General features: G+C 69.8%; 100 protein-coding genes, 3 tRNA genes and 1 pseudogene. 63 read left to right on the forward strand and 41 right to left on the reverse strand.

Going from position 1 to position 115,343, the window contains the following annotated elements; all coding sequences use genetic code 11:
- Positions 1–72 precede the first annotated feature (72 nt).
- Both ABD810_RS05130 and ABD810_RS05135 read left to right on the forward strand, forming a co-directional pair.
- Positions 73–1,254, forward strand: a complete 1,182-nt coding sequence (locus ABD810_RS05130; RefSeq protein WP_344934814.1) for a hypothetical protein — start codon at positions 73–75, stop codon at positions 1,252–1,254.
- 35 nt (positions 1,255–1,289) lie between these two features.
- Positions 1,290–2,015, forward strand: coding sequence for a WecB/TagA/CpsF family glycosyltransferase (locus ABD810_RS05135; RefSeq protein WP_344934817.1), 726 nt, complete (start codon positions 1,290–1,292; stop codon positions 2,013–2,015).
- Positions 2,016–2,019: 4 nt separating this feature from the next.
- On the opposite strand, the gene ABD810_RS05140 is transcribed toward ABD810_RS05135, so the two are convergent.
- Positions 2,020–2,862 carry a glycosyltransferase gene (locus tag ABD810_RS05140; protein ID WP_344934820.1) on the reverse strand — a complete coding sequence of 281 codons (843 nt, stop codon included), beginning with the start codon at positions 2,860–2,862 and terminating at the stop codon, positions 2,020–2,022.
- Positions 2,863–2,897: 35 nt separating this feature from the next.
- Here ABD810_RS05140 and ABD810_RS05145 point away from each other — a divergent pair, with 35 nt between their 5' ends.
- Both ABD810_RS05145 and ABD810_RS05150 read left to right on the forward strand, forming a co-directional pair.
- Positions 2,898–3,563: an acyltransferase gene (locus ABD810_RS05145; protein WP_344934822.1), complete on the forward strand. Its 666-nt coding sequence runs from the start codon at positions 2,898–2,900 to the stop codon at positions 3,561–3,563.
- A complete protein-coding gene (locus ABD810_RS05150) occupies positions 3,560–4,579 on the forward strand; it encodes a TolB family protein (RefSeq protein ID WP_344934824.1) in 1,020 nt (339 codons plus the stop codon). Before ABD810_RS05145 ends, ABD810_RS05150 begins: the two co-directional genes overlap by 4 nt.
- A 140-nt stretch (positions 4,580–4,719) precedes the next feature.
- Here the strand turns inward: ABD810_RS05150 and ABD810_RS05155 are convergent, their stop codons facing one another.
- Both ABD810_RS05155 and ABD810_RS05160 read right to left on the reverse strand, forming a co-directional pair.
- Complete coding sequence (locus ABD810_RS05155; RefSeq protein WP_344934826.1) at positions 4,720–5,643, reverse strand: right-handed parallel beta-helix repeat-containing protein; 924 nt, start codon at positions 5,641–5,643, stop codon at positions 4,720–4,722.
- 77 nt (positions 5,644–5,720) lie between these two features.
- The gene (locus ABD810_RS05160; RefSeq protein ID WP_344934829.1) at positions 5,721–6,287 is read right to left on the reverse strand and encodes a hypothetical protein; all 567 of its coding nucleotides are present in this window, start codon (positions 6,285–6,287) and stop codon (positions 5,721–5,723) included.
- Positions 6,288–6,585: 298 nt separating this feature from the next.
- Between ABD810_RS05160 and ABD810_RS05165 the strand changes: the two genes are divergently transcribed.
- The 4 genes from ABD810_RS05165 (at position 6,586) to ABD810_RS05180 (ending at position 10,250) form a co-directional block, all read left to right on the forward strand.
- Complete coding sequence (locus tag ABD810_RS05165) at positions 6,586–7,746, forward strand: hypothetical protein (protein ID WP_344934831.1); 1,161 nt, start codon at positions 6,586–6,588, stop codon at positions 7,744–7,746.
- Positions 7,743–9,089, forward strand: a complete 1,347-nt coding sequence (locus ABD810_RS05170) for an O-antigen ligase family protein (RefSeq protein WP_344934833.1) — start codon at positions 7,743–7,745, stop codon at positions 9,087–9,089. Before ABD810_RS05165 ends, ABD810_RS05170 begins: the two co-directional genes overlap by 4 nt.
- A 130-nt stretch (positions 9,090–9,219) precedes the next feature.
- On the forward strand, positions 9,220–9,963 hold the full coding sequence (locus ABD810_RS05175) for a dienelactone hydrolase family protein (protein WP_344934835.1): 744 nt from the start codon (positions 9,220–9,222) through the stop codon (positions 9,961–9,963).
- A gap of 14 nt (positions 9,964–9,977) precedes the next feature.
- Positions 9,978–10,250, forward strand: coding sequence for a DUF6295 family protein (locus ABD810_RS05180; RefSeq protein ID WP_344934838.1), 273 nt, complete (start codon positions 9,978–9,980; stop codon positions 10,248–10,250).
- A gap of 44 nt (positions 10,251–10,294) precedes the next feature.
- Here ABD810_RS05180 and ABD810_RS05185 read toward each other — a convergent pair whose 3' ends face one another.
- From ABD810_RS05185 to ABD810_RS05230, 10 genes are all read right to left on the reverse strand, one after another.
- Positions 10,295–11,392, reverse strand: coding sequence for a DegT/DnrJ/EryC1/StrS family aminotransferase (locus ABD810_RS05185; protein ID WP_344934840.1), 1,098 nt, complete (start codon positions 11,390–11,392; stop codon positions 10,295–10,297).
- Positions 11,389–12,060: a NeuD/PglB/VioB family sugar acetyltransferase gene (locus tag ABD810_RS05190; protein WP_344934843.1), complete on the reverse strand. Its 672-nt coding sequence runs from the start codon at positions 12,058–12,060 to the stop codon at positions 11,389–11,391. The genes ABD810_RS05185 and ABD810_RS05190 overlap by 4 nt, the downstream gene beginning before the upstream one ends.
- Complete coding sequence (locus ABD810_RS05195) at positions 12,057–13,493, reverse strand: oligosaccharide flippase family protein (protein WP_344934846.1); 1,437 nt, start codon at positions 13,491–13,493, stop codon at positions 12,057–12,059. Before ABD810_RS05195 ends, ABD810_RS05190 begins: the two co-directional genes overlap by 4 nt.
- A gap of 37 nt (positions 13,494–13,530) precedes the next feature.
- Positions 13,531–14,748: a glycosyltransferase family 4 protein gene (locus ABD810_RS05200; protein WP_344934848.1), complete on the reverse strand. Its 1,218-nt coding sequence runs from the start codon at positions 14,746–14,748 to the stop codon at positions 13,531–13,533.
- A gap of 37 nt (positions 14,749–14,785) precedes the next feature.
- Entirely contained in the window at positions 14,786–15,907 is a 1,122-nt protein-coding gene (locus ABD810_RS05205) for a DegT/DnrJ/EryC1/StrS family aminotransferase (protein ID WP_344934850.1), read from the reverse strand.
- On the reverse strand, positions 15,904–17,064 hold the full coding sequence (locus ABD810_RS05210; protein WP_344934852.1) for a glycosyltransferase: 1,161 nt from the start codon (positions 17,062–17,064) through the stop codon (positions 15,904–15,906). The genes ABD810_RS05205 and ABD810_RS05210 overlap by 4 nt, the downstream gene beginning before the upstream one ends.
- Entirely contained in the window at positions 17,061–18,035 is a 975-nt protein-coding gene (locus ABD810_RS05215) for an NAD-dependent epimerase/dehydratase family protein (RefSeq protein ID WP_344934853.1), read from the reverse strand. Before ABD810_RS05215 ends, ABD810_RS05210 begins: the two co-directional genes overlap by 4 nt.
- Positions 18,032–19,066, reverse strand: coding sequence for a Gfo/Idh/MocA family protein (locus ABD810_RS05220; RefSeq protein WP_344934855.1), 1,035 nt, complete (start codon positions 19,064–19,066; stop codon positions 18,032–18,034). The genes ABD810_RS05215 and ABD810_RS05220 overlap by 4 nt, the downstream gene beginning before the upstream one ends.
- Before the next feature lie 76 nt (positions 19,067–19,142).
- Positions 19,143–23,183, reverse strand: a complete 4,041-nt coding sequence (locus ABD810_RS05225) for a DUF4082 domain-containing protein (RefSeq protein ID WP_344934857.1) — start codon at positions 23,181–23,183, stop codon at positions 19,143–19,145.
- A 291-nt stretch (positions 23,184–23,474) separates the two neighbouring features.
- On the reverse strand, positions 23,475–24,134 hold the full coding sequence (locus ABD810_RS05230) for a class I SAM-dependent methyltransferase (RefSeq protein WP_344934859.1): 660 nt from the start codon (positions 24,132–24,134) through the stop codon (positions 23,475–23,477).
- A gap of 172 nt (positions 24,135–24,306) precedes the next feature.
- On the opposite strand from ABD810_RS05230, the gene rfbC reads away from it, so the two are divergent.
- Entirely contained in the window at positions 24,307–24,909 is a 603-nt protein-coding gene (rfbC, locus tag ABD810_RS05235) for a dTDP-4-dehydrorhamnose 3,5-epimerase (RefSeq protein WP_344934861.1), read from the forward strand.
- Between the two features lie 334 nt (positions 24,910–25,243).
- Positions 25,244–26,932, forward strand: coding sequence for a DUF4082 domain-containing protein (locus ABD810_RS05240; RefSeq protein WP_344934864.1), 1,689 nt, complete (start codon positions 25,244–25,246; stop codon positions 26,930–26,932).
- Between the two features lie 154 nt (positions 26,933–27,086).
- On the opposite strand, the gene ABD810_RS05245 is transcribed toward ABD810_RS05240, so the two are convergent.
- The 3 genes from ABD810_RS05245 to ABD810_RS05255 all read right to left on the reverse strand — a co-directional run bounded on the left by ABD810_RS05245 (position 27,087) and on the right by ABD810_RS05255 (position 30,712).
- Complete coding sequence (locus tag ABD810_RS05245) at positions 27,087–28,163, reverse strand: 2-oxoacid:ferredoxin oxidoreductase subunit beta (RefSeq protein WP_425566851.1); 1,077 nt, start codon at positions 28,161–28,163, stop codon at positions 27,087–27,089.
- A complete protein-coding gene (locus tag ABD810_RS05250) occupies positions 28,156–30,009 on the reverse strand; it encodes a 2-oxoacid:acceptor oxidoreductase subunit alpha (RefSeq protein WP_344934866.1) in 1,854 nt (617 codons plus the stop codon). Before ABD810_RS05250 ends, ABD810_RS05245 begins: the two co-directional genes overlap by 8 nt.
- Before the next feature lie 373 nt (positions 30,010–30,382).
- Positions 30,383–30,712: a polysaccharide deacetylase family protein gene (locus ABD810_RS05255; protein WP_344934868.1), complete on the reverse strand. Its 330-nt coding sequence runs from the start codon at positions 30,710–30,712 to the stop codon at positions 30,383–30,385.
- Positions 30,713–30,880: 168 nt separating this feature from the next.
- Between ABD810_RS05255 and ABD810_RS05260 the strand changes: the two genes are divergently transcribed.
- From ABD810_RS05260 to nuoH, 4 genes are read left to right on the forward strand one after another with little or no spacing between them, the layout of a single operon-like run.
- A complete protein-coding gene (locus ABD810_RS05260; RefSeq protein WP_344934870.1) occupies positions 30,881–31,252 on the forward strand; it encodes an NADH-quinone oxidoreductase subunit A in 372 nt (123 codons plus the stop codon).
- 22 nt (positions 31,253–31,274) lie between these two features.
- Positions 31,275–31,808, forward strand: a complete 534-nt coding sequence (locus ABD810_RS05265) for an NADH-quinone oxidoreductase subunit B (protein ID WP_425566852.1) — start codon at positions 31,275–31,277, stop codon at positions 31,806–31,808.
- A complete protein-coding gene (locus tag ABD810_RS05270; protein WP_344934872.1) occupies positions 31,805–32,422 on the forward strand; it encodes an NADH-quinone oxidoreductase subunit C in 618 nt (205 codons plus the stop codon). Before ABD810_RS05265 ends, ABD810_RS05270 begins: the two co-directional genes overlap by 4 nt.
- Positions 32,415–33,371, forward strand: coding sequence for an NADH-quinone oxidoreductase subunit NuoH (gene nuoH / locus ABD810_RS05275; RefSeq protein ID WP_344934874.1), 957 nt, complete (start codon positions 32,415–32,417; stop codon positions 33,369–33,371). The genes ABD810_RS05270 and nuoH overlap by 8 nt, the downstream gene beginning before the upstream one ends.
- A gap of 22 nt (positions 33,372–33,393) precedes the next feature.
- Here the strand turns inward: nuoH and ABD810_RS05280 are convergent, their stop codons facing one another.
- Both ABD810_RS05280 and ABD810_RS05285 read right to left on the reverse strand, forming a co-directional pair.
- Complete coding sequence (locus ABD810_RS05280) at positions 33,394–34,140, reverse strand: SDR family NAD(P)-dependent oxidoreductase (RefSeq protein WP_344934876.1); 747 nt, start codon at positions 34,138–34,140, stop codon at positions 33,394–33,396.
- A 36-nt stretch (positions 34,141–34,176) separates the two neighbouring features.
- Positions 34,177–35,376, reverse strand: coding sequence for an FAD-dependent monooxygenase (locus tag ABD810_RS05285; RefSeq protein WP_344934878.1), 1,200 nt, complete (start codon positions 35,374–35,376; stop codon positions 34,177–34,179).
- Positions 35,377–35,484: 108 nt separating this feature from the next.
- On the opposite strand from ABD810_RS05285, the gene ABD810_RS05290 reads away from it, so the two are divergent.
- Complete coding sequence (locus tag ABD810_RS05290; RefSeq protein WP_344934881.1) at positions 35,485–36,111, forward strand: TetR/AcrR family transcriptional regulator; 627 nt, start codon at positions 35,485–35,487, stop codon at positions 36,109–36,111.
- Here ABD810_RS05290 and ABD810_RS05295 read toward each other — a convergent pair.
- The 5 genes from ABD810_RS05295 to ABD810_RS05315 form a co-directional block, all read right to left on the reverse strand.
- A complete protein-coding gene (locus ABD810_RS05295; protein WP_344934884.1) occupies positions 36,078–37,037 on the reverse strand; it encodes an MBL fold metallo-hydrolase in 960 nt (319 codons plus the stop codon). The genes ABD810_RS05290 and ABD810_RS05295 overlap by 34 nt on opposite strands.
- A 78-nt stretch (positions 37,038–37,115) precedes the next feature.
- On the reverse strand, positions 37,116–38,528 hold the full coding sequence (locus tag ABD810_RS05300) for a hypothetical protein (protein ID WP_344934886.1): 1,413 nt from the start codon (positions 38,526–38,528) through the stop codon (positions 37,116–37,118).
- Positions 38,529–38,550: 22 nt separating this feature from the next.
- A complete protein-coding gene (locus tag ABD810_RS05305) occupies positions 38,551–38,811 on the reverse strand; it encodes a hypothetical protein (protein ID WP_344934888.1) in 261 nt (86 codons plus the stop codon).
- 122 nt (positions 38,812–38,933) lie between these two features.
- Complete coding sequence (locus tag ABD810_RS05310) at positions 38,934–40,445, reverse strand: serine/threonine-protein kinase (protein WP_344934890.1); 1,512 nt, start codon at positions 40,443–40,445, stop codon at positions 38,934–38,936.
- Positions 40,446–41,783: 1,338 nt separating this feature from the next.
- Positions 41,784–42,401: a ComEA family DNA-binding protein gene (locus ABD810_RS05315; RefSeq protein ID WP_344934892.1), complete on the reverse strand. Its 618-nt coding sequence runs from the start codon at positions 42,399–42,401 to the stop codon at positions 41,784–41,786.
- 685 nt (positions 42,402–43,086) lie between these two features.
- On the opposite strand from ABD810_RS05315, the gene ABD810_RS05320 reads away from it, so the two are divergent.
- The 7 genes and pseudogenes from ABD810_RS05320 to htpX all read left to right on the forward strand — a co-directional run bounded on the left by ABD810_RS05320 (position 43,087) and on the right by htpX (position 51,677).
- The gene (locus tag ABD810_RS05320) at positions 43,087–44,187 is read left to right on the forward strand and encodes a 4Fe-4S binding protein (RefSeq protein WP_344934894.1); all 1,101 of its coding nucleotides are present in this window, start codon (positions 43,087–43,089) and stop codon (positions 44,185–44,187) included.
- Positions 44,184–44,723 carry an NADH-quinone oxidoreductase subunit J family protein gene (locus ABD810_RS05325; protein ID WP_344934896.1) on the forward strand — a complete coding sequence of 180 codons (540 nt, stop codon included), beginning with the start codon at positions 44,184–44,186 and terminating at the stop codon, positions 44,721–44,723. The genes ABD810_RS05320 and ABD810_RS05325 overlap by 4 nt, the downstream gene beginning before the upstream one ends.
- A 1-nt stretch (position 44,724) precedes the next feature.
- Positions 44,725–45,057: pseudogene (gene nuoK / locus ABD810_RS05330) on the forward strand (NADH-quinone oxidoreductase subunit NuoK); the annotation flags it as partial.
- 259 nt (positions 45,058–45,316) lie between these two features.
- Positions 45,317–47,284, forward strand: a complete 1,968-nt coding sequence (locus ABD810_RS05335) for an NADH-quinone oxidoreductase subunit 5 family protein (protein ID WP_344934898.1) — start codon at positions 45,317–45,319, stop codon at positions 47,282–47,284.
- Entirely contained in the window at positions 47,281–49,215 is a 1,935-nt protein-coding gene (locus ABD810_RS05340; RefSeq protein WP_344934900.1) for an NADH-quinone oxidoreductase subunit M, read from the forward strand. The genes ABD810_RS05335 and ABD810_RS05340 overlap by 4 nt, the downstream gene beginning before the upstream one ends.
- Positions 49,212–50,726, forward strand: coding sequence for an NADH-quinone oxidoreductase subunit N (locus tag ABD810_RS05345; RefSeq protein ID WP_344934902.1), 1,515 nt, complete (start codon positions 49,212–49,214; stop codon positions 50,724–50,726). The genes ABD810_RS05340 and ABD810_RS05345 overlap by 4 nt, the downstream gene beginning before the upstream one ends.
- 96 nt (positions 50,727–50,822) lie before the next feature.
- A complete protein-coding gene (gene htpX / locus ABD810_RS05350; RefSeq protein WP_344934904.1) occupies positions 50,823–51,677 on the forward strand; it encodes a zinc metalloprotease HtpX in 855 nt (284 codons plus the stop codon).
- A 62-nt stretch (positions 51,678–51,739) separates the two neighbouring features.
- Here htpX and ABD810_RS05355 read toward each other — a convergent pair whose 3' ends face one another.
- Both ABD810_RS05355 and ABD810_RS05360 read right to left on the reverse strand, forming a co-directional pair.
- Entirely contained in the window at positions 51,740–52,315 is a 576-nt protein-coding gene (locus ABD810_RS05355) for a pyridoxamine 5'-phosphate oxidase family protein (RefSeq protein WP_344934906.1), read from the reverse strand.
- A 97-nt stretch (positions 52,316–52,412) separates the two neighbouring features.
- Complete coding sequence (locus tag ABD810_RS05360) at positions 52,413–53,270, reverse strand: TolB-like translocation protein (protein ID WP_344934908.1); 858 nt, start codon at positions 53,268–53,270, stop codon at positions 52,413–52,415.
- Between the two features lie 386 nt (positions 53,271–53,656).
- On the opposite strand from ABD810_RS05360, the gene ABD810_RS05365 reads away from it, so the two are divergent.
- Together ABD810_RS05365 and ABD810_RS05370 are read left to right on the forward strand one after the other, a co-directional pair.
- Entirely contained in the window at positions 53,657–53,935 is a 279-nt protein-coding gene (locus ABD810_RS05365) for a hypothetical protein (RefSeq protein WP_344934911.1), read from the forward strand.
- The gene (locus ABD810_RS05370) at positions 53,932–54,318 is read left to right on the forward strand and encodes a hypothetical protein (RefSeq protein ID WP_344934913.1); all 387 of its coding nucleotides are present in this window, start codon (positions 53,932–53,934) and stop codon (positions 54,316–54,318) included. The genes ABD810_RS05365 and ABD810_RS05370 overlap by 4 nt, the downstream gene beginning before the upstream one ends.
- A 185-nt stretch (positions 54,319–54,503) precedes the next feature.
- Here ABD810_RS05370 and ABD810_RS05375 read toward each other — a convergent pair whose 3' ends face one another.
- The gene (locus ABD810_RS05375; RefSeq protein WP_344934915.1) at positions 54,504–54,995 is read right to left on the reverse strand and encodes a YajQ family cyclic di-GMP-binding protein; all 492 of its coding nucleotides are present in this window, start codon (positions 54,993–54,995) and stop codon (positions 54,504–54,506) included.
- A 142-nt stretch (positions 54,996–55,137) separates the two neighbouring features.
- Here ABD810_RS05375 and ABD810_RS05380 point away from each other — a divergent pair.
- Positions 55,138–55,219: transfer RNA gene (locus ABD810_RS05380), tRNA-Tyr, on the forward strand.
- A gap of 431 nt (positions 55,220–55,650) precedes the next feature.
- Positions 55,651–56,028 carry a signal peptidase I gene (locus ABD810_RS05385; RefSeq protein ID WP_344934917.1) on the forward strand — a complete coding sequence of 126 codons (378 nt, stop codon included), beginning with the start codon at positions 55,651–55,653 and terminating at the stop codon, positions 56,026–56,028.
- Between the two features lie 1,729 nt (positions 56,029–57,757).
- Here ABD810_RS05385 and ABD810_RS40950 read toward each other — a convergent pair.
- Together ABD810_RS40950 and ABD810_RS05395 are read right to left on the reverse strand one after the other, a co-directional pair.
- On the reverse strand, positions 57,758–57,886 hold the full coding sequence (locus tag ABD810_RS40950; protein WP_425566853.1) for a hypothetical protein: 129 nt from the start codon (positions 57,884–57,886) through the stop codon (positions 57,758–57,760).
- A 447-nt stretch (positions 57,887–58,333) separates the two neighbouring features.
- Positions 58,334–58,957, reverse strand: coding sequence for a maleylpyruvate isomerase family mycothiol-dependent enzyme (locus ABD810_RS05395; protein WP_344934919.1), 624 nt, complete (start codon positions 58,955–58,957; stop codon positions 58,334–58,336).
- A gap of 124 nt (positions 58,958–59,081) precedes the next feature.
- Here ABD810_RS05395 and ABD810_RS05400 point away from each other — a divergent pair, with 124 nt between their 5' ends.
- The 5 genes from ABD810_RS05400 (at position 59,082) to ABD810_RS05420 (ending at position 62,736) form a co-directional block, all read left to right on the forward strand.
- Complete coding sequence (locus tag ABD810_RS05400) at positions 59,082–60,068, forward strand: sigma-70 family RNA polymerase sigma factor (protein ID WP_344934921.1); 987 nt, start codon at positions 59,082–59,084, stop codon at positions 60,066–60,068.
- Between the two features lie 73 nt (positions 60,069–60,141).
- Entirely contained in the window at positions 60,142–60,504 is a 363-nt protein-coding gene (locus ABD810_RS05405) for a VOC family protein (protein ID WP_344934923.1), read from the forward strand.
- Positions 60,505–60,535: 31 nt separating this feature from the next.
- A complete protein-coding gene (locus tag ABD810_RS05410; RefSeq protein ID WP_344934925.1) occupies positions 60,536–60,946 on the forward strand; it encodes a DUF6461 domain-containing protein in 411 nt (136 codons plus the stop codon).
- Between the two features lie 186 nt (positions 60,947–61,132).
- Positions 61,133–62,038 (forward strand): hypothetical protein, encoded by a 906-nt coding sequence (locus tag ABD810_RS05415; RefSeq protein ID WP_344934927.1) that lies wholly within the window; start codon positions 61,133–61,135, stop codon positions 62,036–62,038.
- 344 nt (positions 62,039–62,382) lie between these two features.
- Positions 62,383–62,736 carry a VOC family protein gene (locus ABD810_RS05420; RefSeq protein WP_344934929.1) on the forward strand — a complete coding sequence of 118 codons (354 nt, stop codon included), beginning with the start codon at positions 62,383–62,385 and terminating at the stop codon, positions 62,734–62,736.
- 151 nt (positions 62,737–62,887) lie between these two features.
- Here the strand turns inward: ABD810_RS05420 and ABD810_RS05425 are convergent, their stop codons facing one another.
- Positions 62,888–64,591, reverse strand: a complete 1,704-nt coding sequence (locus tag ABD810_RS05425; RefSeq protein ID WP_344934931.1) for an LLM class flavin-dependent oxidoreductase — start codon at positions 64,589–64,591, stop codon at positions 62,888–62,890.
- A 114-nt stretch (positions 64,592–64,705) separates the two neighbouring features.
- On the opposite strand from ABD810_RS05425, the gene ABD810_RS05430 reads away from it, so the two are divergent.
- Positions 64,706–65,275 carry a MarR family winged helix-turn-helix transcriptional regulator gene (locus tag ABD810_RS05430; protein ID WP_344934934.1) on the forward strand — a complete coding sequence of 190 codons (570 nt, stop codon included), beginning with the start codon at positions 64,706–64,708 and terminating at the stop codon, positions 65,273–65,275.
- Positions 65,276–65,310: 35 nt separating this feature from the next.
- Here ABD810_RS05430 and ABD810_RS05435 read toward each other — a convergent pair whose 3' ends face one another.
- Both ABD810_RS05435 and ABD810_RS05440 read right to left on the reverse strand, forming a co-directional pair.
- Positions 65,311–65,988, reverse strand: coding sequence for a hypothetical protein (locus tag ABD810_RS05435; RefSeq protein ID WP_344934937.1), 678 nt, complete (start codon positions 65,986–65,988; stop codon positions 65,311–65,313).
- On the reverse strand, positions 65,985–67,559 hold the full coding sequence (locus ABD810_RS05440; protein WP_344934939.1) for a hypothetical protein: 1,575 nt from the start codon (positions 67,557–67,559) through the stop codon (positions 65,985–65,987). The genes ABD810_RS05435 and ABD810_RS05440 overlap by 4 nt, the downstream gene beginning before the upstream one ends.
- 225 nt (positions 67,560–67,784) lie before the next feature.
- Here ABD810_RS05440 and ABD810_RS05445 point away from each other — a divergent pair, with 225 nt between their 5' ends.
- The 14 genes from ABD810_RS05445 to ABD810_RS05510 all read left to right on the forward strand — a co-directional run bounded on the left by ABD810_RS05445 (position 67,785) and on the right by ABD810_RS05510 (position 79,387).
- Positions 67,785–67,985 (forward strand): hypothetical protein, encoded by a 201-nt coding sequence (locus ABD810_RS05445; RefSeq protein ID WP_344934941.1) that lies wholly within the window; start codon positions 67,785–67,787, stop codon positions 67,983–67,985.
- 125 nt (positions 67,986–68,110) lie between these two features.
- Entirely contained in the window at positions 68,111–68,323 is a 213-nt protein-coding gene (locus ABD810_RS05450; protein WP_344934943.1) for a hypothetical protein, read from the forward strand.
- A gap of 206 nt (positions 68,324–68,529) precedes the next feature.
- Positions 68,530–69,921, forward strand: coding sequence for an alkaline phosphatase PhoX (locus tag ABD810_RS05455; protein WP_344934945.1), 1,392 nt, complete (start codon positions 68,530–68,532; stop codon positions 69,919–69,921).
- A 324-nt stretch (positions 69,922–70,245) separates the two neighbouring features.
- A complete protein-coding gene (locus ABD810_RS05460) occupies positions 70,246–72,762 on the forward strand; it encodes an MFS transporter (RefSeq protein WP_344934948.1) in 2,517 nt (838 codons plus the stop codon).
- 94 nt (positions 72,763–72,856) lie between these two features.
- Positions 72,857–73,654 (forward strand): YceI family protein, encoded by a 798-nt coding sequence (locus ABD810_RS05465; RefSeq protein ID WP_344934950.1) that lies wholly within the window; start codon positions 72,857–72,859, stop codon positions 73,652–73,654.
- An 80-nt stretch (positions 73,655–73,734) separates the two neighbouring features.
- Entirely contained in the window at positions 73,735–74,244 is a 510-nt protein-coding gene (locus ABD810_RS05470; RefSeq protein WP_344934952.1) for a MarR family winged helix-turn-helix transcriptional regulator, read from the forward strand.
- A 187-nt stretch (positions 74,245–74,431) separates the two neighbouring features.
- Entirely contained in the window at positions 74,432–74,650 is a 219-nt protein-coding gene (locus tag ABD810_RS05475) for a transposase (protein WP_344934954.1), read from the forward strand.
- A 225-nt stretch (positions 74,651–74,875) separates the two neighbouring features.
- Positions 74,876–74,948 (forward strand) — tRNA-Thr (locus ABD810_RS05480).
- 216 nt (positions 74,949–75,164) lie between these two features.
- Positions 75,165–75,238, forward strand: a tRNA-Met gene (locus ABD810_RS05485).
- A gap of 80 nt (positions 75,239–75,318) precedes the next feature.
- The gene (gene rpmG / locus ABD810_RS05490) at positions 75,319–75,483 is read left to right on the forward strand and encodes a 50S ribosomal protein L33 (protein ID WP_114028158.1); all 165 of its coding nucleotides are present in this window, start codon (positions 75,319–75,321) and stop codon (positions 75,481–75,483) included.
- A 434-nt stretch (positions 75,484–75,917) separates the two neighbouring features.
- Positions 75,918–76,367 (forward strand): MaoC family dehydratase N-terminal domain-containing protein, encoded by a 450-nt coding sequence (locus ABD810_RS05495; RefSeq protein WP_344934956.1) that lies wholly within the window; start codon positions 75,918–75,920, stop codon positions 76,365–76,367.
- A 3-nt stretch (positions 76,368–76,370) separates the two neighbouring features.
- Positions 76,371–76,799, forward strand: coding sequence for a MaoC family dehydratase (locus tag ABD810_RS05500; RefSeq protein WP_344934957.1), 429 nt, complete (start codon positions 76,371–76,373; stop codon positions 76,797–76,799).
- Between the two features lie 58 nt (positions 76,800–76,857).
- Positions 76,858–78,111, forward strand: coding sequence for a glycosyltransferase family A protein (locus tag ABD810_RS05505; protein ID WP_425566854.1), 1,254 nt, complete (start codon positions 76,858–76,860; stop codon positions 78,109–78,111).
- A 151-nt stretch (positions 78,112–78,262) separates the two neighbouring features.
- Positions 78,263–79,387: a UDP-N-acetylmuramate dehydrogenase gene (locus ABD810_RS05510; RefSeq protein WP_344934962.1), complete on the forward strand. Its 1,125-nt coding sequence runs from the start codon at positions 78,263–78,265 to the stop codon at positions 79,385–79,387.
- Positions 79,388–79,552: 165 nt separating this feature from the next.
- Here the strand turns inward: ABD810_RS05510 and ABD810_RS05515 are convergent, their stop codons facing one another.
- The 3 genes from ABD810_RS05515 to ABD810_RS05525 all read right to left on the reverse strand — a co-directional run bounded on the left by ABD810_RS05515 (position 79,553) and on the right by ABD810_RS05525 (position 84,050).
- Entirely contained in the window at positions 79,553–80,119 is a 567-nt protein-coding gene (locus ABD810_RS05515) for a TMEM165/GDT1 family protein (RefSeq protein WP_344934965.1), read from the reverse strand.
- 452 nt (positions 80,120–80,571) lie between these two features.
- The gene (locus ABD810_RS05520; protein ID WP_344934967.1) at positions 80,572–83,460 is read right to left on the reverse strand and encodes a helix-turn-helix transcriptional regulator; all 2,889 of its coding nucleotides are present in this window, start codon (positions 83,458–83,460) and stop codon (positions 80,572–80,574) included.
- A gap of 422 nt (positions 83,461–83,882) precedes the next feature.
- Complete coding sequence (locus tag ABD810_RS05525) at positions 83,883–84,050, reverse strand: hypothetical protein (RefSeq protein WP_344934969.1); 168 nt, start codon at positions 84,048–84,050, stop codon at positions 83,883–83,885.
- A gap of 296 nt (positions 84,051–84,346) precedes the next feature.
- Between ABD810_RS05525 and deoC the strand changes: the two genes are divergently transcribed.
- The 3 genes from deoC to ABD810_RS05540 all read left to right on the forward strand — a co-directional run bounded on the left by deoC (position 84,347) and on the right by ABD810_RS05540 (position 87,817).
- Positions 84,347–85,312 carry a deoxyribose-phosphate aldolase gene (deoC, locus tag ABD810_RS05530; RefSeq protein WP_344935428.1) on the forward strand — a complete coding sequence of 322 codons (966 nt, stop codon included), beginning with the start codon at positions 84,347–84,349 and terminating at the stop codon, positions 85,310–85,312.
- 10 nt (positions 85,313–85,322) lie between these two features.
- Entirely contained in the window at positions 85,323–86,753 is a 1,431-nt protein-coding gene (locus ABD810_RS05535) for an aldehyde dehydrogenase family protein (protein WP_344934971.1), read from the forward strand.
- Between the two features lie 194 nt (positions 86,754–86,947).
- On the forward strand, positions 86,948–87,817 hold the full coding sequence (locus ABD810_RS05540; RefSeq protein ID WP_344934973.1) for an aldehyde dehydrogenase family protein: 870 nt from the start codon (positions 86,948–86,950) through the stop codon (positions 87,815–87,817).
- A 65-nt stretch (positions 87,818–87,882) separates the two neighbouring features.
- Here ABD810_RS05540 and hrpB read toward each other — a convergent pair whose 3' ends face one another.
- Positions 87,883–90,285, reverse strand: coding sequence for an ATP-dependent helicase HrpB (hrpB, locus tag ABD810_RS05545; RefSeq protein WP_344934976.1), 2,403 nt, complete (start codon positions 90,283–90,285; stop codon positions 87,883–87,885).
- Between the two features lie 35 nt (positions 90,286–90,320).
- Entirely contained in the window at positions 90,321–91,022 is a 702-nt protein-coding gene (locus ABD810_RS05550) for a TetR/AcrR family transcriptional regulator (RefSeq protein ID WP_344934978.1), read from the reverse strand.
- A gap of 66 nt (positions 91,023–91,088) precedes the next feature.
- Between ABD810_RS05550 and ABD810_RS05555 the strand changes: the two genes are divergently transcribed.
- Positions 91,089–91,721: a hypothetical protein gene (locus tag ABD810_RS05555; protein WP_344934980.1), complete on the forward strand. Its 633-nt coding sequence runs from the start codon at positions 91,089–91,091 to the stop codon at positions 91,719–91,721.
- Positions 91,722–91,818: 97 nt separating this feature from the next.
- Here ABD810_RS05555 and ABD810_RS05560 read toward each other — a convergent pair whose 3' ends face one another.
- Positions 91,819–92,397, reverse strand: a complete 579-nt coding sequence (locus ABD810_RS05560; protein ID WP_344934982.1) for an LURP-one-related family protein — start codon at positions 92,395–92,397, stop codon at positions 91,819–91,821.
- A 157-nt stretch (positions 92,398–92,554) separates the two neighbouring features.
- Here ABD810_RS05560 and ABD810_RS05565 point away from each other — a divergent pair, with 157 nt between their 5' ends.
- Positions 92,555–92,746, forward strand: coding sequence for a PspC domain-containing protein (locus tag ABD810_RS05565; protein WP_344934984.1), 192 nt, complete (start codon positions 92,555–92,557; stop codon positions 92,744–92,746).
- 101 nt (positions 92,747–92,847) lie between these two features.
- Positions 92,848–93,510 (forward strand): lipoyl(octanoyl) transferase LipB, encoded by a 663-nt coding sequence (lipB, locus tag ABD810_RS05570; RefSeq protein ID WP_344934987.1) that lies wholly within the window; start codon positions 92,848–92,850, stop codon positions 93,508–93,510.
- Positions 93,511–93,605: 95 nt separating this feature from the next.
- On the opposite strand, the gene ABD810_RS05575 is transcribed toward lipB, so the two are convergent.
- Together ABD810_RS05575 and ABD810_RS05580 are read right to left on the reverse strand one after the other, a co-directional pair.
- Complete coding sequence (locus ABD810_RS05575; protein WP_344934990.1) at positions 93,606–95,159, reverse strand: amino acid permease; 1,554 nt, start codon at positions 95,157–95,159, stop codon at positions 93,606–93,608.
- Positions 95,160–95,226: 67 nt separating this feature from the next.
- Positions 95,227–96,258, reverse strand: coding sequence for a phosphotransferase (locus tag ABD810_RS05580; RefSeq protein ID WP_344934992.1), 1,032 nt, complete (start codon positions 96,256–96,258; stop codon positions 95,227–95,229).
- Positions 96,259–96,329: 71 nt separating this feature from the next.
- On the opposite strand from ABD810_RS05580, the gene ABD810_RS05585 reads away from it, so the two are divergent.
- From ABD810_RS05585 to ABD810_RS05600, 4 genes are all read left to right on the forward strand, one after another.
- Complete coding sequence (locus ABD810_RS05585; protein ID WP_344934994.1) at positions 96,330–98,756, forward strand: GcvT family protein; 2,427 nt, start codon at positions 96,330–96,332, stop codon at positions 98,754–98,756.
- A gap of 242 nt (positions 98,757–98,998) precedes the next feature.
- Positions 98,999–100,288, forward strand: a complete 1,290-nt coding sequence (locus ABD810_RS05590) for a cytochrome P450 family protein (RefSeq protein WP_344934996.1) — start codon at positions 98,999–99,001, stop codon at positions 100,286–100,288.
- 96 nt (positions 100,289–100,384) lie between these two features.
- The gene (locus ABD810_RS05595; protein WP_344934999.1) at positions 100,385–100,930 is read left to right on the forward strand and encodes a type 1 glutamine amidotransferase domain-containing protein; all 546 of its coding nucleotides are present in this window, start codon (positions 100,385–100,387) and stop codon (positions 100,928–100,930) included.
- Positions 100,931–101,063: 133 nt separating this feature from the next.
- Positions 101,064–101,951, forward strand: coding sequence for a sugar kinase (locus ABD810_RS05600; protein WP_344935001.1), 888 nt, complete (start codon positions 101,064–101,066; stop codon positions 101,949–101,951).
- Positions 101,952–101,964: 13 nt separating this feature from the next.
- Here the strand turns inward: ABD810_RS05600 and ABD810_RS05605 are convergent, their stop codons facing one another.
- Positions 101,965–102,870, reverse strand: coding sequence for a helix-turn-helix domain-containing protein (locus ABD810_RS05605; protein ID WP_344935003.1), 906 nt, complete (start codon positions 102,868–102,870; stop codon positions 101,965–101,967).
- A 272-nt stretch (positions 102,871–103,142) separates the two neighbouring features.
- On the opposite strand from ABD810_RS05605, the gene ABD810_RS05610 reads away from it, so the two are divergent.
- Complete coding sequence (locus ABD810_RS05610; protein WP_344935005.1) at positions 103,143–103,637, forward strand: ATP-binding protein; 495 nt, start codon at positions 103,143–103,145, stop codon at positions 103,635–103,637.
- Positions 103,638–103,740: 103 nt separating this feature from the next.
- Here the strand turns inward: ABD810_RS05610 and ABD810_RS05615 are convergent, their stop codons facing one another.
- Positions 103,741–106,533: a helix-turn-helix transcriptional regulator gene (locus tag ABD810_RS05615; protein ID WP_344935007.1), complete on the reverse strand. Its 2,793-nt coding sequence runs from the start codon at positions 106,531–106,533 to the stop codon at positions 103,741–103,743.
- Positions 106,534–106,941: 408 nt separating this feature from the next.
- Here ABD810_RS05615 and dnaK point away from each other — a divergent pair, with 408 nt between their 5' ends.
- The 6 genes from dnaK to ABD810_RS05645 all read left to right on the forward strand — a co-directional run bounded on the left by dnaK (position 106,942) and on the right by ABD810_RS05645 (position 115,218).
- Complete coding sequence (gene dnaK, locus ABD810_RS05620; RefSeq protein ID WP_344935009.1) at positions 106,942–108,846, forward strand: molecular chaperone DnaK; 1,905 nt, start codon at positions 106,942–106,944, stop codon at positions 108,844–108,846.
- Position 108,847: 1 nt separating this feature from the next.
- Complete coding sequence (locus tag ABD810_RS05625) at positions 108,848–109,423, forward strand: nucleotide exchange factor GrpE (RefSeq protein WP_344935012.1); 576 nt, start codon at positions 108,848–108,850, stop codon at positions 109,421–109,423.
- A gap of 9 nt (positions 109,424–109,432) precedes the next feature.
- Positions 109,433–110,443: a DnaJ C-terminal domain-containing protein gene (locus ABD810_RS05630; RefSeq protein ID WP_344935015.1), complete on the forward strand. Its 1,011-nt coding sequence runs from the start codon at positions 109,433–109,435 to the stop codon at positions 110,441–110,443.
- 16 nt (positions 110,444–110,459) lie between these two features.
- Positions 110,460–110,759, forward strand: a complete 300-nt coding sequence (locus ABD810_RS05635; protein ID WP_344935018.1) for a chaperone modulator CbpM — start codon at positions 110,460–110,462, stop codon at positions 110,757–110,759.
- A 2-nt stretch (positions 110,760–110,761) separates the two neighbouring features.
- Positions 110,762–113,428, forward strand: coding sequence for an ATP-dependent chaperone ClpB (gene clpB / locus ABD810_RS05640; RefSeq protein WP_344935021.1), 2,667 nt, complete (start codon positions 110,762–110,764; stop codon positions 113,426–113,428).
- Positions 113,429–113,538: 110 nt separating this feature from the next.
- Positions 113,539–115,218 carry an FAD-dependent oxidoreductase gene (locus ABD810_RS05645; RefSeq protein WP_344935023.1) on the forward strand — a complete coding sequence of 560 codons (1,680 nt, stop codon included), beginning with the start codon at positions 113,539–113,541 and terminating at the stop codon, positions 115,216–115,218.
- Positions 115,219–115,343: the final 125 nt, after the last annotated feature.

Genomic DNA, 115,343 nt, shown 5'->3' on the forward strand with positions numbered 1-115,343 from the left:
ACGCCCAAAGATCATGACATGTCATCTTCAGTCATATTCGGTGTGTTGCTTACACAGTTTGGGGGGTGAGTGATGACTCGCCACGAGGGTCGTCTCGGTGCGCTCGCCGAGATCGATTCATCCGCAGCCGAGCTTGCCGACCGCATGGTCGGCCTGTCGGTCCGCGGGCTTCCTCCGGGGTACGTCAACGGTGAGTTCGTCTTCACCAGGCGGGGCAGGCTCGGCGGCGACGGGCGCTGGACGGCCGTCCCCGAAGGGCGGAGCGTGCGCTACAGCGCCATCGTGGCCCTCGGCGTCGCCGCGCTCCCGGAGGACGCGCAGCGAGCCGCCCTGGCGGGCGACACCGTCCTCGATCTGGTGGGAAACCTGGTCAAGGGCCTGCCGGACGTCGGCAACCTGGGCGACGTGGCCCTCGTCGCATGGGCGGCGGCCGAGGCCGGCCACCCCGGGCTCGACAGGGCTCTCCAGCGGCTGGCGGAGCTCGAAGGCGCACTGCGCCCAGGCGACCCGGTCCACACCGTCGAGGCGTCGTGGGCGCTGGCGGCCCTGGTCGCGGCGCACCGGGTGAGCCACGGCGCCGCGGACCTGGACCGGCGGCTGGACCACGCGAGGGAGAGGCTGCTCACGGGCCTGGGCGACGACCGGCTCTACCGGCACGTCCTCGGCCCCGCCTCCTGGTACCGCGCCCACGTCGGCTGCTTCGCCGACCAGGTCTACCCGCTGCAGGCCCTCGCCCGCCTGCACGCCCACACCGGCGACGCGGCGGCGCTCAAGGCGGCCGAGCGGATCGCCGCGGGCATCTGCGCGGCACAAGGGCCGCAGGGCCAGTGGTGGTGGCACTACGACGCGCGCACGGGTGGCGTGGTCGAGGGCTATCCGGTCTACAGCGTCCACCAGCTCTCGATGGCGCCGATGGCGCTGCTCGACCTCGCCGACGCCGGCGGCACCTCCTACATGAAGGAGATAGCGCTCGGCCTGCACTGGATGACCTCCCGGCCCGAGATCGACGACGAGCTGATCGTCGAAGAGCTCGACCTGACCTGGCGCAAGGCCGCCAGGGACGATCCGAAGAAGATCGTGAGAGGCGTGCGCGCCGTGGCCACCGCGATCAACCAGGGCTCGCGCCTCGGCGTGCTCGACCGCATCTACCCGCCGCTCGCCGTCGACCGCGAGTGCCGTCCTTACGAGCTCGGATGGCTGCTGTACGCGTGGGTGTTCTCGCTGCCCCGCGACACGCCGGGGACGCAGGGGTGACCGGCGTCCCGGCGCCGCGCAGGGCGCTTTTGGGGATGTCCCTCGACGCTCTCACCATGGAGCAGACCGTGGCGCGGTGCGTGGCGGCGGTCGAGGGCCGGGAGAACCTCACCATCGGCGTGGTGAACGCCGCCAAGGCCGTCCGCATGGGCCAGGACCAGGTGCTGCGCGACTCGGTGACCTCGTGCGATCTGGTGGTCGCCGACGGCCAGTCGATCGTGTGGGCCTCCCGATTCCTCGGCAGGCCGCTGCCCGAGCGGGTGGCCGGCATCGACCTGTTCACCTCGCTGATGGAGGAGGGCGCCCGGCGGTCGTACCGCGCGTACTTCCTGGGGGCCCGGCCAGAGGTGCTCGAACGGGTGGTCGCGGAGGTGCGCCACCGCTATCCGGGCCTGGAGATCGCGGGGGCGCGCGACGGCTACTTCACCGACGAGGAGGCCGCCGAGGTGGCGGCACGGATCGGGGAGGCCAAGCCCGACCTGCTGTTCCTCGGGATGACCTCGCCGAAGAAGGAGATCTTCCAGGCGCGGTTCGCCGAGGACATCAGGGCCGGAGTGATCCACGGCGTCGGCGGGTCGTTCGACGTGCTGGCCGGGAAGGTGCGCCGGGCTCCCGCGCTGTGGCAGAGGCTCGGCCTCGAATGGGCCTACAGGTTCCTCCAGGAGCCCTTACGGCTGGGACCTCGCTACGTCTCCACCAACACCCGGTTCGCCTGGATGGTGGTGAAGGAGTACGTCCAGGGCCATCGGAGGGGTGCCTGACTGCTCAGGTCCTGCTGCTCTCGTCCCGCAGCCACGTCGTGTAGTCCTTGGCCCGTACGGCACGGCGCGCCCTGGCCCGCGCGACGAGCGTGACGGCGAGGAACACGCCGAGGTGCGGCGCGAGCCACGGCGCGCGCGCGGCGATGGCGAGCAGGTCGCGAAGGCCCGTGCGGGCGTCCTGCCCGGCCATCGGGCCCTGCTCGATCTCCGCGACGACCGTCACGGCGCGGACCCGGCGCCGCATCAGGTCGGCGAGGGTACGCGGCGGGTGGATGACCGCGTGGGCCGTGCGCACCACCTGACGCTCGCCGGGCGCGAAGGCGAGCGAGGCCGCGAGGTCGTCCCCCATGACCGGCGGCAGGTCCATGATGCGCCGGTTGCCCTCCTCGGACACCGCGATCACACCCCGGCCGAAGAGCCCTTCTCGCACGGCCGGGAGGCGGTTCCAGACGGCGTAGTAGGCGCGCACCGGCCATGGCCGGTCGCGCAGCTCCAGCGCCCTCTCAGGGGCGGCGGCGAGGGCCCCCGAGCCGCCGTGCAGGAGCGTGTCGCGGAGTGCCCGCACGTCGGCGGTGCCCACCTCGACGTCGGCGTCCACGTAGATGCGGGGATGGCCGACGGCCGCCTCGTCGCCGAGGCGCAGTGCCTCCCGCTTGGAGGGCACCGGCGTCTCGATCACGCGGACGCCGAAGTCACGTGCGACCGAGGCGGTGTCGTCCTCACAGCCGTTGGCCACGACGACCACGTCGAACTCTCCGGGGGCCGCCCCGCCGAGCAGGCGCGAAAGGAGCCGGCCGATTACCCGGGCCTCGTTGTGGGCCGGGATGATGACGCTCGCGCTTGGCATAGTTCCGAAGTATTCACCCTCAACGGGAGTGTTCGATGACCGAACCGCGAATAGCGCCCACCGCCGACGTCGACCCCAGCGCGAAGATCGGTTCGGGCAGCCGGATCTGGCATCTCGCCCAGGTCCGCGAGCAGGCCGTGCTGGGTGAGGGATGCATCCTCGGGCGCGGCGCGTACGTCGGTCCGGGCGTCCGGGTCGGCGACCGGGTCAAGCTGCAGAACTACTCCTTGGTGTACGAGCCCGCGGTCCTGGAGGACGGTGTGTTCGTCGGGCCCGCGGCCGTGCTGACCAACGACATGTACCCCCGATCGACCGATGTGGACGGCGAGGTGAAGCGCGACGGTCACTGGACCGCCGAGGGCGTGGTCGTACGCGTGGGCGCCTCCATCGGGGCGCGGGCCGTGGTCGTCGCCGGGCGCACCATCGGGCGGCACGCCCTGGTCGCCGCCGGGGCGGTCGTCACCAGGGACGTTCCCGACTTCGCCCTGGTGGCGGGCGTTCCGGCCCGCCGGATCGGCTGGGTCGGACGTGCGGGGGTGACGCTGCGCGAGAGCGCGCCCGGACGCTGGAGCTGCCCGGAGACCGGAGAGGTCTACACCGAGCACGACGGCCGGTTGAGCGGGCCCGCTGAGGCGGAGCACGAGGGCCGGCCGGGCGAGACGGGCGGGCGCGGCGACGGCCCGTCCATCGGGCCGGCGTGAACGTCGCGTCTCTGTCCGGGCGCGCCAGGATCGCGATCCTCGCGGTCGCGGTCCTACTGTTCGGCGCGGCGGGAACGGTGTACGTCCTCAAGGCCAGGTCGGCCGCGAAGGGCTCGGCGCGGGCGGCGGCCGTGCGGAGCGCGGCGCCGCTGCCGCGCCAGACGGCCCTGGAGGCGGGCGACCTGTTCACGGTGCGTGCGGGCGCCTCGCCGGACAGCGGCAGGGTACTGGCGCTGCCCGCACGCGGAAAGGGCCAGGCGCGCACCACAGGACTCCACTGCAAGCGCTTCTACGCCGCGGCCGGTACGGGCCTGTGCCTGCGGGTCACCAGCGGCCTGGCGGCCCGGTCGGAGGCCATCGTGGTCGACGATCACCTTCGCGAGGGGCGGAAGGTCGCCCTGTCCGGGATCCCCAGCCGGGCGCGGGTCTCCGCGAGCGGGCGCATGGCGGCCTGGACCTTCTTCGTGGCGGGTGACTCCTACCTGAGCGTCGGGTTCTCCACCCGCGCGGGCATCCTGGACACCCGCACGGGCACGCTGGTCAAGAACCTGGAGGAGTTCACGCTGGAGAAGGACGGGCACGACTTCACTGCGCCTGACCTCAATTACTGGGGTGTCACCTTCGCGGCCGACGACAACCGCTTCTACGCCACGGTGTCCAGCGAGGGCAGGACCTACCTGGTGCAGGGCGACTTCGCCGAGCGCCGGATGCGCACGCTGCGTGAGAACGCCGAGTGCCCCTCGCTCTCCCCGGACGGCACCCGTGTGGCGTACAAGAAGCGGATGGGCGGCGCCGGCGATCCCTGGCGGCTGTACGTGCTGGACCTGAGGTCGGGCCGGGAGACCGCGCTCGCCGAGCCCGCGAACGTGGACGACCAGGCCGCGTGGCTCGACGCTCGTACGCTGATGTACAGCAGGCTGCGGGGCGACAGCTCGGACGTGTGGACGGTGCCCGCCGACGGCTGGGGGCGGCCGGAGCTCCTCCTGCGCGACGCCTACTCTCCCGCCGCGACGTGATGGGCGCCCCGGCGGGCGATCGGGCGTCGGCGCGGGAACGTGGACGGCGCGGGTGCGTGGACGGCGCGGGAACGTGGCCGGCGTGGGTGCGCCCGGCCCCGCGCTCGACGCCGAGGCGGCGACCCGTACGGCCGGTCCGGTCAGGAGGCGACCGGTTCGCCGGTGTTCTCCCACACGTTGTTCTCGAAGCGGTTCCCCTTGGCCTTGCTGTTGAAGTAGGTCACCGGCCCCCAGAAGCCGCCCTTGGGGAACAGGCGCCGGGTGAAGACGTTGCCGATGATCCGGATGTCGGTGGGGACACCGAACTTCCCCTCACCGCCGTAGATCGTGTAGCCGCCGCCACCGAGCAGGTTGCGCTCGATGAGTACGTCGTGCGCACGGCTGAAGTCCTGATAGATCGAGATCGCGGAGGTCTGCGAGATCTGGTTCAGGATGGTGTTGTGGCGGATCGTGAGGCTCAATCCCTTCTGGGGGGATCCGTTGGCCTGGGGACCGGTCACGTGGTCGCCGGGGTACTCCTTGAAGTCGTGCATGTAGGAGTCCTCGATGAGGCCGTGGTCGGTGCCGACGGAGTTCGACACGGTGTGGATGTTCGCGCGCCGCACCGTGATGTCGCCCCCCTGGTTCAGGACGCCCCACTGGGCCTTGACGACGCCGTCGCCGGAGATCTCGCAGTCTTCGATCACGGCGCCCGACGCGCCCTGCGCCTGGATGATCGACCAGTCGCCCTCGCCGATCACCCGCACGTTGCGGACCGTCACCTTGTCGGCCTTGATGTTCAGCTTCCCGTGCACCTCGAGGTTCTCCACCACGGCGCCCGGCTTGAGCACGGTGACCTCGCCGACCTTCTTGAGCGCGACCCCCTTGCGCAGGCCCGTGTTCTCCGCGGAGGGGAAGCCGTCGCGGGCCGGGGACGCACTGACGTCTGGCTGTGAGCTGTGCCCGGGGATGGGGTCGCGCCCGTCGTCCGCCGCACCGCCGGCGCTACATCCTGCGACGGCCAGGCCACTGAAAGCGACGAAGGCGACGAACAGTGCGTACCGGCCGGGTAGCGAAGAGGACACCGAGAACTCCAGCTCATAAGTCTGCGGAACGCTCCAGCGGGCCCGCCGGGAGCGCTGTCACCTGTCGTGGATCACATCTACGGGGTCGTGCGGGCTCCGAGGCGCGGCGGTCGTGCGCGCCGGATCGGGCCCGTGTCCGCCGTCGTCTGGTGTGGTGCGGGGGAACGTCCGCCACCCTCGCCGCTCCGGTCGCGGGTGGAGTACAGGACCGCGGCGGAGGACAGAGCGGCGATGAGGGCGACGCCGACGGTGGCGCGGCCCTTTTGGAGCCCTTGCCGATCGGGTCCCATGACCGAGCCGATGGGCTCCATCTTGATCATCACGCGCCCGCTGGCGCCCGCCGAGGTCTGCAGCCGGTGGAGCTTCTGGGTGAGAACCTGGAGTGCCAGATTGACCGTGTCGATCGACTCTTTGGGGTTGTCGGAGAGCGCCTGCATGGTGGCGTACGGCTGGCCGTAGACCGGAAGCTCCTCGTTGCCCCAGTGGGCCACCTCGTAATGGAAGGCGGCGGTGCCTCCCATGGCGCGCAGACGCTCCTTGGTGCTCGGATTGTCGAAGAACCGGGCGGTGGCCAGCGCCATGTAGATGTGGTTGTCGGTGAAGTGGTCGTAGACCTCACCCTTGAAGTGGTTGGTCTTGGTCATGAAAGCGACCGTGACCGAACTCTGGTAAAGAGGGGACCTATATCGGACCCAGACCACCGCGCAGGCGGCGACCAGGAAGATCAGCACCAGGCAGCAGCACCGCACAACCACTCGCCTTCGCACCGACACATGGTGGCACAGGCGTGCGGGATTTTGGGACGGGCCTGGTAAAGAAAGCACTCAGAGGAAACACTTGAGTGCGATGACAACGCGCCGAGATGCTCGGGCGTCCTATCTCGGCGGCTCGGCGAGGTGGGAATGGCAGATGTGGCCGACCGGGCGGGGGTGAAGGGAAACAATGGACCTGCTTGATTCGCTGCGTGCGCTGCTCCGGCGGTGGCCAGTGACGCTGGCATTGCTGGCGGTCACCATCGCGGCGACGGTCGGGGCGCTCATAGCGATTCCCTGGCAGTACGAGTCGAAGGCCACAATCGTCTTCCTGTCGTCAAGGAAGGGATCCCAGCCGGTGGGGGGAAACCCCTGGCTCGCGTTCGACGCCTCGCTGACCATCACGGCAGAGGTCATCTCGCGTGGCATGAGCGACGAGCGCACGCTGCAGAAGCTCAAGGACGAGGGCAAGACCGCCGAGTACACCGTCGGCCTCGCCCAGGACTCCCGGGGGCCGCTGCTCGACATCACGGCCACGGGAGCCGACCCGAAGGTCGCCCAGGCCACGATGGAGACGCTCGCGACGCTCAGCCAGGAGCGGCTGACCGATATGCAGCAGAAGTCCTCCATCCTCCCCGACGCGACGATCCGGGCCGAGCTGGTCACCTCCAGCGACCAGGCCGAGCTGACCCCGGAGAAGAAGATCCGGCTCCTTGTGATCGTCTTCGCCGGAGGCGCGCTGCTGACCATCGGCGTGCCGCTGTTCCTGGAGTCGCTGGCGCAGAAGCGCCGTAGGCTCGCCCAGCCCGACCCTGTGACGGCGAGCGCGGGTCAGCCTCCTGCCGGCCCGGCCCGTCCGCAGCGTGCGCAGCGTTCCGCCGCCGCGCCGCGTCCCGGAGGCGGCAACGTCCAGCGCAGCAGGCCCTCGGCGCGCGTCCCGCGGCCGATCGAGCCGCCCGAGCCCCGCATCTACGACCGCCGGGTGACCTCCACGCCCTCCCCGGCCAAGCACGCCTCGGCTCCCGAGCCCCGTGACCCGTGGGCCGGCCAGCAGCGCATCGAGGAGGGCTACACGGCCCCCATGCCGGTGATCAAGGTCGAGGACGACCTGTACGTCTGGTCCGACGACAAGGACCGGCCGCGAGGCGCCCCGCCGTCGGGCTCCACGTCCTCATCGAGAGACACGGGCAACGGGGGACGACAGGCCAACGGGTCACGCTCGTCGTCCGATCGGGGCTCCACCGCGGGCGGCGGAGCCCGGCAGGGGTCCGGCTCCGGGTCGCACCCCGCCGGAGGCGACTCAGACGACGAGCCGTACGTCGTGTTCGACCCCACCCGACCTGGTCGGTGACCAGCACGTCCGAGGCCGCGAGGGCGCGCTCGTCCACGCGGCCGCCTCAACGCCGGTCCAAGCCGGCCAAGGTCCGCGTCGACCCGGTGACGATCATGACGTTCTTCCTGATCGTCCTTTTCGTGATGCCGGCCAGGTACGTCGTGGGTCCTCTCGGCGGAGCGGGGTCGCCCTCGTCGATGGTGGCCGTGCTGCTGCTGGTGTGGTACCTGCTGTCCACGCTCTCCCCGCGGTGGACCCCGCTCCGCGGCCGGCAGCCGGTCCGTCCCGTCATCGTCTTCTTCGCGCTGGCCGTTCTGGCCAGCTACGTCGCCGCCGCCACCCGGCCGCTCTCGGCGGACGAGGTGAACGCCGCCGACCTCGGGCTCGTGCTGGTCGGCGGCTGGGCGGGCATCGCCCTGGTCACCGCCGACGGCATCAACGGCATGGACCGGCTGGAGACGCTGCGGCACCGCATCGTGCTGGGGGCGTCGTTCCCCGCGCTCGTCGCGATGATCCAGTTCTTCACCGGCATCGAGGTCACCCGCTATCTGGCCCTGCCCGGTCTGGTGGAGAAGGGCTCGGCCGTGCTGTTCGAGCGGGAAGGCTTCTTCCGCCCGGCCGGCACCGCCACCCACCCCATCGAGCTCGGCGTGGTCCTGGCCGCCGTGCTGCCGCTGGCCCTGCATGGAGCGATCTTCTGCCGCATTCCCGAGCAGCGCCGCAAGCGGTGGCTGATGGTCGCGCTCATCGCCGGCGCGCTGCCGATGAGCGTCTCACGCTCGGCCATCCTCGGCCTGTTCGTCGTGATGATCGTGCTGCTGCCCACCTGGCCGCCGGAGTGGCGGCTGCGTGCCCTGCTGATCTTCGGGGCCGCCTCGATCGTGATGCGCCTGGTGATCCCCGGGCTCATCGGCACCGTGCTCAATCTGGTGTCCGTGATCGGGTCCGACGAGAACTCGACCACGCGCACCGGCGACTACGACGCGGTCGTCGAGGCCGTGACGCAACGTCCGCTGTTCGGGCAGGGCTTCGCCACCTACCTTCCGCGCATCTACCGTGTGATCGACAACCAGTACCTCATGTCGGCGCTGGAGACCGGCCTCGTCGGCCTGCTGGCGCTGATCGTGTTCCTGCTGGCCGGATGGATGCTGGCCAGAGGGGCCAGACGGGCCGCGGCCGACGAGGAGACCCGCCACCTCGCCCAGTGCTTCGCCGCGTCCATGGCCGTCGCCCTCTTCGGCTTCGGCACCTTCGATGCCTTCAGCTTCCCCATGATCACGAACGTGATGTTCCTGATCTTCGGCTGCTGCGGCGCCCTGTGGCGCATCCAGACACAGCCCGCACGTGAGGTCTGGGATTAGAGCGGGCACACGGCCAAGACGGGCAGGAGCATGGGCCGATCTCCGCCCTGCTCGTGCGACCGGTACATCGACCGATACACCTATAGACACGTAGATACCGACTTTCGCGGAGCACGAGGAGTCAGCGCATATGAACGACGCGATGTGGGCCGGTACGGTCACGGTCACCGGGCATGAGCGGGCCGAGCTAGAGGCCTACCTTGCCCGGCCACTGGGTGACGCTCCGCGCGGCGGCGTGGTGGTGATCCACCACCTGCCCGGATATGACGACGCCACCAAGGAGATCGCCCGCAGGTTCGCGGCGCACGGGTACGCCGCGATCTGCCCGAACCTCTTCTCCCGCGAGGGCGCCGGGGTCGGCCCTGACGACCAGGCCGCCGCCGCACGGGCCAAGGGTGGCGTCCCGGACGAGCAGGTCGTCGGCGACATAGCGGGCGCCGCCGCCTATCTCAACTCCCTTGACCACGCCAACGGCAAGATCGGCGTGATCGGATACTGTTCGGGCGGCAGGCAGAGCTTCCTGGTGGCCTGCTCGCTCGAGATCGACGCGGCGGTTGACTGTTACGGCGCGTTCGTGGTGAACGAGCCACCCGCGCAGTCCCCGTTCAAGGCGACGCCGCTGGTCGCCAAGGCGCCTGATCTGTCCTGCCCGCTGCTTGGCCTGTTCGGCGCCGAGGACGCCTATCCTGCGCCCGAGGAGGTGGCCGTACTCTCCGCCGAGCTGGAGAAGCTGGGCAAGGAGCACGAGTTCCACACCTTCCCCGACGCGGGGCACGGGTTCTTCGCCACCGACCGGCCCGCCTACCGCCCGGCCGCCGCGGTGCAGGGCTGGAAGAAGATCTTCGATTTCTACGGTCGCCACCTCAGCGTCTGACGGGAGAGTCTGGCATGTGCACCTATGTCACCGAGAAGATCGAGCTCGACGGCGCCGGGAAGGGAGGATCCGGCTGGTTCACTTTGAGCCAGGGCGCGGTCTACGTCGACCACCCTTACCACGCCTGCCACGAGCACACGGTGAACATCGACTTCACCAACCCGGGCGAAGGCCCTTCGGCCCGGGTGGCGGTCGAGCTCACCGAGGAGTCGGCGCTGGCGCTGGTCGAGGCCATACAGAAGGCCCTGGCCTCTGCCCCTCCCGGCCTGGCCTCAGGCCGCCGCTGAGAGGAGCCCGGCCCCGCGCCGCCCTAGGGGTGATCACCCCGCGGTCATAGCTGACTCAGCACTTTGGCGAGGGTTTCCGCCACCTGTTCCTGCTGCTCGGGGGACAGGTGGGGGTGGATCGGGAGGGACAGGATCTCGCCGGCCGCCTTCTCGGTGACCGGGAAGTCGCCGGGGCCGTGGCCGAGATGGCGGAACGCCGGCTGGAGGTGCACCGGCACCGGATAGTGGATCTGCGCCTGTACTCCGGCCTCCTGGAGCCCGGCCAGCACCCTGTCCCGCTCGGGCACCCGGATGACGTACAGGTGCCAGACATGGACGTTGCCCGGCGCCGCCCGTGGCAGCCGCACCCCGTCGATGCCGGACAGGAGCTCCTGGTACCGATCGGCCGCCGCCCGGCGCTGTTCGTTCCACCCGGCCAGGCGCTTGAGCTTGGCGCGCAGCACCACCGCCTGCAGGGTGTCCAGCCGGGAGTTGAAGCCGAGCGTCTCGTGCTGGTACTTCACCTCGCTGCCGTGGCTGGTCAGCAGCCGGACCGCACGGGCCAGCCCGGGGGAGGAGGTGAGCACGGCTCCCGCCTCGCCGTACGCGCCGAGGTTCTTGCCCGGGTAGAAGCTGGTCGCGGCCAGGCCGACCGGCGGGCGCCCGGCCTGCTCGGAGCCCTGGGACTGCGCTCCGTCCTCGACGACGGTCAGGCCATGCCTTCCTGCGAGCTCGTGCACGGCCGCCATGGGGGCCTGCTGGCCGTACAGGTGGACCGGGAGGATCGCGGCGGTGTCCGCGCCGACGGCGGAGGCGGCCGACCCGGGATCGAGCAGGAGATGGTCGTCGTCGCAGTCGGCCAGGACAGGCCGCAGCCCGGCGCGGACGACGGCCTCGGCCGTGGCGACGAACGTGTTGGCCGGCAGCACCGCCCCGGCGCCGGGGGGCAGCTCGCACGCGCGGAGGGCCATCTCGATGGCGTCGGTGCCGTTGCCCGCGCCCACGCAGTACGGCACGCCGGAGAAGGCGGCGAACTCCTCCTCGAAGGCGGCGACGTCAGGTCCCTGGACGAAGGCCGTGTTCTGGAGCACCCGGTCGAAGCCCTGGAGCACCTCCTCGGCCACCTCGGCGTGGGCGGCTCTCAGATCGACGAACGGGATCATGTCGGTGCTCCATCATTCACTTGGCTTGGACGGACGAAACGGGCGGGCACACCGGCCCAGACCTCGCGGGGAGGGATGTCCCTGGTGACGACGGACCCCATGCCGACCAGGGCGTAGGAACCGATCGTCAGCGCCTCCCGGACGAGGGCGCCGGAGCCCACGTAGGCTCCGCGCGCGACGTGGACGCCGCCGGCCAGCCGCGCACCGGCGGCCAGTGTGGCGAAGTCCGCGACGACGTCGTCGTGGGTGAGCGTCACGTGGGGCATCACGCTCACGTGCGCCCCCACGGTGACCGCGGCGGTCAGCACCGCCTGCGCCAGCACGACCGATCCCGGGCCGATCGAGGACGACCGGGACAGGCTCACGCTGGGGTGGACCAGGGTGGCGTACCGCTCAGGCGGAAGGGCGAGACGGGCGACGATGCGTGCGCGGCTGGCGTAGTCGCGGGGGCTTCCGGTGCAGACCACGACCTGGGCGTTCTCGCGCCTGACGGCCTCGCCGGAGCCGGCGAGCACGGGCACGCCGTCGACGGCGGTGCCGTGCTTGGCGGGGTCGTCGTCCAGGTGGCCGAGCAGTTCCCAGGTGGGGGAGACGTCGTTGATCGCGTGCACGAGCTGCGCGGTCTCCCGGGCGAAGCCACCGGCTCCGACGATGAGCAGCGGGGTCATGCCGCCTCCTTGATGTTCCGCAGCACGCCGCGCTTGCGGTAGCCGTACAGGCCCACGACCAGCAGGGCGAACGACCCGGCCGCCGCGAGCACCGCGATGTCGGGGCCGGCCGCCCGCAGGGCGAACACGGCGAACCCGCCGACGGCGAGCGCGGCCAGTACGGCCGGCCAGAGGGAGCGGGCGAGGCCGAGAAGGGGGACACCGGTGCGGCCGAGCTGCCACAGGTAGGCGGGCAGCACCACGACGCCCGCCACGGCCACCAGCGCGACGGCGGCGCCGCGCAGCCCGTCCTGGTGGACGCCGACCCACATGGCCGGGATGAGGACGACCAGCCAGAGCCCCTGCACCGCGAGGACCGCGCGCGACCGTTCGAGCACGACCAGGTAGTCGTAGACCAGCTCGAAGAAGATGCGCAGCCCGGCGAGCACGCCCAGCCCGGCGAGCGCGATGGCGGCCGGCTCCCACTCGTCTCCGTAGACGAAGCGGATGATCGCGGGCGCGGCCCCGCTGAGCAGCAGGCACACCGGAAGCGTCAGCCCGACGAGCAGCGCCGCCACCGCCACGAACGACCGGTTGAGCGTGGGGCGGTCATGCTGGAGCCGCGCGAACGCGGCGGGCGCGACCGCGCGTACCGGCTGGGAGAACACCGCCACCGGCCATCCGGACAGGTTCACGGCCAGGACGTAGAAGCCCAGGGCCGTGGAGCCCAGCACGTGCCCGACGACGATCTGGTCCGCGTACCCGACCGCGAAGACCAGCAGCGACGCCCCGGCGAGCGGCAGGCCGAACCTGACCAGCCGCCGGGCCACCGCCCGGTCGAAGCCGAACCGCAGCCGCTGGGGCGCGAAGGAGATCAGCAGGACCCCGCCCGCGAGCGAGCCGCATACCCGTCCGATCGCCAGGCTCATCGCCCCCCACCCGAGGAGGGCCAGCGCGAGCGAGATCAGCGCGCCGAGCCAGTTGTCCACCTGGTCGGCGATCATCTTCCGCCCCTGCATGAACTCGCGTTGCATCAACGCCGCCGAGGTCGAGACCAGGCCGTTGGTGACCACGCTGAGCGCGAGCACCCGCACGGGGCCGGTCGCGCCGGGGTTGCCCATGGCCTCGGCGAACGCGGGGGCGGCGAGGTAGAACCCCGCGCAGACCAGCACGCTGAATCCGGCCGACAACGTGGCGACGGTCGGGACGATGGCGCGCGGGTCGTCGGGCCACCGCACGATGGCGAGGCTGACGCCCAGCTCGTTGATGCTCAGCATGGCGAGCAGCGCGACCAGCGCGACGGCGAAGGTGCCGAACTCGCCGGGCCCGAGAACCCTGGCCAGCGTGATGCCGATGGCCAGCGTGCCGAAGCGGGCGGCCAGGGTGCTGACGAAGCTCCACCCGAGCGCCTTCCCCGCCTTGGTGCGCAGGGAGGAACCGTCGACGTCGGTCACGGGCGTCTCCCGGTGACGGGGCCGGAGCCGTCCGCGCTCATCCGCGCCCCCGCGCGACGGCGTTGAAGTCGTCGCGGGCGTGGGTGCCGCGCAGGCGGTCGTAGCGGCGGCGCAGCTTGTAGTTCAGCACGCCCGCCGCGGTCCCGAGGGCGTCCAGGGTGGCCGGTCGCTCGGTGACGGCCCGTTCGTAGATCTCCACCTGCACCCGGGCCGCGCGCTCCAGGCTGAAGCGCTCCACGACGAGCCGCCTGCCGTACTCGCCCAGCTCGCGCCGCAGACCGGGGCCGGCGTACAGCCTGCGCAGCAGGGTCTCCAGGCGCGGGGCACCCTCCTCCCGGCCGGCGCCGAGGCCGTACCAGCCCTGGCTCAGGAAGGTCTTCTCGCTGTCGGGGGTCAGCAGCTCGAAGAAACCGTGCTCGCCCTGCACGATGAGGGGCTTGGCGAAGGCCAGCGACCGGAGCGCCGAGCCGCCCATGCCGAGGCAGACGGTGGCCGCGGCGTAGGCGGGCCTCGGGTCGAGGAGCTGTCCCGTCACCACGACCGCGCGCCGCCCGGCGGCGGCGTTGGCGGCGGCGGCACGCTGCTCCACCTCGGCGCGGGCCGGGCCGTCGCCGACCACGATGAGCCGTACGTCCAGCTCGCTCGCCAGGCGGCCGACGACGTCGATCGCGGTGAGCACGCCCTCCAGCTTGAGCTCGGACACAAGGCGCCCGACGACGACGAGATCCAGCGGCCCTTCGGGCAGGTCGAAGTCCCGGCGGAAGTCGCCGGCCGCGTGCCCGGGTGCGTTGGCGACCACGTCGACCGGCGGTTCGATGAGATGGACGTGACGCCGCCCGGGAGCGGCCTGGTCCTGGATCTCCCGGGTGCCGACGACCAGGGGAAGCGACGGCGGCAGGAAGGGCGCCACGGCCATCGACATGACCGTGCAGACGGCCGCGGCGGGCCCTCGCAGGCTCGCGTAGAACGCCTCCACGCCCGGCGGCCACTCGTACCCGTGGACCACGTCCAGGCCACGCCGGACGGCCAGGTCGCGCAGCAGCCGTACCGTGGCGGCGGACGGCCTGCGCCGGCCGGGGCTCAGCGGCAGGTGCTCCAGGCCCGCGTCGGTGAGGTACCCGGCCAGCGGGCCGGGCTCGCCGATCACGCTGACCTCGTGGCCCAGCCGCTGGACGGCGGCGGCGAGCTCGACGGCGTTGAGCTGGCTGCCGCCGATCTCCATGGCGTGGGGATACACCAGGATGCGCACGGTCATCTCTCCATGGCATGGGGGTACACCGGAACACGCACGGTCAGGCTCCCGCGGCGGCGTGCACGGCCTCGACGACCTGGTCCTGCTCGGCCTCGGTCATGGCGTGGAAGAGCGGAAGGATCAGCGAGTTGCCGGTCAGCCATTCGGTGGCGGGAAGCTCGGCGGCGGGCACGTCCGCGTAGGCCGGCTCCATGTGGGCGGCCATGATGCCACGGCGGGCGGAGACGCCCCGCTCGGCCAGGAAGCCCAGCAGCCGGTTGCGGTCCATGGGGAAGTCGCCGGGCAGCGCGATCCAGAACGACTGGAAGTTCGACCTTCCGTACTCGGGGTCGCGCACCGTGGTGAGCCCCGGGATGCCGGCCAGCAGCTCCTGGTAGCGCGCCGCCAGCGCACGGCGCCGGGCGATCAGCTCGGGGAGCCTGCGGAGCTGTACGAGGCCCACGGCCGCCTGCAGGTCGGTCATGCGGTAGTTGAACCCGACCTCGGTGTACTCCTCTGGCGCGGTCGACCCGGTGGCGTGCCGTTCCGCGGCGCTCACGCTCATGCCGTGCTCGCGCAGCCGCCGTGCCCGGGCCGTCCACTCCGGGTCGTCGGTGGTGAGCATCCCGCCCTCGCCGGTGGTGAGCAGCTTGCGGGGGTGGAAGGACCAGGCGGAGACCGCCGAGCCCGCGCCCACGGGCCGGTCGCGGTAGATCGACCCGGCGGCGCAGGCGGCGTCCTCGACGAGCGTCAGACCGGGGTGGGCGGCGCGGATCTCCTCGACGTCCGCGGGCACGCCCGCCTGGTGGACGACGATCACCGCGCGGGTGCGGGGCGTGCGGGCGGCGTCGACGGTCTTGGCGGTGAGGTTCCCCGTCGACGGGTCGATGTCGGCGAACACCGGCGTGGCGCCGGTGTACCGCACCACGTTCGCGGTCGCGATGAACGACAGCGACGGCACCACGACCTCGTCGCCGGGGCCGACCCCCGCGAGCACCAGGGCGAGGTGCAGCGCGGTCGTGCAGGAGGAGGCGGCCACGCCGTGGCCGGCCTGGACGCTCTGCGCGAACGCGCGCTCGAACTCGGCCACCCTCGGCCCCTGCGCGACCCAGCCGGAGGCGATGACCTCGCCCACGGCGGCTTCTTCCTCCGGGCCGAACCACGGCCGCATCACCGGGATCATCGCCCGGCCACCTCCTTGGTGTCCACGTCGAGAAGGTCCGCCAGCCGGCGGACCCTTTGGTTCCAGTCGTGCCCTGCCGCGAAGGCCCGCCGCCGCCCGGCGAGCGCGTCGGTCCTGGTGGTGCGCAGCTCTTCGGTCACGGCGGTGGCGAACTCCGCCGGGGTCCGCGCGACGGGGATCAGCGACCCGGCGTCCAGCCATGCGGTGGCGGGGAGGTCGGTGGAGACCACCCCGCGCCCGGCCGCGAGGTACTCGAGCGTCTTCAGCGGGAAGCTCGCCCGGTTGAAGGCGCTGTCGGCGTAGGGCGTCAGGCCGACGTCCATGAGACGCAGGTACGACGGCAGCTCCTCGTACGGCTTGGGGCCCACCCAGTGCACGTTCGGCCGGCCCACGAGCCGCGGCCACCGCTCGGGCTCGTAGTCGCCGGAGCGGGGCCCGACGAGCACCAGCGGCGCCCCCGTGGCGGCCACGGCCTCCAGCAGGGCGATGTCGATGCGGGCGTTGACGTGCCCCACGAACCCGGCGACCGGCGTCCGCGCCAGCTCCGGCGGGAGGTCGGCGGGCAGGGGAGCGTCGTCGATCGCGTCGTATGTGGACACGTCGCAGCCGTTGGGCACGAGCGTCGCGGTGCGCCCGAGCCGCGCGACGCGCTCGACCAGATCGGGGGAGACGACGGCGACCGCGCCCGCCCGTGCGGTCATGCGGGCCTCGGCCTTGGCCAGCCGGGAGGGCGACATCCGGATCAGCGAGGCGCCCGCCACGAGGTCGTCGGTGACGTACCTGAGCGTGCGGGCGCCCCGCGCCACCTCCAAAAGGTCGGTGGTCCCGGCCACGACGACGGCCGCGATCGTGGCCCCGGCCTTGCGCGCGGCGGCCCGTACGGCCTGGCGGGCGAGCACCGCGGTGACGCGGTCCACGCCGGGCCGGTACGCGGCGGGCGGGGCGACCGGGCTCAGCCGCCACAGGCCCGGCCGGACCCGGCGCAGGAGGTGCCCGGCCTCCCCGGTCCGCGGGTCGCGCCACCCGGAACGGATGGGGCGCGGCGGGTCGACGTAGAGGACGTCGACGAACGCGCTCAGCCGGTCGGCCATGTGCCGGTCCGTACCGCTCACCCCGTCGTAGCGCGTGCCTCCGCCGTATACGAGCAGATCTTTCACCGGGTCTTCTCGGCGCGCCACCAGGCGACGAGGCGACGCAGGCCCTCCTCGAGGCCGACCTCGGCCTTCCAGCCGAGCCGCTCGGCCGCCGCGCCGACGTCGGCCAGGCGGCGGGTCACGCCGTTGACCGCGCGGGCCGGGCCGAACTCCAGGCCGAGCTCGGTCGCGTCCATGACCGACATCAGGGTCTCCGCCAGCCCGCGCAAGCTGGTCTCGGTGGAGCTCGCGATGTTGAAGACCTGGTCGGTCGCGTCGCTCGCCGCCGCAAGCAGGTTGGCGCGGGCGATGTCCTCGGTGTAGACGAAGTCCATGGTCTGCAGCCCGTCGCCCAGGATCAGCGGCGGCCGGCCGGCCTCGATGCGGTCCATCCAGCGGATCAGCACCTCGGTGTAGAGGCCGTGGACGTCCATGCGGGGGCCGTAGACGTTGAAGTAGCGCAGGGCGACGTAGTCGAGCCCGCGCATGGCGTGGAAGCTGCGCAGCAGCCCTTCATTGAAGGTCTTGGCCGCGCCGTACAGGGTGTCGTTGGCGTAGGGGTGGTGGTCTTCGCGGGTGGGGAACTCGGTGGCCAGGCCGTACACGGAGGCCGACGAGGAGGCGATCACCTTGCGGACCCCGGCGTCGGCCGCGGCCTCGACGACCTCGTAGGTGCCGTCGACCAGCACCTCCAGGGCGAGGCGCGGCTCCTCGGCGCACTGCGTGATGCGGATCGCGGCCAGGTGGAACACCAGGTCCATGCCCTGGGTCAGCGAGCGCACGAGCGCGGTGTCGCGGATGTCGCCCTCGACCACGCGCAGGCGGCCGGTGCTCCCGGCCACCGCCTCGGCGGCGGCGAGGTTGGCCCGGCGGCCACGGACGAAGTTGTCGAGCACGACCACCTCGCCGGCGCCCGCCGCGAGAAGCTGGTCCACGATGGTGGAGCCGATCGTGCCCGCGCCCCCGGTCACCAGGCAGCGGCTGTTCTCGATCATCGAGCGGTTCCCCCCAGTTCGATTCTTCTGCCGTCATTTTGGATGCTCTGTCCCGCGGCTTCCAGAAGAGCGAGCACGCGGAGCCCGGACCGCCCGTCGGTGAGCGGGGCCCGGCCCTCCTGGATGGCCGCCGCGAACTCCCCCATCACGCCCCGCAGGGCCTCTCGCTCGGGCAGTGCGGGTACGACGACGTCACCGGTCCGATAGGAGATGAGGGCCGCCCTGCGCTCGTCCTCCCCGGCCGCCGAGAGGTCGACCCCCCGGTCGTACACCGCGAGGCGCTGGGCGGGGTTGACGTCGTCCCACACGATCGTGCGGCGCGAGCCGCCGATCACGGTTGTACGGATCTTGGTCGGGCTCAGCCAGTTGACATGGATGTGCGCGATGGCGCCCGAGGAGAGCCACAGGGTCAGGTACGCCAGGCACGGCCGCCCCGCCCCGATCGGGTCGGAGGTGTGGGCCGCCACCGCGATCGGCGTGACGCCCTCCGGCAGCACGAAGTCCAGGATGGACAGGTCGTGCGGCGCGAGGTCCCACAGCACGTCCACGTCCTGCTGGACCAGGCCCAGATTGATGCGGACCGAGTCGACGAACTGCACGTCGCCGAGCTCTCCGGAGGCGATGAGGTCGCGGATCCGGCGGACGACCGGCGTGTAGCAGAAGGTGTGGTCGAGCATGAGCACCCGTCCCCGCTCCTCGGCGAGGGCGACCAGCTTGGCGCCCTCGTCGTAGGTGGGGGTCAGCGGCTTCTCGACCAGCACGTGCTTGCCGGCGTCCAGGGCGGCGCGGACCAGGTCGAAGTGGGTCCGGGCCGGGGTGGCGATGGCCACGGCGTCCACCGCCGGGTCCTGGAGCACCTGCTCGACCGAGGAGGTCGGCCTGACCGTGGTGTAGCGGCCGAGCACCGCCTCGGCCCGGTCCTCGTCGAGATCGCACAGCCACTCCAGGCGCAGCTCCGGGGTGGCCATGGCGTTCCGCACCAGGTTCGGGCCCCAGTAGCCCGCACCGATCACGGCAAGGCCGATCGTCACGCGGATCTCCTCTCGTCTGTCGGGGCGGTTCGATCGCCTGTCGCCCAGGCGATCGAACCGCATGCGGATGAAGGGACTAGCTCGTCGGAGTGAACAGCACGTCCACCCAGTAGTTGGCGCCGTTGAAGCTGGCGGTCGGGAAGCCCGAGGACGTCCCATACCGGTAGACGCCGTTGCCGCCCGCCGGGCCGTTGTTGACCAGCGCGTGCAGCGGCGAGTTGTCGTACTGCCCGGAGTTGAAGTAACCGCCGTCGCCCGCGTAGTGCCCGTTGGGCGCGAGGTAGGAGGCCACGTACACCTGGCCGGCGATGACGTTGACGGGTGTGGTGAACATCAGCGTCTGCCAGCCGGAGGCCGTCTCGTTGACGAAGGTGCCGGTCGCCAGCGGGGTGCCGGTGGAGCTCCACAGGTTGCCCACGTGGGTGCCGGTGTTGCCCGCCCCCTTGTAGAACCGCACCCCGTTGACCACGCCGTCCATCTCGGCGGTGAACTTGACGCCCACCTCGACCGCGTCGGGGTCGTTGTTGGACGGGTTGGCCGGGGTGGCGTTGCTCGCCCAGATGGAGCACGGGCAGCTCGTCGTGCCGCCGGTGGTGAAGGACCACGAGGTCGTGGTCATGGCGTTGCCGGCGTCGTCCTGGGCGCCGCTCACCGTGACCGTGTACGTGGTGCTCTGGGCCAGCGGATCGTTGGGGGTGAAGGTGAGCAGCGTGCGTGCCTCGTTGAGCGTCCGGGTGCCCGCCACCGTCTGGTTCGCGGCGTTCTTCACCGTGAGCGTGGCGGTGCTCTCCTGGATGGGCTCGCTGAACGTCGCGGTCACCGCGGTCCCGGTGGCCACGCCGGTGCCGCCGTGGTCGGGCGACCTCAGCGTGAGGTAGGGCGCCGTCGTGTCGGCCAGCTTGCTGAACACGACGTCCACCCAGTAGTTGGTGGCCGACCACGAGTCCGTCGGGAAGGACCGCGGGCCGTACTTGTAGACGCCGTTGCCGCCGCTGGTCGCGCTCGCGAGCGTGCGCAGCGGAGTCGCCGTCACGGCCGAGGCCAGCCCGTTGGAGGTGCCCGCGTAGTGGCCGTTGGGCGCGTGGTACGAGGCGACGTACGTGGTGTTCGCCGTCACCGGCACCGGGGTGTTGAAGTACACCTCCTGCCAGCCTTGCGTCGACTCGTCGGTGAACGTCGCCGTGGCCAGTTCCTGGCCCGCCGCGTTCCACAGGGTGCCGGTGTGGGTGCCGGTGTTGCCGGCCCCCTTGTAGAACCGGACGCCCTCGATGAAGCCGTCCGTGGTGGCCTGGAACTTCACGCCGAGCTCCAGCGAGCCTGCGTCGTTGACACTCGGCACATCGGGGACGGTGACGTCGGGCCACACGCTGCACGGGCAGACCCCGGCCGCCCAGGCCTTCGCCGTGGTGAAGGAGAAGGTGTACGGCTGGGCCATCGTGTTGCCCGCGTCGTCCATGGCGCCGGAGACCGAGACCGTGAACGGCTCACCCGGCGCCAGCGGCGCGGCGGGCACGAAGGTGAGCGTCTTGCGCGAGGCGTCCAGGGACAGCGTGCCGGCCACGCTCGCCTGCGTGGAGTCCTTGAGCGTGAACGCCGCGGTACCGGCCTGGATGGGCTCGCCGAAGGTGACCTTCGGCTGGACCGTGGTCGGCACGCTGGAGGAGCCGGGCACCGGGGTGGCCGAGGTGGCCGCCGGCGGGTAGATGTCGTTGACGGTGAAGACGACGTCGACGTAGTAGTTGCCGCCGTTGTAGGTCTGCTGGGGGAAGCCCGCGCCCGAGCGGTAGACGCCGTTGCCCGCCGTCTGCGTCGCCATCGGCGCGGTGAGCGGCGCGTTCACCATGGGCTGGTAGCGGAAGTAGTTCGCGTCGGCGGCGTAGTGGCCGTTCGGCGCGTAGTACGAGGCGACGTACTCGGTGTTGGCCGAGACCGGGACCGGCGAGGGGAAGGTGAGCTTCTGCCAGCCGCCGGCCGTCTCCCCGACGAAGGTCCCGGTGGCCAGGGGCGTGCCGTCGCTCGCCCACAGGGTGCCGGTGTGCGTGCCGGTGTTGCCGGTGCCCTTGTAGAACTTGACGCCGGTCAGGTAGCCGTTGACGGACGGCTTGAACCGCACGCCGAGCTCCAGCGCGCTGCCGTCGTTCTCCGACGGGTTGGCGGGGACGGCCGAGGAGGTGAACAGACTGCAGGGGCACTCGACGGTGACGTTCCTCGACACCTCGGCGCCGACGTTGCCGCTGTCGTCGGCCGCGCGGACCTTGAGGGTCGTCGCGCCCACTCCGGTGACCTTCCAGGAGTAGGTCCAGTTGACGCGGCCGGTGGCGGGGTGCCAGGTGGTCCCGCCGTCGGTGGAGACCTCCACACCGCCGACCTGCCCGCCGGTGTCGGCGGCGGTGCCGCTGACGGTGACGGTCGAGCCGTTGTTCACCGCGGCGTTCACGGCGGGAGCGCCGATCGTCGCGGTGGGCGCCGTGACGTCGGTCGACTTGGCGGCCGTGTTCAGCCCCGCGGTGAGCGACTTGGGCTGAACGCCCATGTCGGCGAACAGGTTGACCGTCGCCTGCTTGATGCGGTCGTCGGAGAAGTCGGTCGCGCTGTAGCTGTCGTGCTCACCGTCGAGACCCCACGACCACTGAACCGTGCCCGCGCCGAAGACCAGGGCCCCGCTCGCCGCGCGGTAGAGGGTCAGGCGGTGGGTGGCGCTCTTCTCGACCACCTGGGTGCCGTAGTCGATGAGCACCTGCTCGGCCGTGGCCGTCGTGCTCGACATCGGGACCAGGCCCTTGGGCCGGAAGCCGTTGTCGATGTCCTCGTCCCACTCGTAGCCGACGACGCCGGGGATGCTGATCGACCCGGAGAACTGGCCGGCGACGGGCGTGCCGCGCCAGAAGCGCATCTTGCCGTCGGAGGCCGGCACGGTCAGCGGGATCGCCGCGCAGCCGTTGTCGGAGGTGGTGCAGTTGACGGTGAACAGGGTGCCGGTGAGGGCGTTCTCGGGCTTGCCGCCGTCCGCCGGCGGGCTGAACCGCGTGTCGCGCCAGGTGCCCGTCCACACGCCGGGGGTCGGGTCGATCTTGGCGTTCGCGTGGGTCTCCTTGTAGGAGACCAGCGTGCGGTAGTTGTTCTCCCAGCGGGTCTTCCAGTAGACCTCGTTGCCGCTGAAGAACGCGAGGTTCACGCCGCTGTCCCTGGCGTTCTCGAAGGCGGTGCGCTCCTCGGCCGACCAGTATTCGTCGTGGCCGACCGACAGCAACGACTTGTGGTCGAGGAGGGTGGCCGGCGCTCGTGCCGCGTCCAGGGACGACATGTAGGACACGTCGTAGCCGTTGGCCTCCAGCCAGCGCACCATCGGGTACTCGTTGGCGAAGACGAAGTCACGGCCCCACGGGGTGGACTCGCGGGTGTTGAACGGCCGGTTGTAGCTGACCTTGACGGCCCGGCCGGGCGCCACGACGCTGTCGCCGCGGTAGAGGCTGTTCAGCGCCTTGGTGGGGTTCTCCTCCGTGGCGGGGATGTCGCCCCAGGAGTTGTAGGCCTGCCAGGTGCTGTCGGAGGTCCTGAAGAGCAGGTCGGAGGTGCTCGCGTCGTCACGGACGACGAAGACGATGTGCGTGTCGTCGTTGGTGTCGGTACGGATCACGTGGGCGAAGTAGATGCCCGAGACGGCCGTGGCGGGAACGGTCCAGCTCGCCACGGTGCCCCAGTTGCAGGCGACCTCGCCGGTGGTGGTGTTCTCCGGGCAGCTCGGCTGGTTGCGGGACACCGAGGTCGTGGCCGGCACCGTGATGATCTTGCGGGCGCCCTTCCCCTGGTAGTAGCCCATCCGGTAGATGTCGACCTGCAGCGTCAGGGCCGCCGACCGCACCTTGAAGTTCACCGTCTGGCCGAGGTTGACGCTCATCTTGTCGCCGTAGCCCTCGACGGTGCCGTGCGGATTGGTCTCCCACTCGGTCCGGTCGTTGCCCGTGTTCTGGTTCTCGCAGGTGATCTTGTTGCCGCCGGCGTCGCAGGGGCCCATCGCCTGCGCGGGCGCGGCGGGGGCGATGAGAAGTGCGGCGAACGTTAACGCTGCTGCTGCGATTGCCGATCTGCGTCGGCGCCCGGCACTGCGCGGTTTCATGGTGCTCCCACGTGATTCGGAGGGTCGAGTACCCCGGTGGTGCTCACGCTGCGGAGCGTGGTCCCGACGAATCGACGCCCGGAGGATGAGCTCGGTTTACGTGACTGCGCCAACTCGCGTCTCCGTGGTCACACCTGTAAAGACCGAGGTCGTGGTATGGAAGACGCCGATTGTCACTGAACCAAGCCGAGTCATCGCTCTGCGTCACTTGAAGGGATTCTCTGGTCGTATCCACTGATATCGCGATAAATCGAAAATGGGGGACGGCGCCGGATCCCGGCGCCTCACGCGCTATTCGCCCTTGATGGCGAGGACGGATTTCACCAGACCCGCGAGCCGCTCGAAACGTATTTCAGAAGAGGGGAAGTAGTGCCTCATCTCGGTAATGCTGAGCAGCTCCACTTCCATGACGATGTTGCGGGCCGCCTCCCGGTCGGAGGTCGGGGTGTGCACCAGCGGCCAGCGGCGCAGAAGCGATGTACGTGCGGCGATGGGGAGGTACTGGAAGCCGGGGAACAGGAAGTGCGGCTCCACGGGGAAGTAGCGGTAGGGCGTCTGCACCCAGTGGCGTTCGGCCAGCCGGTGGACGGAGTCGGCGAACAGCCGCCTTCGCAGGTGCCCGCCCACGTGCTCGATGACGGCGTTGGAGAACACCAGGTCATACTTGGTGTCGAGGATTTTCGACGGCAGGTCGCAGGCGTCCGCCACATCGGCCCGCAGCCACTCCGGCAGGTCGGCCGGGGGCGTTTCCAGGTTCACGATCTGCACGTGCGCGGGCTGTACGGGCGCGCGGAGCCAGGCGCCGGCCGTGCCGCCGAGGTCGATCACCGACATGCTCTCCAGATCGGGAAAGCTCTGCGCGAACCAGTTCCAGCGACGGGCGCGGGCCTTGGCGCCGAGCGAGTCGGGGGCGTCGACGAAGCGGCTCCGAAGAGCGTTCAGACGGCTCATGGTCTCTCCTTGGCGGGGAGTTCGTGGGGGGCACAGCAGCGGGTGACCATTGATCTGCCGAGTTCGGCACGTTCCAACGAGACCGCCCAACTATCGCAGACGGCCTCAGGCCGAAGTGCGCTCCGGCACCATTCGATAGCGCACTGAGATGAGAGATGCGACCCTTGGCGTCGTGGAGCAACTGAGTATCGAAGACGCCTACTTGTACACCCCATCCGTCCATGAGGACGAGAGGGGAACGTTCCGGGAATGGTTCCGCGGCGACCGGCTGTCCGAGGTCATCGGTCACCGTCTGAACCTCGCCCAGGCCAACTGCTCGGTCTCGCGGCGCGGCGTCCTGCGCGGTGTGCACTTCGCGGATGTGCCACCGGGCCAGGCCAAGTACGTCACCTGCGTCAGCGGCGCCGTGCTCGACGTCGTCGTGGACATCAGGGTGGGGTCCCCGACCTTCGGCCAATGGCAGGCCGTCGAGATGGACGACCGCTTGGGACAGGGTCTCTACGTGGGCGAAGGGCTGGGTCACGCCTTCATGGCGCTGTCCGACCGGGCCACCGTGGTCTACATGTGCTCCGAGTCCTACGCTCCCGGCCGGGAGCACGGGGTGCACCCGCTGGACCCTGACCTGGCCATCGCCTGGCCCGCCGACCTGGAGCCTCGGCTTTCCCGGAAGGACGCCGCGGCGCCGACGCTGGCGGAAGCGCGGGAGAAGGGCATGCTGCCGGTGTACGACGAGTGCGTCGCCTTCTACGCCAAGATGCGTGGAACGGGCCTGTGACGGAGACCCGCCGGCCGTACCCGCTGTGACGACGCTGTGACCGCGGGTTTTGGCCGTGATGGATCCGCCAATTCCGGTGCCGAAATCACGGTCTCCATACTGAATTAGGCCCATTAACCGGATAAAACCAGCGATCCGGTTGTCTCATCGTTTCCCAACCGCAACAATAGCCTCGCACTGAAACATGATCGGAGTCCGGCGCCACGAGTGCCGGAGGTGGAGGCTTGTGCCAGTGAGCAGTTCCCGGCATGCGGACGGGCGGCGCGAACGGCGTCGTTCCTCTTCCGCGAGATCTCGATCCGCTGGGTCGCCCGGGTTCCCCATGGTGGGACGGGTGTCGTTGCTGGCCGCCGCCGCGGTGCTGGGGGCGACCGTCACGGTGGTGGTCATCAACCGGGAGCCCGCTCCCGCCCCGACGGCGAACGCCGCGCCCGTCTCGGCCGACGTGACGCTGGAGTCCAGCCTGTGGAAGTCACAGAAGGCCGTGAAGGGCAAGGCGCGGTCCGAGAACACGCCCCTGGAGCTCGGCACGCGCTTCAAGGCCAGCCGTAACGGCGAGGTGGCGGGCGTGCGGTTCTACAAGCCCGCCTCCGAGCGTGGCACGCACCGCGGCAGCCTGTGGGACTCCGACAAGAAGCTGCTCGCCAAGGTGACCTTCACCGACGAGACGCGCAGCGGCTGGCAGCAGGCGCTGTTCTCCGAGCCGGTGCCGATCGTCGCCGGCCGCGTCTACACCGTCTCCTACCACACCAAGCACGGCGGATACGTCGCCGCGCCCGGAGCCCTGGCCGACCCCGTCACCGTGGGCCCGCTGACCGCCCAGGCCGGGGTCTTCGCGCCCTCCGCGAAGGGGGCCTTCCCCTTCCGGCGGCACCGGGCGCACGTCAACTACTGGGTGGACGTCGTCTTCCGGCACCGGGAGCGCCGTCCCCGCCCGTCCGCGCAACCGACGGGCGGCGTCACGGCCGAGCCGACGGCGTCCCAGCCCGAGGGTTCCCCGAGCCCTTCGCCGACGCTCACCGGGCAGCCGTCGGACGGCGTCACCTCGACGCCCACGACCTCCGGATCCGCGTCGCCGTCCGCGACTCCCTCGAACTCCGGCACGAGCACGCCGACGTCGACCCCGACGCGGTCGTCCTCGTCGAGCCCTTCGGCGAGTCACTCGCCGAAGCCGTCGCTGACGCCGAACCCGACGAACCAGCCGACCAAGGTGCCCTCCTCGACCCCGACCCGGACGACGACGCCCCCGCCGACCGGTGGTTTCCCCGGCGCAGCCGACACCGGGGTGCCCTCGGGCACGACCCTGAAGCAGAGCAAGTCGATCACGATCACCAAGGACGGCACGGAGATCGACGGCCTGGAGGTGCACGGCGAGATCAACGTCGAGGCCGACAACGTCACCATCCGCAACACGCGTCTGGCGGCGGCGCCCGGTGACTGGGGCATCATCCAGCGGCAGGGACACACCGGCCTCACCGTCGAGGACAGCGAGATCTTCGGCAACGGCAAGGAACGCACCCAGTTCGCCATCCTGAACCAGGGCCGCGACCTGACGGTCAGGCGCGTCGACATCCACACGATCAGCAACGGCATCCTGACCGAGCAGGGGCTGGTGGAGGACTCCTACCTCCACGACCCCAAGTACTTCTCCGGCGACCACACCGACATGATCATGTGCACGAGCGGGCCGCCGTCCGGGGCGACGCTGGTGATCCGCGGCAACACGGTCATCAACACGCTGGAGCAGACCGGTGCGGTCGCCCTCTTCCAGGACTTCGGCGTGGTCCGTAACGTGACGGTCGAGCGCAACTTCCTGGCCGGCGGGGGCTACACCCTCTACGGCGGCGCGGGCAGCAAGGGCACCTCGTCCAACATCAAGGTCGTCAACAACGTCTTCAGCCGCGACGTGTGGGCCAAGGGCGGGTACAACGGCCCGGTGGCCTACTGGGACAAGGGCGCGCCCGGGAACGAGTGGAAGGGCAACGTCTGGGAGGACGGAAAGGTCGTGCCCGAGGGCGGCTGATCCGAGCGCCCGGCGGCCGTACCGCGGCTGTGCGACCGCCGGCCCGGAGGTAGCGGTAAAGGGAAGGCCCTCCACGGATCTCCGTGGAGGGCCTTCCCTTGTGCTCTGGTGACCTGTGGCAGGCCTCAGGAGGCCGGCGGCGAGGTCGTGGCGATCAGCCCACGCGCCAGGTGTCGCCGCCGCGCAGCAGGTCGCTCAGCCGTCCGGGGCCGCGCTCGGAGACGGCCTCGGCAAGCTGCTCGGCCATCAGCGTGTCGTACGCCGGGCGGTCGACGGACCGGAAGACCCCGATCGGCACGTGGTCGAACGCGGGCTCGTCGAGCCGGGACAGCGCGAACGCCAGCGAGGGGTCGGGGTGGTGGGCGTCGTGGACCAGGATCTCGTCCTCGGACAGGCTCGCCCGGTCGACGACCTCGATGCCGCCGTTGGCCGCGCGGCGCACCGCCTTGGAAGCGGAGGTGATCGGCAGGCCGTGCTCCAGGCGCAGCGTGATGTCGTCGCGCAGCGCGGGATCCTTGAGCGGCTCGAACGCGCCGTCGTTGAAGATGTTGCAGTTCTGGTAGATCTCGACCAGGCTCGTGCCCCGGTGGGCCGTGGCCTCGCGCAGCACCGACTGAAGGTGCTTGCGGTCGGAGTCGAGCGTGCGGGCGACGAAGCCCGCCTCCGCGCCGAGGGCGAGCGAGATCGGGTTGAACGGCTTGTCCAGCGAGCCCATCGGCGTGGACTTGGTGATCTTGCCGACCTCGGAGGTCGGGGAGTACTGGCCCTTGGTCAGCCCGTAGATCCGGTTGTTGAACAGCAGGATGTTCAGGTTGACGTTGCGGCGCAGGGCGTGGATCAGGTGGTTGCCGCCGATCGACAGCGCGTCGCCGTCTCCGGTGATCACCCAGACGGACAGGTCGGGGCGGGACGCGGCCAGGCCGGTCGCGATCGCCGGGGCGCGGCCGTGGATGGAGTGGAACCCGTAGGTGTTCAGGTAGTACGGGAACCGGGACGAGCAGCCGATGCCCGAGACGAACACGATGTTCTCGCGCTTGAGCCCCAGCTCGGGCAGGAAGCTCTGGACCGCGGCGAGGATGGCGTAGTCACCACAGCCGGGGCACCAGCGCACCTCCTGGTCGCTCTTGAAGTCCTTGAGTGTCTGCTTCTCGGTAGCGCGGGGAATGAGAGCGAGCCCCGTGCCGCTTCCGATCGGGCCGGTGATGTGCCCGTTCGTCGCGATATCACTCACTGTCGATCACGTCCTGGATCACTCCGGCGAGCTCTTCGGCCTTGAAAGGAAGACCGCGCACGCGGTTGTAACTGATGATGTCGACCAGGAAGCGCGCCCGTAGCAGCAGCGCGAGCTGGCCGAGGTTGATCTCCGGCAGAAGCACCCTGTCGTACGAGCGCAGCACCTCGCCGGTGTTGGACGGCAGCGGGTTGAGGTGGCGGATGTGGGCCTGCGCGACCTTCCCGCCGGCCTTGCGCACCCGTCGCACGGCCGCCGCGATGGGTCCGTACGTCGAGCCCCAGCCGAGCACGAGCACCCGGGCGTCGCCCTCCGGGTCGTCGATGGTCAGCGGCGGGATGTCCTGCGTGATCCCGTCGATCTTGGCCTGACGGAGCCGGACCATGAGGTCGTGGTTGTTGGGGTCGTAGGAGATGTTCCCCGTGCCGTCGGCCTTCTCGATGCCGCCGATGCGGTGCTCCAGGCCCGGAGTGCCGGGAACGGCCCACGGCCGCGCCAGCGTCTGCGGGTCCCGCTTGAAGGGCAGGTAGGTCTCACCGTCGTCGCCGTTCGGCTCCACCGTGAAGTCGACCGACAGGTCGGGCAGGTCGTCGATCTCCGGCAGCCGCCACGGCTCGGAGCCGTTCGCGAGGTAGCCGTCGGAGAGCAGCATGACCGGCGTGCGGTACTTCACGGCGATGCGCGCCGCTTCGAGCGCGGCGTCGAAGCAGTCGGACGGGGTCGAGGGCGCGATGATCGGCAACGGCGACTCGCCGTTGCGGCCGAACATCGCCATGAGCAGGTCGGTCTGCTCGGTCTTGGTCGGCATGCCCGTCGAGGGCCCGGCCCGCTGGACGTCGATCACGAGCAGCGGAAGCTCGGTGGTGACGGCCAGTCCGACGGTCTCCGCCTTGAGCGCGACCCCCGGCCCCGAGGTGGTGGTGACGCCGAGCGCGCCGCCGAACGCCGCGCCCAGGGCGGCGCCCACGCCCGCGATCTCGTCCTCCGCCTGGAAGGTGCGGATGCCGAACCGCTTGTGCTTGGACAGCTCGTGGAGGATGTCGGAGGCGGGGGTGATGGGGTAGGACCCGAGGAACAGCGGCAGCCTCGACTGCACCGAGGCGGCGATGAGGCCGTAGGCCAGGGCCTGGTTGCCGGAGATGTTGCGGTAGAGGCCCGGGGTCAGCTTGGCGGGCTTGATCTCGTACGACACCGAGAAGGACTCGGTGGTCTCGCCGTAGTTCCACCCCGCCTGGAAGGCCGCGACGTTGGCCTTCGCGATGTCGGGCTTCTTGGCGAACTTGGCCTCGAGGAACTTGACCGTCGCCTCGGTGGGCCGGTGGTAGAGCCAGGACAGCAGGCCGAGCGCGAACATGTTCTTCGCCCGCTCGGCGTCCTTCTTGGAGATGTCGAAGCCCTCGAGCGACTTGACCGTCAGCGAGGTGAGCGGAACGGCGTGCACGCGCCACTCCCCGAGCGAGCCGTCGTCGACCGGGCTCTGGGTGTAGCCGACCTTCTGCAGGTTGCGCTTGGAGAACTCGTCGGTGTTGACGATGATGTCGGCCCCGCGCGGCAGGTCGCCGAGGTTGGCCTTCAGGGCCGCGGGGTTCATCGCCACCAGGACGTTGGGAGCGTCGCCGGGGGTGAGGATGTCGTGGTCGGCGAAGTGGAGCTGGAAGCTCGACACCCCGGGAAGCGTGCCTGCGGGAGCGCGGATCTCCGCGGGGAAGTTGGGCAGGGTGGAAAGGTCGTTCCCGAACTGCGCGGTCTCCGCCGTGAAACGATCACCGGTCAGCTGCATACCGTCGCCGGAGTCGCCCGCGAAGCGGATGATCACGCGGTCGAGTTGTTGAACCTGCTTGGTCACAGCTCGGTCCTCCTCGACGCGCCTGGGCGCCGTCGCTCGTGGCACGTATTCAATTCCATGCTAGATCCCTTGGGCTGCGCGGGCTTCTTTACGCATGCGCGTCGAAGGCCATGTGACGTTTGTCCATGCGACGGCAGCGATCTTTCGTCAGGCCGCGGTCCACGAGGCATCGGGGAGATGCCGGCTGTCCGCGGGTGCGTCCTGAGGCGGGGAGCCTCAACGGGAGACGCGGTCGGCGACCAGTGCCGAACACATGGTCACGACCGGAAACGGCTCCTCGTACACAGCCCGGCGGCAATCCTGCACAGGTCAACGTGCAAGCGGGAGTAGAGCACGTTTGAGGTCACGCTGACCAACTATATGTCCCTTCTCGCTATGGCTCAGAGCCTTGGCCACTGTCCACTATTCCCGCGTCATAGACGCGCCCTGGTTCCAACCCGCGCGAGCCGAACAGTTCCGGGACGGTCACAAGGGCGTAGCCATGCGCCGCCGGCCCCCGCAGAATGGCCGGTAGCGCCGTGATCGTCGCCGGGCCGCCCTCGTGCATGAGGATGATCGAACCCGGCCGTGCCCGGTCCACCGCCCGGCGGGCGACGGCCTCCGGGTCGGAATCCCCGGCGTCGGAGGCGTCCACGTTCCATCCGATGACTGAAAGGTTCAGGGCGCGGGCCGCGGTCGCGACCTGGGCCGTGACGCCGTGCACGCCCAAATAGCGATTTACGGTGATTTTGTGTGATCGGGGGCTGTCTTTTGACCGCGAGGGGTAGCTCAAAGGTGACGGTAAGCGACTCCCCGCCACAAGGTCGAACCTCTGGCAAGGTTGCGCCGGGGTCGGCCGGGGCACTGGTTTACGATCGAGGCCGGAGGCTGTATGAGCGGATATTTCGGTTCTTACGTTGTCGTAGCCGTACTTTTCGCGATCGGCATCGCCGTCTTCGCCGGAGCGCTTCTGGCCAACCGGATGCTCCGCCCGAACAACCCCACGCGCGAGAAGCTCACGACCTACGAGTGCGGCGTCGATCCCGTGGGCGAGGGCTGGGCGCAGTCGCAGATCAGGTACTACGTCTTCGCCTACCTCTACGTCGTCTTCGCCGTGGACGCGGTGTTCCTGTTCCCCTGGGCGACGGTCTTCGCCGCGCCGGGCTTCGGCATGGCCACGCTGGTCGAGATGTTCGTCTTCCTGGCCTTCATCGCCCTCGGCATCCTGTACGCCTGGCGCAAACGCGTACTCGCCTGGACGTGAGGAAGAGGGGAGAATGCCTGTCATGGCCGCCAGCGATCTTCCGATGCCCACCGTGGGGCCGGTGTCCCGGCTCGCCCCCAAACCGATGCGTTTCATACTCAACTGGGGGCGGCGCTACTCGCTCTGGGTGTTCAACTTCGGGCTGGCCTGCTGCGCGATCGAGTTCATCGCCACCTCGACGAGCCGTCACGACTTCATCCGGTTCGGGGTGATCCCGTTCGCGAACGGCCCCAGGCAGGCCGACCTCATGATCGTCTCAGGGACCGTCACGGACAAGATGGCGCCGGCCGTCAAGCGCCTGTACGAGCAGATGCCCGACCCCAAGTACGTCATCTCGTTCGGCGCCTGCTCCAACTGCGGTGGCCCCTACTGGGACTCCTACTGCGTGACCAAGGGCGTCGACCAGATCATTCCGGTCGACGTCTACGTGCCCGGGTGCCCGCCCCGGCCCGAGGCGCTGCTGTACGGGATCATGAAGCTCCAGGAGAAGATCGCCGCCGAGTCGCTCGGCGAGCGTTACGCCTCCCCGCGGCCTGTGCCGGGCGTGCCCACGTGAGGGCCGCGATCGAGGAGCGGTACGGCTCCCGCGCCCAGGTGTCCGAGTCGTTCGGCGAGACGACCGTGGACGTCGGCACCGGCGACTGGATCGACCTGCTGACCTTCGCCCGTGACGGCCTCGGATGCGTGTTCTTCGACTGGCTGACCGGGGTCGACGACCCGCCGGACGGCTTCTCCGTCGTCGCCCACCTCTTCGACCCCGTCGAGCACGTCCACCTGCTGGCCCGCACCAGGGTGTCCCGCGACGACCCCAGGCTGCCGAGTGCCACGCCGGTGTTCCGGGGTGCCGAGTGGCACGAGCGCGAGACCTTCGAGATGTTCGGGGTGATCTTCGAGGACCATCCCTATCTGGTCCCCCTGCTGCTGCCCGACGGCTTCGAGGGCCACCCGCTCCGCAAGGACTTCGTCCTCGCCTCCCGCGTCGCCAAGCCGTGGCCCGGGGCCAAGGAGCCCGGCGAGTCGGGGCAGGGCTCGCCCAGCCGCAGGAAGACGCTTCCGCCCGGCGTCCCCACCGACTGGGGCCCATCCGCCGCCACACCGCCACCGGTCCGGGGCCCCCGGGCCGTACGGCCGCCCGCGCGCCCGGAAGGCCGGGAGGACGGAGATGGCTGAGGTGCTCGACGTCGCGCTCCGCCTCTTGGTGATCGTCATCGCGTTCCTCACGCTGCCGCTGATCATCGGCCAGACCGAGCACAAGGCCATGGCCCACATGCAGTCCCGCCTCGGTCCCATGTACGCCGGGGGGTTCCACGGCTGGGCCCAGCTCATCGCCGACGGCGTGAAGTTCGCCCAGAAGGAGGACGTCATCCCCAGGGCGGCCGACCGCCGGGTGTTCTCCATCGCCCCGGCCGTGGCGCTGGTCCCGTACCTCGTCGTGATGATCGTCATCCCTGTCGGCCCGGGGCTGTTCGGCGCCGACCTGGATACGGGCCTGTTCTTCGTGCTCGCCGTGATGGGCGTGGGCGTGCTCGGCTCGATCATGGCCGGCTGGTCGTCGGCCAACAAGTACTCGGTGCTGGGGGGCATCCGCTCGGCGGCGCAGCTGATGTCCTACGAGCTGCCGCTCGTCCTCGCGGCCTCGTCGGTCGCGATGGCGGCGGGCACGCTGTCGCTGCCGGGCATCGTGGAGGCGTGGCAGTGGTGGTGGCTGCCCTGGCAGGCCATCGGCGCGGTGGTGTTCTTCGTCGCGGGGCTCGCCGAGCTGCGCAGGCCGCCCTTCGACATGCCGATCGCCGAGTCCGAGATCATCATGGGCCCGATGACCGAGTACACCGGGATCCGCTTCGCGCTGTTCATGCTCGCCGAGTACGTCGGGATCGTGGTGCTGTCCGCCCTGACCACCGTGCTGTTCCTCGGGGGATGGCACGGGCCGCTGCTGCCCGGACCGGTCTGGACGCTGATCAAGATCTTCGCGCTGGCCTTCGTGGTGATCTGGGTCCGCGTCAGCTTTCCCCGTCTCCGCGCGGACCAGTTGCAGAAGCTCGCCTGGATCGGCCTGGTCCCCCTTGCGCTGTTCCAGCTCGCGCTCACCGGCGTCGTGCGGGTGCTGCTGGCCGGCTGACCTCCGCGGCTCCGCCCGGCCGTCAGCGGCCCAGCATGGTCCCGCCGTTGATGTGCAGGATCTGGCCGGTGACGTATCCCGCTTCGGGGGAGGCGAGATACCTGATGGCCGCGGCCACCTCGCTCGGTGTGCCGGCCTTGCCGACCAGGGTTCCGTCGACGCGGGCCTTGACGAACTCCGGCGTCGCCCGGTCGCCGAAGAACTCGGTGTCGCCGATGTACCCGGGGGCCACCGCGTTCACCGTGACCCCGTCGGGCCCGAGGCGCTGCGCCAACTCGAAGGTGTAGGCGTGCAGCGCCGCCTTCGCGCCCCCGTACGAGCCGGGGCCGCGGAGCGCCGCGATCGACGACAGGTGCACGATGCGGCCACCGGGTCGCCGGATGAACGGCAGCAGGCCCTCGGTCAGGAGCACCGCCGTGAGCACGTTGGCCTCGAAGTTGCGCCGGTAGCCCTCGGCGATCCCGGCCAGCGTGCCGTCGTCGCCGGCGGCGACGTTGCCGCCCGCGTTCGTGACGATCACGTCCACCGGTCCGTGCAGGGCGATCGCCTCCACCGCGGCCTGCGCCTGCCGCACATCGGACAGGTCGGCGGTGGTCCAGCTGACCAGGTCGGCGTCGAACGCGGTGTTCAGCTTCGCGGCCGCCTCGCTCAGCACCTCGGCACGGCGGCCAAGGATGATCACTTGTGCTCCCTCGCCGGCGAAGGCCTCAGCCGTCGCCAGCCCGATGCCGGTGCCTCCTCCGGACACCACCACGCGTCGCTGCTCCATGCTGTGCCTCCTTTTCGGTTCACCCATTAGATCATTTCAGTAGCTTTTGAGGGTGATGGCGGTGGCCGCCTTGTGGATCGGCTCGAGGATCTTGGTGATCACGCGGTCCTTGCCCGGCATGTAAGGCATGATCCTCAGCATCTTCATCTGGAACCAGATCAGCCACTTGCCGCCCAGCACCATGTGCTTGATGTTCTGCGGCCCGAGGTTCTGGTTCTGCTCGGCGAAGTGCCGCAGCTCCCGCTCGTAGCCGTCGAAACCGGCCTCGTGGTCGCCACCGGCGGCGGCTAGTTCCCCCGCCAGGACGTAGGCGCCGACCAGGGCCAGGCTCGTGCCCTGCCCTGAGGCGGGGGAGGCGCAGTAGCCGGCGTCGCCCAGCAGCACGACGCGGCCCTTCGACCAGCGGTCCATGTGGACCTGGCTCAGGGAGTCGAAGTAGAAGTCGGGAGCGGAGTCCATCGCGCCGAGCAGGCGGGGGATCTCCCACGCGTCCTGCGCGTAGGCGTCGGCCAGGAGCCTCTGCTGCCGGGCGCGGTCGCGGTGGTCGTACGTCAGCGGCTCGGAGGCGAACAGGAACATCGCCTTGGCGCCGGTGTCCTTGGCCGTGCTGTACATCAGGGCCGTGCGGCCGGGAGAGACGTAGGTGAGCTCCCAGCGGTCGAGGTCCAGGTGGTTGGGGACGCTGAAGATCGAGACGTGGTAGCCGAGGTCGCGGACGTAGTCCTCCTCGGGGCCGAAGAACAGCGCGCGGGTGCTGGAATGCAGACCGTCGGCGCCCACCACCAGGTCGAACGTGCGCGTCTCGCCGCTCTCGAAGGTGACCCGCACCCCCGCGCCCGTGTCGGTGGCGCTGGAGACGGCGTCGCCGAAGAGGTACTCGACCTCGCCCTTGGTCAGGTCGTAGAGGATGCGGTTGAGGTCGCCGCGCAGGATCTCGGCGTCCTCCTCTCCGCGACCGCCGAACGTGTCGCCGTCCAGGCTCGCCACCCTCTTGCCGGCGGCGTTGACGATCGAACCGCCCTGCACGTCGGTGCGCTGGCGGCGGATCTCGTCCAGGACGCCCATGCGGCCGACCACGTCGAGCGCCGCGCCACGGATGTCGATCTTGTAGCCGCCTTCCCGGAGCTCGGACGCACGCTCGACCACCGTGGGGGTGAAGCCGTGGCGGCGCAGCCAGTAGGCCAGCGCGGTGCCCGCGATGCCGGCGCCTGAGATCAGGATGGTGCGGTTCTTCATGGGGGCCTCCTCGTTCGTCGTCCTCGCGTCGAACGATACAGATGTATCAGATGAATGTGCAATACGTTTGTACGAGACAGTTGTCTCATACCGATGTAGACTCCAGGCATGGGAAATCGTGAAGACCTGCTGGCCGGGGCCAAGCGCTGCCTGTACGAGAAGGGGTACGCCCGCACGACCGCCCGGGACATCGCGGCCGCCTCGGGGGTGGTGAGCCTCGCCGCCATCGGCTACCACTACGGGTCCAAGGAGGCGCTGCTGAACGCGGCGCTCTACCAGGCACTGGAGGAGTGGGGCGAGGATCTCGGGCGCATCCTGGAGGTCGAGGGCGCCCCGGACGCCACCCCGGAGGACCAGTTCGAGGCGACATGGGCCGCCATCATCCAGTCGTTCGCGGCCAACCGGCCGTTGTGGGCCATCCAGTTCGAGCTCATCGCGCACATCGAGCGGATGCCGGAGGTGCGCCAGGCCTTCACCGCGGCCGGCAGGCAGGCGCGCCTGGGCCTGGTCGAGCTGTTCCGGAACATCGGATCCGACGGTGACGAGAAGCAGGCGGAGAAGATCGGCTCGCTCTACCAGGCGCTGCTCAGCGGTGTGGCGTCCCAGTGGCTCCTGGATCCAGACAGCGCGCTGTCAGGCCGCGAGCTGATCCAGGCCCTGCGAAGCGTCACGGCGGCCCTCGGGCCGGTCACCGCGGAGGGTCAGACGGAGGTCGGCAGCGGGCCGCCGTTGTAGGCCATGGCATCGACGAAGGCCTGGAGGAGGTCGAGCTCGCCGCCCCCCGCCGCGTCGAGGTAGGCCCGGTGCAGGTTGAGCACGAGGCGCTCGGAGTCCGCCCAGCCGGCGAATTCTCCGAGATCGCACGCTCGCGCGGCCTCCAGCGGCGAGAGCCCGGCTCGGCGGCCGCTCTCGGCGGTGTCCAGGATGAGCCGGTAGTAACGTTCATGGGCCCCCAGCACGTCGGGGAGCGTCGCGGCGTCGAGGAGCGGGCCGTGCCCAGGCACGACGTGGGCCGGCTCGAAGGCGGCCATCCAGTCGAGCGACCGCAGCGCTCCCTCCAGCGAACCCATGAAGACCAGCGGCGTGAGGCCGTGGAAGATCAGGTCACCGCTGAAGAGCACCCGCTCCTCCGGGAGCCAGGCGACGACGTCCCCGGTGGTGTGCGCGGGCGAGCCCGGGTGGCGTAGCTCGACCCTGCGGTCACCGGCGAACACGGTGAGCTCGGAACGCAGGGTGATGGCCGGCACGCGCCGGGTCACCCCTCCCCAGTCAGGCACCGGCGTCCAGACCGGAGGACAGCCGTCGATGATGGGATCGACCAGGAGCCCGTCCCGCATGGCCTCGTGCCCGATGATGACGGTCGCGTCGGGCAGGAGGCTGTTGCCGTACGAGTGGTCGCCGTGCTGGTGGGTGTTGACGGCCATGCGGATGGGAGCGTCCCCGGTGGCCGTCCCCACGGCGTCGAGGAACCGGCGCGTGCGCTGCTCGGTGGCACACGTGTCGATCACGATGCAGCCGTCGCCGCCGGTCACCACCCCGGCGTTGTTCAACCACCAGGAGCCGTCGGGCTGCACCCACGCCAGCACCCCGGGGACGACCTCGTGCAGCGTGCCCGGCGCTCCGGCCGGGGATGAGGGCTGTTTCGGGGAAACGATCGTCACACCTGCCTCGACCTCGACGGACCGCCCCGGCGCGGCCCCCGCACCTCAGGGACCGGACCAGGACGATGAGGACCTTGCCTAGTATTCCGTACTCGACCCGTGTGCCGCCCGAAGGAACCTGCTGAGATCGTCGCGGCTCAGATGGGCCCTCCACACGCCCTCCGCGCCGTCGAGTCGCGCCTCGTTGACGGCATCGCGCGCCGCCGCCGACGCGGCGAGATCGGGCAGGTAGCGGCCTGCGGTGAAGACCAGGGCCCGGCGGATGTCGCAGGGGAGGGCCTCGCCCGGGTGGCGGGTGGAGAAGGCGGAAGCGGCCCTGACGATGTTCACGACGGACCAGGCCGATTCCGAGGCGTCCTCGGTGGCGCCTCGACCGGCCGACACGGCGGCCCGCAGGAAGTCGGCGGCGTGGGAGCTGAGGTCGACCTGGTCGTTGAGCCGTGCCGGGACGGGCACGCGGGCGAACCTGGTGAACGGCTCGGTGCTGCTGCCCTGGGTGTGCCACTGGTCGCTGACCAGCATCGTGGCGTATCGGAACCCCGACGGCGGATCCCCGAGCACGTGACGTGCGGCCTGCCCGTTCTGGCTCGCCCGATCGATGACCGCGACGACCGGGTCGAACTCGGCCCGTAGCTTGGGGCCGCTGAAGGTGCGGCTTTCGGCTTCCAGCAGGTCCGCGCTCGTGGATCCGGGGATCGGTATCTCGATCTCGCCGGCCGCTCGGGCGTCCAGCATGGAGCGGGTGACCTCCGCGAGAAAGCGGGAGTCCCAGATCTTGCCGTCCGGGCCGTACTTGAACAGCATGCCGACCGACCACGGGTCCGGATTCCTCGTGATCGCCGCCCGGGTCGCCTCCGAGAGCAGGGGCCGCCTCTCCTTGCCGGTGCCGAGGCGCATCTGGGTCGCCGCGGCCAGGGAAGAGCCGAGGGCGCGGAGGATGCTCGCGCTCTCGGCGCTGAACAGCGTCGCGCCCGCCCGGTTCGTCAGGGCCCGCGCCGCCTGGAGCGCCTGCGGGCAGGCCTCCGCCCAGAAGGCCGCCAGGTAGGCCTTGTCGCCGAGGTGCCGTGAGAGGTTCTCCGCCAGCGCAGGCAGGCCGGCGCTCGCCTGCTCCGGGTCCTTGGAGGTGACGGCCCCGGCCAGCGCCTGGGCGTCCTGGGTCGCCTCGGTGCCGCTCTGCCCGGTGGTCGTCCAGTCGAGGTGCACGGTGGGCGGGTGAGCGCGGTCGTGGTGGAACGCGTCGCCGCCAAGGCCCTTCCACCCTTTCTCCCGCGCCAGGTCGTAGGCCTTGGTGGTTCGCGCCTGCATGTCGCGGGCGTCGTTCAGCGCCTCGTCGATCAGGCGGGGCAGCGCGGCGAAGCTCACGCCGCTGTCCCACTTCTGCATCTTCTGCTGGATCATCGGACCGTGCCGGGCCAGCAGGGTGTGCAGTCGCTGGAGCCGGCCGGCCAGTTCCTGAAGGCCGGCGGGGTCGACTCCTACGAACTCGCTCATGCCATCCCTCTCCTGACGGGGCCTACGACGCGAGCTTGCGGCGCTCCGCCTCCTCCAGACGCGCGACCAGGCGGGGCTGTTCGGCGAGAACCGTATGGAGCAGGGCGACGAGCTGGCCTCGGCGAGCGTTCCAGCCGGCGGCCCACTGGTCGGCCGCCACGCCGTGCCAGGTCTGGGTGCCGAACATCGGGGGCACGGTCGCCAGCGCGCGGAGAAGGTCGTGCACCATTTCGGCGGCGGCGGCCATGTCCGCCTGGCACTGAGCGGCCTCGGATGGCGCCATGCGAACTCCTCCCAGCGGCGTCACTCGGGCGCGTGCTGACACCGCCTGTAAACCTAGGCGAAGCGCGTATCAGGTCACCAGGCTTCTACGTTCTGGAAATCGGAATTACCGAGCCGCGGGGTCTACTGGACGATGGCGAGCATGACGTCGGACGCGACGGGGCGGTTCTCCGGACGCTTCTCCAGGCACCTGCCCACCACCGTGGCCAGCGTGGGCGGCAGCGCGGACAGGTCGGGCTGCTTGGTGAAGATGCGGTTGAACACCGCGGCGATGTTGTCCTCGCCGAACGCCGGCCGGCCGGTGGCGGCGAACACCATGGTCGCCGCCCAGCTGAACACGTCAGACTCCGGTCCGACGCGCTCGCCGGAGACCTGCTCGGGAGACATGTAGGCAGGCGTGCCCAGTACACCGCTGGAGGTGGCGGTGGCGTTGTCGAGCACGCGCGCGATGCCGAAGTCGACCACTCGGGGACCGTCGGCGCCGATCAGGACGTTGCTCGGCTTGAAGTCGCGATGGACGATGCCGGCACGGTGGATGGCGGCGAGCGCGCCCACCGTGCCCAGCGCCAGCCGTACCAGCCCGTCGTGGCCGCGTGGCCCGCGGTCCCGTACGAGCTGTTCGAGCGACGACCCTTCGACGTACTCGCTGACGATGTACAGCCGCTGGCCCGCGATGTCCGCGTCGATCACCCGGGCGGTCGAGAACGGCGCGACCCGGCGGGCCGCTTCGACTTCCCGGAGGAACCGCTGCTGGGCTCCGGTCTCCGTGGCGAGCCGGGCGTGCAGGACCTTGATCGCCACACGTGTGCCCTCGGGGGTCTCTGCCAGGTAGACGGCGCCCTGGCCGCCGTGGCCCAGGACGCCGATCAGCCGGTAGCGCCCGATGTGGTCTGGTTCCCCGGCCGGCAGGGGCCCCGGCGTCTGCGTGGGAAGCGTCGAGGCGTTGTGCAGACTCTGCGGAGTGTGCGTGCTCGGGGTGTGCGTGCTCGGGGTGTGCTGCTGCCGTTGCTGGGGCGGGCGCGCCGGTTGGTCCCGCGGCGGTGCGTGCGGGTGCCGCTGGGGAGCGGCGCCCGGACGGTGCTGGTTCGGTGCGGTGGGGGGACGCTGCCCCATCGGAGCGGCGTTGGGGCGCTGCTGGTCCGGCGGAGCGGCGTTGGGGCGCTGCTGGTCCGGGCCCGTGCCGGGGCGGGGCTGGTTCTGGTACGGCGGCCGGGGGTGCTGCGGTGGCCGCACATGGTGCGGCGGGTACGGCACCGGCGGGAAGTGCGCCGGGCGGTAGCCCTGCGGGGGAGGAGGGAAGGAGGCGCCGCGCGGCGCCCCGGGCGCGAAGACGGCCGAGCGGATCGCCAGCGAGTGGATGAGCCCGCCGATCCAGGTGGTGAACAGGCAGGCGACGACGAGGAGCGCGGCCCAGTCGGGGAAATCCTGTGCCTCGGCATAGGCGATGACGAGTACGAAGAGCATTAAGAAGCTCAGGAGATAGAGCAGCGCGGCCACCGCGATCATCGGGGCGCGCTTCCGGTAGGCCGCGTAACCGATGGTGAACGGCGTGGCGGCCCCACAGGTGAACAGCGGAGCAAGGGCCCAGACGACGCTGATCGCGGTGGTGGACTGCGAGGGCCTGGCTAGCTGCATATCGCGAAGAATACGGAGATAGGCCGTAACACGCATGTTTTTGCCGGCACGGTAACGGGAGGAGTTCTGCGCCGTGACGGAGGAGGAGCGGTGCCGTCGCGGAGAGCTGTGCTGTCGTGGACGGAGGGGTTCTGTGTTGGCTGCGGGGTGGTGCGGTGGCTCGTCGGGGTGGGTGGGGTCGGGGGATGGACGGAGGCGATCTGTGCCGGATGGGGATTGGTGCTGTGGCTCGTCGGGGTGGGGGGATGGTTGGAGTGTTTGATCAACCTGTTTGGCCCTCCCGGCACCCGTTTGATTGGGGTGCCCGGTTGATGCCCACCCCGGGTGGGGGTCCATCGGGAGGCGGGAGTGGGGGTTCCCGGAGCGAGGGGAGGCCGGGCTGTCACGGACGGAGGAGTTCTGCGCGGTCGTGGGCACGGACTGCGTCTTTGGGGTGGAGGGGTCCTGCGCGGTCGCGGGCACGGTTGGGGTGGAGGGGTCCCGCGCGGTCACGGAGGAGGAGCGGTGCTGTCGCGGAGAGCTGGACGGAGGCGATTTGTGCTGGATGGGGATCGGTGCGGTGGCTCGTCGGGGTGGGTGGGGTCGGGGGGGTGGGGGGATGGTTGGAGTGTTTGATCAATCTGTTGTGGCCCTCCCGGCACCCGTTTGATTGGGGTACCCGGTTGATGCCCGCCCAGGTGGAGGGTTGATCGGGAGGCGGGAGTGGGGGTTCCCGGAGGGAGGGGGAGGCCGGGCTGTCACGGACGGAGGAGTTCTGCGCGGTCGTGGGCACGGACGGCGTCTTTGGGGTGGAGGGAGTTCTGCGCGGTCACGGAGGAGGAGCGGTGCCTTCGGGGTGGAGGAATTCTGCGCGGTCGTGGGCACGGACTGCGTCTTTGGGGCCGAGGGACTTGCGTCCTCGCGGACTGTGATTGATCCCAACCTGGGTGGGCGACACCTGGGTACCCCGATCAAACGGGTGCCGGGAGGGCCTCTCCTCGGTTGATCAAACACTCGGACCATGTCCCGATGCCACCCACACCAGGCGCCTAAGCATTGATCCTCACCTAGGGAATCCCGCCCGCGTCACGCTCACCTATACCAGGAAGATCCTCGGCCTGCCTCATCCGCCGGTGGCCTCGGCTTCCCTCTTTCGCCGGCGGCTCCGGCTTCCTTGGTTCACACCGGTGACCCCGGCATACTGCGTCCACCGATGACCATGGCTTCCCTCGTTCACACGCGGTGACCCGGCATGCTGCGTCCACCGATGACCACACGCGTCCTGGTCCCAGATGGCCCTTGACCCCGGTGAGCGACAACGGGGTACCCCGATGAGACGGTGACGCCGGCGGTGAATGGTCAGGGAAGGTAGATGGTGAGCTCCACCAGGTCGGCGGTGAGTTGCGGGGGGAGATCGACGGCGATGGACACGTCCTCGGCGGAGATGAAGCTTCCGACGCTGGCCCGCGCCTCGACCACGCGCGCCGCCAGCTCGGCGTTCATCCCGGGCAGACCCGCGATCACCTCCGCAGACGCGTGGTTCACGTCCACGAGCCCGCCGTCGTCGTAGTGGCGCGGCAGGTCGGGGCGGCCGATGCGCAGCTCGCGCGCCAGCGCCGGGTCGCGTTCGACGAGCTCGCGAGCCTGCTGCCGCAGCTCACGGCGGTGCTGGGCGAAGGCCACGGCGTAGTCGTTGGGCGAATCGGAGCGATCGAAGACCTTGTTGCGGATGATCAGCGAGTGGATCGTGCCCCCGAGCCAGCTTCCGCCCGATCCGAGGAACGCGAGCAGCGCCAGCCACGCCGGTGTGGGGCCGACGTCGTCCGTCACCACGGCCAGCAGGAAGGCCACCATGCCGAGCGCGTAGATGCCCGCCGAGATCCACAGCATCGTGCTGCGCAGCTTCGCCGCCGCGTATCCGATGGTGAACGGTGTCGCGGCACCGCAGGTGAACAGGGGTGCGAGGGCCCAGAACACGCTGCCCGCGCTGGAGGGCTGGGGTGGCGGGACGTGGGGCGGCGGAATGTGGGGCGGGAACGGGGGCTGGGGGCGGCCGCGTGGATCACCTGGCCCCGTCGGGCCGTACGGACCCGGGGTGGGCCGGTTGTACGGCGTGACACCGTGCTGGTCGCGGAGCGGCGGGAGGAACGGCGGGTTGCCGTGCCGAGGGTCCGGCGGCGCGTACGGCGGGCGACCGGCGTCGGGACGGGCCTGGCCACCGTACGGTGAAGGCCCCTGCTCGGGACCCGGCCGGTCGTACGGTGAAGGCCCCTGCTCGGGACCCGGCCGGCCGTACGGCGAACGGCCCTGGCCGGGGCGGGGGTCGGCGAGCGGAACGCGCCGGTTGTCCTGGTGTGGTGGCGTCTGAGGCGCGCGGCCCGGTAACGGCCGGCCCGTCTGGCGCCGACGCGGAGCGGTTGGACCGTTCGGATCACCGGGATCAGGGGGCGGGCTTCCTGGTGGCCCCGATCCCGGGCCCCCGTGGCCGTTGGTCGAGTGCATAACGCGAAGAATACGGCGTTCCCTGTCGTCGTGCATCGGCCACAAGGACCACATGCCAAGCCGGATAACTACCTAAAAATCGTGATGATTGTGGAAAACCGGGGGACGAGGGGCGCCTGCGCATTCACGAGGACGCTTATGTGCGCCATGATGTTGAACCGTGGCTCGTATACCAGGAGAAGGGCTGGCGAAGGGACTGGCTGTCACTCTTCGCCACATGCTGAGCAGGGCGGACACGCAGCAATACCCTGAGGTACGACCTGATCTGCCTCCCCGTAGCCGTGGTGTCATCGGCCTGGTCGAGGAGAACTGCACGGTCTGCATGCTGTGCGCCAGGGAGTGCCCCGACTGGTGCATCTACATCGACTCCCACAAGGAGACGGCACCGGCCCCCGAGGGCGGACGCCCGCGCGCCCACAACGTGCTCGACCGGTTCGCCATCGACTTCTCGCTGTGCATGTACTGCGGGATCTGCATCGAGGTGTGCCCGTTCGACGCGCTCTTCTGGTCACCCGAGTTCGAGTACGCCGAGCACGACATCCGTAACCTCCTCCATGAGAAGGACAGGCTCGGGGAATGGGCGCAGACGATCCCGATCCCACCCCCGCACGAACCTAACGCCGAACCTCCCAAGGAGATCGCCGCCGCCTCCCGGCCCCCCCGCGAGCGCCCCGGCCCTCAAGGGGGCACGACCAGGGGTGCTGCTTCCGGTACGACCAGTGGGATTGCCTCCGGTACAACCAGTGGGGCTGCCTCCGGTACGACCGGGGGGGCCGCTTCCGGTACGACCGAGCCCGCCCGGCCGGTCACGGGTCCCCATGCGGGCCACGCCGCCGTACGGGCGATCAGACCCCCCGGCGCCCTACCGAAGAAACCGACTCCCACCGAACCGGCATCCACCGCGCCCGCCAGCGGCGAACCGGCGTCCACCGAGCCCGCTCGTAGTGAACCGGCGTCGAGCGAGGCTTCTCGCATCGAACCGGCGTCCACCGCGCCCGACAGCGGCGAACCGGCGTCCACCGCGCCCGCTCGTAGTGAACCGGCGTCGAGCGAGCCTCCTCGCATCGAACCGGCGTCCACCGCGCCCGACAGCGGCGAACCGGCGTCCACCGAGCCCGCGTCGGCCGGGCCGGTGGCGGGTGAGCCGTCCGCGAGGGCCGAGGGCCCGAAGGGGCCCGAGGACACCGGGTCGCCGCCGCCCAAGGGGCCTCGAAGAGCGGAGGAGCCGCCGGAGTCGTCCGGACCGGCGGAGGAGTCGTGACGTTCGCGGCGCCGGGCCTGTGGCCGCCGACCCCGCAGGAGATCGTCTTCCTGCTGCTGGGCGTGGTGGCGGGCGGATCGGCGCTGCTGGTCGTCACCACCCGGCAGATCGTGCACGCGGCCCTGTGGCTCGTCGTCTCCTTCGGCGCGCTCGCCGGGTGCTATCTGGTGCTCACCGCCGAGTTCGTCGCCTGGGTGCAGGTGCTGATCTACGTCGGAGCGGTCGTCGTGCTGCTGCTGTTCGGCATCATGCTGACGCGCGCGCCGATCGGCCCGTCCACCGACCTGAACTCCGGAAACAAGGTCGCGGCCCTGGTGGTCGCGCTGGCGACCGCGGCCGTCCTGGTCACCACCGTGATCGGCGGTTTCCACACCGCCTACACCCCGCTGGTGCCGGGTCAGGGCGGCGCCGAACCGCTCGGGGCGAGCATCTTCAGGAACTGGGTCCTGCCCTTCGAAGCGCTGTCGGTGCTGCTGCTCGCCGCACTGATCGGCGCGATCGTGCTCTCCCGTACCGACATCGGCGGAAAGGACTGACGTGCACGTCGTCTACCCCGCCGTGCTCGCCGCGCTGCTGTTCTCCATCGGCGTGTACGGCGTGCTGGCCCGGCGTAACACGATCCTCGTGCTGATGTCGGTGGAGTTGATGCTCAACGCGGTCAACCTCAACCTCGTCGCCTTTGACGTGTGGCTCAGGGACAGGATCCACGGGGGTCAGGTGCTGACCCTGTTCGTCATCGTGATCGCCGCCGCCGAGCTTGGAGTGGGCCTGGCGATCGTCCTCGCGGTGTATCGCAACCGGCAGACCATCGAGATCGACCGCATCCGCGATCTCACCGAGCCCGGCGGTCCAGGCGACGACGGCCCCGCGCCCGGTGATCCGCCCCAAGGGGACCCCTTCCCGGGCGGCCCGGCCACCGCGGGCCCCTCGGCGGAACCCGGCGCTTCACGGCGGACGAGCGGGTCACCGGAAGTGTTATCGGCCAGGGACGGTGCGTCATGACCGGCGTGGTCGGTAGGGGCGGTGCTGTCATGACCGGCGTTGTCCGTGGAGACGGTGCTGTCATGATCGGCGTTGTCCGTGGAGACGGTGCTGTCATGATCGGCGTGGTCGGTAGGGACGGTGCGTCATGACCGGCATGGTCGGTGTGGCCGCGGCCGTTGTGCTGCTGCCGTTTCTGGCGGCGGTGGCCGGCCTGCTCGGGACCCGGAGGCTCTGGGGCGGCGGCGGCCCACCCGGGGCGATCCTCCCACCGGTCTACCGTAGGGCGGCGTGGACGGCCGTCCTGCCCACCGCGATCTCCACCGTGCTGGCGATCTGGCTGCTGGCCGGCCTCTGGGCGGGCAACGCCCTGCCCCGCGGCACGGCCTCCTACGGTGGTGCCGGCTCGCCGTGGTGGGGTGACACGCTGCCCGGGGTCGTCCAGGGCACGCTGTCGGTGATCGGCACCGGCGGGATCCCCATCAGCGTCGGCCTGCGCGTGGACGGCCTCGCCGCCCTCATCGCCGTCCTGGTGACCGTGGTGGCGCTCGCCGTGCAGGTGTATTCGGTCGGATACATGCGCCACGAGCCGCGCTACCCCTCCTTCAGCGCCTTCATCAGCCTGTTCACCAGCGCCATGCTCCTGGTCGTCTACGCCGATGACCTGCTGGTCCTGTACGTGGGCTGGGAGATCATGGGCCTGTGCTCCTACCTGTTGATCGGCCACTGGTGGGAGGACCGGGCGAACTCGCGGGCCGCGGTCAAGGCGTTCCTCGTCACCCGTATCGGCGACGTCGGCTTCCTCTTCGGCATCTTCACGCTCGGCCTGGCCGCAGGCAGCTTCCGGATCGACGACGTCCTCGCGCGGGTGCCGCAGATGCCCACCGGCATCCTGGTGGCGGCGACGATGCTGCTCCTGCTCGGGGTGGCGGGCAAGAGCGCCCAGGTGCCCCTGCACACCTGGCTGCCCGACGCGATGGCCGGTCCCACGCCGATCAGCGCGCTGATCCACGCCGCCACGATGGTCGCCGCGGGCATCTTCGTCGTCGCCCGCCTCTACCCCGCCTTCCTGGGCGCCCGGCCCACGCTGGACCTCCTCGCGGTGATCGCCGCCCTGGGAATGCTCGGCGCCGCGCTGGCGGCTCTGGCGCAGGACGACCTCAAACGGGTGCTCGCCTACTCCACGATCAGCCAGCTCGCGTACATGGCGGGAGCCCTGGCGGCCGGGTCCGACCAGGCCGCGATCTTCCACCTGATCACCCACGGCGCGTTCAAGGCGCTGCTGTTCCTGTGCGCGGGCGCGGTGATCCACGCCGTCGGATCGAACCTGATGAGCGACATGGGCGGGCTCCGGCGCACCATGACCATCACCTTTCCCGCCATGACCATCGGCTTCGCCGCTCTGATGGGACTGCCTCCCGCCAGCGGCTTCTTCAGTAAGGATGCCGTGCTGGCCTCGATCGAGCACGCCGCCATCGAACCGGGGCGGCTGACCGACGCCGCCGCCTGGCTGCTGTACGGCTGCGCGCTGCTGACCGTGGCCGTGACCGGCGCCTACGCGACCCGCGCATGGCTTCGCACCTTCTTCGGCGAGAGCCGGGTGCAGAGCGTCGCGCTGCCCGAGCCCGAGCCCGGGGTCGCGCACGTATGGGACGGCCGCGAGGCCCCGGCGACGATGCTGTGGCCGATAGGCGTGCTCGCGATCCCCGCGCTCCTCCTAGGGCTCGCCGGCGTCGGCCTGGTCGAATGGTCGTCCGCGGTGATCAGCCTGGTCGTGGCGCTGCTCGGTGCGAGCGCCGTCTACGCGGCCTGGCGCTCCGACCCGGTGACCGACCCGGCTCGCGTGCTCGGGCCGCTCCGGGTCCCGGCCGAGCAGGCGTTCTACGTGGACGCGGTGTACTCCCGGGTCCTGGTCGCCCCGGTGCTGTGGCTGGCCCGCCTTGTGGCCCGTACGGATGACACGGTCGTAGACGGGGCGGTGCGCGGGTCGGGCAGCGTCGCGGTGGGCGTATCGGGGCTGCTGAGACGCGCGCAGACGGGCAACGCCCAGCTCTACCTGACCGGCGTCCTGGCCGGTGTGCTGATCATCGTCGTGGGAGCGGTGGTGCTGGGATGAGCGCGCTGCTGATCGGCCTTCTGGCGGTCCCGCTGGCCGGGGCGGTCGTCCTCATGCTGCTCGCCCGGCCCTCCCAGCCATCCGAAGCCGGCGACCTGGTGAGTCTTTCGGTGTCGTCCGGGGCCGGCGGCCGGGAGGGTCTTTCCGCGCCGTCGGCGGCCGGTGACCGGGAGGGTCTCTCGGTCTTGTCCGGAGCCCCCGGGCTTTCCGTGCCGTTCATGCGGTGGTACGGCCCGGTGGTCTCCGGTGTGACGCTGGTGCTCGCCATCGTGCTCGCGGTGTCGTTCGACTACGGCAGGGCCGCGCGGCCGCAGTTCGAGATCGACCGGGCCTGGATCCCCGGGCTGGACCTCCGCTTCCACCTCGGCGTGGACGGCATTTCGCTCCCGCTCGTGGTGCTCACCGCGCTGCTGACGTTCCTCTGCTTCCTCTACCTCGTACGGCACAAGCCCGACGGCGAACGGTTCGGGGCGCTGGTCTTCACGCTGCTGGTGCTCGAAGTCGGCATGATCGGGACGTTCCTCGCCCTCGACCTGCTGCTGTTCTTCGTCTTCTTCGAGATCGTGCTGATCCCCATGTACTTCGTGATCGCCGTCTGGGGCGGCAAGGAGCGCAGGGCGGCGGCGGTCAAGTTCATCCTGTACACGCTGCTCGGCTCCGCCGTACTGCTTCTCGGCCTGCTCCTGATCTGGGTTCACACCGGCACCCTGGACATGGTCCGGCTCGCGCAGGCACACGGTTCGGGGATGTCCCGGGCGGCGCAGATCCTGGCGTTCCTCGCGGTGGGCCTGGGCCTGGCCGTCAAGGCGCCGATGTGGCCGCTGCACACCTGGCTCCCCGCCGCCCACACCGAGGCCCCGACGGTGGGATCGGTGCTGCTCGCGGGCGTGCTGCTCAAGATGGGCACGTACGGCTTCGCGCGCATCGCGATCCCCGTCCTCCCCGAGGGGGCAGCGGCGCTCGCCCCGTGGCTGGGCGCCTTCGCCGTCATGGGGATCGTGTACGGCTCGCTGGCCTGCCTGGCGCAGCGCGACCTGAAACGCATGATCGCCTACTCGTCGGTGGGCCACATGGGGTTCGTGCTGCTGGGGCTGGCGACGCTGACGCCTGTCGGAATGAACGCCGCGTTGTTCGGAAATGTCGCCCACGGTCTGATCACCGGGCTGCTGTTCTTCATCGCCGGGGCCATCAAGGAGCGGTACGGCACGGCGGAGATGTCCCGGCTGGGAGGCGGCATGCTGGGTCGGCTGCCGTATCTCGGATCCCTGCTGACGTTCGCCTGCGTCGCCTCGCTGGGGCTGCCCGGTCTCGCCGGGTTCTGGGGGGAGATGCTCGCCCTGCTCGGCGCCTTCCGCCCGGCTCCGGGACTGTCCCGGCCGCTCTTCCTCGTCTTCATGGCCATCGGCGGCCTCGGCACGGTGCTGACCGCCGCGTACTTCCTGCTCATGCTCTCCCGCGTGACGCACGGCAGGCCGGACGAGCCTGAGGGCAGGCCGGACGGCCCCGGCGGCGAGGCGCCAGGACCGGCGGAGGAGCCGCTCGTCTCGACCGCCGAGGCCGACGAGGAGCCTCGCGTTCGCATCATCGAGGAGCCCGGAACCGGTGGGGAGGAGCGACCGGCCTTCGCGGAGGAGCCGTCCTTCGTGGAAACGGCCGCCCTGCCGGAGGAACCGTCCGGCCTCCCGGTCGAGCCGGTGGCCACCGAGGCCGCCCAGGCGCCCACGGCCTCCGAAGCGGCCGGGGTTCCGCCTCCCGGTGAGGGCGCCGGTCCTCTCCCGGTACTCGGGTTCGGGCGGCTGCGGGACGTGACCCCGTACGAGCTGGCCGCCTGGACGCCCCTGGTCGTCCTCACCGTGGTGCTGGGTCTGTGGCCCAAGGCGCTCCTGGCCGTGACCGATCCGGCGGTACAGGCATTCCTGGGGGCACGATGATCCAGTCGATCGACTACGCGGCGATCGCGCCTCCTCTGATCCTGGCGCTGGTGGCCGGGATGGTCCTGCTGCTCGACGCGTTCCTGCCGCGCACTCCCCGCACCCCGCTCACGCTCGGCCTCGTCACGATGGCCGGCGTGCTTGGAGCCCTGGCCGCCGTCGTGGCGCAGGCCGTACAGGGCGCCAGGCTGCGTACCTTCTGCGTCCCCGCCGGGCTTCCGGGGGCTCAGGTGTCGTGCTCGTTCGTCGTCGACGGCCTGACGCTCATCTTCGGCGGCGTCATCCTCGCCGCCGCCGTGGTCGTGGTCCTGCTGTCATGGGCGCAACTGGCAGAACGGGCCATCCCCACGGGGGAGTGGTACTTCCTCCTGTTGTGCACGCTGACCGGCGCCGTCACGCTCCCCGCGTCCCGCGATCTGATCATGCTCGTGGTCGCGCTCGAGCTCGTCTCGCTTCCGGTCTTCGCGCTGACCGCCCTGAAGAGGTACGACGCCCGAGGCTCCGAGGCCGCGCTGAAGCTGTTCCTCGTCTCGGTGATCTCCACGGCCGTCATGCTCTTCGGCGTCTCGCTCCTCTACGGCCTGACCGGCTCGGTCCACCTCGACCGCATCGCGGCGCGGCTCGACGGCACGACGCCCGACGCCGGATCGGCCGGCATCCTGGCCGGCGGGCTCGGTGAGGTGCCCGGCGGCGTGCTCACGGTCGCCGTCGTGCTCGTGCTCGCCGGGTTCGGGTTCAAGGTCGCCGCGGTTCCGTTCCACTTCTGGGCGGGGGACGTCTACCAGGGCGCGCCCGTCCCCGTGGCGGCGCTGCTGTCGGTGATCTCCAAGGCCGCCGGGTTCGCCGGCCTCATCCTGGTGCTCACCATCGCGCTGGCCGGCCAGGCAGGGCTATGGGCGCCGCTCGTGGCGGTGCTCGCCGCGCTGACCATGACCGCCGGCAACCTGCTGGCCCTACGGCAACGCCACGCCGTACGGCTGCTGGCGTGGTCGTCGGTCGCCCAGTCCGGCTACATCCTGGCTCCGCTGGGGGTGGCGGGGAAGACGGCGGCGGCGGCCTCCACCGCGTACCTGGCCATCTACGCGGCGATGAACATCGGCGCCTTCGCGGTCGTCATGCTGGTGAGCCGCACCCGGGAGCGCAACGAGCTGGACGACTATCGCGGGCTGGCGTTCCGCAGTCCCGCCGCGGCGCTCGCGCTCGGCTTCTTCCTGATCTGCCTGGCCGGCCTGCCGCCGGGACTCGCCGGGCTGTTCGCGAAGATCGTGGTCTTCCGGGAGATCGTCCACGGCGGCGCGGGCTGGCTGGCCGTGGTCATGGCGGTCAACACCGTGATCGGGCTCTACTACTACATCGCCTGGACCGCCCGCCTGTTCACCCCCGCACCCGGGCTCGCCGCGGATGCCGGCCGTACCACCGCGCGGCCGGTCACGATCGCCATCGCGGTCGCGGTGGTGGCATCGGTGGCCCTTTCCGTCGCACCCCAACTGGTCCTGTCCGCAGTCGGCTGACAACCCCTAGGCCGGTCGCTTCTGACCAGGTGCGGGAACGTTCGGGCAGGCCGCGTACGTTGCCAGGAAAGAGCGCAACATCCGAGAGGGGGAAGGGTGCACAACAACGGCCTGCGTACCGCCGCCCTTCTGGGCGTCATGTCCGCCCTGATCCTCACCGTGGGAGCGTGGCTCGGAGGCGGTCGTGGTGTGCAGCTCGCCGTCCTCATCGCTCTGTTGATCAACGGGGTCTCCTACTTCTTCTCCGACCGCATCGCCCTGTCCGCCATGCGGGCGCGACCGGTCAGCGAGGTGGAGCAGCCCGCGCTCTACCGCATCGTGCGGGAGCTCTCCACCGACGCGCGGCAGCCCATGCCGAGGCTGTACATCTCGCCGACCATGCAGCCGAACGCCTTCGCCACCGGGCGCAACCCGCGCAGGGCGTCCATCTGTGTCACCTACGGCGTCCTGCAGGCGCTGAGCGAGCGCGAGCTCAGGGGCGTGGTCGCCCACGAGCTGTCGCACGTCTACAACCGCGACATCCTGATCTCCTCGATCGCGGCGGCGCTCGCCACGATCATCACGTACTGCAGCTACATCGCGGTCTTCTTCGGCGGCTCGGCCGACGACGACGATGGGCCCGGCTACATCGGGGCGCTGCTGATGATGATCCTCGGCCCGGTGGCCGCCGGGATGATCCAGATGGCGATCTCCCGGTCCCGGGAGTTCCAGGCCGACGAGTCGGGCGCCATGCTGACCGGTGACCCGCTGGGGCTCGCCTCGGCGCTGCGCAAGATCGAGCTGGGCACGCGCAGGCTGCCGCTTCCCGAGGAGAGCCGCCTGACCTCGGCGTCCCATCTGATGATCGCCAACCCGTTTCGCGGCGCGGGGGTCGGGCGGTTGTTCTCGACCCATCCCTCCACCGCCGCCCGGGTCGCTCGCCTCGAACGCATGGCCGGCTACCGCCGCTGATCCACCACGGTGCGGGCTCCTCTCGGCGCCGGACCGTCGGACAGGATGCGTACCCGGTGTACTCAGGAGTGGCGGGTCACGGGATCGGTCTCGTCGGTGGTCAGCCCGGGCAGGCCGTCGATGCTCTCCCTGTTGTGCTTGGCGCGGTAGGCGCGCTTCTGCTGGACGTCCTTGCGCTGCGCCCACTGGTCGAGCAGCGGGCGGTCCTTGTCGAAGGTCATGAACGGGACCGAGTACCCGCACGAGTCGGAGATGCGGTCGCACTCGACGACGATGACGGACCGGACGCCTGGGTGCGGGCCGAAGAGCTTGATCAGCTCGTCGAAGTCCTCGTCGTGCGGGGTGACGACCCGGCCGCGGCCGTACAGGCGGACGATGTTCGGCGGGCCCTGGAACGCGGCGAACATGATGGTGACGCGGCCGTTGTCGCGGATGTGGGCGATGGTCTCCACACCGCTGCCGTCGAGATCGAGGTAGGCGACCGTGGTGTCGTCCACGATGGCGAACGTGTCGGGATAGCCCTTGGGAGACATGTTGACGTGCCCGCCGTGCTCAGGAGCCGTCGCCACGAAGTAGACCGGCTGCTTGGAGATGAACTCACGCAGCCGGTCGTTCAGCGTTTCATGGACTTTGCCCATTTCCCCTCCTAGCCCCGCTCTTTGGGACTTTACCGGAGGGTGTGTCGCTGGCCAGCCGCAAGATCGAGGGGTGGAGAAGGACCGGAGGGCCTGTCGATCACTCGCCGGGGAGCCACCAGATCCAGGGGTCGGTCCGGACCTTGAAGGAGTCGATCTTCTTCAGGTCGCCGGTCGACGGGTTCACCGTGCTGGCCGTGGCCCGGACGATCCCGCCACCCTCGCCCCTCACCGTGAGATGCCAGAGCGTGAGCTTGCCGGACTCATCCCAGAAGATCTGGTACGCCATGTTGTCGGAGCGAATCGGGAGGTCGACGGCCGGGGAGACCGCGTCCGTCGACAGGTCGTACTGCCGCAGGCGCGGCTTGCCGGAAGAGGGTTTGATCACGACCCCCACGGTCACCCCGTCGTCCGCGAGCGCGACCGGCGAATTGTTCGACACCACCTGCGGGACCTCGCGGCGCTCCGCCTCCTCGCCGTCGGTGTCGTAGACCGCGAACTCCGTCGTGTTGTCACCGGTGAACCGGGACAGGAGGATCCGCCGGCCATCAGGGCTGAAGCCCTGGACGGTGTCGGCTCCGGGAAGTTTCCCGACCTGCCCGCCTCTCAGGTCGACGGCGAGCGTGGGCTTCTTGTCGCCGCTGTCCAGATAGTCGATGACCACCACGTCGCCGTCGGAGGAGAGGGTGATCTCCAGATCCAACATGCCGAGGCCCTTCGGGACCTTCGAGGTACCGCCCGGAAGGCTGCGAACCTTGCCGCTGATCACGTCCTTGCGGACCAGCTTGCGGTCGGACTTGCGGAAGTACACGATCTGCGTGCCATCCCCGCTGATGGCGAACGGGGCGCTGCTCTCCTTGTCGACCTTGCCACTGGCGGTTCTTGGGAAGACGGTGGCGTCGGGGAACTTCACGATCTTCCCGCTGCGCAGCGTCAGCTCCCAGACACCACAAGGCACGGGCGTATCACCCTTGGCACACCTGTCCAAGGAGGCATAACGCACGGCTTTTCCGGATTTAGCGGTTAATGCGCTTTGTGCCTTGAGCGGCTTTCGTACCGTTGGCGATCTTCTTGGTGTTGGTGGCTTTTGTGGCCTTCGTAGTGGAGGCGGCTCCCGTTTGCGCCTCCACTGGGACGGCTAGCGCGTTGGCCGTAACGGCTGTAGCCACCGCGAGGAGGGCGATTCTGCGCGCTTGCTTCATGGCGCGATCCTTTCGTCCCCCCAATAGATGCCATGAACGCATGAAATGTTCAGTCACAATTCGGCGACGACCTACACGGTGGTGCCACACGGACTGCGGTGAAGGGGGTGCCTGACGAGCGCGTGGCGTCTACCGTCACGGTATGGGGCACTCCTCCTTCACCATCAGACTGAACGACGTCCAGACCGAGGCCCTGGTACGCCAAGCGCATCTCGAAGGACGCCGGGTCGAAGACATCATTCGCAGTGCCGTACAACGGCACATCGAAGCCCGGCAGGCGGCGATCACTCTCATGTCGCGCTGGAGCCTGGACCGCGAAGACCTCGAAGCGGCGGCCGCCGCGCTCGACGTACCACCCTTGACCGACGAAGAGTGGACACAGGCCATCCGCCCGCCCATGACCCGGACCCGGGTGTCATGATCCCGGGACGTGTCCTCGATGTCAGTGCTCTTGTGGACATCGCCGTCGCCAAGACGCGCTACTCACGCCACGTCGTGGCGATGTGTCTCTACCGGGGAGGCGGCCTGTGTGTGCCGTCGACCGCGCTGGCCGCCGTGTACTCCATCGCACCGCTCGACACGCAGGCGGAGCTGTTCGACCTGATCATGGGCCCGGGGGTCACCATCGACGACCTCACAGCAGGCAAGGCCCCCGACATCGGCGAACTCCTGGACGGCGCCAACGACGTCGTCGCCGGCCACGTGGTCTGGTGCGCACGCAACACCCACTGGCCCATCCTCACCGACCGAGGCGACCAACTAACCCTCCTGGACCCCCGCATAATGATCGACCCCATCCCTTAGCACCCGCCCCCGAGCGCTCCCGTTGCCGGCCATGGTCACGCTTGCACGTCCGCAGGGGAGCGGGGCCCGAGGCACAGGGGAACGCTTGCCCTGGTGGACGGCGCGCTCGGCCGTGTGCCCCGGATGTGCCCTCGGCAGACTTCGACCTGATGAACCACCAGATCAATGTCTTGGGAAGCAGCTGATCAACGGTAGTTCGTGAACTGCAGGGCGATGTCGAGATCCTTGCCCTTGAGCAAGGCGATGACGTCCTGGAGCTCGTCCTTCTTCTTGGAGCTGACCCGGAGCTCTTCCCCCTGGATCTGCGCCTTGATCCCCTTAGGACCCTCGTCCCGGATGATCTTCGAGATCTTCTTGGCGTTCTCCTGGTCGATGCCCTCCTTGAGGCCGATGACCAGGTGGTACTCCTTGCCGGACAGCTTGGGTTCGCCCGCGTCCAGCACCTTCAGGGACAGGCCCCGCTTGATGATCTTTTCCTTGAACACGTCCAGGACGGCGTTCGCGCGTTCCTCGCTGTTGGCCTTGATCTCGATGTTGTTCTGACCCGACCAAGCGATGCCCGCGCCTGTGCCCTTGAAGTCGAAGCGATGCCCGACTTCCTTGACCGTCTGGTTCAGTGCGTTGTCGACCTCCTGTCGGTCGATCTTGCTCACCACGTCGAAACTGCTGTCGGCCATCGGTATAGGTGTCCTCTCTCGTCCCTCCGACCCTAGCGACCCGAGGCGGGTGGCGTGGGGATCAGGGCACGGACAAACCGGTGTCACAGCCACGTCGGAAGTCCGCTATTCTTCTTCCTGTCGCTGCGAGAGCGGATGACACGGCAGGTTGCCCGAGTGGCCAAAGGGAGCGGTCTGTAAAACCGTCGGCTCAGCCTACGCAAGTTCGAACCTTGCACCTGCCACACCAGCGTAAAGAGGCCCTGACCAGCAGAGATGCCGGTCAGGGCCTCTTCTTTTCGTGCCCCTGAGTGACCGTCCTTCCCCGCTGTATCCCGTGGGATCCGGCACGCGGGTGGCACGTGACCAAGCCCTGTATCTCGCGTGAACGCGCACAGTTCCGCCTGCCTGATCGTCCTGTCTGCCGTCGTCCCACCCGTCAGGGGAGCGGGCCGGGTCAGGGGGTCAAGGTGGAGCGCCTCTACCGGACGAACGACCTTGACCCCTGGCCCTGGTCTGCTCGGTTTGTTCTGGGGCGATGGCAGGCGGGACGAACAGGCTTCCACCTCAGCCAACTGCGGGCCTCGCCCTGATCCGATGATCATCCCGAAGCCCAGGCCCCGCCGGAGGCCGTTATTCCATCTCGTCGAGAGGGTCAGTGCTAGCGTCCAGGTTCGTGAAAGAGAACGTCTATGTTGGGAACGCTCATGTGGATTCGGTCGCTGATCGTGGCTGGTTGCTTGGGCATTTCAAGTCAGCGGGTGACGTGACGCATAGTGAGGATGTCGAGGTCAAGTGGTACGTGTATCCTCGCGGTGATCAGCGTGCGCAATGGGTCACCGGCGAGAAGCGTACCGCGCTCCTCATATTGATCAGCGGTCGTTTTCGTGTTGAACTGCCTGGCCGTAGCGTGCTTCTGGCGAGGCAGGGTGATTACGTGGTGTGGGGGCGTGGCGTCGATCACTCCTGGTTCGCCGAAGAGGAGTCAGTCGTGCTTACTGTCCGGTGGCCGTCGATTGCGGGTTATGCGGTTCCCGATGCGGCCTGTGAGTAGTTGTCCGGGCAGAGCGAATTGGCTAGCGGTGGCATGCCGGATAATCACAAGTACAGCCAAGAGGGCGGGCAACGACGGATGTCCGCGAACCGTCCACGGACAGCACGCGCGCCGGTCGAGGCCCCAAAGCTTGATCGAATCGTCTTTTTAATCCGCAGGTCTGGGGGTTCAAGGTTTGAAGCATGGCCCTGCCGGCCGCTAGGCCGAGAGGAGGACCTCGGACGAGGGTCGCTTCAAAATCCGGAATATTTCCGGAACGCACCTCTGCGGGGCGAGCCGCATATATGGCTCAGCCGCAGTCCAGCGCACTTGTTTGAGCTGGAACGGTAACGCCCTGTAAACCGTCGGCTCAGCCTACCCAGGTTCGAACCCTGGACCTGCCACCAGCAGAAACCCCAGTTCAGAGGCCCTCCGGGGTTTTCGGGGACATGCAGCGTAGGCCCCCCTGTTGTAGCCGCTCAGGGATATACGCGGGATGGATCTTGGTGCGTCTTCCCAGGTCAGGGCTCATGTACGGGATGGCTGCGGGATGAAACCGCAGTCCTGCGATCGTAGGCCGTGAACGCCGAAGGGTCCCAGCCTCTGCCAGGACCCCTCGTCTTGTGCAGTCTTCACGCGGACCTCAGACGCTCCGCGATCCATTGATGGCCGGCATCCCAACTCGTGAACTGCTCCAAGTGCTCGCCACTCTGGGCATCGAAGATGTGATACCGACGCTTGCCTTCCTTGCCCGTGCGGATCAGGTCATAGGACCCTTCGTGTGACCGGTACCAGATGCACTCGCCCTCAGGGGCCGGACGTGATGCGTATGTGTACGCGTACTCACTAACCGTTGTGTCTGACATGGGCGTGATCGTAACCCTCCGATGCCCAACTCCGACAGGTATGGGAGTGCGAGCTTCATGCCGCTAGGGCATCATTGATTTCTCCGATTGGCGATCACCTATTGTCCATCGACTATTTACGGTACGGCGTCGAGTGGGTTTGAGGGCTCGTAGTAGTCCTCGAACAGATCCTCGTCATCCAACTCGTCGTAGTCGTCGAGTGGCACGGACTCGGAGATGAAGTCCATAGATTCCGGGCCTCCCCAAATGTCGGCGATCGGGACGCTGACGGCGACCGGGGGGACTTCAGGCCGCTCCGTGCCTCCCCACACGTCGCCGATCCCTGTCGGGATGTCGACGGACGCAGCGGGTGGCCCCAGGGCGGTGGCGGGTGGCCCCGGGTCGAAGTCGGCTGGGGCGGGGTCGGGTGGCCCCGGGTCGAAGTCGGCTGGGGCGGGGGCGGGTGGCCCCGGGTCGAAGTCGGCTGGCTCCGGGGCAGGTTCCGGGTCTACGGCCGGTGCCTGTTCATCCATGTCTGCTGCGTCAGTGGTGTTGTCGGCAAGATCACCCGCTGGCTGCACGGATGCCTTTTGCTCGGATTGCTTGTCGTCATCGGACTCAGCGCGAGCGGCGGATGGCGCTGCAATCGAGAGAAACGCTATTGAAACAGCTGTGATGCCTAGACGTGTATATTTTTTCATCGCCTATCCTTCGTGAAGTAGCGGATCAGCACAATGGGGGATACCCCTACTGTTGTCGGAAGTACGGTGACACGCTGACTTATAGTGGCTTTATGCCGAAAAGAGATCTTCGGTAGTTGTGTCGCTGAAGATGGGAAACCGTCGGTCACGTGTTGGCAAGCACGCTGGAGAGTCACCTCGCGGTTTGCCTGTACCTCTTGCGCGTCACGCCGCCAGGGCGTTATCGATCCTGCGGTTGGCGATCTCCCGCTGTCCGTCGACGCACTTGGCGTACACGCGGAGCAGGACGTCAACGTTGTGCCCGGCCCGCTCTGCCACGTCGGGAGTCGGCACGCCTGCGTTCAGCCAGAGTGAGACGGCCGCGTGCCGAAGGTCGTACGGCCGGCGCGCCAGCGGTGAGGCGACTTGGGCGGGGGAGAAGGCCAGTGTCCGGGCCTCCTGCCTGCTACTCCTGACCGGTGCCGTGGTCGAGGGCGCGGTGTTCGTGCTGTGGCCTCTGATCCCCGCTCGCCGCGATGACGGGGCTGGGCTGGTGGGCTGCCGCGGTCGGAGCTCGACCGCTGGATCGAGGACAACTCCTGATGACGACGGTGAGCCGGCCCCCGCACCACCGAGCTGGAGATCACTGAGCCGGCTTACGCGCGCGATCTGATGCGCGTCGGCGTCAGTCGGCCTCTTGGGGCAGTCGCAGGGCCTCGCTGATCAGCTTTCTGGCTGTGGCGTCCTGACCCGAGATGCACTTGGCGTAGACCCGCAGGAGCACCTTCACGCTGTGCGCGGCTATTGGGAGAACCGCGGCGCGGCTTCGCCCTCGAGTCGGCCTGGTGGCAGGCGTCGGCCGCAGAGGACGAGGAGCAGGTCCTGTGCGAGGCCCCTGAGGGGTGTTCCTGTGCCGTGGCTCCAGTCGAGGTCGGTCGCCTGCAACGAGACCCCCGCAAGGTCGGTGCCGAAGAACGCGATGTTCTTGGGCCGCATGCCGGTCAGCACCATGGCGACCCGCTCGGGCGGAACCTGACGGTTCAGCCCCGCACCCACCGTGATGTCGAGTCCGTGGATGACGTCGTGCGAGAGGGCTCCGTGGACGCCTCCACCGGGAGGTGCCCATGGGTGTGCGACGTTGTCCCGCAGCGACGCGAGCAGCTTCTCGGGTGACAACTTGGCGGCGTCGCGGCGCGCGCACTGATCGGCCATGCGATTGAAGTTTCCGCGAGCCTTCGCCAGTTCGAGCAAGGTCCGGCCGAGCGAGGTCCGGAAGGGCATCGTGGTGTGGGCGACCACCTCGCGGACCCTCCAGTTGTCACACAACGTGGGCGCGTCCCACTGTTCTGGCCGAAGGCTGGCGAGCAGGTCTGCCTGTTCGCCGCGTTCCGCGACCACCGCGGCCCGAACATCATCTTCATTCATTACTTGCCTCCTGTGGTTCAGCGCACAGGTCAGTCGCGCGCTCTCTGTATGGGTACGAGCGCGGCGCCGGAAAGTCATCGGTCGGCGCCGTACTGTCGGTGACGGTGCATATGGTCGAGGGGTGGTGGATACCTCGACCGACGAAGGCTCCCGGCTGGAGCCGTTTCGGTCTGAACTGACCGGTTACTGCTACCGGATGCTCGGCTCCGGCTTCGACGCCGAAGACGCGGTGCAGGAGACGCTGCTGCGTGCCTGGCGGTCGTTCGATCGCTACGACGAGCAGCGGGCGTCGTTACGAACGTGGCTCTACAGCATCGCCACCAACATCTGCCTCGACATGCTGCGCAGCTCACAGCGCCGCGCCCTCGCCATGGATCTCAGCCGGGCGGTGGAGGCCGGGTCGGGCATCGGCGAGCCGGCGTCGGAGCAGATCTTGATCCACCCTATTCCGGACGCCCTTGTGCTGCCGATGGGCAGCGATCCGGAAGGGCTGGCCGTGCAGCGCGAAACGATTCGCCTGGCGTTCGTCGCCGCGCTGCAGCACCTGCCGCCGCGGCAGAGGGCTGTGCTGATCCTGCGCGATGTGCTGGCCTGGAAGGCCGAGGAGGTCGCACATCTCCTGGAGACCACCACCGCATCGGTGAACAGCGCGTTGCAGCGGGCGAGGTCGACGCTGAAAACGGTCGACGTCATGCCTGGCGAGCCGTTCCGGCCGTCCGACCCCACTCAGCGCGAGCTGCTCACTCGTTACTGCGGCGCGTTCGAGCGTCACGATGTCGCCGCGCTCGTGGCACTGATCCACGAGGACGCCACGATGTCGATGCCTCCCTTCACCTGGTGGCTTCGTGGCCGTGACCAGATCAGGCTGGCGCTGCTGGACCCGGAGGCGTCCTGCGCGGGCGCACGCCTCGTCCCGACCGCGGCGAACGGCTCGCCGGCGTTCTGGCAGATGCGGCCCGGACCCGACGGTGGCTACGCGCCCTTCGGGCTGATCATCCTCGATGTGTTCGAGGGTCTGGTCAGCGGCATCACCACATACCTCGACGCCGACCGGCTGATCCGGCTGTTCGGCCCTCCGGTGGTCTCCCAGCCGCTCGAAACGCTGCTGTGACGCCGATGAGTTTCGTGACGCCACGGCGTATCACTGTGGACAGCTGCTCGAAATGCGAACCGGAGGAGCGGACATGACGACTGTCCAGGCCATCATCACCACGCCCGACGTGGCCCGGCTGCAAACATTCTACGAGCGCCTGCTCGGGGCGGTGGAAGTGCGCCGCTTCCCCGGCGATGGACCCGTCTTCTTCGTCGGCCTGAAGGTGGGCGACTCGGAGCTCGGACTGGTCAACGAGGCGGCGACGGATCTGTCCGCAGCCCAGCGGATCCTGCTGAGTGTGGACGTCGACGATGTCGACGGGTTGCTGGACCGGGTGGAGGCGGCCGGCGGACGCCTGCTCGGCCCATCGAACGATATGCCATGGGGACAACGAGTGGCCCACATCCACGACCCTGACGGAAACATGGTCAACCTGACCCAGCTCCTCCGGTAAAGCGTTGGATCGACGGCTTGATACGGCCACCGTGCCCTCGTCGCTTGCCTTACCCCATTCGCTGAAGGGCCTTCTCGCGGCGCTCGGCCACCCTGGACCCCGACTCCCGGCGCGCCATCCGGCGCAGGACGAGAACGCGTCCCGGCTGTCGGAGGGCACGGTGCTCGCCGCCGTGTTCGTCAACGTCAACCTTGACCAGAGCTTCGTCTACGCCGTCGACGGCCGGGTCGTCGAGACCTTCGAGCCCGACTACCCGGAGACCGACGTGGCCGAGCTGCTACCCCACCTGCATGCTCTCGGCATGCCGACGGACGGCGAGGAGTACGAGGGCGACTCCATCCTCGCCGGCCTGGCACTCGCCGAACGCGTCACCGGCGTGCGGCTGACCTCGCAGCACATCGGCAGCCCGCGGTTCGTCGCGGACGTCGCGCCCCGGCGCTGAGTGTCATCGTCCGACCAGGCGGAAAGGGTGGCGCACCGGGTCGGAATGTAGATGCGCTGTCTCCGGCGTGACAGGGGTGACCTGTGGGAGGATTGCGAATGCTGGGAAAGTATGTGGAGTTTCCGGACAAGGTGCTTTCGGAACTGCTGAAGTTGCGCGCCACGATTTAGAGCAGAGAGGTTCGGCATGGACCGCGACGGCCCCCCGAGTTCCCACGAAGAGGATCCTCTCCAGCAGATCGATCCTTTAGGTATCGAGTGGAAGAGCGAACCGGAGCGCCCGCGCGGCGACGTGCTGTCCGACGGTTGGACGCCCGGAGACGAACCCGCTCGTGCCGGGAGCGACGACTCGTCCGACCTCGTCTGGGCGGACCAGGAGCGGGCCGAGGACCCCGAACAGTCCGAAAGCCTCGAAGGCTACGAGCATCTCTACCGCCCCGAAGGCTACGAGGTGTCCCACGACGACGAGCGGTCCGACGGCTACGAGCGGTCCGACGACGAGAACTGGGACCCTGACGGGGAGCACGACCCCGATGGGGAAGGGGGCCGCGGCTTCCTCGGTCCGGGCTGGACCGGCGATCTGGAGGAGGAGAAGGGCAACAAGAACAAGCAGCTCATCCTCGCCCTGGTGGCGATCGTCGTGCTCGCGGTCGCGGGCGGCTGGATCGTGTCGTCCTCGGTCGGCTCCAGTCCGGAGGCGGCGTGCTCGACCCCCGGCAACTGCGCCTCGGTCGAGCAGCAGGACCCCGCGCTGACCGACAGCCCGACCGTCGGCCCCAGCCTCACCGACCCGGCCGCCGAGTCCACCGCCGGCCCGGAGGAGACGACGTCACCCAGCGAGACGCCCACGCCGACGACATCCCAGGTACGACAGACCCGCCAGCCCACGTCCCGGCCGACACCGACGCGCACCCGCGTCCACTCGCCCAAGCCGTCGTCGCCGAGGTCCAGCAGCCGCCCGCAGCCGGAGGACCAGCCAACCGAGGACAACCCCAAGCCGTCCCCCACACCCGCGCCAACCACGCAGGCGCCCAAGCCTGCTCCCAGCCCGACGAAGTCCCAGGGCGGCGGGGTGCTCGACTGGCTGTTCTGAGCGATCGGCCGGCTGCCTCAAGCCCAACAGCAAGCAGCCGGGCAGCCCGACGCGAAGGTTCCCAGACGGCTTCGGAGAGCCTTCACCCGCGGAGCGTCACCTGAAGGGTGAGGGCCGGAAGATGAGTACACGGGTACGCCCTCGCCGTCTTCGGGCTGCTCGAAGTCAGGGATCATGCGCATACCCGGAGGCGACCGCCTACGGTTCGGTCCGATGATCTGAGCGTGTAGCCACGGTCCTTCGTCGAGCTCGACGATGGCTACCACGGTGCGGCGTCCTAGGGCTGTATCTGACACTCTGGTCGGAACTGCAGGAAGCATGATCAACCTGAGACTGGAGGACGCATGATCAACGGCGCGCATGTGATCGTTTATAGTCGGGATGCGGAGGCCGACCGGACGTTCATCCGCGACGTGCTCGGGTTCGCCCATGTCGATGCCGGTGATGGCTGGCTGATCTTCAAGCTGCCGCCGGCCGAGGTCGCTGTGCATCCCACCGATGGACAGACCCAACACGAGTTGTACTTGATGTGTGACGACATCGAGACCACGCTGGTAACGCTGAGCGCAAAGGGAGTCGAGGTCTCCCCGGTCACAAACGCGGGCTGGGGGTCGCTGGCCTCGATCAAGCTACCGAGCGGGTCCCACCTGTCGCTCTACCAACCACGGCATCCAGTGGCGTACAACCTCGACCACTGAGCGCTGTTGTGCCACGCTAACGGTCCCAAGCCGTACCCACCATGGCCGAGTGCCGGGCTGAGGAGTTTGTTCGATCTGTGGCAGGTCGCCGTTGTCGTGTAGCGTTCCCGGCTGTGCGGCTGAGCCCTGGCCGCGACGTGCGGCCGCGGATTCAGGAGAGACCGAGTCGGGCGAGTGGTTCGATCAGTTCTCGTTCCTCGTACGACAGGTGGGACAGCAGCGTGTCGGTGAGCAGGTCGACGGCGGCGCGGACGGACTTCATCCCGTCCGGCTCGGTCACCAGGGCGACCAGCGCCTGGTCGACGCGTTCGAGAACGTCGTGGATGGTGTGATGTTCCTGCTCCAGGCGGTCGACGACCGGCACGAGCTCGGGCATGGCTTGGCGGAGGTGCGGGAAGAAGCTGACGTCCTCGATGGTGTGGTGGGTGGTGACGACCCGGCAGTACGACTGGCAGTAGACGCCGAGCGTCCAGTTGTTCTGCCGCATGGTCATCTCGTTGATGTGGGATCGCGCGGTCCCTGGGTCCATCGTTCCGGCCGCGACCTGCTCGACGAGCCGGCGGACGTTGTCCAGCTCCTCCCGGAGATGATCGTGCACCTCGATGAGGTGCCGGCCCGAGGCCTGCTCATGCGCGGTGTAGCGGCGATTCGGGTCGGGCGCCGGACCGGTCGGGCGGGTCGTCTCGTCCCACACCGCTACATCGCTGAGCCGGGTGCCGTCGTCGGGAGTCGGCACGACCGAGAACGCCGATGTGGGGACGGCAGGCGGGGTGGGCGTTCCCGAGGCCGGTGAGGCGGTGGTCAGCGAGGCTCGCTCGCGGTCACCATCTGTGCCGCTCGGCGACGGCCGGTTCGTGGGCCCGGCTTGTTCGGTGGGCGGCGGTTCGCTCGTCCGTCCGGCTTGTTCGGTGGGCGGCGGTTCGCTCGTCCGTCCGGCTCGTTCGGCCGGCGACGGCCGGTCGGTGCGCAGGGCCCGCTCGTTCGCCACCAGCTCCTGTACGGCCGGAGCGACCTCTGACGCGAAGCGGCGGATCATGTCCGGGTCGTCGCCCATCACGATGTAGCCGCTCATGCCCTGCGTCAGGGTGAGCTCGGCGAGTTGCTCGGCCCACATGTGCGCCGGCCCGTTGAGGAAGCCGGTCCCGTGGTTCGTGAACGAGCCGGAGATGTTGTACAGCCGCCGCACGTCGGCCGGACGGCGTCCGGCCTCCACCGCGGCTTCGTCGATCCTCGCGTTCATCGCGGGCAGCGCGTCCGGGGCGGCGTACGGGCTGCTGGGCAGCCACCCGTCGGCGAGCCGTCCGGTCAGCGCGAGCATCCGCTTCTTGTACGACCCGACCCAGATGCCGACATCGTGGGCCGGCACGGGCCCGGGGTGAGCCCCCCACACGCGGTAGTGCGTGCCGTCCACCCGGACCGCCCCGCCGTCGGTGGACCATATCGACCGGATGATCCGGATGCCCTCCTCCAGGGCTTCGACGCCCTGCGCCGGGTCGAGCCGCCGTCCGCCCATCGCGGCGACGCCGTCCCAGAACGCTCCGGCGCCGAGGCCGAGTTCGACCCGCCCGCCGCTGAGGATGTCGAGTGTGGCGACGCTGCGGGCCAGTACGGCCGGCGGCCGCAGCGGGAGGTTGGCCACGTTCGGTGAGACCCGCAGGGTCGTGGTGCCGGCCGCGATGACCGACAGCAGGGTCCAGGTGTCCAGGAACCGGGCCTGGTAGGGATGGTCTTGGACGGTGACCAGATCAAGCCCGACCTGCTCGGTGAGCCGGGCGAGGGCGACGACCCGGTCGGCCTGGTCCGCCTGTGGGGTGATGAACGTTCCGAACAGCAGCTCATGCCCGTAGTCGGCCATGTCACGTCCCGCCGTCTCAATCTCAGAAGTATTGGTGCACAGTAGATAATATGCTACACAGAATGGTTGTCAACCAAAAGATCTGGAACACCGCCTAGTTGCTATGCTGGCGTCATGCAAGAGCCCCCGCCCGCTGTGCACGCGCCGACGCCGGCGAGTGGACCGGAGCCGCCGGACGCCCTCGGCGCCGACCTGGGCTGGACCCTCGGGGTGGTCTTCCGGGCGTACGTCCGGTCCGCCGACGTCCTCTTCCACGATCTGCCGGGTGGCCCGCGGGGCTACCAGGTGCTGGCCGCCGCCACCCAGCAGCCGCCGGGCGCTCAGGGCGCCCTGGCCCAGCGGCTCGGCATCGACAAGGCGGTCATGACCTACCTTGTCGACGATCTCGAGAACGCGGGGCTGGTCCAGCGCCGCCCCGACCCTGCCGACCGGCGTAACAAGCGCATCGTCGCCACCGAGCGCGGCCGTACGACCTGGCAGGCGACGCAGGTCAGGCTCGATCATGCCGAGGAGCACATCCTGGCCGCGCTGGACCCCGCCGATCGCGCGGTGTTCCGGGAACTGCTGCGACGGCTGGCCGCTCGCGCCCAGAGCCTGGACCCGGTCACCGACACCTGCCAGATCGTCACCGACATCGCGCCGCAGGATCCCTCGGCCCACACCGCGACGCGCCCCCGCGATTGACCACCGGCATCCGCACAGTGCCACCGTAGGCGTGCTCAGTCAGGTGCTTCCAATACGCTCAGGGCCCAGCCCTGCCGTATCGAAGAGATCAACCGCCAGGCGAGCCGCGTATCCAGCGCGAAGGCGTGCCGGGCGGCGGCCAGATCATCGAAGATGGGGCTGCTGCGCACGCGATCGGCGGTCAAGCCGTCGGTGAAGACCTCCCCGAGTGTGGCGCAGAAGTAGGCATAGGTGGCGAACTCCAGCGCAGGCCCACCCAAAGGCCGGCTCAGCATCGATTTCAGCACCTCCTGCGTCGGGCGCATCACGTCGCGATGAGCGAGGCCATGCAGCAGGTCGAGCACCTCCATCGCCGTGGGGTGCTCACGCGCCGACTCCACGATGGCGCGCGCCTTGCTGCGCAGTTCCTCCTGGATCACCTCAGCACAGATCGACTCGAGTGCTGCCGTGCCATCCGGCAGCGCGAGGCCCGTGCGGATCACGCTGCGCGCCGCTCGGATCAGGTCGCGCGACAGGCCGCCGGACAGGCAGTGACAGAACGCGACGAACGGCTCGGTCAGGCCCACGACCCGGCGGTTCAGCAACCGGAGCGACTCGTCGTAGGCAAGAGGACCGACCCGGATGATCTCGTCGAAGGAGCTGTCGAACGCGTCGCGGAACGGCAGCCCTCGGCGTTCGAAGGCGTTCATCGCGTCGTCGGAGACGGAGATCATGAAATAGGTGTAGGGAGCCCGAAGATGCCTTTGATCTCGTTGAGGAAACGCTCGGCGTCGGCGCCCGATCCCAGCTTGTCGAGCTCGTCGATGCCGATGTAGACGCTGTGCCGGGGCTGGAGGTGCGCGGCCACGTCCTGAGCGTGGGCGCGGAACGCCGACACGATCTCCGGGTAGCTGAGCGGCTGCTCGGCGCGCGAGTGGCCGCGTGAAGCCTGGCCTTCCACCCAGGCAGGCAGCTTCACCGTGCCCGACCAGCCCGACGTGAATGTCTGCAGGTAACGGATCTGTACGAGATGACCGCGCGCCTGTGCGACCAACCGGGCTGGCGGACCGCTCCGCCGTGCCCTGCCGTGACGGTGTGCCCTGACAAGCACGTGGATGATGCCCGCTCCGATGACCAGGATGGACAGAAGCCGGGCGACGGCCTCGGCCGACCCCAACAGTTCGTCGGCGAGTCCTTCTGGGATCTCTCGTGCCGCCACCTCGAAGAGCGGCTCCAGGAGTGGTGCCAGAAGGGAGGACAGGTTCGTCAGGATCGACAGGACCTGCTCAGGCCACTCAACGATCGCCCACGCCACCAGCCAGTACGCCAGCACCGTACGAGCGAGGCGGGGTCCGAAGCGTGGCCTGCCGACGGTGGCGAAGTAGCGCAGCGAGTGGCGGCAGAACGTGGCGAACAGGTGCAGGACGAAATCGCGCGGGGCGTACTCCACCGGGGCGGAAACCTGACACCTCAGATCGCCCTGGTCCGCCACCTCGGCGTGTTCCTCGCAGTAGCGGCGGATGAGGGTCGACTTGCCCGAGCCGCGTGGCCCGGCGATGCCGATGCTCGCACCGGACAGGCGGCCGAGCAGGCCGTCGAGCTCGCGGGCGACCATGGTCGGCACATGGTAAGCACTGTCGAACGCCTCGCTGAGCCCTGGGCTGGCCGCCACGCGGAAGTCGTGGTCGAAACGGTTCCACCGTAGCGCGTTGATGCGCTGCCGTATCTGGGCCGCGAGTTCGTCCTTCTCCAGGGCGGCGATGAGCATGACGCGAGCGGTACGGGCACGCCATGGACCGTTCGCCAGCGGTTGGATCAGCCCGTGCAGACGGTCGAGGAAGGCGAACGCCATCGGCCGGGTGCTCGCCCACGATGCGAACAAGGCCAAGCCCCCCACCAGCACCATTGGGACTCCGACGATCCAGGGGACACCCCAATCGATGATCATGCTGAGCGTGGCCGCCACGAGCCCGGCCACCGTGACGGTGTATCCCACCCCGGCCAGCGGACCCCTGAGCTGGTCCTCCCGAAGGGTGGCGCGGAGGTCGTCGATGAACACGTCCAGCCTCACCCTGACCCGCTGGCGGGCGGCGAGGTAGGCCTCGTACTCGGGGACGACGGCGAAGATGTCCGCGGCGTCCCGGAGCATCTCCATCCTGATGTGCAGCGGCTTCACCCCGACGTTGTCGAAGCCGTCGCGGATCTCGGAAGCCTTCAGGGTCCTGCTCAACGCCTTCATGTACAGCTCGCGCAGCGCGAGATCCTCATAGAAAAGGACGGCGGGAAAAGGCCTTGGGCTCGCCACACCAGCACCATGCGCGAACCCTGCCACCCAGTCAATACGCGCAGCGACAGTCCGCGCTGTGCTGAGCCTTCGAAAGCCGTGGATCTCGCCAGCGGATCGCAAAGTGGGCCGGGGGAAGATCTCCTGGTGGTACTGGTCTTGGTAAGGGTGCTTCATCTTTGGGCCTTGCGACCTGCGGTGTCGCGGTGAATCTCATAGTTTCTGGCCCTCATCCGAGGAGGGCCGATGGACGCGCTGATCACCATGGCACAGCTTCCGACGCTGCGCCGGGAGCTCCAGGCCTCCCAGGCGGAGCCTGGTCCCCAGGCGCCGGATGGTGACCGTCCTGTTCTGCCGCAGAGGACAGAGGTGAAGATCAGGACCCTCGTCTCGCTGGTGAAGGCTCTTCGTGGCGCGACGGATCGGTCCGCGCATGCTGCCCATTGACGGCGACGAAGACCTAGATGAACGGCGGGTCAAATGTAACAATCGGCATGTTGCCGGCCCGCCCTCATCCAGGGGTCGAATGTGTGGTGAGCGGAATACCCTTACATCTGTTCGGCGCGGATCCCATGGCACGGCCGCTTACGTATCCCGGGCGCGTTCCCCCGCATTCGGGAATTCTCATCGGTGACCGCTACCTGCGGGTTCACCCGGTCGTGAGTGCGGCGATGGACCGATGGCCGGTCGATGTGGACCACGAGGACATCGTGCTGGGCAGGTTGCTGGAGAAGGCCGGGCATGCGGCCGTCGAGGAGCTTCGTCCCGTGGTGGCCGTCGGTTGAACGCAAAGAGCACCCGCCCACCGGTGACCGGCACCGATGCCGTACTCGGATGACCTCCGTTCAGGACGGCGCGCCGTGGCACCGCCGGTTCGTACAGGTGACGTTAGCCATGCCTTCACCCCAATGTTCGTAAGAGAGGAGAAAGCATTCATAGCAGGGGACTTGGGTCCAGAAGTACGTGCAAGCAAAAGTGAAAAGGTGCTCTTATGACCTCCATGTCTCGCCGTGACGCGCTCCGTACCGGGGCGGTGGGCGGCCTGGGCATTGCGATCGCCGGCAGTCTCGAGGCGATCGCAGGCCCCGCCTTCGCCCAGGCCGGCGCGCAAGGGGTGGCCGGCTACGGTCCTCTCGTCGCCGACCCGGCCGGTCTGCTGGCGCTGCCCCGCGGTTTCTCGTACAAGATCGTGGCCGAGGCCGGCAAGACGCTGCTCGAGACGGGCCAGCCGACGCCGAGCGACGCCGACGGGACGGGTTGCTTCCCCACCCGCAAGGGTTCCGTCCTGGTGAACAACCACGAGATCGGCGGCACCGAGCCCTACGGCGTGCCGGCCCTGCCGGGGCTGACCTACGACCCGGGCGCGCGCGGCGGTACCACCAACATCGAAGTCGACAAGCACGGGAACCGCATCCGCGAGTACGTCAGCGTGGCGGGGACGCACAACAACTGCGCCGGTGGCATCACGCCCTGGGACACGTGGCTGACCTGCGAGGAGACCGAGCAGCGCGCTGGTGGAGTCTTCCAGAAGGACCACGGATACGTCTTCGAGGTCGACCCCTTCGACCGGGACGCCAACCGTGATCCGGTGCCGCTGAAGTTCCTCGGCCGGTACTCGCACGAGGCCGTCGCGGTCGACCCGCGCACCTCCGCGATCTACCTGACCGAGGACGCGGGCACCCCGAACGGCCTGTACTTCCGCTGGACCCCGCCGAAGGGCTTCCGCGGGCGCAAGGGCGCGCTCCGGGCGCTCGCGCTCGGAGCGGGCGGCGCCACCGCCGGTTCCCTCCAGGCCATGAGCTGTTCCAAGGGCGGCAAGCACATCGCCGACCTGTCCGAGGCCACCCAGCCGGGCACCCGGTACAACGTCGAGTGGGTCGACGTCCCCGACCGTGACGCCGCGACCGTCTCCGTGCGCAAGCAGTTCACCGACGACCAGGTGACCCGCAGCCGCAAGCTGGAGGGCTCCTGGTGGACTGACGGTGGTGCGTACTTCGTCGCGAGCTTCGCCCGCACCTCCGACGGCAGCGTCAACGAGCACGACGGTCAGGTGTGGTTCTACGACCCCAGGTCCGACACGATCACCCTCAAGACCATCTTCGGCGTCAACCCCGACCCCGACAAGGACACCGACTACGACGGGCCGGACAACATCACCGTCTCCCCGTACGGCGGGATCATCCTGGCGGAGGACGGCGAGGGCCTCTCGCACCTGGTCGGTGTGACCAAGAAGGGCGTCCCGTACCCGCTGGCCCGCAACGAGATCGACAACGGTGAGTTCACCGGCCCGACCTTCAGCGAGGACGGGAAGATCCTGTTCGCCAACATCCAGGCTCCCGGTTACGTCTTCGCCATCACCGGCCCCTGGCGCCGCGGCGCCTGAGGGCCACCACCGCCCCGGTCGGCACCCCCCGCGCCACTGGGCGCCTGACCAGCACCAACAGAAGCCGCCTCGGCCCCACTCGGGCCGGGGCGGTTTCTGCTTCGCGGCAGAAGCCCGGCGACCCTCACATCGATCTCCCATCACGGGAACAGACATATCCCCCATAAGGTTGCCTCAGGCAATGATATATATATTTGCCTCAGGCAACCAGATTGGCCGGGCGGATGCGGATCACGAGCTTGGACGCGCGCCGCGCCACCGCCCGCTCGGCTCAGGAAGCGAGCCGCGCCACCGCCCGCTCGGCTCAGAAAGTGAAAGTAATCGATGACAACCGCAGTACCCGCCGAGACGCGGGAGGCGGCACCCGAATCGGCCGCTCCGATGTCGCACCGAGAGATCCTGGAAGCGCTGTCGGGGCTGCTGCTCGGCATGTTCGTGGCCATCCTGTCATCGACCGTCGTGTCGAACGCCCTGCCCACGATCATCGCCGACCTGCACGCGGATGAGACCACCTACACCTGGGTGATCACCGCCTCCCTGCTCGCCACCACGGTCTCCACCCCCATCTGGGGCAAGCTCGCCGACCTGATGAGCAAGAAGATCCTGGTACAGTCCGGCCTGGTCGTCTTCGTCATCGGTTCGGCCATCGCGGGTGTCTCGCAGAATCCCGGGATGCTCATCGGCGCCCGGGTGGTCCAGGGTCTCGGAGCCGGCGGCCTCACCGCCCTGGCTCAGGTGATCATGGCGGCGATCATCTCACCGCGTGAGCGCGGCCGGTACTCCGGCTATCTCGGCGCGGTCTTCGCCCTCGCCACCATCGGCGGCCCGCTCATCGGCGGCGTGATCGTGGACACCTCCTGGCTCGGCTGGCGCTGGTGCTTCTACGTGGGCGTGCCGTTCGCGCTCATCGCGCTGGTCGTCCTGCAGAAGACGCTCCACCTGCCCGTGTACAAGCGCGAGGTCAGGATCGACTGGTCCGGCGCGGTGCTGATCAGCGCCGCGGTCTCCCTGCTCCTCGTGTGGGTCTCGTTCGCGGGGCACAAGTACGACTGGATCTCCTGGCAGACCGGTGCGATGGTGGGCGGCTCGATCCTCCTGGCGCTGATCTTCGTGTTCGTGGAGTCGAAGGCCCGCGAGCCGATCGTCCCGCTGCGCCTGTTCCGCAACAGCGCGATCAGCCTGGCCGTGGTGTCCAGTCTGCTGGTCGGCGTGGCCATGTTCGGCGCGACGACCTTCCTCAGCCAGTACTTCCAGCTGGCACGCGGCGAGACGCCGACGATGGCGGGTGTCATGACCCTGCCGATGATCTTCGGTCTGGCCCTGTCGTCCACGGTCGCCGGTCAGATCATCACCCGTACCGGGCGCTGGAAGATCTTCCTGGTCATCGGCGGCGTCTTCCTGACCGCCGGGTTCGGGCTCATGGGGTCGTTGCGCTACGACACCGACTACTGGCTGCTCGCCGTCTACATGTTCTTCATCGGCGTCGGCGTGGGCCTGACCATGCAGAACCTCGTCCTGTCCGTCCAGAACCAGGTCAGGCCAGAGGAGCTCGGCGCCGCCAGCTCGCTCGTGGCGTTCTTCCGTACGCTCGGCGGCGCCGTCGGCGTCGGGGCGCTCGGAGCCGTGCTCGGCCACCGGGTCATCCAGTACATGGAGGAGGGCCTGGCCAAGCTGGGGGTCACCAGCAGCTTGAGCGACGGTTCGGTTCCCCGGCTGTCCGATCTGCCCGCTCCCGTGCGGATCGTGGTCAAGGGCGCGTACGGGCACGGCGTCGGCGACCTGTTCCTGTACGCGGCCCCGTTCGCGTTGCTGGCACTGATCACCATCCTGTTCATCAAGGAGATCCCGCTGCGCACGGCCAACGCCGAGCAGATGCGTGCGGGCTCGGACGGGCACGAGCCGGCGCGCAACGGCGTGGCGGCGCGGAACGGCGCCGGCCCCGGCCGGCATGTGCAGCAGGAGAACCAGGAGCTGGTGTCCGTGGGCGCCGATGCCAGGGCCGCGTTCGACGGGTTCGTTCCCGCCCAGGCGGCGACCCGGCAGGCGGCGTACGCCCCGGCGCGGGACGCGGACGCGGACGCGGAGGGCGGCAGCGGGATCCGCGGGTTCATCCGCGCAGTCGACGGCTCTCCCATCGGCGAGGCGACCCTCACCCTGATCGACGTACGCGGCCACCAACTAGGGCGCGCGGTCACGCGGGCCGACGGCGGGTACAGCCTGTGGACGCCCGGTGGCGGCACGTACGTGCTGATCGCCTCCGCCGGCGACCACGAACCGCAGGTGGCGACCCTGGCCGTCGGTGACCGGCCGCTGGACTTCGATCTCGTGCTCGCGGGTTCCGGAAGGCTCGCCGGCACCGTGCGGGACGCGGAAGGCCGGCCGGTCATCCAGGCGATGGTCATCGTCACCGATGCGCGAGGCGAGGTCGTGACCACCGGCGTGACCGGCGCCGACGGCACGTTCGGCTTCGCGGGGGTCGTCGCGGGCGGCTACACCCTCGCGGTGAGCGCGGCCGGGCACCGTCCGGCTGCCGTGCCCGTCGAGGTAGGAACCGGGCAGACCAGGCAGGATGTCGAGCTGCTGCCTGGAGTCCGGCTCAGGGGCACGGTCCGTGTCAGGGAGGGCGGCCCGCTCACCGATGCCCGCGTCACGCTGCTCGACGCCGCCGGCAACGTGGTCGGTTCCGCGACCACCGGCGAGGACGGGGAGTACGCCTTCGCCGACCTGACAGGCGGCCGGTACACCGTCATCGCCACCGGGTACCCGCCCGTGGCGACCGCGCTCAACCTGACCGGGCAGAGTGAGGACGCGCACGACCTGTGGCTCGGTCACTCGGAATGATCGAGAGCCAGGAAGCGGGAGCGGAATGATGTACACCACCTCTCACGTCACGGAGAGCGGCGCCCCGGCAGGCCGTCACGGACTGCGTGCCGTGGTGCGCACGAAGGATGGCTGGGCGGTGCGGCACGCGATCGTCACCGTGACCGACATGGCCGGCAAACAGGTCGTACGGGCCGAGGCGGACGAGGACGGCTCGGTCCTGACGGCGCCACTGCGCCCGGGCGTCTACACGGTGGTGGTCACCGCGGTGGGGTACGCCCCCATCGCCTCGACCGCGATCGCCACCGCGTCCGGCGCCGCCGAGCTGGGCGTGCTCGTGCTCGCCCGGCAGGGCGGCGTCGAACTGCCGCCTCCAGGCGTGTGGACCATCGACCCCGCCCATTCGAAGGTGGCCGCGACCGCGCAGCATCTCGGGCTGTCCAGCGTGCAGGGCCGGTTCTCCCGGTTCGCCGGGCGCATCGACATCGGCGCGACCGCGGAGGCGTCCTCGGTCGTGGCCGAGATCGACGCGGCGTCGATCGACACCGGCAACGGGACGCGCGACGATCACCTGCGTTCGGCCGATTTCCTGGATGTGGGATCACACCCGGTCATCTCCTACCGGAGCACCGGGCTGTCGGTCACGGGCCCGGATCGGTGGACGGTGCACGGCACGCTGACGATGGCGGGAATCGCCCGTCCGGTGGACCTGGAGCTTTCCTACCTGGGCACCTCTCCTGACCCGTGGGGCGGCCTTCGGGCGGCGTTCCACGCGGTGACGGAGCTGCGCCGGGAGGACTTCGCGATGAACTACAACCAGGTGGTGCAGGCGGGGATCTCGCTCATCGGTGCGACGCTGAAGGTGGAGCTGGACATTCAGGCCGCGCTTGGGGAACCTTCGTCCCAGACCTGATCGTTCTGGCTACGGTCAGGGCCCGGTCGCAGGGCGCGGGCGCCTGACACGAAAGACTGCGGGAAGGAGGAGGCGGCACGATGACCGAGGCACAGGCGGCCCCACCGGTCGGCGAGCCGGTGTCCGTACCCGCGGAGGAGTACGAGGCGTACTGCGCGGTCGAGCACCAGCTCGGCGTCCTCTTCCGGCGCTCTCGCGCGCTGTCGGCGGAGATGGGGCGTGAGGTGCACCCCGAGCTCGAGCCGGGCGCGTACGGCCTCCTGGTGCGCATAGGGGAGGCCGCTCCGGCGCGCTCCAGTGACCTGGCGGCCTACTTCGGCGTCGGCAAGGCGACGATCAGCCGCCAGCTCAAGGTGCTGGAGGAGCTGGGCCTGATCGGGCGCGAGCCCGACCCGCTGGACGGCCGCGCGCACCGGCTCGCCCTCACCGAGGAGGGGCGCCTGAGGCTCCAGCGCGCGCGCTCGGCCCGTCAGAAGCGCTTCTACGCGCTGCTCGGCACCTGGCCGGAGGAGGACGTGCGGCTGCTGGCGCAGATGCTCGCGCGTTTCAACGCTCTGGCCGACACCATGGGGGACGTTCACCAGACCTGATCACCGGCCCGGCCGGCAAGGAAATCCATGCGCGCTCCGCGGGACGCGGGCCGCGAGGTGGTGTGCCGTGGTAGGCAGAAGGGGGTCATGGGACGCGCAGGTGTTCGTCACGGGAGGGGAAACCGGGGGCGCCGAGATGCGTGTCATTTCCAGAAACCGCTGATGTTTCGGAATACTCTGTGCGGCTATGGAGACGCGCTGGGTCGGGCCCGATGGCTACGAGATCACAGCCGCGACGCGCGGTGACCGCCAGGTCCTCCGCCTCCGGCGGCATGGCGAGCATGTGGCCGACTGCTTCTCGATCGAGGAGCTTCGCCGGTACGTCGACCTCGCCGACCTCTGCGAAGTGATCTCTCTCCCGTTCGGCGGCCGCTCCTCTCGCGGGCGGCAGGAGGCGCTCCGGTAGATCGGCCGCGGAGCCGATGAGGGCGCCCGCACGTCTGGATGGATCAGTGTGGGGCCGTCTGCCTGCGGCTGCGCGGTTCGTCGCGGACGGGCGACCTGGGACGGCGCGATGGGTGCCCAGGCCGCTGTTCCGGGATGGGTGTTCTGATTCGCATCGGCCGCGGGGTCCGTGTATGGTTACACCTGTCCGCAGCGCGGCGCGGTAACGCGAACGCAGGCGAGACCGGCCCCTTTAGCTCAGTCGGCAGAGCGTCTCCATGGTAAGGAGAAGGTCTACGGTTCGATTCCGTAAAGGGGCTCGACAGCGTAAATGCCCTTTCCGGATTCTCGGGTGGGGCTTTTCGCTTGTGGGCATCCGACCGTGCTCACTGGTCGGCCTGGAATAGGGGAAGTGCAGGGGTCCGGCGATCAGGCATACTGGGAGCACCTAGCCCTGATCGGGCACGCGAATGCGCGTGCGCGATCGTCGTACAGGTCGGGTATCCTTTCGAGGCCGGTTGAGTTCGCCGGCCTGAGGCGGAGTAGCTCAGTCAGGCAGAGCAAGCGGCTCATAATCGCTGTGTCGCCGGTTCAAGTCCGGCCTCCGCTACTACCCTGCCGGGTCTTCCTGTAATGGGATGGCCGGGTTCGGGTTGTCCATGTGTCCCAAACGTAGAAAGGCACTCCCACGTGGCTGCCACCGACGTTAGGCCAAAGATCACGCTGGCCTGCCAGGAGTGCAAGCACCGCAACTACATCACGCGGAAGAACCGGCGTAACGACCCGGACCGGCTTGAGCTGAAGAAGTACTGCCCCAACTGCAAGTGCCACCGCCCGCACCGCGAGACGCGCTAGGAACGTACTGACGGCGGTCGATCGATGGGGCGGATCATCGCCACACCGTGAGACGCGCAGCAGGACGTATCGATCGTCGCGTCGACCAGGCTGGGTGAGCGTCGTCGTAGCAGGCGTGAGCAGCGTTGCGGTCGTTCCGTCGACCGCGCTCGCCGGGCGGGCGTCGTGTCCTCTCCCAGGGCATGGCCGTTTCACGGACCGGCCGCGTGCCGCATGTGGCTCTCGCGCATCCATGGCCCCGAACCACGGGCCGATCGCGGGGCGCGTGCCGGAGGGCAGGCGATCCCGGTCCGCCGGGCACCTTCAGCGACACTCGGCATGATCGCGCGACCGGCGTTCTCCCTAGGGGACGCCGGTTTGTCGCGTTCAGGGCTGTCGGCAGTTCTGTTACCGTCGGCGTCGTCAGCTCTGTGTTGCGAAAGGGCATCGGCACGATGGCTTTGAACCGTGATTTCGTCGGACGGACCTACCCGGCGTCCACCTCCTACGAGGTATGCCGCGTAAAGATCAAAGAGTTCGCCGCCGCGATCGGCGACCACAATCCGATCTACCGTGACCCCGAAGCCGCCAGGGCGGCGGGTCACCCTGATGTCGTCGCCCCGCCGACCTTCCCCATCGTGTTCAGCCTCTCAGGCGCCGGCGAGGCGCTCGCCGACCCCGACCTCGGACTGAACTTCGCCATGGTCGTCCACGGTGAGCAGCGCTTCGAGTTCGCCCGCCCGATCTACGCCGGCGACGAGCTGGTGTGCAGCTCGACCATCAGCGAGATCCGCAGCGTCGGCCGCAACGAGCTGCTGACGGTCACCAGCGAGGTGACCACCGTGCAAGGCGAGCCGGTCTGCACGACCTACAACACCATCATCGAGCGCGGAGGGGCGGCGTAACCCATGACCGCGATCGTGAAGTACGACGAGATCGAAGTGGGCCAGGAGATCCCGGCCGCCGACTACTCCGTCCACCGCGTCAACCTGGTGATGTACGCAGGAGCCTCGGGCGACTTCAACCCGATCCACTGGAACGAGCGGTACGCCAAGGCGGTCGGCCTGCCGGACGTGATCGCGCACGGCATGTTCACCATGGCCGAGGCCGGCCGGTTCATCACCGACTGGACGGGCGACCCCGGGGCCATCGTCGACTACGGCGTCCGGTTCTCGTCCATGGTGGTCGTCCCGGACAACGACGAGGGCGCCGTGATCACGGTGAGCGGGGTCGTCGAGGCCAAGCTCGACGACAACCAGGTGGTCGTCGCGCTGACGGCGAAGTCGGGTGACTCCCGGGTGCTCTCCAAGGCCCGCGCGACGGTCCGGCTCGCCTGAGGCGACCCGGCCGGCCCGCGGCCTGAATGCTTCCGTGCGAGATGGGTACTGGGCTTGCGTGAATCAGGCACCGAAGCACGTATATGTACTCGCTGAACAGCGGGCGAAGGCCAGGTCGGAGCAGGACTTCGCGATGGCGGACGATCTCCGTGACCAGATCGAGGACGCGGGCTGGGTGGTCAGGGACGCCGGCGAGGGCTTCGAGCTGACCCCCAAGCCGTCCTTCACGGTCTATCCCACGGTGGCGTCGGTTCCCGTGCCGTCCGCCCGGACGCGTGAGGGCACGACAGGCGGTCCCGCGGCCGTCCCGACCGGTGACGCCGGACCTGGGGGCGGCGGCGCGTCCACGGGCGACGCCGGCAGGCGGGATGACGAGGGCGGCGGCCGCGACGGCAAGGGCCTGCCGGCGGCCTCGTTCGAGGCCAGCCACCCCGGCGGCCGGCAGGCCGTGGTGGGCGACGCGGCCAGGCCCCCCGGCGTGGACGACGGCACGGCGGAGGAGACCGGTGTCGACAGCATGGTCGCCTCGCAGGTGCTGTGGGACTCCTCCCTCGCCACCTCCAGGATGGACGAGGGGCTGAGCGTCGCCACGACCGTTGAGGACCATGACAAGGCGCCGCCCACGGTGGCGACGGTGGCACTGATCGTCGACGGCCACCCCTCCGACCTGCGAAAGTGCGTGGACGCTCTGATCGCCCACAGCGACGCGAAGATCCTCGCGCTCGATCTGGGGAACGTCGACGGAGCGGGGACGGCCCTGAACGAACTGGTCGAGCGGCATCCCGACCGCATCAAGGCCTGGCACGTCGCCGAGACCCCGCACTGGCGGGGTGGCTCGGCCGGCTGGGGCGCGAGCCGCAACAAGCTTCTCGAGCTGGACACCGGTGACGTCCACGTGGCGATGGAGACCTCGACCATCCTGGACGGTGACGCGATCACCCCGCTGGTGTCCGCCGTCACCGGCGATGTGGTGGCCGCGGGATGGAAGGGCGTCGATCCCGATGATGGTGGCCGCGACTGGCACGAGGCCGGGCCGGGTGAGGTGAGAGGCCTGCTCGGCTACCTCCTCGCGGTCCGCCGCGACAAGGCGCTGTCGGTGGGCGGTTTCCCCGAGAAGGCGCGCTACTACCGCAACGCCGACCTGGAGTTCTCGCTCACGCTGCCCGGCAAGATGGTGGTGCCCGAGAAGGACCTGCCCGTCCACCAGGAGCGGCACCGGGGCTATCACGATGTCGACGAGGAGTACCGCGACCGTGAGTCGCGCCGGACCTACGAGCGCGTCATGGAGCGGCTGCGCTCGACCGGCCGATGACCGTCGGTGCGGGCGAGGGGCCGACGCCCGACCGCTGACCCGCAGGGGGTGTTCCGTACCTCCGAGGCGGAGCCCCGCCGGTCGGGCGGTCTAGGCTGAGGGCCGGCGCGCGGCCTTCGCGCGCCGGCTCTTCACGTGCTGGGGAAGGTGCATGGCTGACCGTGTGGCAGGTGTGCGGCTCGCGCCGTACACCACGTTGAGAGTGGGCGGGGCGGCCCGTGCCTTCGTGGAGGCCCGTTCGGGCGAGGAGCTCGTGGAGCTGGTGGCCCAGGCCGACAGCGCCGGCGAGCCCGTGCTCGTCCTCGGCGGCGGGAGCAACCTGGTCGTCTCCGACGAGGGCTTCGACGGCCTGGTGATCCGGGTCTCCTCGCGTGGAGTGGACGTCCGGGACGACGGAGACCATGTGGTGGTGACCGCCGAGGCCGGGGAGGACTGGGACGCTCTGGTGGCCCGGGCCGTGGCCGAGGGCTGGTCGGGGGTCGAGTGCCTGTCCGGCATCCCCGGGCTGGTCGGGTCGACCCCGATCCAGAACGTCGGCGCGTACGGGCAGGACGTCTCGCAGACGGTCGCCGGCGTCCGTGTGTATGACCGGCGGGCGCGTGAGGTGCTCGATCTCGACGCGGGACAGTGCGGCTTCGCCTACCGGCACAGTTCCTTCAAAGCGGATCTCGCCAGGTTTGTGGTGGTGTCCGTGACCTACTCGCTGGAGAAGTCCGATAAGTCGGGACTTGTCGCGTACAAGGAGCTGGCCACCAAGCTCGGCGTGGAGATCGGTGACCGGGTGGCCCTGCACGAGGCCCGTACGGCCGTGCTGGAGCTGCGCCGCGGCAAGGGCATGGTCCTCGACGCCGCCGACCCCGACACCTGCAGCGCGGGGTCGTTCTTCACCAACCCCATCCTGGACGGGCCGGAGGCCGCCGAGCTGGAGCGCCGGGCGCCGGGCTTCCCCCGCTGGGACATGCCCGGGGGCGCGGTGAAGGTGCCGGCCGCTTGGCTGATCGAGCACGCGGGCTTTCCGAAGGGCTACCGGCGGGGGCCTGCGCGCATCTCCACCAAGCACACGCTCGCCCTGACCAACCCCGGCGGCCTCCACCTCACCGGCTTCCCCACCGACCCCGAGGGGATGGGACCGGACCGCGCCGATCATTCCAGCACCGACGGGGCGGCCACCGCGGCCGATCTGCTGGCGCTGGCCAGAGAGGTCAAGGAGGGCGTCGAGGCCAAGTTCGGCGTCACCTTGGTGAACGAGCCCGTGCTGGTGGGCCTCAGCCTGTGAGCCGCCGTACGCGGCGCCGCCATCACCGCACCACACCCCGCCGACCCGGCGCCGGATACAGAGCACCACACCGGCGAAAGACTCGTGATCTTCGTGGGTGGTCCGGGGGTGTGAGAGCGCGCGACCTTCAAGGTCGGCGGGTTGCGGGCGCTTGCAGTGAGGGTTCTAGAGCAGGGTTTCGGCGAGCAGGATGATGCCGAAGAGGGCGAAGGCGGCGGCGGCGCCGTAGCGGATCACCTTTTCGGGCAGGTGCCTGCCCAGCATCCGTCCGACGACGATGGCCAGCGCGTCGGCGGCCACCATGCCAACCGTGGAGCCGATCCAGGTGCCGAGCCAGCCGTGCTGCGTCGCCAGGGTGATCGTGGCCAGCATGGTCTTGTCGCCCAGCTCGCTGAGGAAGAAGGCCACGGTCACCGCGACCAAAGCGCTGCGCGTGGTCCGCTCGGCCTTCCGCGACTCCTTCTCGCTCAGCTCGTCACCCCGGAGCGTCCACAGCGCGAAGCCCAGGAACGCGATGCCCGCCACGATGGAGATGGCGGTCTTCGGGAGCGCGTCACCGGCGAGACCGCCCAGCCCGACGCTGAAGAGGTGCACGACGGCCGTCGCCAGGGTGATGCCCGCGAGCACCGGCCACGGCCGGAACCTCGTCGCGAAGGTCATGGCCATGAGCTGGCTCTTGTCGCCCAGCTCGGCCACGAAGATGACGACGAGACTGATCCAGAACGCTTCCACAGGGGGGTCGCCCTTCCTTGTTGCGCGACCGGACCAGAAGCGAGCACCACGGGGATTTGCGGGCACGTCGACCTCGGCCCGGCAGCGTACGTGTGCACAGCTGCGGGGCCGAAGGTCTCGTCCGCCTCGGTGACCGAGGCCCGCGCGACCGGGCTTACGCCAGCATGTCGATCAACGCGATTGGGACTACTCCCCTTCGGGTGTTTCGTCCATCTTAGAGGGTCGCAGCCAGCGGAGGCGTCGGCGCGACTCGCGCGAACCGTCCCGAGGCGAGGAAAGCCCGGTCCCGCCGGGATCGGCGTCCCGGGTAAAGCTTCACGGACGGACCTACCGGCATCCACCTCCCGGCAAGGTCCGCCACGTCAAGATCGAAGATTCCACCACCGCGATCCGATCGTCTCCACGGCCGTGTCGAGTTCGGGCTCGCGGCGGCCTGCGACGCGGGGAGGACCTCAGCCGAGGATGGAGCGGCGGTGTGCGGCGGCCGCCGCCTCGCCTCGGGTGGAGACGCCGAGCTTGCCGAGGATGTTGGAGACGTGCACGCTGACCGTCTTGGCCGAGATGAACAGCTCGGACGCGATGTCCCGGTTCGAGCGGCCAAGGGTGACCAGCCGGAGCACCTCCAGCTCCCGAGGTGTCAGGTCGACGCCGGCCGAGCCGTTCCGGCCGGCGAGGCCGTTCCCCTCGGTGACCCCGTCGGTCGTGGTGAGCGGGGCCCCGATCCGGCGGCCCAGCGCCTCGATGTCGGTGAGGAGCGGCAGGGCGCCGAGGGCCTGTGCGATGGGGTGGGCCTCGCGCAGCCGCGCCGACGCCCCGTCCCGGTCGCCCAGCTTCGCGGCCACCGCCGCCGCCTGGGTGAGCGACCTCGCCTGGGGGTACGGCCGTCCGATGGCCCGCCAGGCGGCGGCGGCCGCGTCGAACCGGCCCGAGCTCATGAAGCGGTACGCGTCGGAGACCGGGCCGTCCGATGTCATCGTCGCCATCAGCGCCTCGGCCTTGACGCGGACCTGCTGTGCGAGCTGGGGAGCCGCGGCGGCCGCCACATCGCAGATCAGCCGGTTCTGGGCCATCGCCCGCCATCCGAGCATGGGCTTGCTGGAGTGCGGGCCGCCGGGCGCGGTCAGCAGTTCCTCGGCGGCCTTGAGCGCCTCGATCGGGTGCCCGCGGAGCAGGTGAAGCTCGGCGACGAGGCGCAGGTTGGTCATCCACTCCTGTGCGTACTGGTCGCGCTCGCCGTGCAGGGCGCCGACCTCGCCGAGGATGCGTTCCAGAAGATCGGTCTCCCCGCGGCCGGCCGCCACGTCCGCCCGTACGCGGAGCAGGTGCCCGCGCGTCCTCTGGATCGGGTCCATGGCCAGGGCGTGCTCGACCGCCTCGACGGCCTCGTCCCAGCGGCCGAGGGCCTCGAGCGCCTCGGCGCGGTTGTTGGCGGTGAACGTGCCCGACACGCGGTACCGGCCGTACTTCTTCGCCAGAGCCTCGCCTTCCAGGGCAAGCTGCACCGCCTGCTCCGAACGGCCGAGGTTGTTGAGCGCGTCGACGTTGTTGGACATGGCCCGCAGCACGATGCGCCCCGAGCGGAGTCTTTTGCCGATCTCCATGGCGCGCTCGTTCGTCAGCAGCGTCGCCTCCAGCTCACCGGCGAGCGACTGCCCGAGGGCGAGGTTGGTCAGCAGCTCGGCCTCCAGGCACTCGTCCCCGATCTCGCGGGCGATCCTCAGCGCCTCGCGGGTGAGCGCGGTGCCCTCGCTCGTCTGGTTGGTGAACATCAGGAACGAGCCGAGCCGTGTGAGGACGTTGACCCGCGCGGAGCTGGGTGCGCCGACCAGCCGCTCCGCGTAGCGGAGGTCCTCTAGACCGCCCCGCCGCCCCTTGTGGATCTTGAGCTGGCTCCGGCGCACCAGCAGTTGCGCGACGCGCTCGGGGTGGGTCGTCTCGTCGAGCTCGGCCAGGGCGCCCTTCACGAACTTCAGGCCACGATCGGTCTCGCCGGTGATCACAGCGGCCTCGGATGCCTGCTCCAAGACCGTGGTGTGGTCCACACCGATGCGCTCGGCGGCGTCCGGCACCCTGTCCCAGAGCGACAGCACCCGTTCGAGGAGCTGGATCTGCTCGGTGTAGGCGAAGGCCTTGGCGGCCTTGGCCGACGCCTCCCATGCGGAGATGAGCGCCCACAGGTGGTCGCGCGCGGAGTACCAGTGGTGGGCGATCTCGATGGCGGCCCGCCCCGGCGGCACGAGCCGGCGATCGCGGTCGATCTCCTCGGCGAACCTGGCGTGGATGCGGTTGTGCTCGCCGGGAAGCATCTCGTCGTGCACGGCCTCGCGGATCAGCGAGTGGCGGAAGACGTACGCCCGCCCGTCGGCCACCTGCAGGACGTTGCCGGAGATGGCGGGGCGTACGGCGTTCTCCAGGTCCACGTCCGACAGGTCGGTGACCGCGGCCAGGAGCTCGTGACCGACCCGGTTGCCCCCGGCCGCTGCGATGCGGAGTACGCGCTGGGTCTCCTCGGGCAGCCGTTCGACCGAGCCGATGATCAGGTCGTGGAGGGATTCCGGGACGCTGCACTCGTCCTCGCGCTCCATCAGCGCCTCGACGAACAGCGGGATGCCCTCGCTGCGCTGGTAGACGTTCCGCACCAGCGCCAGCTCGGGGACGTCCCCCCGGATCCCGGCGATCTGCGCGGCGACCTCACTCTGGCTGAGCCTCGGCAGGTCGAGCCGGACCACGCCGTCGACCCGGCCGAGCTCGGCGAGGACCGGGCGCAGGGGGTGCTGGCGGTGCAACTCGTCCGAGCGGTACGTCATGATCATGAGGACCGGTGCGGTCCTGAGGTTGCGGCTGAGGAAGGCGATCAGGTCGCGGCTCGACCGGTCGGCCCAGTGGATGTCCTCGATCACCAGGATCACCGAGCGCCGCTCGGCAAGCCGTTCGAGCAGGGTGAGGAACTGCTCGAAGAGACGGGCCCGGCCCGTATCGGTCTCCTTGTCGCCGCTCGGCTCGCCGAACTCGGGCAGCAGCCTCGCCAGGTCGCGCGCCGCGCCGCCGGGGAGCAGTGCGGCCACCTCTGTGGCGCCGATCTCCTTGACGAGCTGGCGCAGGGCCGCGGTGAAGGGAGCGTAGGCGAGGCCTTCGGCGGACAACTCCACGCATCCGCCCACGAGGATGTGCGCCCCCAGAGAGGCGGCCTCCTCGGTGAAGCGGCTGACCAGGCGGGTCTTGCCGCCACCGGCCTCACCGCCCAGGAGCACGGCCGACGCGGCCCCCTTACGCGCCTGCTCAAAAGCATCGGACAGTGTCGCCAGCTCACCTTCCCGTCCTACGAAAACGGGACTAACCATCCGACCCACCATGTCTGCCAGCATGTCATGACCTATGTCGTCGTTCGCGGCATTTATCCGTCGGCTTAAGCACGCTGTGAGGCGTCTTCTCAGCGGCCTCCACCCGACTTCGGACATGCCTGGCGGGCCGCGGGGCGCGTCATTCGCTGAAGGCCCCGGGCCCGGTCAGGGTGGCTCGGTGGCCCGGCCGGGAGGGAGGCTCCGGCCGGGCGTCATCGTCCACGGTTTCTCTCGTGTGGCACAGGGGCTCCGGGCGTCTCCAGGATCCCCCCGTCTCGTGCCCCCAGGATCCCCCTGCCCGGCGTGGGCGCTCGCGGTGGTTCCGCGATTCGCCCACCGGGACCGGGACCGGCCTGGACTCCAGAGGTCCGCTCGCTCCGCCTCACGGTGCCTGCCGGCGGCGCGAACGTGGTGCGGCGTGATCACGAGGTGCGAAGCTTGCCGAAGGCGGTGCGCAGGCGCTGCTGCGAGCTGCGCTCCCGCGCCTTCTTGCCGGCTACCGCGAGGTTGGCGCGGCGGTGGTCGCTGGCCTCCTGGTGAAGCTCGGCCACTCGGTCGACGATGAGCTGGTACTGGAACTCGGGAAGCATTTCGGTGTCTCCTTGTGTTTTCGTTTTCTCTGACTCTTCAAGAATCCGGCTAAGGCGGCCCTCCCCACATCGGGCGGATGCCTTATCTCCTGGGCGGCTCTCGGCCTAGGAGTACCTAGGACCCCCGGCTTGTGCCTTAGAGGCCGGTCCAGGGCCACGTCGTGTCGCCTGAGACCCTTCTAAGACGCCTGCTCACAGGGCTGCGGGCGACATTTGCCGAAATGTCGGAGGCCGTCTCGGCGGATGGCCGGTTTGGAACAATCACGCTGGTCGGCGATGCTGGTGAGGTGTCAACACTGACGACTTCGCTCGTGGAGATCGCGTCATCGAACGCGACCCTGCGGGCATTCCTCCACGGCCTGCCCGGCGTCGATCGTGTGGGTGCCGATCAGCGCGCCACCATGCTGGGCACCCGTTCCATCAAGACGACCGCAAAGGCCCAGGCCATCGACCTGGCCATCTCCATGGTCGACCTGACCACCCTGGAGGGCGCGGACACCGCGGGCAAGGTGCGCGCGATGTGCGCCAAGGCCGTCCAGCCCGATCCCGGCGACCCCTCCGTTCCGAAGGTGGCCGCCGTCTGCGTGTACCCCGACCTGGTGGCCGAGGCCGTGCACGCGCTCGGGCGGTCCGGCGTGCGGGTGGCGAGCGTCGCCACCGCCTTCCCCAGCGGCAGGTCCTCCCTCGACGTCAAAGTAGGGGACACGGCGCTGGCCGTCGCGGCCGGCGCCGACGAGATCGACATGGTGATCGACCGCGGGGCGTTCCTCTCCGGGGACTACCGGAAGATCTTCGAGGAGATCGTCGCGATCAAGGCCGCCTGTGCCCGTGGCGAGAGCGCTGCGGGCAAGGGCGACCCCCACCTCAAGGTCATCCTGGAGACCGGCGAGCTCCAGACGTACGACAACGTGCGGCGGGCGTCCTGGCTGGCGATGCTGGCCGGGGCCGACTTCATCAAGACCTCGACCGGCAAGGTCTCCCCGGCGGCCACCCTCCCCGTGACGCTGGTGATGCTCGAGGCCGTACGCGACTTCCGCCTCCAGACCGGGCGCATGGTCGGCGTCAAGCCGGCGGGCGGCATCCGCACCACCAAGGACGCGATCAAGTACCTGGTGCTGGTCAACGAGACCGCCGGGCCCGACTGGCTGGACCCCGACTGGTTCCGCCTGGGCGCCTCCAGCCTGCTCAACGACCTGTTGATGCAGCGCCAGAAGATGGCCACCGGGCGGTACGCCGGTCCCGACTACTTCACTCTCGACTGAGGCGGGCCCCATGTTCGAATACGCACCGGCGCCCGAGTCGCGCGACATCGTCGACATCCGGCCGTCCTACGGCCTGTTCGTCAACGGCGAGTGGGTCGACTCCCTGGGCGACGAACGCGACAAGACCGTCAACCCCGCGAGCGAAGAGGTGCTCGCCGAGTTCTCCCTCGCGAGCGAGGCCGACATCGACCGGGCCGTCTCGGCGGCGCGCAAGGCCTACGAGTCGGTCTGGGGCGGGCTCCCCGGGCGCGAGCGCGCCAAATACCTGTTCCGTATCGCCCGCATCATCCAGGAGCGATCCCGCGAGCTGGCCGTGCTCGAGTCCCTGGACAACGGCAAGCCGATCCGCGAGTCGCGCGACGTCGACCTCCCGCTGGTCGCGGCGCACTTCTTCTACTACGCGGGCTGGGCGGACAAGCTCGGGTACGCCGGGTACGGCGACGAGCCACGCCCGCTCGGTGTGGCCGCCCAGGTCATCCCGTGGAACTTCCCGCTGCTCATGCTGGCGTGGAAGATCGCTCCCGCCCTGGCCTGCGGCAACACCGTCGTGCTCAAGCCGGCAGAGACGACGCCGCTGACCGCGCTGGCCTTCGCCGAGATCTGCCGCCAGGCCGAGCTGCCTCCGGGCGTGGTCAACATCGTGACCGGGGCCGGAGCGACCGGCGAGGCGCTGGTGAACCACCCCGACGTCAACAAGGTCGCCTTCACCGGGTCGACCGAGGTCGGCCGCCTGATCGCCCGCTCGGTCGCCGGGTCGGGCAAGAAGCTGACGCTGGAGCTGGGCGGCAAGGCCGCGAACATCGTGTTCGAGGACGCGGCGCTCGACCAGGCCGTCGAGGGCATCGTCAACGGCATCTTCTTCAACCAGGGCCACGTCTGCTGCGCCGGCTCCCGCCTGCTGGTCCAGGAGTCGATCCAGGACGAGCTGCTCGACGCGCTCAAGCGGCGCCTGTCCACGCTGCGGCTCGGCGACCCGCTCGACAAGAACACCGACATCGGCGCGATCAACTCGGCCGCCCAGCTGGCGAAGATCAAGTCGCTGAGCGAGGCGGGCGAGCGGGAAGGCGCCGAGCGCTGGTCGCCGTCGTGCCCGATCCCCGAGAAGGGCTACTGGTTCCCGCCCACCCTGTTCACCGGCGTGGCCCAGTCCCACCGCATCGCCCGCGAGGAGATCTTCGGCCCGGTGCTTTCGGTGCTGACCTTCCGTACCCCGGCAGAGGCCGTGGAGAAGGCCAACAACTCCCCGTACGGCCTGTCCGCCGGGGTGTGGACCGAGAAGGGGTCCCTGATCCTGTGGATGGCGGACAAGCTTCGCGCCGGCGTGGTCTGGGCCAACACCTTCAACCGCTTCGACCCCACGTCGCCGTTCGGCGGCTACAAGGAGTCCGGATACGGCCGTGAGGGCGGCAGACATGGACTGGAGGCGTATCTCGATGTCTGATCCCTGTGAGCACCGCCGAGGGCGCCGCAGGTCCCGGCGCGCACAGGCCGCCCGAGGTCACGATTACGCCCGTGCCGGCCGTTCGACCACGACCGCCCGTCAGGGCTGGTTCGCCCACCGTTGCGGGGTGAGCCGCTGCCGCCAGGTGTTCGTGCCGGTACGGTTCTCGCCGGAAGAGATGACCTGGAGAGGCGATGACTGAGCCCAGCCGGCTCGCCGTACGCAAGACGTACAAGCTGTACATCGGCGGGGCGTTCCCGCGTTCGGAGAGCGGAAGGTCGTACGTGGTGACCTCCTCCAAGGGCGACTTCCTCGCCAACGCGTCACGGGCCTCGCGCAAGGACGCCCGCGACGCGGTGTCGGCGGCGCGGAAGGCGTTCCCCGGCTGGTCCGGCGCCACCGCCTACAACCGCGGGCAGATCCTCTACCGCGTCGCCGAGATGCTGGAAGGGCGCCGGGCCCAGTTCATCTCGGAGGTGGTCGACGCCGACGGGGTGTCGGCGCGCAGGGCCGGCGAGCTGGTCGACGCCACCGTCGACCGGCTGGTCTGGTACGCGGGCTGGTCCGACAAGATCGGGGCGGTGCGAGGAGCGGCCAACCCGGTCGCCGGGCCGTACTTCAACCTGTCCACCACCGAGCCGACCGGCGTCGTCGCCGTCATCGCGCCGCAGGAGGCGCCGCTTCTCGGCCTGATCTCGGTGATCGCCCCGGTGATCGTCACGGGCAACACCTGCGTCGTGGTCACCTCCGAGCGCGCGCCGCTCCCGGCGATCACCCTGGCGGAGGTGCTGGCCACCTCCGACCTGCCCGGCGGCGTGATCAACCTGCTGACGGGCAAGCCGGCCGAGCTCGCGCCATGGCTGTCGGCCCACATGGACGTCAACGCCGTCGACCTGACGGGCTGCTCCGACGAGCTGGCCGTCTCCTGCGAGCAGGAGGCCGCCGAGAACCTCAAGCGCGTCCTGCGTCCTTCCGGGAAGACCGACTGGCTCGCCGAGCCCGGCACCAAGCGAATGACGGCGTTCCTGGAGACCAAGACCGTCTGGCACCCCACCGGCATCTGACCCATCTCGGAGTTCCTCGACCCCCGCGATGGCTTCCCATCCCGTCGCGGGGTGACCGGGCGGGTTCAGACTGGTTTGCGGCGGTTGGTTCCTCGGGTGGGGGAGGCGGCCAGGGGGTCTTCGGGCCAGGGGTGCTTGGGGTAGCGGCCTCGGAGCTCGGCGCGGACCGCGCGGTAGCCGTCCCTCCAGAACGACGCCAGGTCGGCGGTGACGGCGGCGGGCCGGCCGGCCGGGGAGAGCAGGTGGACCACCAGCGGCACCCCGGCGATCCGGGGAGCGGCGTCCCAGCCGAACAGCTCCTGGAGCTTGGCCGCCAGCACCGGCTGGTCACCCGAGTAGTCGACCCGTATCCGCGAGCCGGTGGGGACCGTGATCCGCTCGGGGGCCACCTCGTCGAGCCGGAGCCGCCACGTCAGCAGCCGCTTGAGCGCCGAGGCGACGTCGACCCGTTCCAGGTCGGCACGGCGGCGAAGGCGGGGCAGGTCGAGCCACGCCTCGGCGGCGGCGACGAGGCCGTCGTCGGACACGTCCGGCCACGGCTCGCCCAGCACCCTGTGGCAGAAGGCCATGCGCTCGCGCACCGCCACGGCCTCAGGGGTCCAGCGGAGCAGGGAGAGCCCTTCCTTGCGCAGGCCCGACAGGATCGCGTCGCGGACGTCGGCGCCGGTCAGCGGAGTGGACGACAGCTCGACCGCGCCGAGGCGCTCCACCCGCCGGGCCACGACGTCGCCGTCCCAGCGGATCTCCTCTTCGACCTGGTGGAACGGCCCGGCGGCCTCCCTCGCGACGTCCTCGTCGATCACGACGGCCTGGCGTACCCGGGCCGAGGCCGAGCCGGTCGGCCGGTCGGCCACCGCGATCGCCAGCCACTCCGCCGAGGCCATGCGGGAGTCCCGCGGCAGCGTCGCCGCCGTCCCCGAGACCATGAGGTACCCGCCGGAGCGGCGGCGTGCCACTCGCTCGGGATAGGCGAGCGCCACGACCAGCCCGGCGACCGCGTCGTCGCTCGGCCCATGACCGGCGGCGCGACCGCTGCCACCGCTCATGGCCTGGGTCAGGCGGCGGGTCTCTCGTCGCCAGTCACGGGATCCGCTTCGCCGGGCCTCGCGCCAGACCGCCACGAGGTCGTCCGGGGCGGAGCGGGGAAGCTCCTCTGACAGCAGGGCCACCACCTCGGCGGCGGCCGGAGGACCGTCGAGCAGCGCCCTGGCCAGCCGAGGATGGACGCCGATGCCTGCCATGCGGCGTCCTCGTTCGGTGACGCGCCCGTTCGCCAGCGCGCCGAGCGCGTGCAGCGTACGGCTCGCCACGGCCATGGAGGCGGCGGGGGGCGGGTCGAGCAGCGAGAGGGTGGAGGCGTCCGGAGCGCCCCAGCAGGCGGCCTGCAGCGCGAAGCCCGTGAGATCGGCCAGCGCGATCTCCGGCTGGGCGTGGTCGGCGAGCCGTCCGTGCTCGGCGGCCGGCCAGCACCGGTAGACGGTTCCCGGGGCCTCACGCCCGGCGCGTCCGGCCCGCTGGTCGGCGGACGCCTTGGACACGCGCACGGTCGTGAGCGATCCGAGACCCCGGCCGTGGTCGGTGCGCGGCTCGCGCGCCAGCCCGGCGTCCACCACCACCCGCACCCCCGGGACGGTCAGGCTGGACTCCGCCACCGAGGTCGCGAGGATCACCCGCCGGCGGAGTCCCGGCGACAGGACCGCGTCGAGGGTGTCGGCCCTGCCGTGGACCTGGAGGACGTCGGTCCCGGGCAGGTCCGCCAGTGCGGCGGCCACTCGCGCGATCTCGCCCACGCCCGGGAGGAAGCAGAGCACGTCACCGGTGCGCTCGGCCAGAGCCCGGCGTACGACCCCGGCGACGTGGACGAGCAGCGCGGGATCGACGCGCATGCCGTGGGCCGGCGCGACCGGCTTGGCGGGGGGCGCCCACACGGTCTCCACCGGATGCGTCGTGCCGGAGGCGTGCACCACCGGCGCGTCCCCGAGCAGCCGGGCCCACGGGGCGGCGTCGGCGGTCGCGGAGGTGGCGACGAGCCTCAGATCGGGGCGCAGGGTCGCCTGGACGTCCAGCAGGAACGCCAGCGCGGTGTCGGCGTCCAGGTGGCGTTCGTGGCACTCGTCCAGCAGCACGGCGTCGATCCCGTCCAGCTCGGGATCGTGCTGCAGCCGCTGGAGCAGCACGCCGGTCGTCATGACCTGGACATGACGGCCGGGCCGGTGCTCCCCGCGGACGGTGAAGCCGACCTCCTCGCCGACCTCGGAGCGGAGCATCCAGGCCATGCGCCGGGCCGCGGCCCGGGTCGCAATCCGGCGCGGCTCGGCCACGATCACCCGCCGCCGGGGGCCGGCGGCGTCGAGACCGGCCAGGACGAGGGGCAGCAAGGTGGTCTTGCCCGTGCCGGGAGGCGCGGTGAGCACGGCGGAGCCCCGCGTCTCCAGTGCCGCGCGCAGCTCGGGAAGTGCATGCCGCACGGGAAGGTCAGCGGCTCGCGCGTCGTCAAGGGTCATCATCGGAGCCTGTGCGGCAGTGGTCCGCGGTCATGGGCGACCGGCGCGTTCCCACGATGAGCCGGACCCCCGTGATCCCCGGCGGCCAAGGCGGTGAGGTGGCGGCGGAGCACGGCGAGCATCGTCTCGGCGTCCAGGCGGCCGGGATGGAGCACGGCTTCCAGGGACAGCCCGTCGAGCAGGGCGCACAGGCGGCGGGACTCCAGTGCGACATCGGCGTCCGCCGGCAGGCGGCCGGCGTTCCGGATGCCCTCCAGGACGCGGGTGACCAGTGTGAGGAGCCCGTCGTAGATCTCGTCCGCGTGGGAGCGGAGCGGGGGGTGGGTGCGGGCGGCGCTGACGAACGCGAGCCACACCACCGCCTCGCGCCGGCGCTCCTCGTCCAAGGGCAGCACCTCGGCGAGCATGCGCACGACCGTCTCCTGCCGTTCGTGCGGCGGCCTCAGCGGCGCGTCCGCGGTCAGGAGGCGCTCGGCGTGCTCGGTCAGCCGGGCCGTCACCCGTTCGATCATCGCCCGCATCGCGAACACCATCAGGTCGGCGTGGCCGGCGAAGTAGTGCCGCACCGAGCCGATGGCCAACCCCGCTTCGTCGGCGACGTTCCGCAGCGACGCCTGCTCCAGGCCGTCGCGTTCCACCACCCGGAACACCGCCTCGACGACGGCCCGGCGCCGCTCCTGGGGATCCACGATCTTCGGCACCTCCCCTTTATAGCACGATCGTGCTAGCCTGTTTTTGGCATGACCGTGCTACAAAAGGAGAGCAGCGTGAACGGAATGTGGCCGGCGGTCGTCGTCGCGGTCCTGGTGGCCGGCGTGGTGGTCAGACGGTTCATCGGGGAGCCGCTCCGCGCGCGTGACCTGTTCGTGCCGCCTGTCGTCCTCGTCGGCGTCGGCGCCCTGGGCCTGGTCAAGGACGTGCACCTGAACGCCCGCGATGTGGCCTGGATCGTGGCGGCCGCCCTGGCGGGCCTGGTCTTCGGCGCGCTGCGGGGCCTCACCCCACGGCTGTTCACCAAGCGCGGCCACCTCTGGCAGCGCTACACGCCGTGGACCCTGCTGGTCTGGGTGGTGTCGGCCGCCGCCAACGCCGGGATCGGCGTGCTCGCGGTGGCCGCGGGCACCCCGGAGCAGGCGCGGCCGATCACGCTGTCCATCGGCGTGAGCCTGCTGGGGGAAGCGGTCACGCTCGGCCTGCGTGCCCTGGCCACCGGCACGCCCTTCGCTCCCGAGTCCCCCTCATCCCTGGACCGGGTACTGCGCCCCGCGGCCCGCCTTACCGGGCCGGGGCCCCACGCGGGCCATGCCCCGGACCGCCCCGACGGCTCGCCGGGTCGTGGCCGTACGGTTCTGGACGGCGCAGCGCGGGTCGCTGCGGGCTGGGCCAGGGACGGGCGGTAGCCCGATGGCCGCCGCCTCCGCCGTATCGGGCCTCGGCGCGGCCGGTTCGTCGGCCCGCGGGCAGGCGCGAGCGCCTGCCCGCTCGTGGGCAGGACCGTCAGCGCGCCTGGAGGGCGTCCAGAGCGACGGCCATCGCGATGATCAGGCGCCGGTCGAGCCGCGGGTCGTTGATGTCGACGACGTAGCGATCACGCAGGCCCCATTTGCGGTCCACCGAGAACGCGATCTGCGCGCCCACGCCGAAGTCGAAGTGGTAGGGCAGCCACGAGAGCGAGTCGACGAAGCGGCGCAGGAGGCTCACGAAGACGTTGCGCTCCTGCCCGGTGAAGGTCGGCATGCCGGGAGCCTGGAAGTGCCACGTGGACCGGATCAGCGACGCGGCGAACTCCTTCTTGAAGAAGCCGATCGGCTGGCCGGCATGGTCGACGACGTCGTAACCACTGCCGAGGTCGAGCACCTTGCGGGCCTTGAAGCCGGCGAGCACGAATTGCCGTGAGTCGTCGGTGTACAGCGTGACCTGCTCCTTGAACGCCATCCGCTTCTGCTCGGCGAAGGCCACCATCGGGCCCTCGGACCCGTCGGGCTGCTCCAGATGGACCACATAACGGTTCACCATCATGGTGATCTTCTGGCGAACGAGCAGGCGTCGCTGCGCTTGCAGAGTCGAGAGGTCCACGTTGCTCTCCATAGTCAGGGGATTGCCACCCTAAGGCTTCTACCGGCGGTACAACGCCCGCGTGGCCCGGTGAGATGGGGTCGTGAATGACTTTCCCGGAACGGGGCAGGGGACCCGATCGTTGGGCAAGTGAAATCGAAACGGGGGAGGAGTCGCTATGTACCGCTCAAGAGAGCACAAGGTGATCGCCGGAGTCTGTGGTGGCCTGGCGGAGAAGTGGGGCTGGGCGCCCACCATGGTGCGTCTGCTGTTCCTGCTCTCCTGCATCCTTCCGGGGCCGCAGTTCATCATCTACATCATCATGTGGGCCTTCGTCCCGAAGGCTCCCGCCCGCTCCGGTCAGTGGTGATCCACCTGCTCGCGTCCGCCGGGTGATCCACGGCTCCACGTCCGGCCACTGCCAGGGCTCCTTGCCCGAATCGTCCATTCGTCGGACGTATGCTCGGACATGTGAGCGAACGCATCGTACGGGCACGGCCACTGGCCCTGATCCAGGATGACCTGGTCGACTACGAAAAGGCCATGGAACGCATGACCGAGCTGGTCGGCGCGCGCCAGCGTGACGACCAGCCCGACATCTTGTGGCTGCTCAGCCACCCGCAGGTGTTCACGATCGGGAAGCGGACCGCGGCCGAGCACCTGCCCGACGCATCACACGGCATCCCCGTCATCCCGACGGGCCGGGGGGGTCAGCTGACCTACCACGGCCCGGGGCAGCTCGTGGGTTACCTGATCGTCAAGCTCCGCGCGGACGAGGGTGTCGTCGACTACGTCCGTGAGGTGGAGCTCCGGCTGGTCGCGGCCCTCGATGAACTGGGTGTTCCGGCCGAGCGCCGCGAGACCCCGCCGGGCTCGGAGCTCCTCACCGGAGTCTGGACCCGCGAGACCGGCCGGAAGATCGCGTCGATCGGCATGCGCGCCAGTCGGGGGGTCACCAGCCACGGCTTCGCCCTGAACGTCGACGGCGACCTCGACCCCTGGCACTACGCGGTGCCGTGCGGCATGCCCGATGTGGACATGACCTCGGTGGCGCGCGAGCTCGCCGAGCCGCCGGCACCCGAGCAGGTCCGCGCGGTCGTCTCTCGCGCCTTCGAGGCGCCCGCCGGTTCCTGAGGCGTCGCGCCTTCGAGGCGCCCGCCGGTTCCTGAGGCGTCGTCACCGTACGGCTCGCGCCCCGGCGGTGAGGGACGCGAGCCGTACCACGGGGCTCAGGTGACGGACTCGTCCAACGGCACGTCGTCGACGTTGCGGCGCGGCCCGGTGAACCAGTGCCGTGCCGACACCGCCCACCAGACGGCGATGCCCGCGAGCACGGCGCCGACCGCGAGCGGCGCGTAGTTCACCGAGGTCCAGGTGAAGTCCTTGTTCCCCGGTATGCCGGCGGGGCTGAGCGGCAGGATGAAGTAGATCGAGATGATGGCGATCTCGATCACCGCGATCCAGCAGAACAGCTTGTACTTGCCGCCCAGCGTCCACGGCCCCGGCTGGAAGGCCGCCCCCATGCGCAGGCGCAGCCAGATCGGGATCAGGAACGCCAGGTAGAGCCCGATCACCGCGATCGAGACCACGGCGAGGAACGCCACCGGCGTCGTGGTGCCCGCCGGCGCGTACAGGGCGGGGATCGTGATCAGCAGGGCGACCAGGCAGCCGACGATGATCGCGTTGACCGGGGTCCGGTTCCTGTCGACGCGCGACCACAGACGCCAGCCGGGGACGGCCCCGTCACGGGAGAACGCGTAGGTCATGCGGGACATGGAGGTCACGCAGCTCATCCCGCAGAAGAACTGCCCGATCGTCGAGATGCCGAAGACCACGGTCGCGAGGCCGGGCGTCAGCGAGGAGGTGAAGATCGCGCCGACGAAGCCGGCCTCCTTGTTGACGGCGTCGACGTTGGTGGCCGCGAACAGGAAGGCGAGCAGCAGCACCCAGCCGCCGATGGCCGAGTAGAAGATCGACTTCCACAGTCCCTTGGCCGCGCTCATGGCCGCGCCCTGCGTCTCCTCCGACACGTGCGCGCACGCGTCGAAGCCGGTGATCGTGTACTGGGTGAGCAGGAAGCCCAGCGGCAGCACGTACAGCCAGAACGTCGGACCTGAGGCGCCTTCCCCGAGCCCGGAGTTGTTGAACCGCTCGAACAGGAACCCCACGCTCTGGTGCTCCGACGGCCCGAAGATCAGGATGAGGACGACCACGGCCGCGCCGAACACGTGCCACCACACCGAGACGTTCTGCAGGATCGAGATCAGCCGGTGGCTGAAGATGTTGATCAGTGCGTGGAGCACCAGCACCACGGCGAACAGCAGGAACGTCTGGCGCAACGGGTCACCGCTCGCCCAGCTGTCGCTGAACCGGCCGATGGTGATGTTGAGGAAGGTGGCGCAGCCGTAGTCGACCGAGGCGGTGACCGCGATGAGCCCGATCAGGTTGAGCCAGCCGGTGAACCATCCGTGGATGGGCTTGCCGAGCTTGGCGGCCCACCAGTAGATGCCGCCCGCCGTGGGGTAGGCCGAGACCAGCTCGGACATGCAAAAGCCGATGATGAGGATGAACGCCGAGATCAGCGGCCATCCGACGGAGATGGCGATCGGCCCGCCGTTGTTCCAGGCCTGGCCGAACGTCGTGAAACAGCCGGCGAGGATGGAGATGATCGAGAACGAGATGGCGAAGTTGGAGAAGCCGCTCCAGCTTCTCGAAAGCTCCTGTTTGTACCCGAGCTCGGCCAGGCGTTCGGCATCGTCGTCGAGGTGGGACTGCTGGGCCATCAGGCCTCCTTGCGTGGCGCGGGTGGTGCGGTGCCGCGCGTCGAGCGGTGAAGGGGGGTGGACGGGGTCAGCCGGCCGGTGGTGCGTTCGGGGGCGGGGGAGACGGGGCCGTCCCCGTGGCGGGGGTGGACGGCCGGGGCTGCGTGGCGGGGGGAGAAGGAAGGGTGGGGTCGTGGGGCCGCCGCCGGCCCCGGACGTCGTCGATGAGGAGGCCGAGCCCGGGATCGTCGAGGTCCCGTACGGCTTGGGCGAACTTGTCTGCGGCTTCGGCGTCGTAGTCGAAGTCGGCGGCCGCGGCCTGCTCGGCGAGCAGGCCGTGATGGACGCTGAACCACAACGTCCACGTGAAGTTGGACATGAGCAGGTAAAGCTGGACCCTTGCCGCGGGATCATCGTCCCCGAAGTAGGCGCGCGTCAACCGCCTGACCATTTCGCGGTCGTAATCGGCCTCGGCCGCGATGTCCCCCAGCTCGAAGGCCGGGTCGTTGTTGCCCGAGAGCTGGTAGTCGACGATGCGCACCACCGAGCCGTCGAGGATGAAGTTCTCCGGCAGCAGGTCGTTGTGGCACGGAACGGTCGGCGGCTGCCGCACGGCCAGCGCGGCCTCGATCTCGGCCACGGCCGGCAGCCGGTCCTCGTAGCCCTGGGGGATCTTCAGGCCGTGGGCGTGGCAGAGCGCCAGCAGTTCCTCCAGCTTGCGGAAGATCGAGAAGTCGGTGGCGAAGCGCGGCCCGGCGTGCAGGCGGCGGCAGGCGGCGGCGATGTCCTCGGTCATCGCGGGGTCGCGTACGGCCGCGGCGTCGAGGGTGGGGCCGTCGATGTACTCGAGCAGCATCGCGCCCGGAAGCCGGAGCAGCACCTCGGCCCCGACCCCGGCCTGAGCGGCCCTGGAGGTGTTGACGATCTCCAGGTCCAGAGGGATGCCCAGCCCGGCGGCCGAGACGTTCGGGTCGAGGACCCGCAGGAGCCAGCGGTCACCCGCGTCGGTCTCCACCCGGACGATGTGATGGCTCAGCCCGCCCTTGATCGGGGTGTAGGTGACCGGCCGGCCGGCCCAGGCCGTGACCAGTTCCAGTGCCGGGCCGAGGAGATCTGGCACGCGGGCCTCCTTTGGTCTACCTTCAGACCATTGATCTGATTCTGCGGGCTGGGTGTTACACGGGGGTACCGATGGTGAAACTTCCCGCCGAGGCGCAGGCCGTGGTCGTCGGCGGTGGCGTCGCCGGATGCAGTGTCGCCTATCACCTCGCACGACTCGGGTGGACTGACGTCATCCTGCTCGAACAACACGAGCTGACGGAAGGGACGACCTGGCACTCCGCCGGATTCGTCGGCCAGCTCAGGTCCACCGTCACCCAGACTCGCATGATCATGTACTCGGCCGGGCTGTACCCCGAGCTCAGCGAGCTGACCGGGCTCGACCCCGGCTGGCACGGCGTGGGCGGCCTGCGGCTCGCCACCACCGGGGAGCGGCACGAGGAACTGCTCCGCCAGGCCGGCGCCGCCGAGACGTACGGACTGGACATGGAGCTCCTCTCGGCGGCGGGCGCGCGGGAGATGCTGCCGCTGCTGGAGGTCGGCGACGTCCGCGCGGCTCTGTGGCTGCCGGGTGACGGCTGGCTCGACCCGGCGAGGCTGGCGCGCGCCCTCGCGGCCGGCGCGGAGAAGCTGGGCGTGCGCATCGTCACCGGCGCCCAGGTGACCGGCATCGACGTCGAGGACGGGCGCGTGCGCGGAGTTCACGTGGGCGATCAGGTCGTCAGGGCCGGCACCGTGGTCAACACGGCGGGGGCGGCGGCCGGGAAGATCGGCCGGCTGGCGGGGGTCGACATCCCCATCGTGCCGATCAAGCACCAGTACGTCGTGACACCGCCGTACGGGGTCCCGGCGACCACGCCGACCGTGCGGGATCCGGACAACATCGTGTACTTCCGGGAGGAGGACGGCGGCATCCTGGTGGGCGGGTACATCCGGACACCGGAGATCTGGGAGACCGCGACACCGCTCGCCGAGCCTCGCACCCTCTTCCACCCCGATATGCCGAAATTTCGTGAATCGTGGGAGTCGGCGCGGCGCCGGCTGCCCGACCTGGCCCGCATGGACACCGGCGAGGACGCCTCCGCCTTCAGCAAGGTCGTCCACGGGCCGGAGGCGTTCACCCCCGACGGGGAGTTCCTGCTGGGAGAGACCTCGGTGGCCGGCCTGTGGGTCGCCGCCGGGTTCTGCGTCCACGGGCTCGCCGCGGCGGGCGGCGTCGGCAAGGTCATGGCCGAGTGGATCGTGGACGGCTCGCCCGAGTACGACGTCTTCGGCATGGACATCCGCCGGTTCGGCTCCCACGCGCGCGGCTCCCGGTGGGCGCGGGCCAAGGCGCTGGACTCCTACAGCAAGTACTACGACGTGGTCTACCCCGGCGAGGAGCGTACGGCCGCACGCCCGCTGCGCCGGTCACCCGCATGGGGGCGGCAGGTCGAGCTGGGCGCCGAGTTCGGAGAGAAGGCGGGCTGGGAGCGGGTCAACTGGTTCGCCACGAACGGCGCGGAGCAGACGGGTGAGGAGTTCCGGCCCGCGGGATGGGCCGGGAAGTTCTGGTCTCCCGCGATCCGGGCCGAGTGCCTGGCGACCCGCGACACCGCGGGGCTGTTCGACCAGACCTCGTTCTCCAAACTGGAGATCACCGGCCTGGCGCCGCTCCAGCGGCTCTGCGCCAACGACCTCGACCGGCCCGTCGGCTCCGTGGTCTACACCCAGATGCTCAACGAGCGCGGGGGCATCGAGGCGGACGTGACCGTGACCCGGCTGGCCGCCGATCGTTTCCGCATGGTCACGGGGACGGCCTTCGGCGTGCACGACGCGGGCCGGCTGCGCCGGCACGGTCTCGACGTGCGGGACGTGACCTCGGCGTACGCCTGCTACTGCCTGTGGGGGCCGAAGGCGCTCGACATCCTCGGCGAGCTGAGCGGCGACGACCTGACCTTCGGTTACATGCGGGCGCGTGAGATCAGCGTCGGCTACGTGCCGGTGCTGGCCCAGCGGGTCACCTTCGCCGGAGAGTTCGGATGGGAGCTCTACTGTCCTTCCGAGTACGGCCTGACGCTGTGGGACGCGCTGATGGAGGCGGGCGTGCCGCACGGCATGCGCCCGGCGGGCTACCGCGCCCTGGACTCCCTGCGGCTGGAGAAGGGCTACCGCGTCTGGGGGCTCGACATCACGCCCGAGACCACGCCCATCGAGGCCGGCCTGGGCTTCGCCGTCCACGGCGACAAGGATTTCATCGGCCGTGACGCGCTGGGTACGCCCCGGCAGTCGCTGCACTGCCTCGTGCTCGCCGACCCCCGCCAGGTCTGCGTCGGCGGTGAGCCGGTCCGGGTCGGCGGCATCCCGGCGTCCCGGGTGACCAGCGGGGGGTACGGCCACCGCGTCGACCGCTCCATCGCCTACGCGTACCTGCCGGTCGACGAGCACGGCGTGGGCTCTGAGGAGTTCGCCGGCCGGGTGGAGGTCGGTCTGAACGGCGCCTGGGTCACGGCCGGCATCGCCGGCGAGCCGCTCTACGACCCGAGCAACAAGCGCGTCCGTCGACTACCCGGCTCCTAGAGATCCCGGGACTCCTCAGGTTCCGGCCCGGAAGCCACCGCGTTCCGGCCGGACCGGCACGGCCGCCCAGGTCTACACGCGTTCGACAGTTGCGTGAAGCAGGGTTGAGAGCGGCTCCGAGCGTGCATGGGATGTACGAGGCCCTCGCGAGCGCGCGCCGCGCCTCCTGCGGGAGCCGGGCGCCACGAGCCCACCACTTGGCATCGAGGCGCGACCGCACCCGACGCCCGAGGAGGGCAGGCATGGCCAACCCCGCCGACCATGGCACGACGGCCACCGGCTCGGTCACCGCGACCGGCACGGTGAACATGATGGATCCCGAGCTCATGAGCGACCCCTACGGAGGGTATTCGCGGATACGCGAGCAGGCCCCGCTCGTTCGGGGCTCCTTCTTCGGGCGCGGCACGCCGCTCTGGCTGGTCACCCGGTATGACGACGTCAAGATGGTCCTGGGCGACGGCCGATTCGTGAACAACCCGGCGAACGTGCCGGGCCTCGACATCGAGAACATCCGCGAGAAGGAGATCGCGGCACGCGGCATCCCCAAGGAATACGCGCAGTACGTGCTGGACAGCGTCCTGGACGCCGACGGCGCCGACCATCTGCGGCTGCGCAAGCTGGTGTCGCGTGCGTTCACCGCGCGCCGGGTCTCCGAACTGCGACCCCGTGTGGAGGAGATCACCGAGGAGTTGCTCGACCGGCTCGCCGACACGGCCGAGGACGGCGTGGTCGACCTGCTGGAGCATTTCGCCTACCCCTTGCCGATCACCGTGATCTGCGAGCTTGTCGGCATCCCCGAGCAGGACCGCCCGCAGTGGCGCGAATGGGGCAAGGCCCTGGTGACCCTCCGGTCCGGACGCATGGCCGTCGCCCTGCGCGAAATGGTGGACCACATCCACAAGCTGATCGAACGCCGTCGCGCCACGCCCACCGGCGATCTGCTGACCGGCCTGATCCGCGCGCAGGACGAGGACGGTGACCGGCTCAGCGACACCGAGATGGTCACCCTGGTGCTGACGCTCGTCCTCGCGGGGCATGAGACCACCGCCCACCTGATCGGGAACGGGACGGCGGCACTGCTGACGCACCCCGACCAACTGGCCCTGCTGCAGAAGGATCCGGCGCTGATGCCCCGCGCCGTGCACGAACTGATGCGCTGGTGTGGACCCGTCCAGGCGACCCGCCTGCGTTACGCCGCCGAGGACGTCGAGATCGGCGGCATGCCGGTGCGCAGGGGCGAGGCGGTGATGGCGGTGCTGGTCGGCGCCAACTACGACCCGCGCCGGTTCGACGACCCCGAACGGTTCGACCTCACCCGCGAGTCCGACGGACGCCGGGAGAGCCATGTGGGATTCGGGCACGGCCTTCACTACTGCCTGGGGGCGGCCCTGGCCCGTCAGGAGGGCGAGGTGGCGTTCGAGGCGCTGCTGCGCCGTTTCCCCGGCCTGGCCCTGGCGGTCGGGCCCGAGGAGCTGGAACGCGAGCTGATGCCGGGCTCGTGGCGGCTGGCCCGGCTGCCGCTGAGACTCTGACCTGGCCGCGCGCGTCGTTCGCTCCGCTCCGTGCGTACACCGGGAAATGCCGGGCACGGTCCGAAGAAGAGCAAAACGCGGATCAGAGGAGGCACCATGCTTCAGGGCAAGACGATCGCCTTTCTGGTAGCGCCCGAGGGGATCGAGCAGGTTGAGCTCACCGAGCCGTGGAAGGCCGTGGAGGAGGCCGGCGGAACCCCCCGGCTGATCTCCACCCAGCCGGGTAAGGCGCAGGCCTTCAACCACCTCGACAAGGCGGACACTTTCGACATCGACGCCACCGTCGATACCGTGAGCGCCGCCGACTTCGACGGCCTCGTGCTGCCAGGCGGTGTCGCGAACCCGGACAACCTGAGAATGCACGAGAACGCCGTACGGTTCGCATGGGAGTTCTTCGACGCGGGCAAGCCGGTCGCGGCGATCTGCCACGCGCCGTGGACGCTGATCGAGGCGGGCGTCGTGGGAGACCGCGCGATGACCTCCTGGCCCAGCCTCAAGACCGACCTGCACAACGCGGGAGCGTCCTGGGTGGACCAGGAAGTGATGGTCTGCACGAACGGCCCCAACAAGCTGATCACCAGCCGCAAGCCGGACGACCTCAAGGCGTTCTGCCAGGCCGCCGTGGACGCTTTCAGGGGTTAGGCCATAGGAGAACGCAAGCTCGGCCGCGGGAGTTGAGGGAAATCGTCATCTCGTTGTGAGTGACATCGGTCTCTGCCATGCTTTCGGCCATCAGCGGCAGATGGGCATCGAGCATGGCAAGGAAGATCCTGATATGACCGAGGTCTTCACGCTCGGAGAGGCGCTCGGCGTGATCTCCGCCGACCGTCTCCGCCACGACACCGACGTCCGCCTCGACGTCGCCGGGGCCGAGCTGACGGCCGCCGTGGGACTCGCCCGGCTGGGTCACACCGTGACCTGGCTGGGGCGGGTCGGCGCCGACGAGCTTGGTGCCCGGGTCATCTCCGTCCTGCGCGGTGAGGGAGTGGATGTCTCCTCCGTGCAGTCCGACCCGGCGGCGGCCACCGGCCTCGCGGTCAGGCAGCGGCGCATCGGCCGGGTCGGTCATGTCGTCCACTATCGCGGTGGCTCGGCGGGCTCCCGGCTCGGTCCGGGCGACATCCCGGCACGAGAGCTTCAGTCGGCCAAGCTCCTGCACGTCACGGGTATCACCCCGGCGCTGAGCGGCACGGCCTGGAGCGCGGCCCACCACGCGGTCAAGCTCGCCAGGGACGCGGGCATGGCGGTGTCGGTCGACGTGAACTACCGGCCCCAGCTCTGGGCCGACCGCCAGGAGGCCGTGGAGGCGCTCAACGAGCTGGCGACCGGGGCGGACGTGCTGTTCGCCAACCAAGACGAGCTGCAGCTCATCGAGCCGGTCATGGGAACGATCCGTGAGCTGGTGGTCACCCGGGGGGCCAAGGGCGCGAGCGCCACGATCAACGGCATGCGGTACGACGCGCAGGCCGCGCCGGTGACGGTCGTGGACCCGGCGGGCGCCGGAGGCTCCTTCGCCGCCGGGTATCTCAGCGGGCTGCTGGAAGAGCTGCACCCCACCGACCGGTTGCGCCGGGGGTGCGCTCTGGCGGCGTTCACCGTGGCGAGCGGCAGCCCCTGGCAGGGCCTGCCCACCCGCGCGGAGCTCCCACCGCTCACCTTTTGACGGCCGCGGGCGCCTACAGCTCCTTGCGGAGGGTCTCGAGGAAGCGTCTCGACTCGGTCACGGTGGCGGCCTCGACACAGAGGCGGTCCATGACCTTCATGTACGGGTCGGTCTCCTCGCGCTTGTCGAGATAGAGGGCGCTGGTGAGCTGCTCCATGTAGACGACGTCGGGAAGCTCGCGCTCGGTGAAGCGCAGGATGGTGAACGGGCCGCCCGCCGCCGCGTGGCCGCCCTGGCCGAACGGGACCACCTGAAGGGTGATGGTGGGCGACTCGGTCAGCTCCAGAAGGCGGTCGACCTGCGCGCGCATGACCTTCGGGCCGCCGAGCGGGCGCCGCAGCGCCGCCTCGTCCACCAGCGCCCACAGCCTCGGCCCATCAGGTGAGGTGATGCGTTGCTGCCGGGCCATCCGGAGCGAGATCCGGCGGTCGAGCTCCTCGGGGGACGCTTCGGCGTGGCCCAGCACGATCACCGCACGGGCGTAGTCCTCGGTCTGCGTGAGGCCGGGGACGAACTGGATCTCGTACGTGCGGATGATCGCCGCGGCCTCCTCCAGGCCGACGTAAAGCTCGAACCACGTGGGCAGCAGGTCGCTGTACTTGTGCCACCAGCCGGGCGCGTTGGCGTGCTCGGCGAGCCGCAGGAACGTGGAGCGCTCGTCCGACGGGCCCACACCGTAGAGAGTGAGCAGATCGGCGACGTCGCGGGACTTGAACCCGACCCGGCCGAGCTCCAAGCGGCTGATCTTGGCGTGCGAGGCGCGGATGACCTCGCCCGCCTGCTCGCGCGTGATGCCCTTGGCCACGCGCAGCCGCCGCAGCTGGGCGCCCAGGATGATCCGAAGGACGGTCGGGCCGCTGCGGGAATAAGGGGAGGCGGGTCCGTCGGGTGTCTCTTCATGCCCAAGCGCCGAAATCATGCGAGCTCCCTGGAGCCTCGGATGAGTAAGCCGACAGTGTCTCATCGTTGGCCCTCGGTCGTACATGCCGTCTCACCGGCTGAATCTTTTGCTCATTCGTGGCGAAAGGCCTACGTTGCGGGGCGTATGTTACGGATCCGTGAGAAAAACAGTCATCTGCACGTGCATTCGTTCTTGCATCTGTACGAGACGTGAAGAAGGATTGACTCTCCCACGTAATGTCCCGCGTCATGTCCAGACCGCGTGAACGGCCCAACGTAGTGAGGACCTTGATGACCGCACACCTGGCACGCCGACAATCCGTGGTACGGGGTGAGGCTCCCTGGTGGCTGCTCCCGGCGATGGAGGACAACCTGTGGGAGCCCGTCGGCGCCGAGCTTGTCGGCCTCGGCCGTACGAGCGCGTCGGTCAAGATCGCGCGTGACTTCACCGTGGAGACGCTGACCAACTGGGGCCTTGACGAGCTGGCGTGCGACGCCCGCCTGGTCGTATCCGAGCTGGTGACCAACGCCGTGCGGCACGCCGGTGAGCCGACCCGGCTGCGGCTGCTCCACCGCGCCTCCCACGTGGTGTGCGCCGTCTTCGACCCCAAGCAGCAGACCCCGGTCGTCACGGACGCCGGCTACTTCGCCGAGAGCGGCCGTGGCCTGTGGCTCGTCGAGAGCCTGAGCTGCTCGTGGGGGTGGCGGCTCGACGGGCAGGGAAAGCTGGTGTGGGCCGCCTTCACCGCCCCCTTCGCCCTCGACCAGAGCCGCACCTCCGCCTAGAGCGCGCCTTCGCCTAGAGCCTGCCTCCACCTGGAGCGCACCTCCGCCCAGAGCACAACCCGCGCCTGGAGCACGCCTTCGCGCAGAGCCGGCGCGCCGGCGGTCAGCGGTGGTCCATACCCTCGGGACGGCCCAGGTCGCGGCCCTGCTCGACCGCGAGACGGGTGAGCTCCACGCGCGATCCGATCCCCAGCTTGCGGAATATCTGGCGCAGGTGGAACGCCACCGTGTGCACGCTGATGAACATCTGGTTGGCGACCTGGCGGTTCGTCCATCCCTGGGCCACCAGCAGCGAGACCGTGCGTTCGGTGTCGGTCAGGCTGGCCCAGCCGCACACCGGCCGGTCGGCGGTCGCCCAGTGCCGGTGCCGGACGCCCATCCTGCGCAGCCTGCGACGCAGGCGGGCCGCGTCCCTGGTCGACCCGGTCTCCTCGTAGCCGGCCAGCGCCTGGTCGAGCCTCCGCACGGCCTCTTGGCGGTCGCCCGCGGCGGCGAGCACGACGCCGAGGTCCTCCGCGGCGGAGGCGCGGGCCCACGGGTCGGCCCCTTCCCCGGCGGCCACGACGAGCGCCTCGGCGTCCCCTTCCAGCAGGCCACGGGCGTGCGTGGCGGCGGTGCGCACCGTACGGAACCCCGGGTTCTCATCCGCCAGGTCCTCCGCGGCCGCGGCCGCGAGTCCGGCGCTGGAGCGGTCGCCCGCGGCCAGGGCCACCCGGACCATCCAGGGGGCGTTGGCCGGGTCGCCGGTGAGGATCCAGCGCCGCTCCCGCAGCTCGGGGTAGAGGTGCGCGACGAGCTTCATCGCGGTCTCGGGGCCGTCGCGCGCCTCCGCGACCTGCGCGGCGACCATCGCGCACCGGGCCGGCGTGGTGGTGGCGGCGTGCCGCGCCAGTCGTGCCCGGTCGTCCTCGATGCGCTGGGCGGCGCCGCGGAGATCTCCCCGGCGCAGGGCGACCGTGCTGAGAACCGACGTCGCGAGCGAGCTGAACAGATGGGTTCCGAGGGTCTCGGCGAGGTCGAGCCCCGCTTGGCCCTCGGCCACGGCCTCGTCCGGCCGCCCGGCGACCAGTTCGACCCGCGCGCGCAGTACGGCGGGGCCGGTGATCCAGGCGCTGTGGCCGAGCGACTCCACCTCCTCCCCGGCCTCTCTGACGACGATCCGTGCCTCGTCGAGCCGGCGGATGTCGGTCAGCATCGAGGCCAGGGCCAGGCGCGGGTGGGTGCGGCGTACCGCCACCGAGCCCTCCCGTGCCCGGTGGACGGCCTCGCTGACCAGCCGCAGCCCGTCCGCGAGACGGCCCGAGTCCCACCGGATCGTCGCGAGGACCACCATGGCCGCGACCACCACCGCTTCCCCGTGGCGCTCGGCGGCCATGAGGATCGCCTCGGCCTCCTCGCCGGCCCGGTGGCTGTCGGCCAGCTCGGCGAGCGCGTACAGCCGGGCGAGGGTGGCACGGTCGCGCAGGTGGCCGGACAGGCCAGGCTGGCAGAGCGCGGTCTCCGCCTCGGCGACCGCCTCCGCGGCCTGCCCGCCCATGAAGAGGATGCCCGACAGGGCGCAGCGCAGCTCGGCTGCGGCCAGGGCGGACATCGGCCGCGCCAGCGCCGAGCGCACCAGGTTCCCCGCGTCAGTGAGGCGACCCGCCTCCGTGGTGGCCTCGATGGCGGTGAGTACGCGGGTGAACCTCTCCGGGTCCGCGAGGTCGCTGAGCTCGACGGCCTGGACGGCCAGGTCCGCGGCGGCGCGCGGTGAGGACGCGAGAACCTCGGTCACGGCCTGGTCGAGACCGGTCAGGGTCCGGGCGTCGCCCCGCCGGATGCCCTCGATCAGATGGCGGGCGGCCTGCACCGGCACGCCTCCCCGCTCGAGGAGGATCTTGCCGATCTGGTGGTGCAGCGCGTGCCGCATGGGAGGGGGAAGGGCGGCGACGACGGCCTGCCAGACGATCTCGTGGCGGAACTCCAGCGCCTCGTCCGTGGCCACGAGGATCCCGGCGTCCATCGCCTCCTCGAAGGCGGGGAGCAACGTCGCCGGGGCCGTCCCCATCAGGTCGGCGGCGTCTTCTGGGGAGAAGGACCGGCCGAGGACGGCCGCCGCCTCGACGAGCTGCCGGGTGTCGCGGTCCAGCCCGCCGAGCAGGTGGCGTACCAGGACGCGGACCCGCTCGGGCGTCTCGGCCGAGCGCAGGCGGCACCGGCCGTCGGCGATCTCGACGGCGCCCTCCTCGCGCAGGCCGGCGAGCAGCTCGGTGAGCAGGAAGGGATTGCCACCCGCGCCCGCCGCGCGCGCGAGCAGGTCCGGATGCGGTACGGCGCCGAGCACGTCGGCCGCCACCTCCGCCACCACGTCCCCGGCCAGCGGCCGGAGCTCGATCCTGGTCGCTCCGTGCTGTTCGAGCAGGTCGAACAGGCGTTCCGCGTGCCCGTCCGCCAAGGTGCACCGGGCGAGGAGCCACACGATGGGCTCGGAGGTCAGCTCCCAGTGGAGCATCCGCAGGGCCGCGATGCTGGCGGGGTCCGCCCACTGGAGATCGTCCAGGCCGACCAGGACCGGATGGGTCGCCAAGCACCTTCGCAGCCGCCGCCGTAGCCGCTCCACGAGCAGCGTGCGTGGGTCTTGGCCGTCGTGGAGGAGCTCCTCACCTCTCCAGGCGCGCGGAGGAAGCTCGTCCAGGGCCATGAACAGCGGGGCGAGGGGGATGATCTCCTCCAGCTCCTCCACGCGGCCGGTGACCGGCAGGAAGCCCTGCCGCGAGGCATGGGAGGCGGCTTCGGCGAGCAGCAGGCTCTTGCCCGTTCCGGGCTCGCCCTCGACCAGCAGCGTTCCCCCTCGGCCGTTCTCGGCGGCCCTCAGAAGCTGGATGAGGATATGCCATTCGGGCTCGCGTCCACGCATGTCTCCCCCATGACGGGGTGCTGTTCTGGGCGGGAACCTTCGACGCATCCGGGTGAGCGTGCGCTTCCGGCCGTGAGCGCCTCCCGCCGGCCGTGCGGCCGTTCGTCACCCGGCGCACTGCCTCTCACCACAGTACACACGGCACCGTTGCCACTCTCGGGACGGGCCGCCCCCTCCATCAGGGTAGTCACCTGCCCTTCCGCGACGGGTCGGGCGACGCTCCCGGGCGGGTCCGCCGGGCCCGGGGGTCTCACGGGGCGACCGCCGCCACGTCGTGGTAGCTCGTTCACTACTCGAATGGAGGATGTGGGGTTCCCGTCCGCTGGCCAGGGTCGATGGTATAGGCGTATGCGTCCGACCGGCGTGCCGGGGTTGTGTGCGCCCTTCCACCGTCCCAGGGAGGCGATCATGGCCAAGGCAGTCGGCATCGACCTCGGCACCACCAACTCCGTCATCGCGACGACCGAGGACGGTCAACCGGTGGTCATTCCGAATGCCGAAGGGCAACGGACGACCCCATCGGTGGTCGCCTTCACCGACACCGGAGAACGACTGGTGGGCCAGCTTGCCCGGCGGCAGGCCATCCTCAATCCCAAGGGCACCATCTACTCCGTCAAGCGGTTCGTCGGACGCCGGTACGACGAGGTGGAGAGCGAGATCCACGCGGTGTCGTTCGACGTGGTGCCAGGGCCGGACAACGCGGTCCGGTTCAAGGTCAGGGACAAGCTGTACGCGCCGGAGGAGATCTCCGCCCTCATCTTGCGCAAGCTCGTCGGCGACGCCGCGAAGTTCCTGGGGGAAAAGATCACCGAGGCCGTCATCACCGTGCCCGCCTACTTCAACGACGCGCAGCGCCACGCCACCAGGGACGCCGGCAAGATCGCGGGCCTGGAGGTCATGCGGATCATCAACGAGCCGACCGCCGCCGCCCTCGCGTACGGCCTGGACAAGAAGGGCAGCGAGACGGTTCTGGTCTTCGACCTCGGCGGTGGCACCTTCGACGTCAGCATCCTCGACATCGGCGAGGGGGTCATCGAGGTCCGCTCCACCGCCGGCGATACCCACCTGGGCGGTGACGACTTCGACCGCAGGATCGTCGACCACGTGGCCGACGAGTTCCAGCGGCTGGAGGGCATCGACCTGCGCAAGGACCCGCAGGCCCTGCAGCGGCTGTTCGAGGCCGCGGAGAAGGCCAAGGTGGAGCTGTCGTCTGTCACCCAGACCACCATCAGCCTGCCGTTCATCACCGCGGACGCCAACGGGCCGAAGCACCTGAACACCACCCTCATGCGCTCCACGTTCGAGGAGATCACGCGTGACCTGGTGGAACGCACGATGGGACCCGTCAAGCAGGCCATGGAGGACGCCAAGCTGTCGGCCGACGACCTCGACGAGGTCATCCTGGTCGGTGGATCGACGCGCATACCGGCCGTGCAGAATGTCGTGCGCCGCCTCACCGGCGGCAAGGAACCCAATATGACGGTCAACCCGGACGAGGTCGTGGCCGACGGTGCCGCGATCCAGGCCGGGGTCCTGAAGGGCGAGGTCCAGGACGTTCTCCTGCTCGACGTCACGCCCCTGTCGCTCGGCATCGAGACGCTGGGCGGCGTGATGACCAAGGTCCTGGAGCGGAACACCACCATTCCCGCCCGCCGCACGGAGACGTTCAGCACCGCCGAGGACGACCAGAACGCCGTGGACGTGGTGGTCCTCCAGGGCGAGCGCGAGCGCGCGGCGGACAACCGCGCCCTCGGCCGGTTCCGCCTGGAGAACATCCGCCCGGCTCCCCGTGGAGTCCCGCAGGTGCAGGTCACCTTCGACGTCGACGCCAACGGCATCCTCAACGTCACGGCCAAGGACAAGGACACCGACGCCGAGCAGCGCATCACGATCAGCGAGAGCTCCAACCTCGACAAGGGCGAGATCGACCGGATGGTCAAGGACGCCGAGCAACATCGCACCGAGGACGCGAGGATGCGTGAGTCGATCGACGCGAGGAACGAGCTCGACTCGGTGGCCTACCAGGTCGAACGCCGGATCGCCGAGCTCGGTGACGCGGTCCCTGTCCACGAGAAGGCACGTGCGGAACAGCTGGTCAACGACGCGCGCCAGGCCATCAAGGAGGAGGCGCCTGTCGACCGCCTGCGCGCCCTCAGCTCGGAGCTGCAGCAGATCTTCCACAGCCTCAGCGCCGTGTCCGCGCCGCAGGGAGAGCCCGCGGGCGCGGGAGCCGGCGCGGGGCCCTCCGCCCAGCAGGGCGCGTCCAGCGGTGACGATGACGTCATCGACGCCGAGTTCACGACATCGGACTGACATGACCGGCCACCACGACGAGCCGGCCCGCGGGGCCGCTCAGAACATCGGCCCCGGGAGCCCCGAACAAGGCGCGGGCCGCCCGGCGGGACCCGGCGCGCAGGAGGCCGACGCGACCGTCACCGACCCGGCTCTGGCGGACATGGACGCGAAGATCACAGAGCTGGAGGACCGGTGGCTGAGGTCGGCGGCCGAGCTGGAAAACCTCCGCAAGCGGATAGCGAGGGACGCCGAGCGCATACGCACCGAGGAGCGTGCCCGGGTGGTACGGGAATGGCTGCCGATCATCGACAACCTGGACCTCGCCCTGCGCCACGCGGACGCCGACCCCCGCGCCGTCACCGAAGGCGTGCGCGTGGTCCGGGACCAGGCCGTGGCGCAATTGGCCAGGCTCGGGTTCTCGCGCCACGACGAGACCGGCGGGTCGTTCGATCCCACCTTCCACGAGGCGGTGGGCACCGTCGCCGATCCGGACCTCCCGCCCGGGGCGGTGGTGGAAGTCGTACGGCCCGGCTACGGGGAAGGTGAACGACAGCTCCGCCCGGCCGGGGTCATCGTCTCCACCAGTCCGGAGTAGCGAGGGGCGATGGCGGCACGCGACTTCTACGAGGCCCTGGGGGTGCCGAGGACGGCGACCCAGGACGAGATCCAGCGCGCGTACCGCAAGCTGGCCCGCGCCAATCACCCCGACGTGAACAAGGATCCCGGCGCCGAAGAGAGGTTCAAGGACATCTCCGAGGCCTACGACGTGCTGTCCGACCCGAACAAGCGGCGGCGGTACGACGCGTTCGGGGCCGACTGGCGGTCGGTGCCCGAAGACGTCGACCCAGAGGCCTGGTCCAGGGCGCGCGCGAGGGCCGGCGCGGGTGCCGGAGCCGGCTGGGGCGGTGGCGGCGGCTGGGCCGGCGCCGGCGGCAGGCGGACGTCCGGCCCGGGAGAGGGCTTCCGGTACACCTCCGACCAAGGCGGCGACATCGACCTGGAGGAACTGCTCGGCGGCATGTTCGGAGGAGGGGGCTTCGGTGGCGCGCGTGGCGGCGGGCGGCGCTGGGGGCCGGTGCCCGGGGCCGACCAGGAGGCCGAGATCACGCTCACCGTCGACGACGCCTACCACGGCGGCCGCCGCACGCTCACCATCCAGGGGCCGGGCGGGCCGCGCACCATCGACGTCAAGATCCCTCCTGGAGTGACGGATGGCCAGCGCATCAGGCTGGCGGGCCAGGGCGGTCACGGCCCCGATGGTGGCCGTGCGGGCGACCTGTACCTCATCGTCCGCATCTCGGATCCTCGTTACCGGGTCGAGGGGCGTGACATCGAGGTGCCGCTGCCGATCACCCCGTGGGAGGGCGCCCTCGGGGCGACGATCGCCATCGACACCCCCGGCGGGGAGGCGAAGGTGAAGGTGCCGCCGGGAACGTCCACCGGCCGTCGCCTGCGCCTGCGCGGGCGGGGGCTGCCGAATCCGAAGGGTCCGCCCGGTGACCTGTACGCCGAGGTCCGGATCATGGTGCCGCCCAGGCTCACCGACGAGGAACGGAGCCTGTACGAGCGGCTCGCCGCGGTCTCCGATTTCAATCCGAGGAGGCCGGCCCGATGATTCCCAGGAGGCTCCCATGAAGACGGCTCTGGTTCCGGTGCCGGGCATCAGCCTCGAATCGTTCGCCCGCGCCGGAGGGCTCCACCCCGAGCAGATACGGCGGCTGGTCCGCCTCGGCCTTCTCGACCCGATGGCCGACTACGGGGATGACATGAGGTTTCCGCCCTCGCAGCTCGTCCTGCTCGGCCGGATCGAGCGCCTGCACGCCGGCCTGTGTCTCAACTACGTGTCGCTCGGCGTGGTGATCGACCTGCTCGACCGCATCGCGGAGCTGGAGTCGGCTCTGCGTCACCGCTCACGACCTACGGGAGTCTGACCGTGGACCCGAACCGATTGACCCAGAAGTCGCAGGAGGCTCTGCACGACGCGCAGACCAAGGCGATCCGCTACGGGCACACCGAAGTCGACGGTGAGCATCTGCTGCTGGCCCTGCTGGAGCAGCCCGAAGGGCTCGTACCCCGGTTGCTCTCCGCGGCCGGCGGCGACCCCGACAAGCTGAGGCTGGAGCTGGAGGCCGAGCTGGAGCGGCGGCCGAGGGTCAGCGGTCCGGGTGCCGCTCCCGGCCAGGTCTACATCACCCAGCGTCTGTCCCGCCTGCTCGACACCGCCGAGCGGGAGGCCAAGAGGCTCAAGGACGAGTACATATCCGTCGAGCACCTGCTGCTCGCGCTCGTGGACGAGGGCACGGAGAGCGCGGCCGGCCGCCTGCTCCACGGGCACGGCATGACGCATGAACGCCTGCTGGAAGTCCTCACGCAGGTCCGCGGCAACCAGCGTGTGACCTCCGCCAACCCCGAGGTGTCCTACGAGGCCCTGGAGAAGTACGGGCGCGACCTGGTGGCCGCCGCCCAGGCGGACAAGCTCGACCCGGTCGTCGGCCGTGACACCGAGATCCGGCGGGTCATGCAGATCCTGTCCCGAAAGACCAAGAACAACCCCGTCCTCATCGGCGACCCCGGAGTCGGCAAGACCGCCATCGTGGAGGGCCTCGCCCAGCGCATCACCCGCGGCGACGTCCCCGAAGGGCTGAAGGACAAGACGATCTTCAGCCTCGACATGGGCGCCCTCATCGCGGGCGCGAAGTACCGGGGCGAGTTCGAGGAGCGGCTGAAGGCGGTCCTGAACGAGGTCAAGGCCTCGGAGGGGCGGATCCTGCTGTTCATCGACGAGGTGCACAACGTCGTCGGCGCCGGGGCCACCGAAGGCGCCATGGACGCGGGCAACATGCTCAAGCCGATGCTGGCCCGCGGCGAGCTGCATCTCATCGGCGCCACCACGATCGTGGAGTACCGCAAGTACATCGAGAAGGACGCGGCCCTGGAGCGCCGCTTCCAGCCGGTGTTCGTCGACGAGCCGTCCGAGGAGGACGCGATCTCGATCCTGCGCGGCCTGCGTGAGCGGTTCGAGGTGTACCACGGGGTGAAGATCCAGGACAGCGCGATCGTCTCCGCCGTGGTCCTGAGCCACCGCTACATCTCCGACCGGTTCCTGCCCGACAAGGCGATCGACCTGGTCGACGAGGCCTGCGCGATGCTGCGTACGGAGATCGACTCGATGCCGGCCGAGCTGGACGAGCTCACGCGCCGCGTGATGCGGCTGGAGATCGAGGAGGCGGCGCTCGCCAAGGAGGAGGACCCGGCGAGCGTGCAGCGGCTCGAGAGCCTGCGCAAGGAACTGGCCGACCTGCGGGCCCAGGCCGACGCCATGCGCGCCCAGTGGGAGGCAGAGCGGCACGCCCTCAAGAAGGTACAGCAGCTCCGCCAGGAGATCGAGATGGTACGGCGCGAGGCGGAGCAGGCCGAGCGCATGTACGACCTCAACCGGGCCGCCGAGTTGATGCACGGCAAGCTGCCCGAACTGGAGAGGAGGCTGCACGCCGCCGAGGAGCAGCTCGAATCCAAGCAGGGCGGCCACCGGCTGCTGCGCGAGGTCGTCACCGAGGACGAGATCGCCTCGATCGTGGCCCGATGGACCGGCATCCCCGTCAGCCGTCTGAAGGAGGGCGAGCGCGAGAAGCTGCTGAAGCTGGACGACATCCTGCACGAGCGGGTGGTCGGCCAGGACCAGGCCGTGCAGGCCGTGACGGACGCGATCATCAGGGCCCGTTCGGGTATCAAGGACCCCCGCAGGCCGATCGGCTCCTTCATCTTCCTGGGCCCCACCGGTGTCGGCAAGACGGAACTCGCCAAGGCGCTGGCCGAGGCGCTGTTCGACACCGAGGAGAACATGGTCCGCATCGACATGAGCGAGTACCAGGAGCGCCACACCGTCAGCAGGCTGGTCGGCGCGCCTCCCGGATATGTCGGCTACGAGGAGGGCGGCCAGCTCACCGAGGCCGTGCGGCGCAAGCCGTACTCCGTCGTGCTCTTCGACGAGATGGAGAAGGCGCACACCGACGTGTTCAACATCCTGCTCCAGGTGCTCGATGACGGGCGTCTGACCGACGCCCAGGGCCGTACGGTGGATTTCCGCAACACCGTGATCATCATGACGTCGAACATCGGGTCGCACTACCTGCTGGACGGCGTCATGGCCGGGGGCGAGATCGACCCGGAGGCCCGGGAGCTGGTCATGGGGGAGCTCCGCTCGCGCTTCCGCCCCGAGTTCCTCAACCGCGTCGACGACACCGTGCTGTTCAAGCCCCTGACCGAGCCGGAGCTGGAGCGCATCGTCTCGCTGATGTTCAACGACATCAGGGCGCGACTGGCCGATCGCCAGATGACCTTGGACGTCACCGAGCCCGCGCTGCGCTTCATCGTCGAGCAGGGCTTCGACCCCGTCTACGGCGCCCGGCCCCTGCGCCGGTTCATCTCCCGCGAGGTCGAGACGCGCATCGGGCGGGCGCTGATCGCCGGAGACATCCGGGAAGGCGCCGTCATCCGCGTGGACCTGGTCGGCGACCGGCTCACCGTCTCCTACGAGAACACCGGCGGCGGGGAAGCCGGGCAGCGAACCGAGCGGTCCGCCGGCCAGAGCGCCGCCTAGCGAGGGGAGACCGGGCCGATGCAGTCCGCGACCATCGTGAAGTGCGAAAACTGCGGGAACGACACCGGTCCCGTCCTGCGTTCCTGGATCGACGAAGCACTCGGCGCGGCATGAGCGAGCATGTGCCGGAGACACCGGATCTCTTCGGGGCCTATCCCCGGCTCGGCGACGCGGCGATGGCGACCCTGGCCATGCACGGCGAGCGGCGCCTCACCAAGGCGGGCGAGGTGCTGTTCAGGGAGGGAGAGCCGGTTCCGGCGTTCTTCGTGATCGCCGAGGGGAAGGTCGCGATCGTCCAGCGGTACGGCTCGCAGGATCATGTGCTCGGCGTCCACGGCCGTGGCCGGTTCCTGGGCGAGCTGGGACTGCTGACCGGGCAGGCCGGGTTCCTGAGGGCCGTGGTGCGGGAGGCGGGGGAGGTGCTCGCCGTACCCGTGCCCGAGCTGCGCACTCTGGTCGCCAAGGACTCCGAGCTCGGTGATCTGATCCTGCGTGCCTTCCTGGCCCGCCGCACGATCCTGATCGAGCGAGGGGCCGGGTTCCGGATCATCGGCTCGCGCCTCTCACTGGACGCCCGGCGGCTCCGCGAGTTCGCCGCGCGCAACCGCCTGCCCCACAAGTGGGTCGACCTCGAGGAGGACGCGGAGGCGGAGGAACTGCTCCGCCAGCTCGGCTTCAAGCCCAAGGACACCCCGATCGTGATCCTGCGCAGCGAGCGGGTGCTGCGAAATCCCGGCAACGCCGAACTGGCGCGGGCGATCGGCCTGCCGGTCCCCCGGACCCGGGAGATCGTCGGCGACCTCCTGATCGTCGGGGCGGGACCGGCCGGTCTGGCCGCCGCCGTGTACGGGGCGTCGGAAGGGCTCGCCACGACGGTCGTCGACGCCGTGGCGACGGGCGGCCAGGCGGCGACGAGCTCGCGGATCGAGAACTACCTCGGGTTCCCTTCGGGGATATCCGGCGGGGAGCTCGCCGAGCGTGCCGTCATCCAGGTGGAGAAGTTCGGCGCGCAGATCTGCGTCCCGGCGGAGGCGGTCTCGATCGGCCAGCGTGACGGGTACTACACCATCGGACTGGACGAGGGCAGGGTCGTGCACGCCCACGCGGTCGTCGTCGCCACCGGCGCGCGGTACCGCAAGCTCGACGTGCCGGGCATGGAGCGGTTCGAGGGCGAGGGTGTCCACTACGCCGCGACCATGTTCGAGGCACAGCTCTGCGTGCGCGATCCCGTGATCGTCGTGGGCGGGGGGAACTCGGCAGGCCAGGCGTCGCTCTTCCTCGCCCAGCACGCCGCGCGGCTACGGCTCGTCGTACGTTCCGGCGACCTCGGCAAGGACATGTCGAAATACCTGGTCGAGGAGATCACGCGCAATCCAGGGATTCAGGTCCTGCTCAACACCGAGGTCAAGGAACTGGTCGGCGACAAGGGCCTCCAGGGCGCCGTCGTCGAGGACAACCGCACCGGGGAGCGGCGGGAGATCGAGGCCACGGCCGTCTTCGTCTTCATCGGGGCGGAGCCGCACACCCGGTGGCTCGCCGGTGAGATGGCGCTGGACGACAAGGGGTTCATCCTCACCGGCCCCGACGCCGTACAGGCCAAGGGCGACAGCCGCCAGTGGGAGGAGACGGGCAGGCCGTACCCGCTGGAGACCAGCAGGATGGGCGTGTTCGCGGTCGGCGACGTGCGGAGCGGATCCATCAAGCGCGTCGCCTCAGCGGTGGGCGAGGGCTCGATGGCCATCCGGCTCATCCACGAGCACCTCCATACCGGGGGCCTGCCTCCGGCCTGACCCGGTTCGACTCGCCCGCCTGCGCTTTCGCCGCTCCGAATCCGGCGCCTGATCGTCAAAGGCCGTCGAGGAGAATACGTTGTGAGCGGAATTCGTGCAAAGCGGAATCCGCTGGTGGTGAAAAT

The sequence above is a fragment of the Sphaerisporangium flaviroseum genome (assembly GCF_039537005.1).
Classification (GTDB): Bacteria; Actinomycetota; Actinomycetes; order Streptosporangiales; family Streptosporangiaceae; genus Sphaerisporangium; species Sphaerisporangium flaviroseum.

Coding starts and splice junctions, on each gene's coding strand:
- ABD810_RS05130 (WP_344934814.1), top strand. CDS start 73: ATGACTCGCCACGAGGGTCGTCTCGGTGCGCTCGCCGAGATCGATTCA.
- ABD810_RS05135 (WP_344934817.1), top strand. CDS start 1,290: ATGTCCCTCGACGCTCTCACCATGGAGCAGACCGTGGCGCGGTGCGTG.
- ABD810_RS05140 (WP_344934820.1), bottom strand. CDS start 2,862: ATGCCAAGCGCGAGCGTCATCATCCCGGCCCACAACGAGGCCCGGGTA.
- ABD810_RS05145 (WP_344934822.1), top strand. CDS start 2,898: ATGACCGAACCGCGAATAGCGCCCACCGCCGACGTCGACCCCAGCGCG.
- ABD810_RS05160 (WP_344934829.1), bottom strand. CDS start 6,287: ATGACCAAGACCAACCACTTCAAGGGTGAGGTCTACGACCACTTCACC.
- ABD810_RS05165 (WP_344934831.1), top strand. CDS start 6,586: ATGGACCTGCTTGATTCGCTGCGTGCGCTGCTCCGGCGGTGGCCAGTG.
- ABD810_RS05175 (WP_344934835.1), top strand. CDS start 9,220: ATGAACGACGCGATGTGGGCCGGTACGGTCACGGTCACCGGGCATGAG.
- ABD810_RS05180 (WP_344934838.1), top strand. CDS start 9,978: ATGTGCACCTATGTCACCGAGAAGATCGAGCTCGACGGCGCCGGGAAG.
- ABD810_RS05185 (WP_344934840.1), bottom strand. CDS start 11,392: ATGATCCCGTTCGTCGATCTGAGAGCCGCCCACGCCGAGGTGGCCGAG.
- ABD810_RS05190 (WP_344934843.1), bottom strand. CDS start 12,060: ATGACCCCGCTGCTCATCGTCGGAGCCGGTGGCTTCGCCCGGGAGACC.
- ABD810_RS05200 (WP_344934848.1), bottom strand. CDS start 14,748: ATGACCGTGCGCATCCTGGTGTATCCCCACGCCATGGAGATCGGCGGC.
- ABD810_RS05205 (WP_344934850.1), bottom strand. CDS start 15,907: ATGATCCCGGTGATGCGGCCGTGGTTCGGCCCGGAGGAAGAAGCCGCC.
- ABD810_RS05215 (WP_344934853.1), bottom strand. CDS start 18,035: ATGATCGAGAACAGCCGCTGCCTGGTGACCGGGGGCGCGGGCACGATC.
- ABD810_RS05225 (WP_344934857.1), bottom strand. CDS start 23,183: ATGAAACCGCGCAGTGCCGGGCGCCGACGCAGATCGGCAATCGCAGCA.
- ABD810_RS05230 (WP_344934859.1), bottom strand. CDS start 24,134: ATGAGCCGTCTGAACGCTCTTCGGAGCCGCTTCGTCGACGCCCCCGAC.
- ABD810_RS05260 (WP_344934870.1), top strand. CDS start 30,881: ATGAGCGGATATTTCGGTTCTTACGTTGTCGTAGCCGTACTTTTCGCG.
- ABD810_RS05265 (WP_425566852.1), top strand. CDS start 31,275: ATGGCCGCCAGCGATCTTCCGATGCCCACCGTGGGGCCGGTGTCCCGG.
- nuoH (WP_344934874.1), top strand. CDS start 32,415: ATGGCTGAGGTGCTCGACGTCGCGCTCCGCCTCTTGGTGATCGTCATC.
- ABD810_RS05280 (WP_344934876.1), bottom strand. CDS start 34,140: ATGGAGCAGCGACGCGTGGTGGTGTCCGGAGGAGGCACCGGCATCGGG.
- ABD810_RS05285 (WP_344934878.1), bottom strand. CDS start 35,376: ATGAAGAACCGCACCATCCTGATCTCAGGCGCCGGCATCGCGGGCACC.
- ABD810_RS05290 (WP_344934881.1), top strand. CDS start 35,485: ATGGGAAATCGTGAAGACCTGCTGGCCGGGGCCAAGCGCTGCCTGTAC.
- ABD810_RS05300 (WP_344934886.1), bottom strand. CDS start 38,528: ATGAGCGAGTTCGTAGGAGTCGACCCCGCCGGCCTTCAGGAACTGGCC.
- ABD810_RS05305 (WP_344934888.1), bottom strand. CDS start 38,811: ATGGCGCCATCCGAGGCCGCTCAGTGCCAGGCGGACATGGCCGCCGCC.
- ABD810_RS05310 (WP_344934890.1), bottom strand. CDS start 40,445: ATGCAGCTAGCCAGGCCCTCGCAGTCCACCACCGCGATCAGCGTCGTC.
- ABD810_RS05335 (WP_344934898.1), top strand. CDS start 45,317: ATGACCGGCATGGTCGGTGTGGCCGCGGCCGTTGTGCTGCTGCCGTTT.
- ABD810_RS05340 (WP_344934900.1), top strand. CDS start 47,281: ATGAGCGCGCTGCTGATCGGCCTTCTGGCGGTCCCGCTGGCCGGGGCG.
- ABD810_RS05345 (WP_344934902.1), top strand. CDS start 49,212: ATGATCCAGTCGATCGACTACGCGGCGATCGCGCCTCCTCTGATCCTG.
- ABD810_RS05355 (WP_344934906.1), bottom strand. CDS start 52,315: ATGGGCAAAGTCCATGAAACGCTGAACGACCGGCTGCGTGAGTTCATC.
- ABD810_RS05365 (WP_344934911.1), top strand. CDS start 53,657: ATGGGGCACTCCTCCTTCACCATCAGACTGAACGACGTCCAGACCGAG.
- ABD810_RS05370 (WP_344934913.1), top strand. CDS start 53,932: ATGATCCCGGGACGTGTCCTCGATGTCAGTGCTCTTGTGGACATCGCC.
- ABD810_RS05375 (WP_344934915.1), bottom strand. CDS start 54,995: ATGGCCGACAGCAGTTTCGACGTGGTGAGCAAGATCGACCGACAGGAG.
- ABD810_RS05395 (WP_344934919.1), bottom strand. CDS start 58,957: ATGAATGAAGATGATGTTCGGGCCGCGGTGGTCGCGGAACGCGGCGAA.
- ABD810_RS05405 (WP_344934923.1), top strand. CDS start 60,142: ATGACGACTGTCCAGGCCATCATCACCACGCCCGACGTGGCCCGGCTG.
- ABD810_RS05415 (WP_344934927.1), top strand. CDS start 61,133: ATGGACCGCGACGGCCCCCCGAGTTCCCACGAAGAGGATCCTCTCCAG.
- ABD810_RS05420 (WP_344934929.1), top strand. CDS start 62,383: ATGATCAACGGCGCGCATGTGATCGTTTATAGTCGGGATGCGGAGGCC.
- ABD810_RS05425 (WP_344934931.1), bottom strand. CDS start 64,591: ATGGCCGACTACGGGCATGAGCTGCTGTTCGGAACGTTCATCACCCCA.
- ABD810_RS05430 (WP_344934934.1), top strand. CDS start 64,706: ATGCAAGAGCCCCCGCCCGCTGTGCACGCGCCGACGCCGGCGAGTGGA.
- ABD810_RS05435 (WP_344934937.1), bottom strand. CDS start 65,988: ATGATCTCCGTCTCCGACGACGCGATGAACGCCTTCGAACGCCGAGGG.
- ABD810_RS05445 (WP_344934941.1), top strand. CDS start 67,785: ATGGACGCGCTGATCACCATGGCACAGCTTCCGACGCTGCGCCGGGAG.
- ABD810_RS05450 (WP_344934943.1), top strand. CDS start 68,111: ATGGCACGGCCGCTTACGTATCCCGGGCGCGTTCCCCCGCATTCGGGA.
- ABD810_RS05455 (WP_344934945.1), top strand. CDS start 68,530: ATGACCTCCATGTCTCGCCGTGACGCGCTCCGTACCGGGGCGGTGGGC.
- ABD810_RS05460 (WP_344934948.1), top strand. CDS start 70,246: ATGACAACCGCAGTACCCGCCGAGACGCGGGAGGCGGCACCCGAATCG.
- ABD810_RS05470 (WP_344934952.1), top strand. CDS start 73,735: ATGACCGAGGCACAGGCGGCCCCACCGGTCGGCGAGCCGGTGTCCGTA.
- ABD810_RS05475 (WP_344934954.1), top strand. CDS start 74,432: ATGGAGACGCGCTGGGTCGGGCCCGATGGCTACGAGATCACAGCCGCG.
- ABD810_RS05495 (WP_344934956.1), top strand. CDS start 75,918: ATGGCTTTGAACCGTGATTTCGTCGGACGGACCTACCCGGCGTCCACC.
- ABD810_RS05500 (WP_344934957.1), top strand. CDS start 76,371: ATGACCGCGATCGTGAAGTACGACGAGATCGAAGTGGGCCAGGAGATC.
- ABD810_RS05510 (WP_344934962.1), top strand. CDS start 78,263: ATGGCTGACCGTGTGGCAGGTGTGCGGCTCGCGCCGTACACCACGTTG.
- ABD810_RS05520 (WP_344934967.1), bottom strand. CDS start 83,460: ATGGTTAGTCCCGTTTTCGTAGGACGGGAAGGTGAGCTGGCGACACTG.
- ABD810_RS05525 (WP_344934969.1), bottom strand. CDS start 84,050: ATGCTTCCCGAGTTCCAGTACCAGCTCATCGTCGACCGAGTGGCCGAG.
- ABD810_RS05535 (WP_344934971.1), top strand. CDS start 85,323: ATGTTCGAATACGCACCGGCGCCCGAGTCGCGCGACATCGTCGACATC.
- ABD810_RS05540 (WP_344934973.1), top strand. CDS start 86,948: ATGACTGAGCCCAGCCGGCTCGCCGTACGCAAGACGTACAAGCTGTAC.
- ABD810_RS05565 (WP_344934984.1), top strand. CDS start 92,555: ATGTACCGCTCAAGAGAGCACAAGGTGATCGCCGGAGTCTGTGGTGGC.
- ABD810_RS05575 (WP_344934990.1), bottom strand. CDS start 95,159: ATGGCCCAGCAGTCCCACCTCGACGACGATGCCGAACGCCTGGCCGAG.
- ABD810_RS05585 (WP_344934994.1), top strand. CDS start 96,330: ATGGTGAAACTTCCCGCCGAGGCGCAGGCCGTGGTCGTCGGCGGTGGC.
- ABD810_RS05590 (WP_344934996.1), top strand. CDS start 98,999: ATGGCCAACCCCGCCGACCATGGCACGACGGCCACCGGCTCGGTCACC.
- ABD810_RS05595 (WP_344934999.1), top strand. CDS start 100,385: ATGCTTCAGGGCAAGACGATCGCCTTTCTGGTAGCGCCCGAGGGGATC.
- ABD810_RS05600 (WP_344935001.1), top strand. CDS start 101,064: ATGACCGAGGTCTTCACGCTCGGAGAGGCGCTCGGCGTGATCTCCGCC.
- ABD810_RS05605 (WP_344935003.1), bottom strand. CDS start 102,870: ATGATTTCGGCGCTTGGGCATGAAGAGACACCCGACGGACCCGCCTCC.
- ABD810_RS05610 (WP_344935005.1), top strand. CDS start 103,143: ATGACCGCACACCTGGCACGCCGACAATCCGTGGTACGGGGTGAGGCT.
- ABD810_RS05615 (WP_344935007.1), bottom strand. CDS start 106,533: ATGCGTGGACGCGAGCCCGAATGGCATATCCTCATCCAGCTTCTGAGG.
- dnaK (WP_344935009.1), top strand. CDS start 106,942: ATGGCCAAGGCAGTCGGCATCGACCTCGGCACCACCAACTCCGTCATC.
- ABD810_RS05625 (WP_344935012.1), top strand. CDS start 108,848: ATGACCGGCCACCACGACGAGCCGGCCCGCGGGGCCGCTCAGAACATC.
- ABD810_RS05630 (WP_344935015.1), top strand. CDS start 109,433: ATGGCGGCACGCGACTTCTACGAGGCCCTGGGGGTGCCGAGGACGGCG.
- ABD810_RS05635 (WP_344935018.1), top strand. CDS start 110,460: ATGAAGACGGCTCTGGTTCCGGTGCCGGGCATCAGCCTCGAATCGTTC.
- ABD810_RS05645 (WP_344935023.1), top strand. CDS start 113,539: ATGAGCGAGCATGTGCCGGAGACACCGGATCTCTTCGGGGCCTATCCC.